At 70.4% G+C, this 115,343-nt stretch carries 97 protein-coding genes and 3 pseudogenes (1 of these 100 running past the window's edge); 52 read left to right on the top strand and 48 right to left on the bottom strand.

The window, feature by feature from the left end; genetic code table 11:
• The 3 genes from ACZ60E_RS08715 to ACZ60E_RS08705 all read right to left on the bottom strand — a co-directional run.
• Positions 1 to 1,478 carry the 5' portion of an MMPL family transporter gene (locus ACZ60E_RS08715; RefSeq protein ID WP_469439092.1) on the bottom strand. It extends 817 nt beyond the left edge of the window, so only the first 1,478 of its 2,295 coding nucleotides appear in the window; the start codon lies at positions 1,476 to 1,478; its stop codon lies off the left edge, out of view.
• A gap of 215 nt (positions 1,479 to 1,693) precedes the next feature.
• Positions 1,694 to 2,362, bottom strand: a complete 669-nt coding sequence (locus ACZ60E_RS08710; RefSeq protein ID WP_469439091.1) for a response regulator transcription factor — start codon at positions 2,360 to 2,362, stop codon at positions 1,694 to 1,696.
• Positions 2,355 to 3,692, bottom strand: a complete 1,338-nt coding sequence (locus ACZ60E_RS08705; protein ID WP_469439090.1) for a sensor histidine kinase — start codon at positions 3,690 to 3,692, stop codon at positions 2,355 to 2,357. The genes ACZ60E_RS08710 and ACZ60E_RS08705 overlap by 8 nt, the downstream gene beginning before the upstream one ends.
• Before the next feature lie 203 nt (positions 3,693 to 3,895).
• Between ACZ60E_RS08705 and ACZ60E_RS08700 the strand changes: the two genes are divergently transcribed.
• From ACZ60E_RS08700 to ACZ60E_RS08690, 3 genes are all read left to right on the top strand, one after another.
• The gene (locus ACZ60E_RS08700; protein WP_469439089.1) at positions 3,896 to 6,859 is read left to right on the top strand and encodes an ATP-binding protein; all 2,964 of its coding nucleotides are present in this window, start codon (positions 3,896 to 3,898) and stop codon (positions 6,857 to 6,859) included.
• A gap of 446 nt (positions 6,860 to 7,305) precedes the next feature.
• The gene (locus tag ACZ60E_RS08695) at positions 7,306 to 10,971 is read left to right on the top strand and encodes a S8 family peptidase (RefSeq protein ID WP_469439088.1); all 3,666 of its coding nucleotides are present in this window, start codon (positions 7,306 to 7,308) and stop codon (positions 10,969 to 10,971) included.
• Positions 10,972 to 11,003: 32 nt separating this feature from the next.
• A complete protein-coding gene (locus ACZ60E_RS08690) occupies positions 11,004 to 11,615 on the top strand; it encodes a hypothetical protein (protein WP_469439087.1) in 612 nt (203 codons plus the stop codon).
• A 67-nt stretch (positions 11,616 to 11,682) separates the two neighbouring features.
• Here ACZ60E_RS08690 and ACZ60E_RS08685 read toward each other — a convergent pair whose 3' ends face one another.
• Entirely contained in the window at positions 11,683 to 12,345 is a 663-nt protein-coding gene (locus tag ACZ60E_RS08685) for a TetR/AcrR family transcriptional regulator (RefSeq protein ID WP_469439086.1), read from the bottom strand.
• Between the two features lie 213 nt (positions 12,346 to 12,558).
• Between ACZ60E_RS08685 and ACZ60E_RS08680 the strand changes: the two genes are divergently transcribed.
• Positions 12,559 to 14,013, top strand: coding sequence for an MFS transporter (locus ACZ60E_RS08680; RefSeq protein WP_469439085.1), 1,455 nt, complete (start codon positions 12,559 to 12,561; stop codon positions 14,011 to 14,013).
• 615 nt (positions 14,014 to 14,628) lie between these two features.
• The gene (gene htpG, locus ACZ60E_RS08675) at positions 14,629 to 16,542 is read left to right on the top strand and encodes a molecular chaperone HtpG (protein WP_469439084.1); all 1,914 of its coding nucleotides are present in this window, start codon (positions 14,629 to 14,631) and stop codon (positions 16,540 to 16,542) included.
• Positions 16,543 to 16,708: 166 nt separating this feature from the next.
• On the opposite strand, the gene ACZ60E_RS08670 is transcribed toward htpG, so the two are convergent.
• A complete protein-coding gene (locus ACZ60E_RS08670) occupies positions 16,709 to 17,386 on the bottom strand; it encodes a class I SAM-dependent methyltransferase (RefSeq protein WP_469439083.1) in 678 nt (225 codons plus the stop codon).
• A gap of 166 nt (positions 17,387 to 17,552) precedes the next feature.
• Between ACZ60E_RS08670 and ACZ60E_RS08665 the strand changes: the two genes are divergently transcribed.
• Complete coding sequence (locus tag ACZ60E_RS08665) at positions 17,553 to 18,392, top strand: aldo/keto reductase (RefSeq protein WP_469439082.1); 840 nt, start codon at positions 17,553 to 17,555, stop codon at positions 18,390 to 18,392.
• Positions 18,393 to 18,665: 273 nt separating this feature from the next.
• Here the strand turns inward: ACZ60E_RS08665 and ACZ60E_RS08660 are convergent, their stop codons facing one another.
• Positions 18,666 to 19,709 carry a LacI family DNA-binding transcriptional regulator gene (locus ACZ60E_RS08660; protein WP_469439081.1) on the bottom strand — a complete coding sequence of 348 codons (1,044 nt, stop codon included), beginning with the start codon at positions 19,707 to 19,709 and terminating at the stop codon, positions 18,666 to 18,668.
• Positions 19,710 to 19,943: 234 nt separating this feature from the next.
• Here ACZ60E_RS08660 and ACZ60E_RS08655 point away from each other — a divergent pair, with 234 nt between their 5' ends.
• The 8 genes from ACZ60E_RS08655 to ACZ60E_RS08620 all read left to right on the top strand — a co-directional run bounded on the left by ACZ60E_RS08655 (position 19,944) and on the right by ACZ60E_RS08620 (position 28,476).
• On the top strand, positions 19,944 to 21,092 hold the full coding sequence (locus tag ACZ60E_RS08655; protein ID WP_469439080.1) for a Gfo/Idh/MocA family protein: 1,149 nt from the start codon (positions 19,944 to 19,946) through the stop codon (positions 21,090 to 21,092).
• The gene (locus ACZ60E_RS08650) at positions 21,083 to 22,006 is read left to right on the top strand and encodes a DUF6807 domain-containing protein (RefSeq protein ID WP_469439079.1); all 924 of its coding nucleotides are present in this window, start codon (positions 21,083 to 21,085) and stop codon (positions 22,004 to 22,006) included. The genes ACZ60E_RS08655 and ACZ60E_RS08650 overlap by 10 nt, the downstream gene beginning before the upstream one ends.
• Positions 22,003 to 22,728, top strand: a complete 726-nt coding sequence (locus ACZ60E_RS08645) for a cupin domain-containing protein (protein ID WP_469439078.1) — start codon at positions 22,003 to 22,005, stop codon at positions 22,726 to 22,728. The genes ACZ60E_RS08650 and ACZ60E_RS08645 overlap by 4 nt, the downstream gene beginning before the upstream one ends.
• Positions 22,729 to 22,860: 132 nt before the next feature.
• The gene (locus tag ACZ60E_RS08640) at positions 22,861 to 24,195 is read left to right on the top strand and encodes an ABC transporter substrate-binding protein (protein WP_469439077.1); all 1,335 of its coding nucleotides are present in this window, start codon (positions 22,861 to 22,863) and stop codon (positions 24,193 to 24,195) included.
• The gene (locus ACZ60E_RS08635; protein ID WP_469439076.1) at positions 24,192 to 25,160 is read left to right on the top strand and encodes a carbohydrate ABC transporter permease; all 969 of its coding nucleotides are present in this window, start codon (positions 24,192 to 24,194) and stop codon (positions 25,158 to 25,160) included. The genes ACZ60E_RS08640 and ACZ60E_RS08635 overlap by 4 nt, the downstream gene beginning before the upstream one ends.
• Before the next feature lie 29 nt (positions 25,161 to 25,189).
• Positions 25,190 to 26,020 (top strand): carbohydrate ABC transporter permease, encoded by an 831-nt coding sequence (locus ACZ60E_RS08630; protein ID WP_384808900.1) that lies wholly within the window; start codon positions 25,190 to 25,192, stop codon positions 26,018 to 26,020.
• Between the two features lie 6 nt (positions 26,021 to 26,026).
• On the top strand, positions 26,027 to 26,629 hold the full coding sequence (locus tag ACZ60E_RS08625; RefSeq protein WP_469439075.1) for a hypothetical protein: 603 nt from the start codon (positions 26,027 to 26,029) through the stop codon (positions 26,627 to 26,629).
• Positions 26,630 to 26,679: 50 nt separating this feature from the next.
• Positions 26,680 to 28,476, top strand: a complete 1,797-nt coding sequence (locus tag ACZ60E_RS08620; RefSeq protein WP_469439074.1) for a glycoside hydrolase family 2 TIM barrel-domain containing protein — start codon at positions 26,680 to 26,682, stop codon at positions 28,474 to 28,476.
• Between the two features lie 108 nt (positions 28,477 to 28,584).
• Here the strand turns inward: ACZ60E_RS08620 and ACZ60E_RS08615 are convergent, their stop codons facing one another.
• Complete coding sequence (locus ACZ60E_RS08615) at positions 28,585 to 29,562, bottom strand: SDR family NAD(P)-dependent oxidoreductase (protein ID WP_469439073.1); 978 nt, start codon at positions 29,560 to 29,562, stop codon at positions 28,585 to 28,587.
• A 73-nt stretch (positions 29,563 to 29,635) separates the two neighbouring features.
• On the opposite strand from ACZ60E_RS08615, the gene ACZ60E_RS08610 reads away from it, so the two are divergent.
• Positions 29,636 to 30,580, top strand: coding sequence for an AraC family transcriptional regulator (locus ACZ60E_RS08610; RefSeq protein WP_469439072.1), 945 nt, complete (start codon positions 29,636 to 29,638; stop codon positions 30,578 to 30,580).
• A 30-nt stretch (positions 30,581 to 30,610) separates the two neighbouring features.
• Here the strand turns inward: ACZ60E_RS08610 and ACZ60E_RS08605 are convergent, their stop codons facing one another.
• Together ACZ60E_RS08605 and ACZ60E_RS08600 are read right to left on the bottom strand one after the other, a co-directional pair.
• Positions 30,611 to 31,267 carry a DUF4232 domain-containing protein gene (locus tag ACZ60E_RS08605; protein ID WP_469439071.1) on the bottom strand — a complete coding sequence of 219 codons (657 nt, stop codon included), beginning with the start codon at positions 31,265 to 31,267 and terminating at the stop codon, positions 30,611 to 30,613.
• A 185-nt stretch (positions 31,268 to 31,452) separates the two neighbouring features.
• The gene (locus ACZ60E_RS08600; protein ID WP_469439070.1) at positions 31,453 to 32,214 is read right to left on the bottom strand and encodes a helix-turn-helix transcriptional regulator; all 762 of its coding nucleotides are present in this window, start codon (positions 32,212 to 32,214) and stop codon (positions 31,453 to 31,455) included.
• A 55-nt stretch (positions 32,215 to 32,269) separates the two neighbouring features.
• Here ACZ60E_RS08600 and ACZ60E_RS08595 point away from each other — a divergent pair, with 55 nt between their 5' ends.
• Together ACZ60E_RS08595 and ACZ60E_RS08590 are read left to right on the top strand one after the other, a co-directional pair.
• On the top strand, positions 32,270 to 33,616 hold the full coding sequence (locus ACZ60E_RS08595; RefSeq protein WP_469439069.1) for an MFS transporter: 1,347 nt from the start codon (positions 32,270 to 32,272) through the stop codon (positions 33,614 to 33,616).
• A gap of 310 nt (positions 33,617 to 33,926) precedes the next feature.
• A complete protein-coding gene (locus ACZ60E_RS08590; RefSeq protein WP_469439068.1) occupies positions 33,927 to 34,052 on the top strand; it encodes a hypothetical protein in 126 nt (41 codons plus the stop codon).
• A gap of 187 nt (positions 34,053 to 34,239) precedes the next feature.
• Here ACZ60E_RS08590 and ACZ60E_RS08585 read toward each other — a convergent pair whose 3' ends face one another.
• From ACZ60E_RS08585 to ACZ60E_RS08570, 4 genes are all read right to left on the bottom strand, one after another.
• Complete coding sequence (locus ACZ60E_RS08585; protein WP_453794796.1) at positions 34,240 to 35,628, bottom strand: PTS ascorbate transporter subunit IIC; 1,389 nt, start codon at positions 35,626 to 35,628, stop codon at positions 34,240 to 34,242.
• 327 nt (positions 35,629 to 35,955) lie between these two features.
• The gene (locus ACZ60E_RS08580) at positions 35,956 to 36,237 is read right to left on the bottom strand and encodes a PTS sugar transporter subunit IIB (RefSeq protein ID WP_385833866.1); all 282 of its coding nucleotides are present in this window, start codon (positions 36,235 to 36,237) and stop codon (positions 35,956 to 35,958) included.
• Positions 36,234 to 36,689 (bottom strand): PTS sugar transporter subunit IIA, encoded by a 456-nt coding sequence (locus ACZ60E_RS08575; protein WP_384808861.1) that lies wholly within the window; start codon positions 36,687 to 36,689, stop codon positions 36,234 to 36,236. Before ACZ60E_RS08575 ends, ACZ60E_RS08580 begins: the two co-directional genes overlap by 4 nt.
• Positions 36,690 to 36,730: 41 nt before the next feature.
• On the bottom strand, positions 36,731 to 37,459 hold the full coding sequence (locus tag ACZ60E_RS08570) for a GntR family transcriptional regulator (RefSeq protein ID WP_384808859.1): 729 nt from the start codon (positions 37,457 to 37,459) through the stop codon (positions 36,731 to 36,733).
• A 373-nt stretch (positions 37,460 to 37,832) separates the two neighbouring features.
• Between ACZ60E_RS08570 and ACZ60E_RS08565 the strand changes: the two genes are divergently transcribed.
• The 3 genes from ACZ60E_RS08565 (at position 37,833) to ACZ60E_RS08555 (ending at position 41,000) form a co-directional block, all read left to right on the top strand.
• Positions 37,833 to 39,872: a transketolase family protein gene (locus tag ACZ60E_RS08565; protein WP_469439646.1), complete on the top strand. Its 2,040-nt coding sequence runs from the start codon at positions 37,833 to 37,835 to the stop codon at positions 39,870 to 39,872.
• Positions 39,873 to 39,937: 65 nt separating this feature from the next.
• A complete protein-coding gene (locus ACZ60E_RS08560) occupies positions 39,938 to 40,204 on the top strand; it encodes an HPr family phosphocarrier protein (RefSeq protein ID WP_469439067.1) in 267 nt (88 codons plus the stop codon).
• A gap of 112 nt (positions 40,205 to 40,316) precedes the next feature.
• Positions 40,317 to 41,000: an HAD family hydrolase gene (locus ACZ60E_RS08555; RefSeq protein WP_469439066.1), complete on the top strand. Its 684-nt coding sequence runs from the start codon at positions 40,317 to 40,319 to the stop codon at positions 40,998 to 41,000.
• Positions 41,001 to 41,119: 119 nt separating this feature from the next.
• Here the strand turns inward: ACZ60E_RS08555 and ACZ60E_RS08550 are convergent, their stop codons facing one another.
• The 3 genes from ACZ60E_RS08550 to ACZ60E_RS08540 are packed head-to-tail and all read right to left on the bottom strand — an operon-like array spanning position 41,120 to position 43,138.
• On the bottom strand, positions 41,120 to 41,593 hold the full coding sequence (locus ACZ60E_RS08550) for a hypothetical protein (protein WP_469439065.1): 474 nt from the start codon (positions 41,591 to 41,593) through the stop codon (positions 41,120 to 41,122).
• Positions 41,594 to 41,641: 48 nt separating this feature from the next.
• Positions 41,642 to 42,355, bottom strand: coding sequence for an ANTAR domain-containing protein (locus ACZ60E_RS08545; protein ID WP_469439644.1), 714 nt, complete (start codon positions 42,353 to 42,355; stop codon positions 41,642 to 41,644).
• 42 nt (positions 42,356 to 42,397) lie between these two features.
• Positions 42,398 to 43,138, bottom strand: a complete 741-nt coding sequence (locus ACZ60E_RS08540; RefSeq protein ID WP_469439642.1) for a GAF and ANTAR domain-containing protein — start codon at positions 43,136 to 43,138, stop codon at positions 42,398 to 42,400.
• Between the two features lie 634 nt (positions 43,139 to 43,772).
• Here ACZ60E_RS08540 and ACZ60E_RS08535 point away from each other — a divergent pair.
• The 5 genes from ACZ60E_RS08535 (at position 43,773) to ACZ60E_RS08515 (ending at position 48,118) form a co-directional block, all read left to right on the top strand.
• Positions 43,773 to 44,516, top strand: a complete 744-nt coding sequence (locus ACZ60E_RS08535) for a GAF and ANTAR domain-containing protein (protein WP_469439064.1) — start codon at positions 43,773 to 43,775, stop codon at positions 44,514 to 44,516.
• Between the two features lie 85 nt (positions 44,517 to 44,601).
• Positions 44,602 to 45,312, top strand: a complete 711-nt coding sequence (locus tag ACZ60E_RS08530; protein WP_469439063.1) for an ANTAR domain-containing protein — start codon at positions 44,602 to 44,604, stop codon at positions 45,310 to 45,312.
• 200 nt (positions 45,313 to 45,512) lie between these two features.
• Positions 45,513 to 46,751, top strand: coding sequence for a PAS domain-containing protein (locus ACZ60E_RS08525; RefSeq protein WP_469439062.1), 1,239 nt, complete (start codon positions 45,513 to 45,515; stop codon positions 46,749 to 46,751).
• A gap of 177 nt (positions 46,752 to 46,928) precedes the next feature.
• Complete coding sequence (locus ACZ60E_RS08520; protein ID WP_469439061.1) at positions 46,929 to 47,516, top strand: RNA polymerase sigma factor; 588 nt, start codon at positions 46,929 to 46,931, stop codon at positions 47,514 to 47,516.
• Positions 47,513 to 48,118 (top strand): hypothetical protein, encoded by a 606-nt coding sequence (locus tag ACZ60E_RS08515; RefSeq protein WP_469439060.1) that lies wholly within the window; start codon positions 47,513 to 47,515, stop codon positions 48,116 to 48,118. Before ACZ60E_RS08520 ends, ACZ60E_RS08515 begins: the two co-directional genes overlap by 4 nt.
• A gap of 25 nt (positions 48,119 to 48,143) precedes the next feature.
• Here ACZ60E_RS08515 and ACZ60E_RS08510 read toward each other — a convergent pair whose 3' ends face one another.
• From ACZ60E_RS08510 to ACZ60E_RS08490, 5 genes are all read right to left on the bottom strand, one after another.
• On the bottom strand, positions 48,144 to 49,568 hold the full coding sequence (locus ACZ60E_RS08510) for an RICIN domain-containing protein (protein ID WP_469439059.1): 1,425 nt from the start codon (positions 49,566 to 49,568) through the stop codon (positions 48,144 to 48,146).
• A gap of 104 nt (positions 49,569 to 49,672) precedes the next feature.
• A complete protein-coding gene (locus tag ACZ60E_RS08505) occupies positions 49,673 to 50,473 on the bottom strand; it encodes an ABC transporter permease (RefSeq protein ID WP_384808837.1) in 801 nt (266 codons plus the stop codon).
• A complete protein-coding gene (locus tag ACZ60E_RS08500; protein ID WP_469439058.1) occupies positions 50,470 to 51,468 on the bottom strand; it encodes an ATP-binding cassette domain-containing protein in 999 nt (332 codons plus the stop codon). The genes ACZ60E_RS08505 and ACZ60E_RS08500 overlap by 4 nt, the downstream gene beginning before the upstream one ends.
• A 35-nt stretch (positions 51,469 to 51,503) precedes the next feature.
• A complete protein-coding gene (locus tag ACZ60E_RS08495) occupies positions 51,504 to 51,710 on the bottom strand; it encodes an MbtH family protein (protein ID WP_210884330.1) in 207 nt (68 codons plus the stop codon).
• Entirely contained in the window at positions 51,707 to 62,176 is a 10,470-nt protein-coding gene (locus ACZ60E_RS08490; RefSeq protein ID WP_469439057.1) for an amino acid adenylation domain-containing protein, read from the bottom strand. Before ACZ60E_RS08490 ends, ACZ60E_RS08495 begins: the two co-directional genes overlap by 4 nt.
• 124 nt (positions 62,177 to 62,300) lie before the next feature.
• On the opposite strand from ACZ60E_RS08490, the gene ACZ60E_RS08485 reads away from it, so the two are divergent.
• Together ACZ60E_RS08485 and ACZ60E_RS08480 are read left to right on the top strand one after the other, a co-directional pair.
• Positions 62,301 to 62,483 (top strand): hypothetical protein, encoded by a 183-nt coding sequence (locus tag ACZ60E_RS08485; protein ID WP_469439056.1) that lies wholly within the window; start codon positions 62,301 to 62,303, stop codon positions 62,481 to 62,483.
• 153 nt (positions 62,484 to 62,636) lie between these two features.
• Complete coding sequence (locus tag ACZ60E_RS08480) at positions 62,637 to 62,963, top strand: hypothetical protein (RefSeq protein WP_469439055.1); 327 nt, start codon at positions 62,637 to 62,639, stop codon at positions 62,961 to 62,963.
• 148 nt (positions 62,964 to 63,111) lie between these two features.
• Here ACZ60E_RS08480 and ACZ60E_RS08475 read toward each other — a convergent pair whose 3' ends face one another.
• Positions 63,112 to 63,291 (bottom strand): hypothetical protein, encoded by a 180-nt coding sequence (locus tag ACZ60E_RS08475; RefSeq protein ID WP_469439054.1) that lies wholly within the window; start codon positions 63,289 to 63,291, stop codon positions 63,112 to 63,114.
• 272 nt (positions 63,292 to 63,563) lie between these two features.
• Here ACZ60E_RS08475 and ACZ60E_RS08470 point away from each other — a divergent pair, with 272 nt between their 5' ends.
• The 3 genes and pseudogenes from ACZ60E_RS08470 (at position 63,564) to ACZ60E_RS08460 (ending at position 65,013) form a co-directional block, all read left to right on the top strand.
• Positions 63,564 to 64,172 carry a hypothetical protein gene (locus ACZ60E_RS08470; protein ID WP_384808825.1) on the top strand — a complete coding sequence of 203 codons (609 nt, stop codon included), beginning with the start codon at positions 63,564 to 63,566 and terminating at the stop codon, positions 64,170 to 64,172.
• Between the two features lie 168 nt (positions 64,173 to 64,340).
• Positions 64,341 to 64,466, top strand: a pseudogene (locus ACZ60E_RS08465) (hypothetical protein); the annotation flags it as partial.
• Positions 64,467 to 64,488: 22 nt separating this feature from the next.
• On the top strand, positions 64,489 to 65,013 hold the full coding sequence (locus ACZ60E_RS08460) for a hypothetical protein (RefSeq protein ID WP_469439673.1): 525 nt from the start codon (positions 64,489 to 64,491) through the stop codon (positions 65,011 to 65,013).
• 90 nt (positions 65,014 to 65,103) lie between these two features.
• Here ACZ60E_RS08460 and ACZ60E_RS08455 read toward each other — a convergent pair whose 3' ends face one another.
• Positions 65,104 to 65,775, bottom strand: coding sequence for a response regulator (locus ACZ60E_RS08455; protein ID WP_469439641.1), 672 nt, complete (start codon positions 65,773 to 65,775; stop codon positions 65,104 to 65,106).
• On the bottom strand, positions 65,750 to 66,925 hold the full coding sequence (locus tag ACZ60E_RS08450) for a sensor histidine kinase (RefSeq protein ID WP_469439053.1): 1,176 nt from the start codon (positions 66,923 to 66,925) through the stop codon (positions 65,750 to 65,752). The genes ACZ60E_RS08455 and ACZ60E_RS08450 overlap by 26 nt, the downstream gene beginning before the upstream one ends.
• A 425-nt stretch (positions 66,926 to 67,350) precedes the next feature.
• Between ACZ60E_RS08450 and ACZ60E_RS08445 the strand changes: the two genes are divergently transcribed.
• The 4 genes from ACZ60E_RS08445 (at position 67,351) to ACZ60E_RS08430 (ending at position 72,027) form a co-directional block, all read left to right on the top strand.
• Positions 67,351 to 69,537 carry an MMPL family transporter gene (locus tag ACZ60E_RS08445; RefSeq protein WP_469439052.1) on the top strand — a complete coding sequence of 729 codons (2,187 nt, stop codon included), beginning with the start codon at positions 67,351 to 67,353 and terminating at the stop codon, positions 69,535 to 69,537.
• A gap of 153 nt (positions 69,538 to 69,690) precedes the next feature.
• Positions 69,691 to 70,128, top strand: a complete 438-nt coding sequence (locus tag ACZ60E_RS08440) for a GntR family transcriptional regulator (RefSeq protein WP_384808817.1) — start codon at positions 69,691 to 69,693, stop codon at positions 70,126 to 70,128.
• 46 nt (positions 70,129 to 70,174) lie between these two features.
• Positions 70,175 to 71,062, top strand: a complete 888-nt coding sequence (locus ACZ60E_RS08435; RefSeq protein WP_469439639.1) for an ABC transporter ATP-binding protein — start codon at positions 70,175 to 70,177, stop codon at positions 71,060 to 71,062.
• Complete coding sequence (locus ACZ60E_RS08430) at positions 71,059 to 72,027, top strand: ABC-2 transporter permease (RefSeq protein WP_469439051.1); 969 nt, start codon at positions 71,059 to 71,061, stop codon at positions 72,025 to 72,027. Before ACZ60E_RS08435 ends, ACZ60E_RS08430 begins: the two co-directional genes overlap by 4 nt.
• Before the next feature lie 82 nt (positions 72,028 to 72,109).
• Here the strand turns inward: ACZ60E_RS08430 and ACZ60E_RS08425 are convergent, their stop codons facing one another.
• Positions 72,110 to 72,616: a hypothetical protein gene (locus ACZ60E_RS08425; protein WP_469439050.1), complete on the bottom strand. Its 507-nt coding sequence runs from the start codon at positions 72,614 to 72,616 to the stop codon at positions 72,110 to 72,112.
• 137 nt (positions 72,617 to 72,753) lie between these two features.
• A complete protein-coding gene (locus ACZ60E_RS08420; RefSeq protein WP_469439049.1) occupies positions 72,754 to 73,548 on the bottom strand; it encodes an SDR family oxidoreductase in 795 nt (264 codons plus the stop codon).
• 297 nt (positions 73,549 to 73,845) lie between these two features.
• On the opposite strand from ACZ60E_RS08420, the gene ACZ60E_RS08415 reads away from it, so the two are divergent.
• Entirely contained in the window at positions 73,846 to 74,010 is a 165-nt protein-coding gene (locus ACZ60E_RS08415; protein ID WP_469439048.1) for a hypothetical protein, read from the top strand.
• Positions 74,011 to 74,080: 70 nt separating this feature from the next.
• Here ACZ60E_RS08415 and ACZ60E_RS08410 read toward each other — a convergent pair whose 3' ends face one another.
• The 12 genes from ACZ60E_RS08410 to ACZ60E_RS08355 form a co-directional block, all read right to left on the bottom strand.
• The gene (locus tag ACZ60E_RS08410; protein ID WP_469439047.1) at positions 74,081 to 76,828 is read right to left on the bottom strand and encodes a cation-translocating P-type ATPase; all 2,748 of its coding nucleotides are present in this window, start codon (positions 76,826 to 76,828) and stop codon (positions 74,081 to 74,083) included.
• The gene (locus tag ACZ60E_RS08405) at positions 76,825 to 77,454 is read right to left on the bottom strand and encodes a PPK2 family polyphosphate kinase (RefSeq protein ID WP_469439046.1); all 630 of its coding nucleotides are present in this window, start codon (positions 77,452 to 77,454) and stop codon (positions 76,825 to 76,827) included. Before ACZ60E_RS08405 ends, ACZ60E_RS08410 begins: the two co-directional genes overlap by 4 nt.
• Entirely contained in the window at positions 77,360 to 77,743 is a 384-nt protein-coding gene (locus ACZ60E_RS08400) for a polyphosphate kinase 2 family protein (protein ID WP_469439045.1), read from the bottom strand. Before ACZ60E_RS08400 ends, ACZ60E_RS08405 begins: the two co-directional genes overlap by 95 nt.
• A gap of 551 nt (positions 77,744 to 78,294) precedes the next feature.
• Positions 78,295 to 79,323, bottom strand: coding sequence for a ketopantoate reductase family protein (locus ACZ60E_RS08395; protein ID WP_469439044.1), 1,029 nt, complete (start codon positions 79,321 to 79,323; stop codon positions 78,295 to 78,297).
• Positions 79,324 to 80,157, bottom strand: coding sequence for an SDR family NAD(P)-dependent oxidoreductase (locus tag ACZ60E_RS08390; protein ID WP_469439043.1), 834 nt, complete (start codon positions 80,155 to 80,157; stop codon positions 79,324 to 79,326). It abuts the gene before it with no gap.
• Complete coding sequence (locus tag ACZ60E_RS08385; RefSeq protein ID WP_469439042.1) at positions 80,154 to 81,083, bottom strand: polysaccharide deacetylase family protein; 930 nt, start codon at positions 81,081 to 81,083, stop codon at positions 80,154 to 80,156. The genes ACZ60E_RS08390 and ACZ60E_RS08385 overlap by 4 nt, the downstream gene beginning before the upstream one ends.
• Positions 81,083 to 81,424, bottom strand: coding sequence for a carboxymuconolactone decarboxylase family protein (locus tag ACZ60E_RS08380; protein WP_453793618.1), 342 nt, complete (start codon positions 81,422 to 81,424; stop codon positions 81,083 to 81,085). Before ACZ60E_RS08380 ends, ACZ60E_RS08385 begins: the two co-directional genes overlap by 1 nt.
• Positions 81,425 to 81,475: 51 nt before the next feature.
• Positions 81,476 to 82,846 (bottom strand): M20/M25/M40 family metallo-hydrolase, encoded by a 1,371-nt coding sequence (locus ACZ60E_RS08375; RefSeq protein WP_469439041.1) that lies wholly within the window; start codon positions 82,844 to 82,846, stop codon positions 81,476 to 81,478.
• Complete coding sequence (locus ACZ60E_RS08370; protein ID WP_469439040.1) at positions 82,843 to 84,540, bottom strand: dipeptide ABC transporter ATP-binding protein; 1,698 nt, start codon at positions 84,538 to 84,540, stop codon at positions 82,843 to 82,845. Before ACZ60E_RS08370 ends, ACZ60E_RS08375 begins: the two co-directional genes overlap by 4 nt.
• Positions 84,537 to 85,451, bottom strand: coding sequence for an ABC transporter permease (locus ACZ60E_RS08365; protein ID WP_469439039.1), 915 nt, complete (start codon positions 85,449 to 85,451; stop codon positions 84,537 to 84,539). The genes ACZ60E_RS08370 and ACZ60E_RS08365 overlap by 4 nt, the downstream gene beginning before the upstream one ends.
• Positions 85,448 to 86,395, bottom strand: a complete 948-nt coding sequence (locus ACZ60E_RS08360) for an ABC transporter permease (RefSeq protein WP_384808789.1) — start codon at positions 86,393 to 86,395, stop codon at positions 85,448 to 85,450. The genes ACZ60E_RS08365 and ACZ60E_RS08360 overlap by 4 nt, the downstream gene beginning before the upstream one ends.
• 28 nt (positions 86,396 to 86,423) lie before the next feature.
• Positions 86,424 to 88,064 (bottom strand): ABC transporter substrate-binding protein, encoded by a 1,641-nt coding sequence (locus tag ACZ60E_RS08355; protein WP_469439038.1) that lies wholly within the window; start codon positions 88,062 to 88,064, stop codon positions 86,424 to 86,426.
• Positions 88,065 to 88,484: 420 nt separating this feature from the next.
• On the opposite strand from ACZ60E_RS08355, the gene ACZ60E_RS08350 reads away from it, so the two are divergent.
• From ACZ60E_RS08350 to ACZ60E_RS08295, 12 genes are all read left to right on the top strand, one after another.
• Positions 88,485 to 89,276 carry a helix-turn-helix transcriptional regulator gene (locus ACZ60E_RS08350; protein ID WP_469439037.1) on the top strand — a complete coding sequence of 264 codons (792 nt, stop codon included), beginning with the start codon at positions 88,485 to 88,487 and terminating at the stop codon, positions 89,274 to 89,276.
• A complete protein-coding gene (locus tag ACZ60E_RS08345) occupies positions 89,273 to 90,433 on the top strand; it encodes a MalY/PatB family protein (protein ID WP_469439036.1) in 1,161 nt (386 codons plus the stop codon). Before ACZ60E_RS08350 ends, ACZ60E_RS08345 begins: the two co-directional genes overlap by 4 nt.
• The gene (locus tag ACZ60E_RS08340) at positions 90,430 to 92,661 is read left to right on the top strand and encodes a zinc-dependent metalloprotease (RefSeq protein WP_469439035.1); all 2,232 of its coding nucleotides are present in this window, start codon (positions 90,430 to 90,432) and stop codon (positions 92,659 to 92,661) included. The genes ACZ60E_RS08345 and ACZ60E_RS08340 overlap by 4 nt, the downstream gene beginning before the upstream one ends.
• 1,321 nt (positions 92,662 to 93,982) lie before the next feature.
• Positions 93,983 to 94,900 (top strand): ribokinase, encoded by a 918-nt coding sequence (locus ACZ60E_RS08335; protein WP_469439034.1) that lies wholly within the window; start codon positions 93,983 to 93,985, stop codon positions 94,898 to 94,900.
• The gene (locus ACZ60E_RS08330; protein ID WP_469439033.1) at positions 94,897 to 95,934 is read left to right on the top strand and encodes an ABC transporter permease; all 1,038 of its coding nucleotides are present in this window, start codon (positions 94,897 to 94,899) and stop codon (positions 95,932 to 95,934) included. Before ACZ60E_RS08335 ends, ACZ60E_RS08330 begins: the two co-directional genes overlap by 4 nt.
• 210 nt (positions 95,935 to 96,144) lie before the next feature.
• Positions 96,145 to 97,170: a substrate-binding domain-containing protein gene (locus ACZ60E_RS08325; protein WP_385833827.1), complete on the top strand. Its 1,026-nt coding sequence runs from the start codon at positions 96,145 to 96,147 to the stop codon at positions 97,168 to 97,170.
• The gene (locus ACZ60E_RS08320) at positions 97,170 to 98,720 is read left to right on the top strand and encodes a sugar ABC transporter ATP-binding protein (RefSeq protein WP_469439032.1); all 1,551 of its coding nucleotides are present in this window, start codon (positions 97,170 to 97,172) and stop codon (positions 98,718 to 98,720) included. Before ACZ60E_RS08325 ends, ACZ60E_RS08320 begins: the two co-directional genes overlap by 1 nt.
• A 76-nt stretch (positions 98,721 to 98,796) precedes the next feature.
• Positions 98,797 to 99,252 carry a D-ribose pyranase gene (gene rbsD, locus ACZ60E_RS08315; RefSeq protein ID WP_384808771.1) on the top strand — a complete coding sequence of 152 codons (456 nt, stop codon included), beginning with the start codon at positions 98,797 to 98,799 and terminating at the stop codon, positions 99,250 to 99,252.
• Positions 99,253 to 99,368: 116 nt separating this feature from the next.
• Entirely contained in the window at positions 99,369 to 100,082 is a 714-nt protein-coding gene (gene deoC / locus ACZ60E_RS08310; protein WP_384808770.1) for a deoxyribose-phosphate aldolase, read from the top strand.
• A gap of 109 nt (positions 100,083 to 100,191) precedes the next feature.
• Complete coding sequence (locus ACZ60E_RS08305; RefSeq protein WP_384808768.1) at positions 100,192 to 100,950, top strand: GntR family transcriptional regulator; 759 nt, start codon at positions 100,192 to 100,194, stop codon at positions 100,948 to 100,950.
• 185 nt (positions 100,951 to 101,135) lie between these two features.
• The gene (locus ACZ60E_RS08300) at positions 101,136 to 102,392 is read left to right on the top strand and encodes a DUF6357 family protein (RefSeq protein WP_469439031.1); all 1,257 of its coding nucleotides are present in this window, start codon (positions 101,136 to 101,138) and stop codon (positions 102,390 to 102,392) included.
• Positions 102,393 to 102,831: 439 nt separating this feature from the next.
• Entirely contained in the window at positions 102,832 to 103,416 is a 585-nt protein-coding gene (locus tag ACZ60E_RS08295; RefSeq protein WP_469439030.1) for a 3'-5' exonuclease, read from the top strand.
• 715 nt (positions 103,417 to 104,131) lie between these two features.
• Here the strand turns inward: ACZ60E_RS08295 and ACZ60E_RS08290 are convergent.
• The 5 genes and pseudogenes from ACZ60E_RS08290 to ACZ60E_RS08270 form a co-directional block, all read right to left on the bottom strand.
• Entirely contained in the window at positions 104,132 to 104,518 is a 387-nt protein-coding gene (locus tag ACZ60E_RS08290) for a fic family toxin-antitoxin system, toxin component (RefSeq protein ID WP_469439029.1), read from the bottom strand.
• The gene (locus ACZ60E_RS08285; RefSeq protein WP_469439028.1) at positions 104,515 to 104,814 is read right to left on the bottom strand and encodes a type II toxin -antitoxin system TacA 1-like antitoxin; all 300 of its coding nucleotides are present in this window, start codon (positions 104,812 to 104,814) and stop codon (positions 104,515 to 104,517) included. The genes ACZ60E_RS08290 and ACZ60E_RS08285 overlap by 4 nt, the downstream gene beginning before the upstream one ends.
• A 132-nt stretch (positions 104,815 to 104,946) precedes the next feature.
• On the bottom strand, positions 104,947 to 105,321 hold the full coding sequence (locus tag ACZ60E_RS08280) for a hypothetical protein (protein WP_469439027.1): 375 nt from the start codon (positions 105,319 to 105,321) through the stop codon (positions 104,947 to 104,949).
• Positions 105,322 to 105,358: 37 nt separating this feature from the next.
• A pseudogene (locus tag ACZ60E_RS08275) lies at positions 105,359 to 105,523 on the bottom strand (IS5/IS1182 family transposase); the annotation flags it as partial.
• Between the two features lie 94 nt (positions 105,524 to 105,617).
• Positions 105,618 to 105,992: a hypothetical protein gene (locus ACZ60E_RS08270; RefSeq protein ID WP_469439026.1), complete on the bottom strand. Its 375-nt coding sequence runs from the start codon at positions 105,990 to 105,992 to the stop codon at positions 105,618 to 105,620.
• Positions 105,993 to 106,343: 351 nt separating this feature from the next.
• Between ACZ60E_RS08270 and ACZ60E_RS08265 the strand changes: the two genes are divergently transcribed.
• The gene (locus ACZ60E_RS08265) at positions 106,344 to 106,685 is read left to right on the top strand and encodes a cyclic-phosphate processing receiver domain-containing protein (protein ID WP_469439025.1); all 342 of its coding nucleotides are present in this window, start codon (positions 106,344 to 106,346) and stop codon (positions 106,683 to 106,685) included.
• 15 nt (positions 106,686 to 106,700) lie between these two features.
• Here ACZ60E_RS08265 and ACZ60E_RS08260 read toward each other — a convergent pair whose 3' ends face one another.
• The 4 genes from ACZ60E_RS08260 to ACZ60E_RS08245 form a co-directional block, all read right to left on the bottom strand.
• Positions 106,701 to 106,943: a hypothetical protein gene (locus tag ACZ60E_RS08260; RefSeq protein WP_469439024.1), complete on the bottom strand. Its 243-nt coding sequence runs from the start codon at positions 106,941 to 106,943 to the stop codon at positions 106,701 to 106,703.
• A gap of 672 nt (positions 106,944 to 107,615) precedes the next feature.
• Positions 107,616 to 108,530, bottom strand: coding sequence for a phosphatase PAP2 family protein (locus tag ACZ60E_RS08255; RefSeq protein WP_469439023.1), 915 nt, complete (start codon positions 108,528 to 108,530; stop codon positions 107,616 to 107,618).
• Positions 108,531 to 108,630: 100 nt separating this feature from the next.
• A complete protein-coding gene (locus ACZ60E_RS08250) occupies positions 108,631 to 109,584 on the bottom strand; it encodes a hypothetical protein (RefSeq protein ID WP_469439022.1) in 954 nt (317 codons plus the stop codon).
• Positions 109,581 to 109,922, bottom strand: a complete 342-nt coding sequence (locus tag ACZ60E_RS08245; protein ID WP_384808747.1) for a PadR family transcriptional regulator — start codon at positions 109,920 to 109,922, stop codon at positions 109,581 to 109,583. Before ACZ60E_RS08245 ends, ACZ60E_RS08250 begins: the two co-directional genes overlap by 4 nt.
• 466 nt (positions 109,923 to 110,388) lie before the next feature.
• On the opposite strand from ACZ60E_RS08245, the gene ACZ60E_RS08240 reads away from it, so the two are divergent.
• From ACZ60E_RS08240 to ACZ60E_RS08225, 4 genes are all read left to right on the top strand, one after another.
• Positions 110,389 to 111,108: a GntR family transcriptional regulator gene (locus ACZ60E_RS08240; protein ID WP_469439021.1), complete on the top strand. Its 720-nt coding sequence runs from the start codon at positions 110,389 to 110,391 to the stop codon at positions 111,106 to 111,108.
• Positions 111,105 to 112,118, top strand: coding sequence for an ADP-ribosylglycohydrolase family protein (locus ACZ60E_RS08235; RefSeq protein WP_469439020.1), 1,014 nt, complete (start codon positions 111,105 to 111,107; stop codon positions 112,116 to 112,118). The genes ACZ60E_RS08240 and ACZ60E_RS08235 overlap by 4 nt, the downstream gene beginning before the upstream one ends.
• Before the next feature lie 78 nt (positions 112,119 to 112,196).
• Positions 112,197 to 113,681, top strand: coding sequence for a purine-cytosine permease family protein (locus ACZ60E_RS08230; RefSeq protein WP_469439019.1), 1,485 nt, complete (start codon positions 112,197 to 112,199; stop codon positions 113,679 to 113,681).
• A complete protein-coding gene (locus ACZ60E_RS08225; protein WP_469439018.1) occupies positions 113,678 to 114,643 on the top strand; it encodes a PfkB family carbohydrate kinase in 966 nt (321 codons plus the stop codon). Before ACZ60E_RS08230 ends, ACZ60E_RS08225 begins: the two co-directional genes overlap by 4 nt.
• Before the next feature lie 324 nt (positions 114,644 to 114,967).
• Here ACZ60E_RS08225 and ACZ60E_RS08220 read toward each other — a convergent pair.
• Positions 114,968 to 115,072, bottom strand: a pseudogene (locus ACZ60E_RS08220) (electron transfer flavoprotein subunit alpha/FixB family protein); the annotation flags it as partial.
• Positions 115,073 to 115,343 lie beyond the last annotated feature (271 nt).

Here is a 115,343-nt window from a genome sequence, read left to right as displayed (position 1 = left end):
TGGGCGACGCCCAGGTCGACGGCCGTCACCGTACGGTCGGCCGAGGTCTTGACCTCGGCCGACTGTTCCTTGGTGAACTCCTTTTCGCCGGAGACCTGTCGGGCGAGTTCGGTGAGGGCGTCGGCGGCCTTGCCGGCTTCGGCGGGCGGGGTCAGCAGGACGACACGGAGCGAGGAGCCGGTGCCGGGGTAGGCGGCCGTGAGGCGGTCGTAACTCTGCATGACGGGCAGCGAGCGGGGCAGGTCGGAGTCGTCGAGGAGCTTCAGCTTCATGCCGGTGGCAGGGGCGGCCAGGGCCAGCAGGGCGACCACGGAGAGGGTGAGCGTCGCGGCGGGTCGGCGCAGCGCGGGGCGCAGTACCACCGGCCAGAAGCGGCTTTCGCCGTCCCGGCGGTCGGCTGTCAGGCGCCAGATCAGCGGGACCCTCGGGCGCTCCAGCCGGGAGCCGAGTCCGGCCAGCAGCGCGGGGAGTACGGTCACCGAGCCGAGGACCGCCACGGCGACGACCAGGATCGCGCCGATGGCCAGCGAGTGGAAGGTCGAGCTGTCGGAGACGAACATGCCGCACATGGCGACCGACACCGCGAGGCCGGAGACGACGACCGCGTGCCCCGAGGTGGCCGCCGCGATCTCGACGGCGTCGGCCCTGTTCCGGCCGAGCGCGCGTTCCTCACGGTCCCGCCGGAGGTAGAACAGCGAGTAGTCCACTCCCACGGCCATGCCGATCAGCAGGATCACGCTGTCCAGCACATCGGTGGCCGGTACGAGTTGGGACGCCAGGGCGGACAGGCCGATGGCCGCGCCGACGGAGGACAGGGCCAGCAGGACGGGGACGCCGGCCGCGAGCAGCGCGCCGAACGCCACCAGGAGGATGCCGAGCGTGACGGGGATGCTGACCAGTTCCGCCTTGTGGAAGTCGCCGGTGAGGCGGCTGTCGAGGGCGGCACCCAGGGAGGCGTCGCCCACCTGTTCCACGCGCAGCGCGGGGTGCGCGGCAGCGGTGGCGTCGGTCGCGTCGAGCAGGGGCTGGACGACGGCGCCGGCGTCGTCTGCGGAGCCCGCCATCGTCACCCGGACCACCAGCGCCGAGCCGTCCTGGGCGCCGACGGCCTCGGAGACATCCGCGACCTGGGGCAGCTTCTCAAGACGGGCCGTCACGTCGGCCGCGGCCTTCCGGGCGTCCGCCTCGTCCAAGGGGCCTGTGCGGGCGGTGATGAGCACGTTCTCCCGGGCGGGATCGGTGAGCTCGGCCGTGTCCTCCATCTCGGCGGCCCGCAGTGCCTCGCCGGTGGCCAGGCCCATGTCGTTCACCCGGGTGCCCACGGCCGCGCCCGCGCCCACGCAGAGCACGACGAACAGCACCCAGGCACCCACCGCCCACCAGGGATGTGTCGCGCTCAGACGGGCTATGCGTACCGTCGCCCCGGTGTGTCTTCCCGTCGGGGCCGAAATATCCGGGCGGCCTGCCGGTTGGTCCATCGTGATCTCCTGCGCTGAGCGTGGTGCCGCGCGGCCCACTGCCGCGCAGCACCCATTCAGCCGGGAATCGCGCCGTTGATCGTCACTCGTTGCCTCCTGCTTTCGGCGCCGGTGGTGGTCCTTGTGAGGGACCCGGCGCGCGGCCCGGTCACTCCGAAGAGTGAGGTGTTCGGGAAGGCGTGAACCGATGCGTCCGTGAAGGCGTATCCGATGTGTCAGCGGAGCGCGCGGCGAGCCAGTACGGCGGCCTGGGCGCGGCTCTGGCAGCCGGTCTTGGCGAGCATCCGGCTCACATGCGTCTTCACCGTGTTGAGGCTGACGACGAGCCGGTCGGCGATGTCGGCGTTGCTCAGACCGTCGCCGACGAGCCGCAGGACGTCCCGTTCCCGTGCGGTCAGGCCGGTGAGCCGGGCGAGGTCGCCGGAGTCCGGGCGGCGCCGGGCCGCGAGGTGGCTCTCGATGATGCGGTCGGTGACGGCGGGGCTCAGGGTGCGCTGTCCGGCGGCGGCGGCGCGCACGGCGGCCGTCAACTCCTCGTAGGAGCTGCTCTTCAGCAGGAATCCGGCGGCGCCGGCCGCGAGCGCCCGGTCGACGTATTCGTCCAGGCCGAAGGTCGTCAGTACGAGGACCTGGGCGCGGCCCGGGCCCAGCAGGCCGCGGCGGTCGAGTTCGCGCAGGGCCCACAGACCGTCGCGGCGCGGCATGCGGATGTCGAGCATCACCACGTCGGGGCGCAGCCGCAGACACAGGTCGACGGCCTCCTCGCCGTCCCCGGCGGTACCGGCGACGCTCACGCCGCTCTGGACACCGAGGATGGCCGCCAGGCCCTCTCGGATGATCCGTTCGTCGTCGACGACGAGGACGGTGATGACTTCGTCAGGCACGGGCGATGTCCTGGGGTCTCTCGTGCGTCGGCGTGGTCGGGCGGGAGGTCGTCCCGCCGTCAGCGTCAGTGCTCGCGTCACTGCTCGTGTCAGTGGTTGTGCCGGTGTTCGTCGGAGTGTTCACGGTCAGGGTGGCCGACACCTTGAAGCCGCCCTGCGGAGTGGGGCCGGTGTCGAGTCGGCCGCCCAGTGCCTCGACGCGTTCCCTCATGCTGATCAGGCCCAGGCCCGCGCCCCACCCGTCCTCAACGTGCTGTTTTGCAGCCTCTGTTGGTGTCGGCGGGGTGTTCTCCACCTCGCAGTGTACGGTGCCGGTCCCGGCGTGGACGGCGACCCGTACGGCCGACCCCGGCGCGTGACGGCGGGCGTTGGTGAGGGATTCCTGCACGATGCGGTAGAGGGTGAGCTGTACCGGCCTCGGCAGGTCTTGCGACGCGGCGAGGCGTGCGTCCACGTCGGCGTCGATCCGGGTGCCCGCGGCTCGGCCCCGGTCGAGGAGTTCGGGCAGGTCGGCCATGCCCGGCATGGGCTGCAGGGGTGCGTCGTCGTCGTGGACGCGCAACACCCTGAGCAGGTCACGCAGTTCACCGCCCGCCTGGCGGCCCGCGACAGCGAGCCCGTCGATCTGCGGGCGGGCCCAGTCGGGCAGTTCGGCGCCGCGGGCGCGCAGGGCCTCGGCGCGTACGACGAGCAGGGTGAGGGAGTGCGCGACCACGTCGTGCATCTCACCCGCTATCCGGACCCGTTCCTGCTGGGCGGCCTGCTGTTCGCGCAGTTCCTGTTCACGGGCCATGGCGTCCACCCTCCGTACGACCGCGGAGTGTTGGGCGCGGTGGGTGCGGGCCGCGTTGCCCAGTGCCCAGGCCAGGGGCAGGGGCGCGAGCACGGCGAGCACATCCGGGCCGGCTTGGTGGTCGGGCGGCGCGGTCAGGAGGTTGGCCCAGGTGCCGGCCGCGACGACGACGGCGCCGCCCAGCAGTGCCAGAACGGTGCGGCGGCCGTCGAGGGAGCGGCTGCCGATGTTGTAGAGGCAGACCCCGAGAGGGAGCGCGGCGAGCGAGGACAGCCGTGTCTCGTGGGCCGCGCCGATGACGATGGTCGTCACCAGCGCGCAGATGGCGACCAGGAAGACGGCCGCCGGAGCTCGGCGGCGCAGCAGCAAGGCTGCCGCGGTCACGATGTCCAGCGCTGCCAACAGCCCCCAGCCGAGCGCGGTTCCGTCGGTGCTCGCCTGCATCAGCACCGCGGGACACAGCGCCAGCAGCACGAGTCCGCCGTCGACTGCGCACGCCGGCCGGCCGATCCGCCTCGGCGTGGGCGTGTCCGTCATGGAGGCGACCCTAATGACCTTCGCCCGGGCAGTCGTCACTCCTTGGGACCAACACGGTTGTGTACAGGCGGCGTTCGCCATGGGCACCTCGGTGCCGCGGATCGCTACGAGGTGGGTTCGGAGGGCCTGTCGGCCCGCGTCCGGAGTCCACCCACGGCTAAGGTCAGCACCGGCACAGCGGTGATCGGCGGGGGAGGACGGCGTTGCCTGGACTGGACGGTTTCGGTGCCGGTCAGCTGTCTTCCCCGTCCGGACCGCCCCTTCCGTCCGCACCGCCTTCCCCGCCCAGTCCGCGGTTCGTCGGCCGGGACCGGGAACTCGCCCTGCTTGAGGCGGCGTTGGACCGATCCGCGGTGGTGCTCGTCGACGGTGAGGCGGGGATCGGCAAGACCCGGCTGCTGCGCGAAGTCCTCGCCTCCCGTACCGGGCACGGACTCCGCACCCTGATTGGGACCTGCCCCGAGCTGCGTGTGCCGTACACCCTCGGCGCTGTCGTGGACGCCGTCCGCGACGGGGTCACCGATGTGGCGGAACTGGGGCTCAGCGACCTGAGCGGCGCGCTGCGGCCGCTGTTCCCCGAGTGGGCGGCCGACCTCCCCGCGGCGCCGGAGCCGTTGCAGGATCCGACCGCGGCCCGCCACCGGCTGTTCCGCGCGCTCGCCGAGATCCTCACCCGCCTCGAAGCGCCGGTCCTGGTGCTTGAGGACGTGCACTGGGCGGACGAGGCCACCCTGGAGTTCCTGCTGTACCTGGTCTCCCGCCGACCCGTCCCGGTGCGGCTGATGGTGACCTACCGCCGCGACGAAGTGCCCTTCGAATCAACGCTGTTGAGGCTGTCCTCCCGGCTGCCCGCGGACGCGCCCCTGACCCGGCTGGCCCTCGAACCCCTGGACGCGGGCGACACCGCCGCCCTCGTCTCCTCCATGCTGTCCGGCGAGCATGTGCCGACGGACCTCGCGGCCTTCCTGTACGAGCGGACGGCAGGCATACCCCTGGTCGTCGAGGAGTCGGTGCGGTTCATGCTCGACGGGGGCGACCTCGTCCGGCACGGCGGCGGCTGGACGCGCCGCCGCACGGACCGTTCCGAGGTGCCGCCCACCGTCCGGGACGCGGTGCTCAAGCGCGTAGGACGGCTCGGGCCGGACACCCGCACGGTCCTGTACGCGATGTCGGTGCTGGCCGGACCGGCCGACCTGGCCACGCTGATGACGGTGACCGGTCTGGCGGAGGAGCGGTTCGCCGGTCAGGTGGCCGGCGCCCTGGCATGCGGTCTGCTGCGGGAGAGCGGGCGGGGGCAGTGGTCGTTCCGGCATCCGACGGCATGCCAGGCCGTCTACGAGGTCGTCCCGGCCCAGGAGCGGCGGGTCATGCACCTGCGGGCGGGCCGCGCGCTGGAGAGGTGGCCGGTGCCACCCGTGGAGCGGCTGGCCCGGCACTTCCGGCTCGCCGGGGACACCGAGGCGTCGTGGAAGTACACGGAGCGGGCGGCCGGCCTCAGTGCCCGGTCCGGTGACGTGGCCGCATCGGCGCTGCTGCTGCACGACCTGGTCACGACCGTCGCCCTGCCGGCCGAGGCGCTGGTTCGGCTGGTGGCGGGGATCCAGTTCCAGACTCTGCCCGGCTCCGACCCGCACTCGAAGGTCATAGATTCCTTACGGTCGGCCCTCGCGACCCAGGCCCTGACACCGCGACAGGAGGCATCGGTCCGCTTCCAGATCGGCAGGGTGCTCATGGTGGCGGGTGAGATCGAGGCCGGCCGGCGGGAAGTCATGCGCGCGGTACCCCAACTGGCGATCGACTCGCCCGAGGCGGCGCGAGCCCGCACCCTGCTGGCCCTGCCGCTCGGCAAGGCGCTGCCGGCCTCGGAACATCTGAAGTGGCTGTACGAGGCACCCGCGGTGGTGCCCTCGATCGCCCCCGGCGACCGTCTGCTGCGGGCGGTGGAGCACGCCTTCGCCCTGCTCATGCTCGGCGAGGAGGCCGGGTGGGCCGCGGCCCGGACGATTCCCGACGAGGCGGCCGGTCCCGAAGAGGCGTCCGTCGTCGCGACCGGCCACGCGAACGTGGGGGAGGAGGCCATGCGCTGGGGGCGCTACGACGAGGCCCGAACGCGGCTGGCCAGATCCCTCGCTCTCGCCGAGCGCTACGCACTGTCCGGCCATCTCGACAGCATCGCCGCGACCAAGGCCCACCTGGACTGGTTCACCGGTACGTGGACGGGGCTCGCCGACCGGATGGCGCGGCTGCTCGACGACGACAGCGGCGTACGGCTGAAGGACCGGTGCGAGGCGGCCCTCGTGGCGGGACTGGTCCGTGCCTGTGGCGGGGAGCGGGAGGCGGCCGGGGAGTTGTTGCGTTTCGCGGCGCGTGACGATCAGCAGCGTTTCGAGGCCGCCGCGGCACTGGCCCGGCTGGCTCTGCGCGACGGTGACGTCGATGAGGCGCTGCGCCTCACCGAGGAGCCGGCCGCGATCACCGTCGACGGCGGTATCTGGCCCCGCGCCGTCGAGGTCGCCCCGGTACGGGTGAGTGCCCTGCTGGCTGCGGGCCGGGACGCCGACGCGGCCCAGCTGGTGGCCGCTTTCGCCCGTGCGGTGGGCGACAGGGACGCCCCGGCGGCGCGGGCGTCCGTGGTGGCGTGCCGTGCGCTGCTGGCCGAGGCCCTGGGTCAAGTGGGCGACGCGGAGGCGCTGTTCGCCGAGGCGGCGGAGGCATGGGGGACACTGCCCCGCCCGTACGACGTACTCCTCGCCCGGGAGCGCCAGGCGCGCTGTCTGCTCGTCTCCGGCCGGCAGGAGGCGGGTGCGCGGATGCTGTCCGAGGTGTCGCGGCAGTTGGCGGAGCTGGGTTCCCGGGACGACGCCGCCCGGTCGGCGCTGTTCCTGAACGCACGGGGATGGGACGCCCGCAAGGCGCGCGGCCGTGGACGGCCCAGCTACGGGGACCAGCTGTCCCCGCGTGAACTGGCGGTCGCGCGGCTGCTGGTGCGGGGCAGGACGAACCGGCAGATCTCCGAGGCGCTGACGGTGTCTACGCAGACCGTGGCCAGCCAGGTGAAGTCGGCGATGCGCAAACTGCGGGTGACGTCACGGACCGCGCTCGCGATCCGGCTCGTGGAGCTGGGGCTCGTGGGCGAGGAGACGCGGCCGGCGGCGGCCGACGAGTAAATTCCGCCGCCCGCGGCCGGCACGAAACAAATGCGGGCCGGGGGACGCCGGTATTAATTCCCGCATCTGGGCGATCGAGCCGGGACGCATCCCGTTCCACAATCATGGTCATGCCACAGTCATGTCACGCGGTCGCCCCGCCCGCACCGGGGCGTAGTTCGGCACGGATCCCCTGACCCCCGAACCGACGCCTGTGGCGCGGGACTTGCGTCCCACGACGGACATGTCACCCCTACATGTCACTCCTACATGTCTCCCTGCAAGTCGGCCGGATCTGCGGTCGGTTGTAGCTCCCGGAGGCCCCCGCCTCCCCGACACCCCTCTCCCCGTAACCCCTGTTCGTGCATCTCACAGAGAGATCGATATCGACAATGAGGCGAAGAGGAACGAGGCGTCTCAGACGCCGTACAGGTGCCCTTACCGTTGGTCTGACCATCCTCGGCTTGGTGGCGCCGACGACGGCCGCACACGCCACCGAGACCGCCCTCCCGACGCAGTCGGCCGGCGCCGGCCGTACGACCGATGTCGCCATGACTGAGGCCGCCATGACTGAGGCCGCCACGACGGATTCCGCCGTGACCGATGGCGGCCGGCTCACCGAGGGGAGCCGGCTGACCGACGACGGCCGGCTCGCGGACGTCGTCGCCGGGTCGGGCGCGAGCGTCCCGGTCACACTGATCACCGGGGACAAGCTGGACGTCGGCCTCGACGCCGTCGGCAAACCGGTCGTCCAGGACATCGAGCCCGCACCGCGCTCCGACGGGTCCACCGTCGTGTTCCACACCATCGCCCACGGCGGAGCCGTACACGTCGTACCGAACGACGCTCTCGCCCTCGTGGGCGACGACGTTCTCGACTGGTCCCTGTTCGACGTCGTCGAACTGGCGAAACTCGGCACGGCGGGCCGGACCGGCGAGGTCCCGGTGATCGCCACCTACGACGACGAGGACGCGGTCGCCCGGACCCCGAAGGTCGCCGGAGCGACCCGCGGCAGGGCGTTGCCCAGCGTCGACGGCCGCGCCCTGACCCTGTCCGACGACGGCACCTGGTGGAAGGGTGTCCGCGGCAAGTCCGGTTCCGCCTCCGCCGCCCGCGCGGCGGGCTCCCTCGCCGGGGTCGAGAAGGTCTGGCTCAACGGGCTGGCCGAGGTGACACTCGACGTCTCCGTACCCCAGATCGGCGCCGACGTCGCCTGGAGCCGCGGCTACCGAGGCGCCGGGGTCGACGTGGCGGTCCTGGACACAGGCATCGACGCCGCCCACCCGGATCTGGCCGGACGCATCGTCGAACAGGTCGACTTCACCGGCAACGCACAGGGGGCCAAGGACGGGCACGGACACGGCACCCACGTGGCGTCCACGGTGCTCGGTGACGGCGCCGCGTCCGGGGGACGCTACAAGGGCGTCGCACCGCAGGCGCGGCTGCGGGTCGGCAAGGTCTGCACCGACGCGGGCAGCTGCCCCGACGACGCGGTCATCGCAGGCATGGAGTGGGCTGCCCGCTCGGGTGCCAAGGTCGTCAACATGAGCCTCGGCGGCAGCGCCACCGACGGCACCGACCCGCTCAGCGCGTCCCTCGACCGGCTCAGCCGGGAGACCGGGACCCTGTTCGTGGTCGCGGCGGGCAACGAGGGGCCGGGCGCCAGGACCGTGGGCGCACCGGGCGCGGCCGACGAGGCGCTGACCGTGGCCGCGGTCGACAAGAAGGACAAGATGGCGTCCTTCTCCAGCCGCGGACCGCGTGTGGGGGACTACGCGCCCAAGCCCGACCTCGCCGCCCCCGGCGCCGGCATCGTCGCGGCGCGGGCGGCCGGCACAGCCATGGGCACCGTGGTGGACGCGCACTACACCGCCGCCAACGGCACCTCCATGGCCACCCCGCACGTGACGGGTGCCGCGGCCGTCGTCGCCCAGCAGCACCCGGACCTGACGGGCGGGCAGATCAAGGCGCTGCTCATGAGCAGCGCCAAGGACCTCGGCCACGCCGCGAGCGCGCAGGGCGTCGGCCGGGTGGACCTCGCCGCCGCGACACTGCCGCAGGTCATCGCGACCAGGAGCACGGCCTTCGGGCGGGCCGCGTACCCGCACTCGGCCGTGACCAGGGAGATCACCTACACGAACCTCACCGACGAGGCGACGACGCTGGACCTGACGGCCTCGCTGTCCTCCGGCGGCGCGGTCGCCCCGGACGGCATGGTCTCCCTCGGCGCGGACAGGGTGCCCCTGCCCGCCGGCGGTTCCGCGTCGGTGTCGGTGACGATCGACGGCCGGGTACTCGGCGCGGACGGAACCTTCGGCCGCTGGGACGGCCTGCTGACAGCCCGGGACACCTCGGGCGCGGTACGGGTGACTTCGCTGCTCCACACCTTCCTTGAGGCCGAGCAGGTCCCGCTCACCCTGAAGATCGTCCCGCCCGCCGGCGCCGTCGGTGTCCGCTACGGCAGCGCGGTCGTCATGCCGGTCGACGACAAGGTACTCCTGCACGACGGGCCCCTCACCAGGTCGGGCTCGCAGACGATCACCGTCCCGGTGTCCCGCCGGGGCACCTACACGGCCGCGGTCCCCGTCACCTGGCGCGACGCGGACGGCGAGCCGCAGAGCGCGGCCCCCGTCCTGCCGGAGGTGACCGTGGACGAGGCCACCACGGTCACCCTGGACCTGCGCGAACTCACCCCGGTGGAGGTCCGCGTCCCGGAGTCGACCGAGGCGTACGCCACGCGCAGTTCCACCGAGCGGACCTCGGCGACCGGCGAGTGGCGGATGACGACCGAACTCGCCGTCGCCTACGGCGCGCAGGACCCGCACTGGTGGGCCCTGCCGACCGGAAAGCCACGCACCGGCACGCTGACCCACAGCCTCTACAGCGTGCGCACGACCCCGGTCGTCACCCTGCGGGCCGTCGGCGGAGGCAAGCCCTTCACCCTGCCCGCCCGCTACCAGACCCCGGACGCCTCACTGCTCGGCGCGCAGATCTGGCTGGACGGACCGGGCATCGGCCTCCACGACATCGCGATACCGGTTCCCCGGCTGCGGACCCGGGGCCGGGTCCCGGTGGTCTACGCGGGCACCGGCTCCGCCGCCGAACTCGCCGATGCCGACGTGCGCGGAAAGCTGGTGCTGCTGACACCCACCGACATCTGCGACAGCACCTGCAACTTCCCCCGCCTGCGCGACGAACGCGTCGCGGCAGCCGCCGAGTCCGGCGCCGTCGGCGTCCTGGTCACGACGGCGAACCTCACCTCGCTGGGCACGGACGACGTCCTGTGGGAGTGCTCCGGCGGCCAGGAGACCTGCCCGCCGGTCGAGCCGTACGCCGCGCTTCCCGTGGTCAGCGTGGGCCACGCGCAGGCGCAGCGCCTCATCGAACGGATCAAGGCCGGCGGACCGGGCGTGGAACTCGTCCTCGGCGGCAGCGCCGCACCGAAGGTGTACGCCGCCAGGTTCACCACGGACGGGCGGGTCCCGTCGGACCTGCGGCACCGGCTCGACGCGGGCGACCTCAACCGGGTCGTCCACTCCTTCCACGACGACCGGCCCGGAGTGCTCACCCAGCTGACCTGGCAGCAGCAGACGCCGTCCGCCCCGACCGGGACGACGGCGAGGATGCCCCTGGTGGCCACTCAGCAGCGGCTCACCGTGTTCGTCGCACGACAGGACGACGCCATCGACCGGTTCTCCGCGTTCTGGGGCGACCACGCCGACGGCCTCGCCCTGGAACGCAGCCGCGGGGAGACGCACGACACCGTCCTGCGCCGGAAGGACGACATCGACTGGAACGCGGGCCCGGCCGTTCCGGGAGCCGTGCCGCAGGTGCGCACAGCGTCGGGCTTCACGCTGGCGACCGGCCCGTGCTCGGCCTGCCGGCAGGGCGACACCTTCTATCCGACCTTCTACCTGACCGGCAGCGGCGGCGGTCGCCAGGCGCTCGTGGGCATCCTCAACGACGACCTGCTCTCGGAGAGCCTCTTCGGCATCACGTCGTGCGGCCCGGCCGCCCCGCCGGGCCTGCCCACCATCGACTCCCACTGCGACTTCACGTTGTCGGACGGGTCGGGACACGAGATCGAACGCCGTACGCAGCACCTCAACGCCGCCGACCTCGGGGGGCAGTGATGACCGCACGCACCGCAAAGGAGAACGACACGATGCCCACCAGTGTGCCGACGGCCCGCAGACGAAGAGCGGTCCTCGCGGTGTCCGTCGCGGCGGCGGCGCTCGCGCTGTCCGCGTGCTCGGAGACCGGTGACCTGGCCGCCTACGACCTGCCTTCCAAGGCGGCCCGGTACACGTTCGAGGCCGAGACCAACGGCGTGAGCACGCGATGGGAGTACGTCTCCGCCAGACCGACGACGGGGGACGCGCCCGAACTCAACCCCTGCATGGGCGACATGATCGGCGACAACAAGGCCGCCTGCCGCCCGGAACCGCTCATCTTCCTGCGCTACGACCTGAATCTGGCCCTGGACAACACCGCCGAGGCCGACGAGACGCACCCGATCAAGGTGGTCGCCTACTACCAGGACCGGCTGACCGCGCCGCCCAGGGTGACGTCCCTGAAGGTCGAGACCAGCTACGACGGCGGCAAGAGCTGGCACCGGGCGGCCTCCAAGGGCGCCGGGACGAACACGTTCACGGCGACCATCCACAACCCCGGGCGCAAGCAGGCCGCCCAGGGCGTCGGACTGCGGATCACCGCGGCCGACAACAAGGGCGACACGGTCGAACAGACCCTCCCCACGGCGTACAAGCTGCGCTGACCGCATGGGCGCTGCCGCCGCACAGCCGCGGCGGCGCCCATGCGGCGGATGACCGGAGCGCCCGGCGTCAGCGGTTTCGAGGCGGGCTTGCGGCTTGAAGGCGGAGGCCGTCGAGGGTCAGGTCCAGCGCGGCGATGAACTGGTCCCGGTCGTCGTGCTGCGCGAACTCGTCGACGATCTGGTGCACGAACGGGAAGTCCGTGGCGTCGAGTGAGCGCCATCTCTCGGCGAAACGGCCGAGGAACGCGTCGCGGTCCACGTCGCCGTCGAGCAGCTCCTGCGGCACTTCCATGCCCAGGTCCGCGGCCGTGCCGACCACGACGCCCGTGATGGCCGAGACGGCGTGGAACCGCTGCCGGGGTGTGAGGTCCAGGCGGAGCGTCTGCTCACCGAGCTTCTCGTACAGCCGCAACGAGTTGCCCTGGATGTCGGTGTTACGCATGAAGTAGGCCGACAGCCACGGCCGGTCCACGATCGCGTCGAACAGGGTGATGGCCATCGCGCGCAGGTCGGCGATCGGGTCGTCGCTGTCGGGCTGCTCCTCGACGGCGATCAGGACCCCGCCGATCGCGTGGTCGGTGGCGCGGTCGAGGAGTTCGTCCTTGTTCGAGACGTACCAGTAGATGGTGCCGACGCCCGTGCCGAGCCGGGTGGCGAGGGCACGGAACGTCAGCGCCGATCCGCCTGCCTCGTCGAGCAGGGCCACGGCCGCGGCCAGGACGGCCTCCATCGAGTGCGAAGCGCGCCTGCGTCCTCGGGGAGGTCCTTCGGCGGAGCGTGTTCGCGGGGGTGTCATAGCTCTCATCCAATCACAGCTTGCGCGACATCGAACGGCGTTCTACGGTGGAACCACGTTCCATCATCGAACAACGTTCGTTCATCGAATCGCGTTCCACGTCGGGCGTCGTCCGATGTGCGGCGACGCTCTGAAAGGAGGCCGGCCATGACTGCGACCACCGAGCCCGCTATCTCCCGTACCTATCCGTCGCTCCGCGCGGCATGGATCCCGCTGGCCGCACTCTGCCTGGCCTTCTTCGTCGAGATGGTCGACAACACGCTGCTGTCGATCGCGTTGCCCACCATCGGCCGTGACCTGGGCAGCGGCACCACCGCCCTGCAATGGGTCACCGGCGCCTATTCGCTGACGTTCGGAGGCCTCCTGCTGACGGCGGGATCCATAGCCGACCGCTTCGGACGCCGACGCGTGCTGCTGATCGGCCTCGCCGTGTTCGGCCTGCTGAGCCTGTGCGTCGTCGCCGTCGACTCCGCCGGGCAGCTCATCGCCCTGAGGGCCGGACTCGGCATCGCCGCCGCGGCCATGGCGCCCATCACCAACTCGCTCGTCTTCAGGCTCTTCGACGACCAGGCGCTGCGCATGCGCGCCATGACCTTGATGATCATCGTCGGCATGTCCGGATTCGTCCTCGGCCCTCTGCTGGGTGGTACCGCGCTCGCACACGCCAGCTGGCAGTGGCTCCTGCTCGTCAACGCGCCGATCGCCCTCATCGCGGCCATCGGCGTGCGACTCGGCGTCGCGGCCGACCGGCCCGACGACCTGACCAAGGACCGGCTCGACCTGCCGGCCGCCGCCCTGAGCGTGCTCACCATCGGTCTGGCCTGTTACACGCTGACCAGCGGCGTCGAGCACGGATGGCTCTCCACCACCACCATCGTCTCGATCCTCGGCGCCGTGGCCGCGGGCATCGCGTTCGTCCGCCACGAGCGCCGCAGCACAGCACCCATGCTGGACCTCAAGATCTTCTCCAGTGGAACTGTCCGCGGCGCGGCCATCGCGCAGATCGGTACGTCCATCGCGATGGCAGGCGTGATGTTCGGGCTCATCCTCCACTTCCAGTACGCCTACGGGTGGAGCCCCGTGCGGGCAGGGCTGGCGAACCTCCCGATCATCGTGACCATGATCGCCGCGACACCCCTGTCGGAATGGCTCGCGAAGAGGTTCGGACACCGCATCGCCTGCCTGGTCGGCGCGGCCTGCCTTGCCGGGGCGCTGGCCGGCCTCGCCTGGGGCGTCGACCACGGGTACGCGGCCATCGCCGTGTGCATGGTCGTGATGACCATCGGGCTGCGCACCGTCATGACGATCTGCGCCATCGCCCTGGTCGAGGCGATGCCGGAGAACCGCACCTCGATCGGCACGGCGCTCAACGACACCGCCCAGGAGGTCGGAACCAGCGTCGGCACGGCCATGGTCGGCACCCTGATCGCCGCCCTGGTCACCACCCGGCTGCCCGCCGGCGCGTGGAGCAGCAGCCTCGTGCACTCGTTCTTCCACGGCGAGCGGATCACCTACGCGGTACTGGCGGTGATCGTCGGCCTGGTCGCGGCGGGAGGCGCCGCCACCCTCAGCGACTCGCACTCCGTCGAAGAGCCCGCCTGAGCAGCCCTCGGCGAAGCCGGAGCCTCAGCCGGCGTCGGCGCCGCGACAGCCCGGGTGCCCGCATGCGTGGGTGCCCGGGCTGTCGCGGCGCCCACGGAGCGCATGACCGGATCGACGTACTGGTCAACCACGCTGGCTGCTCCGTCCTTGCGCCCGACACCCCCGGGCACTACCCCCGAACAGCCCGTGACGGTCACCCGCCGGCCCCGAGCCGCCGAACGCTCCACCACCCGGGCCCGCTCCAACGCCGCCGACCTGGGCCGCCCCGCCGGACATGTCGCCGGGCTCAACCGACTCGCGCCCGGCGACATGTCCGGCCCGGACGGTCCTGTACGCCGTTCCGTACGCCACCGACGCTGCCGCGCTCATCGGCCCCTCGCGGGCATCCGCCCCTACATCGATGACCCCCACACCGACCCGGTCACGTCCCGGACATCCTCGACAACCTGCTCACGGCGCCAGTGGCAGACGACGCCTGACACCCGTCACGGAGAGCCACGGGCGCGGATGAAGCGGGGCCGGCCGCGAACCACGTTGCCGACGCGCTGCGATCCGCCGCAGCCCAGTCCCGTACCTTCATGAGGTTCCCGTTGATTCCCATGGAGAGGTCCCCGCATGGACAGCAGTGTCGAGACGCTGGAATTCCAGGCCGAGACACGCCAGTTGCTCCGACTGGTCATTCATTCGATCTACTCGAACAAGGACATCTTCCTGCGCGAGCTGATCTCGAACGCCTCGGACGCACTGGACAAGCTGCGGCTGGAATCGCTGACAGACTCCAGCCTCACCGAGGTCGGCGCCGCCGACCTGCACATCTCGCTGGAGGCGGACAAGGACGCCCGTACACTCACCGTCCGTGACAACGGGATCGGCATGAGCCGGGACGATCTCGTGGACCTGATCGGCACCATCGCCAAGTCCGGCACCGCCGGCCTGATGGAGAAGATCAAGCAGTCCAAGGACGCGGCCACCGCCGAGAGCCTGATCGGGCAGTTCGGTGTCGGCTTCTACTCCGCCTTCATGGTCGCCGACAAGGTCACCCTGCTCACCCGGCGGGCAGGCGCCGATAACGGCACCCGGTGGGAGTCCGACGGCGAGGGCGCCTACACGATCCAGAGCGTCGACGACCTTCCCACGGGCACCTCCGTCACCGTGCACCTCAAGTCCGCCGACAGCGAGGACGACCTGGCCGACTACCTGTCCGAGTCGAAGATCCGCCAGATCGTCAAGCGGTACTCGGACTTCATCCGCTGGCCGATCCGGATGGCCACCGAGCGCACCGACGCCGACGGATCGGCCGCCCCCGGTGTCGACACCCTCAACTCGATGAAGGCCCTGTGGGCCCGGCCGCGCGCCGAGGTCACCCAGGAGGAGTACAACGAGTTCTACAAGCAGGTCAGCCAGGACTGGCTCGACCCTGCCGAGACCATCCACATGCGCGCCGAAGGAACCTTCGAGTACGAGGCGCTCCTGTTCCTCCCCTCCCAGGCGCCGTTCGACCTGTTCTCCCAGGAGACCAAGCGCGGGGTGCAGCTGTACGTCAAGCGCGTGTTCATCATGGACGACTGCGAAGCGCTGATGCCGAACTACCTGCGCTTCGTCAAGGGCGTCGTCGACGCCCACGACCTGTCGTTGAACATCTCCCGCGAGATCCTGCAGCAGGACCGCCAGATCCGCGGCGTACGCCGACGCCTGGTCAAGAAGGTCCTCGGCGCGATCAAGACCATGCAGGCGAACGACGGCGAGCGCTACACGAAACTCTGGGCGCAGTTCGGACGGGTGCTGAAGGAAGGGCTGATCGAGGACACGGACAACACCGAGGCGCTGCTGGAACTGGTGTCGGCCGCCTCCACGCACGATCCGCAGAAGACCACCACCCTGCGCGAGTACGTGGAGCGAATGAAGGACGGCCAGGAGGCGATCTACTACCTGACGGGCGAGACCCGTGCGACGGTGGAGAACTCCCCTCACATGGAGGCTCTCGCGGCCAAGGGTTACGAGGTCCTGATCCTCACCGACCCCGTCGACGAGGTCTGGGCCGACCAGGTTCCGGCCTTCGACGGGCACCCTCTCCAGTCCATCGCCAAGGGCCAGGTCGACCTCGACGAGCCGGCCGAAGGGGACCGGTCCGCCGAACAGGCCCAGCGCGAGCAGGACTACGCCGCCCTGCTGCCATGGCTGAGCACCACGTTGTCCGAGCACGTCAAGGACGTGCGCCTGTCGTCGCGCCTGACCACCTCGGCGGCCTGCATCGTCGGGGACGCCCACGACATGACGCCGATTCTGGAGAAGATGTACCGCGCGATGGGACAGCAGTTGCCGCCCGTCAAGCGGAGCCTGGAACTCAACCCCGCACACCCGCTGATCGTCGCCCTGCGCACAGCACACGAGGCCAATGCCGACGACCCCGCGCTGGCGGAGATCGCCGAGGTCATCTACGGCAGCGCACTGCTCGCCGAAGGCGGCGACCTGCCCGACCCGGCCCGCTTCACCCGCCTGCTGAACGACCGACTGACCCACGCTCTGTAGCCCACGGACACGGCCGGGCGCGGATCGGCGTCCAACGCTCGGCGCTCGGCGTCTGGCGTCCGACGCACGGCGTCCTGCCTGTCGGTCCGGTACCCCGCGCGGGGTACCGGACCGACAGCGCTGCCACCAGCCTGCCCCGGCGTGCCCGCCGGCCGGAGCGCAGCCTTCAGCGCAGCCGACGCGCCCGTAGCACCACGTCGTCGGTGTGGTGCGCGCCGGCGCCGCCGTCAGGTGCCGTCCGTGGCCGCTGCTCGTCCACCTCCACCTTCCAGTTGTCGTCGAACAGAGCGGCGACCATGGAGGGCCAGACGTAGTCGGCCGGGTCGAACTCGCCGTGGTCCGCCTGCGGGGTGTCCATCCCCGCGTGGTGCACGAGCAGGAGCACGCCGCCGGGGGCAACGGCCGCGAGCAGGGCCCGCTCGGCTGCGGCGTCGGGGGTGCGCAACAGAGCCGGGTACTGCGCGGAGACCAGGTCGAACGAGGCCGGCGGGAGCGCCGCTTCGGTCAGTGCGGCATGGACCCAGCGAAGGGTGACGCCCGCGTCCCGTGCGTGCCCGACTGCGCGCTCCAGCGCCACTCCCGAGACTTCGAGCGCGGTGACGTCCCAGCCGCGGCCCGCCAGCCAGACGGCGTCCGCGCCCTCGCCGCACCCCACGTCGAGCACACGTCCGGGCGTGAGCGAGGCCACCTCGACCACAAGCGCGCCGTTGGGCCGGCCGCTCCACAACTGCTGGCGGTCGGCGTACCGGTTGTCCCACTCCGCCTGTACCGCAGGGTCACCGGCATATCCGTGGGAGGAGAAAGAGGTGTCGGACGCGGGCGATCGAGGGGTGTTGTCAGCCATGGCCCCACCGTCGCCCATCGCGTTCCCCTCACACCACTGTTGTTGCCGTTCCGGCAAACCGGTGTCCACGAGACCGGTGTCGGGCCGTCCCGTTTCTCCCCGGCTGATGTCGTCGCCGACGGCACTGTGGGTGTTCCGCCCTGATCGAAGGGGGAGGAGGCAGCGCATGACATCGACTTCGATTCGTATCGGCGGGGATCTGAGAGTGGGACGGCTCGGGTTCGGGGCCATGCACCTGCCGACGGAACCGGGCCCGGCCCGTGAGCTCTCCCTCGCGGTCGTCCGGCGGGCCGTCGAGCTGGGCGTCACGCTGATCGACACCGCCCATCTGTACGGCGGGGGAGCGAACGAGGAACTCCTGGCCGAGGCCCTTCACCCTTACCCGGCTGAGCTGCTGATCACCACGAAGGTCGGCGTCGCCCGATCGGGCCCTTCCGGCGACTGGAAGCTCGACGGGCGTCCGAGTGTTCTGCGCGATCAGGTCGAGCAGGCACTGCGCCGACTGCGCGTGGAGCGGATCGAGCTGCTTCAGCTGCACCGGATCGATCCGGAGACGCCGCTGGCCGACCAGCTCGGCACGCTGCGGGATCTGCGGACCGAGGGCAAGGTCGGCCGGATCGGGCTGTCCGAGGTCACCGTCGACGAACTCCGTCAGGCGCGGCGGATCGTCGACATCGCGAGTGTGCAGAACCGCTACAACATGCTGGACCGCGAGCACGAGCCTGTGCTCGCCGCCTGTGAAGCGGCAGGGGTCGCGTTCCTGCCCTGGCGCACTGTCGCGTGGGGAGAAGCGGGGGCGAGGGCCGAGGTCGCCGCCGTGGCCAAGGAGCTCGGCGCCACGTCCACACAAGTCGCGCTCGCGTGGCTCCTCGACCACTCGCCGATCATCGTCCCCATCCCGGGAACCGCCCGGATCGACCATCTGGAGGAGAACCTCGCAGCGGAGCGTCTTCACCTGACCCAGGCCCATCGCGATCGCCTCGACCGACTGCCCGGCCCGGCGTAGGGCATCGCCCTGGACACCTGCCCGTCCGACCTCGGCGGACGCCCGGAGCCGGACGTCCGGAGCGGGACGTTCGGAGCCGGACGTCGGAGGCGGACCTCCGCACCGCACTCGACGCCCCGCCGTCGGCCGCCGCAGCGTGGAGTGCCTACCCTCCGACACTGACCAGATCGACGGTTTCCCCGAGCGGCACTCAAATCAACGGCCTTTCGCCGGAGTTGGTGCGTCGGCAGGAAGGCAGGAACACCCAGCCGTCGGCCCGTGTGAAACGACCCCTCAGACCACCAGCCGCCGCCGCACTCCCTCCGTGGACTCCCGTACCACCAGCCGGTGCGGGGCCCGGTGGACCTCGAACGGCAGTGGCTCCGCCGAGCCGATCCGTGCGGCCAGTGATTTCACCGCCAGCGCGGCGATCATCGCTTTGTCCGGCATGACGGTGGTGAGGGACGGCGTGCTGTAGAGCGCCTCCTCGGAGCCGTCGATGCCCGCCACGGCGACCTCCGACGGGATGCTCACCCCCGCTTCGTGCAGGGCCCGTTGCGCCCCCACGGCCATGATGTCGCTGAAGCAGAAGATCGCGTCCGGGCGGACGTCCGGCGGCAGGTCGAGGAGCGCGCGGGTGACCAGCAGCCCGTTGCGGCGGTCGAACTCCTCGACCGGCGGGGCCAGTCGGGGGTCGAACCGCAAGCCGGCTTCGTACAGTGCCTGTTGGTAGCCTTCGAGCCGCTGTGTGCTGGTCGCGGCCGACTGCGTCTTGACCCCGACGGCCGCGATGCGTGTGCGGCCCAGTCCGGCCAGGTGCGCGGTGACGTCCCGCGCCGCGGCGACGTTGTCGATCAGTACGTGGTCGGCGGCGACCTGGTCGCGCCCGTAACTCCGCTCGCCGAGGAGCACCACGGGAAACGTGTCCGCGACGGACGCCAGTTCGTCGAGCGAGGCGTGCAGGGGCGAGAGGATCACCCCGTCCAGGAGCGCGGCTCCTGTGCCGGTCAGCAGGCGCAGTTCCTCCGACGCGTCACCGAGGGTCTCCTCGATGAGGACGGTCAGCCCGATCCCCGCCGCCTCCGCCCGCACGTGCTGGGCAAGTTCCGCGAAGTACGGCGTCGCGAGGTCGGGGACGGACAGGCCGATCAGTCCGCTGCGCCCGGTGCGCAGCCGCCGGGCCGACGGGTTGGGGCGGTAACCGAGCTCCTCCACGGCGCGCAGCACCCGCTCCCGGGTCGCTTCCGAGGCCCGCGGAATCCCACGTACGACGTTGGACACGGTCTTGATGGACACTCCTGCGCGCGCTGCCACGTCCTTGAGCGTCACTGCCGTCATCAACCGTCTCCCATTGGATTTTTGCCCTGTTTTCTGGGCTTTCTTGAAGCGCTCCAAGTGTATTGGAGGCTTCAGATCATGTGCGTACGCGGGGTTGACCACGAAGTTACATGACAGGTACAACGTTGGAACAGAAAGCGCTTACGGCGTTTTCGCCGACACTGTGGGGCCCCGCGGACGAGCCGCTCGCGAGGGTGCACGGGCCACGGTCGGCCGCACCACGAGAGGGCCTGTATGTCTCGCTCCACCACCCCGCTGCGCACCGCCGTGGTCGGTACCGGAGGTATCGCCCGCGGCAGCCACCTGCCCGCGCTGGAGACGCTCGCCGCCGAGGGCGAGGTGGACGTCGTCGCCGCGGTCGACATCGAGGAGACCGCCGTCCGCGGCCTCGCCGCCACGGCCGGCATCCCGTACGCGTCCACCGACCTCGACGCGATGCTCGCCGAGGTCGCCCCGGACCTGGTCGTGCTCTGCACGCCACCCGCCGTGCACCGGGAGCAGGCGGTGGCCGCGCTGCGGGCAGGCGCCTGGGTGTGGTGCGAGAAGCCGCCGTGCCCGTCGCTGGCCGACTACGACGCCATCGAGGCGGCCGGGCGGGGCGGGGACGGCGACCCGTACGCCTCGATCGTCTTCCAGCACCGCTTCGGCTCCGGCGCGCGCCACATCCGGCGCCTGCTGCGCGAGGGCGCGTTCGGCAGGCCGCTGGTGGCCCACTGCCAGACCACCTGGTACCGGGACAGCGCCTACTACGCCGTACCGTGGCGAGGCCGCTGGGCCACCGAGGGCGGCGGACCCGCCATGGGCCACGGCATCCACCAGACGGACCTGCTGCTGGACCTCATGGGGCCGTGGAGCGAGGTGCGCGGCATGGCGGCCCGGCTCGTGCACGACGTGGAGACCGAGGACGTCTCCACCGCGCAGGTCCGCTTCGCCGACGGCGCGGTGGCCACGGTCGTCAACAGCGTGCTCAGCCCCGACGAGGTGAGCCGGATCCGCATCGACTGCGAGCGCGCCACGATCGAGCTGACGCATCTGTACGGCTACCGCAACGCGGACTGGCGCGTCACCCCGGCCCCCGGGGTCGCCGAGGAGACCGTGGCGGCCTGGCGCGACTTCGGCGCCGACGAGCCGAGCTCGCACCTGGCCCAACTGCGCACGCTGGTCGCCGACATCAGGGCCGGCCGGCGCCACGCCACGAGCGGACCGGGCGGCCGGCGGACGCTGGAGTTCATCAGCGCGCTCTACAAGTCGGCGTTCACCGACACCACGGTCCGCGCGGGCGAGATCGGCCCGGGCGACCCCTACTACACCGAACTGCACGGCGGAGCCCCGGGCTGGGCGCCGGCCACCCCCAGCGAGGAAGAGAAGCGCACATGTCACTGACCCTGACCCACGCCCACGGAGACCGCATCACCGTGGCGCACGAGGCCACCGGGACCGAACTCCTCGCGTACGTCTACCGCCCCGAGGCCGCGTGGGAGGCGCCGAAGCCGTACCTGCACCCGCTGCGGACCCTCTCCGGCGCGGTCGTCACCGACTACCGCCCCAACGACCACCGGTGGCACAAGGGCCTGCAGCTGACGGCCTCCCACCTGTCGGGGCAGAACCTGTGGGGCGGCAACACCTACGTCCACGGCGAGGGCTACCTCGAACTGCCCGACCGCGTCGGCTCGATGGCCCACACCGCCTTCGACGAGGTGTCCGCCACCGGTTGCCGTGCCGTCATCGCCGAACGGCTCACCTGGCACCCGCACGGCGGCGACCTGTGGGCCGAGGAGGAACGCCGCATCGAGGCAGGCGACGTCGATCCGGAGACCGGCAGCTGGTCGCTGACATGGACGTCGTCGGTGACCAACCGGCGCGCCGAACCGCTGCTGTTCGGCAGCCCCACCACCCACGGCCGTCCGGCCGCCGGATACACCGGGCTGTTCTGGCGCGGCCCGCGCGCCTTCCGCGACGGCCGCGTCTTCACCGCCGAGGCGGACGACGGCGACCTGATGGGCAGTCAGGCACCCTGGCTGGCCTACGTGGGGGAGCACGACGGACGGGACGGCCACGCCACCCTGGTCTTCGAACACGCCCCGGGCAACGACCACACCGGCGAGAAGGGGACGCACCCGGCGCACTGGTTCGTCCGCAGCGACCCCTTCGCCGCCGTGGCCCCGTCCCTGGCCTTCCACGAGGAACTGGTCCTCGAACCCGGCGACACCCTCACCCGCGGCTACCGCGTGCACATCGCGGACGGTGCCTGGGACCGGCAACGGGTCGCCGCCCACGTCTCGGGGCGTACCTGGTGAGCGCGCTCTACGACGGGTTCCCGGCGGCGGTCGGCGTGTCCCGGCTGCGCGTGTACGACTGGCCCACCGTCGACGGCCTGCCCGGCGGCGGCACCCCGCACCTGCACCTGACGTGCAGCGAGGGGTACGTGGTCACGGCCGGCCGCGGCGCCGTGCAGACACTGACCGTCTCCGGCTACCGGGAGACGCCCCTGGAACCGGGGGTCGTCGCCTGGTTCACCCCCGGCACGATCCACCGGCTGGTCAACGAGGGCGGTCTGGAGATCACCGTCGTGATGCAGAACAGCGGACTGCCGGAGGCGGGCGACGCGGTCCTCACCCTGCCGCAGGAGTTCCTCACCGACCCGGCGACGTACGCCGAAGCGGTCCGCATCCCCGCCGACGAGCCCGAAGCAGTCCAGGCGCAGGCCGCGCGTGCCCGCCGCGACCTGGCCACCCGGCGCTTCCACGAACTGCGCGAGAGCACGGCGGCCGGTGACCCGGAGCCGCTGGCGGCCTTCCATCGGGCTGCCGCGGCACTGGTACGGCCCCGGCTGGACGCCTGGGAGGAACGCTGGCGCACAGGCGCGCACGCTGCGGCGACCGCCACGCAAGGCCAGTTGAACGCCCTGCGCGAGCAGGACGGCCGGCATCTCGCCGAGGCGCGCGTCGCCGCGACCGGGCCGAGCGCCCGCGGCCGGTTCGGCATGTGCGGCCGTCTGGACGTCTACCCCGGCATCTGACCGGGTCTCAGCTCCGTGGGGCGGTCGTCCGGGTCACGCGCACGTCCCCGCGGCCCCCGTCTCCGCCCAGCCCCTCCCTCCAGCTCCGAGATTTCCTCCCATTCCGAGATTTCCGCGGAAGGTCGCCCTCTCATGCGCGAACCCCCACACGCCCGACTCCGGTCCCCGAGCCGCCGCACGCTGCTGACCGCCGCTGCCGCCGGTGTCGGCACCGCCCTGACCTCCACGCTCTCCGGCTGCTCGGCCTCCGGCGGGTCGTCGGGCGGCGTCACCCTCACGTTCTCCTGGTGGGGCAACGACGACCGCGCCACCCGTACCGAGAACGCCGTCCGGCTCTTCGAGAAGGAGAATCCCGGCATCACCGTCCGCACCTCGAACGGGGACTTCGGCGCCTACATGCAGAAGCTCGCCACACAGGCGGCGGGCGGCGGCATCCCCGACGTGGCCCAGCTCGACTACCGGCAGATCTCCCAGTACTCGGGCGGCGGCGCGCTGCTGCGGCTCGACGAGGCCGTGAGCAGCGGCACGATCCGCACCTCCGCCATGGACCGGGGACTCGTCCGCACGGGCACGTACGAGGACCGGCAGTACGCGCTCCCGATGGGCCGCGGCATCACCGGTTACGCCTACGACGCCGCCCTCTACCGCAAGGCCGGTATCCGGGCGCCCCGCCCCGGCTGGACCTGGGACGAGTGGGCGGACGCCAACCGCCGGATCGCCGACCTGAAGCGCAGGTCACCGGACGGGCGGCCCTTCACCGGAGCCAACGACGGCGGCCCCAACGAGGACATCTTCGAGGTCTGGCTGCGCGGTCGCGGCGGACGGCTCTACCGAAGCCAGACCGAACTCGGCTTCACCGAGGACGACCTGACCGCGTTCTGGACCTTCTGCAACGACCTCCGCACGGACGGGGCGGTCGCCGCCGCCCGGGACACCGTGCAGGCCAGCAGCATCGAGACCAGCCCGATGGGCCGCCGCCTGGCAGCCTCCGACTTCACCTGGGACGCGCCGTTCCCCGGATACGTCGGTCTCCTCGGGGACAGCGTCCACTACGGGCCGGTCCCCACGACCGACGGCCGCTCGGGCTCGTACTTCAAGCCCTCGATGCTCCTGGGCATCGGATCCGGCACCCCGCACCCCGAGGAGGCGGCCGGGCTGGTCGACTTCCTCCTCAACGACATACGGGCGGGCGACATCCTGGGCTTCTCCCGGTCCACCCCGCCCAACCGCGAGGTCGCCACCCGGATCGCCAAGACCCTCGAAGGACCGGAGCGGGAGATCTACCGGTACTCGCAGACGATGGAGAAGTACGGCCTGGCCGCGCCGCCGACGGCGCCCCCGCGCGGCGACGTGCCGATCCAGTCCGCCTTCACCCGCACCTACCAGCGCGTGATCTACGACCTGGCCAGCCCCCGGCAGGCCGCACGTGAACTCATCGACGAGGCCAACCGGGAGCTGAGGCCATGAGCACGGTGTCGACCAGGGCGCCCGCACCCGCCGAGGACCCGACCGGGCAACGACGGCCGACGCGCAAACCGCGCGGGGTCCGCGAGAAGCGGTGGCCGGCCTACGTGTTCCTGTCGCCGTGGCTGATCGGCGCGGGCGTGCTGACGCTGGTCCCGATGGCTGTGTCGCTCTACCTGTCGTTCACGGACTACAACCTGTTCGACCCGCCCCGGTGGATCGGGCTGCGCAACTACTCGGAGATGCTCTTCGACGACCCCCGCTACTGGCGGTCGGTCGGCACCACCCTGCTGTACGTCGTGGTCGCCGTCCCGCTGAAGCTGGCACTCGCGCTGGGCGTGGCGATGCTGCTGAAGAGCCTCGGCCGGGGCCGGGCCTTCTACCGCTCCGCCTTCTACGCGCCCTCCCTCCTCGGCGCGAGCATGTCCATCGCGCTCGTGTGGAAGGCGCTCTTCAACGACGGCGGCTCGGTCGCGGGCGCCCTGAGCTGGTTCGGCATCGACACCGGCGGCTGGGTCGGCAATCCCGATCTTGCGGTGTACGCGGTCGTGCTGCTGACGGTCTGGCAGTTCGGGGCGCCGATGGTCATCTTCCTCGCCGGCCTCCAGCAGATCCCCTCCGACCTCTACGAGGCGGCGGCCCTCGACGGCGCGGGCCGCTGGCGGCAGTTCCTCTCCGTGACGCTGCCGATGCTGTCCCCGGTGGTCTTCTTCAACCTGGTGCTGGAGATCATCAACTCCTTCCAGGTCTTCACCCCCGCGTTCGCCATCAGCGGCGGCAACGGCGGCCCCGCCGACTCGACGATGTTCTACACGCTCTACCTGTACGAACGAGGCTTCACCGCCTCGCACATGGGCTACGCCGCGGCGATGGCCTGGCTGCTCCTGATCGCCATCGGCGCCATCACCCTGATCCTCTTCCGGACCTCCCGGACCTGGGTCTTCTACGCGGACGAGGAGGGACGGTGAGCTCGGTGAACTCCGCTCGCACCGCGGGCATCGCCACGAAACGGTGGCTGCCGCACTCGGTCGCCGCCCTGTGCCTGCTCCTGCTGCTGTACCCGCTTGCCTGGCTGCTGGCCACGTCGCTGAAACCGGCCGACGAGGTGCTGACCAGCCTCAACCTGTGGCCCAGCCACCTGGAGTGGTCGAACTACACCACCGCCCTGGACGGCGTCGCCGGTGTCACCGTGGGCCGGCTGCTCGGCAACACCCTGATGATCGCGGGCGGCGCCGTCCTCGGCAACGTGCTGTCCTGCTCGCTGGCCGCATACGCCTTCGCCCGCCTGCGGTTCCGCATGCGCACGGGGATGTTTGCGTTCATGGTGGCGACGCTGATGCTCCCGCACCATGTCGTGCTGATCCCGCAGTACATCATGTTCAACCAACTGGGCCTGGTGGACACCTACTGGCCGCTGATCCTGCCGAAGTTCCTCGCCACGGAGGCGTTCTTCGTCTTCCTGATGGTGCAGTTCATGCGCGGGCTGCCGCGCGAGCTGGAGGAGTCCGCGCGGATGGACGGCTGCGGGCCCTTCCGCACCTACTGGTCGATCACGCTGCCGCTGAGCCGCCCCGCGCTGATCACCACGGCCATCTTCACGTTCATCTGGACGTGGAACGACTTCTTCACGCAGATGATCTACCTCTTCGCACCGGAGAAGTTCACCATCACCCTGGCGCTGCGCAGTTTCGTCGACCAGAACAGCACCTCGGCGTACGGGCCCATGTTCGCCATGTCCGTCATCTCCGTGCTGCCGATCGTGCTGTTCTTCTTCGTCTTCCAGCGCTACCTCGTACAGGGCATGGCCACGTCCGGACTGAAGGGCTGAACCGGAATGACGCACACACAAGCCGCGGCCCGCCGCGCGCACCGGCAACCGGGCGAGATCTTCGGCTCCGGCTTCTCCCTCTTCGCCGACATGCTGTACATCTCCCTGCTCACCAGCATCGCCTGTCTGCCGGTGGTCACCGCACCGGCCGCGTTCGCCGCCGCGTCGGCGACCCTGCGTACGGCGGTGGGCGACGGCACCCCGGCTACGTCCGGCGGCTACATCCGGGCGCTGCGCGCACACTTGTCCGTGGGCACCCTGCTCGCCGGACTGGCGCTGCCGCTGCTGGTCGCGGTGGTGACCGTCGACGCCGCCCTGGCGCGCAGCGCGCTGCCCGGGGCGCAGGTCGTGGCTCCCGCCCTGGCCCTGTTCGTCCTGGGTGCCGCGGTCGTGGGGCTGCGGGCCGGCGCGCTTGACACCGAGCACCGCTTCTCCGTCCGCGAGGGGCTGGTCCGCTCGGTGGCCGACCCGCGCGGCAGCCTCCTGCTGGCGGGGGCCGTACTCCTGGCGGTGGTCATCGCCTGGTCCATCCCGCTGCTGGTCCCGCTGCTGCCAGGCCCGCTCGCCTTCGCCGCGACCGTCGTGGTGCTGCGCGCGCCCACCGGCTGAACCCCCGTCGTCCTCGCTCGTCGTCCCCGCTACACCACCGGAGTTTCCCCGTGCCCCACACCCATCTGGACGCGGCCGGCCACCCGAGGCCGCAGCTCGTGCGCGACCCCGACTGGCGCGACCTGAGCGGTCCGTGGCTGTTCGCCCACGACGACACCGACACAGGCAGGTCGGCCCGATGGTCGGACCCGTCCGTCACCGCCCCCTTCGACCGCACCGTCACCGTGCCCTTCCCACCGGAGTCCGAGGCATCGGGCATCCACGACACCGGCTTCCACCCGGTGCTCTGGTACCGGCGCACCGTCGAGGTGAACCGGCCCGGCGCGGGCCGGCGTCTGCTGCTGCACTTCGGGGCGGTCGACCACCGGGCCGAGGTCTGGCTCAACGGCCGCCCCGTGGGCCGCCACGAGGGCGGGCACACCGGCTTCACCTGCGATCTCACCGACGCCCTGGAACACGACGGGGACCAGGTCCTCGTGGTGCGGGCCGAGGACCGGCCGCAGGACGTGACCCAGCCCCGCGGCAAGCAGGACTGGCGGCGCGACCCGCACGTCATCTGGTACCACCGCACCTCGGGCATCTGGCAGCCGGTGTGGCTGGAGGAGGTCCCTGACACCCATCTGACGACCCTGCACTGGACGCCGGACGTCGCGCACGCCCGCGTACGGGCCGGACTCCGGCTGTCCCGCTGGCCCGACACCCCGCTGCGTGCGACGGTGCGCCTGACCCTGGGCGACCGCCTGCTCGCCGAGCAGAGCGTGCTGGTCGACGGTCAGGAGACGACGTTCGAGGTCTCGATACCCGCGCTGCGGCACGCGCAGGACCTCGACGACCTCCTCTGGAGCCCGGATCACCCGCATCTGGTCGATGCCACGGTCGTCCTGAGCGAACCGGAGAGCGGCGCCCGCGTCGACCACGTCACCTCCTACCTCGGCCTGCGCGACATCGGCTGGGGCGACGGCGTGTTCCTCCTCAACCACAAGCCCTGCTTCCTGCGGTTCGCGTTGCAGCAGGGCTACTGGCCGGCCTCCCAACTGGCCGCCTCCGCCGACGAGTTGCGCCGTGACGTCGAACTGGCCAAGTCGATCGGCCTCAACGGACTTCGGATCCACCAGAAGATAGAGGACCCGCGCTTCCTGTACTGGGCCGACCGGCTGGGCCTGATGCTGTGGGAGGAGATGCCCTCCGCGTACGCCTTCGGCACGACGACCGTGCGGCGGGTCGTCGCCGAATGGACCGAGGCACTCACCCGTGACCTCAGCCATCCCTCGATCGTCGCCTGGGTGCCGGTCAACGAGTCGTGGTCGGTCCCGAATCCGGCGCTCGTCCCCGAGCAGCGCCACTTCATGGACGGCCTGTACCACCTGACCAAGGCCCTCGACCCCTCGCGGCCCGCCGTCTCCAACGACGGCTGGGAGATCTCCGCCGCCGACATCTGGGGGGTGCACGACTACACCCAGCAGGCGGCGGTCCTGCGCGAACGGTACGGCCACCCCGGACTGCGGCGCGGCGAGATCGCCGAGCCGTGGCCGGGCGCCAAGCGGCTCCTCCTCGACGGCGTCGCCCACCGCGGCCAGCCCGTCGTACTGACCGAGTTCGGCGGGGCCACCTTCGAACCCGCCGAGGGGGAGGAGTGGTTCGGCTACGACACCGTGGCCACCGAGGGCGACTTCACCGAACGCCTGGCCTCCCTGGTCGGTGCCGCCGTGGACTCGGGCCTCGCCGGCTACTGCTACACCCAGTTCACCGACACGGAGCAGGAGGTGAACGGCCTGTTCACAGCGGACCGCAAGCCCAAGATCCCCGTGGAGGAGCTCTTCGCCATCCTCACCAGGAGACGCCCCTGATCCGACGATCGCCGCCGCGGCGGGCGCACGCGGCGGCGATCACTCGTGCGACACCGGCACCGGCACCGGCACCGGCACCGGCACGGTCTCGGCACCGGCATCGGGTCGTCAGGAGAGCAGGTGCTCGCTCAGCTTCCACAGCCGCTGTGCGTCGTCGGGGTCGAGCATCGCCGAGTTGGCGTCCGAGGGGATGCTGTCCGCGGTCAGCGGGCGCTGTTCGTCGTCGAGCACGGCGATGTCGTTGTCCTTGAGATAGACCCCGCCGCGACCGTCCAGGAGAGGGCTCGCGGCGGCGAAAACGAGGGTCGCTGCCCCCTGCGCGACGGTCTTCTTGCCGGCGTCCGGGGCGATGACGGTCTCACCGTTGTCGTCGACCAGCCCCTGCGCACGGTACGCCGCGGCCTCCTCCGGCGTGAACGGGCCCGGCCCGATGACGACTCCCGGGTGGGTGGCGAAAGCGCGGATGCCCTGAGCGGCGTACCTGCGGTCGAATTCGACGGTGAACAGGACGTTGGCACGCTTGGACTGGCCGTAGGCGGTGCCGGGGTCGTACCCGGTCGCGAAGTCCAGGTCGTCCCAGCGGATCTCGCCGATGCGTGCCGCACCCGAGGTGACCGTGACCACTCGGGCGCCCTGAGCGGCCAGCAGGGCCGGCAGAAGGGCCCTGGTGAGGTCGAAATGGCCGAGGTGCGAGGTCGAGAACTGCAGTTCGTGACCCCGTGCGTCGCGCACCAGCTCGGGCGTGAACAGCACGGCGGCGTTGTTGACCAGGACGTGCAGCGGCCGGCCGGAGGCGAGCCACCGACGGGCGAAGGCCTCGATCGAGGACGGGTCGGTGAGGTCGAGGCGCTCGACACGCACCCGGGGGAGCCCGTGGACTGCCGCGGCGGCCCGTTCGGGGTCGCGGGAGGCCACCGTCACCGTCGCGCCCGCGGCGGACAGGGCACGGGTGGCTTCACGGCCGAGCCGGCCGTGGCCGCCGGTGACGATCACCTCCCGACCGGACAGGTCGAGACCGTCGAGGACGTCGTCGGCGGTGGAGGAGGCGGTGAACGGGGTGCCCAGCGGAACTTGCTGTGTGCTCATGTTCCTAGTCTCGGCCGCGTTCCCCGGACGCTGAATCGTTGTGCGTCCGCATTTTCTGCGCGAGAGTACGGGGATGTCTGATGTGGCGGTCACGGACGTGCTGTCCGATGTGTTCGACGTGGTGGAAGTGCGGGGGATGATGACCGGCGGGTTCGCGGTCCGCGGACCGTGGGTGTCCAGGGGCACCGTGTCCCGACCGCTCAAGCTGGTCGCGCTGGTCGCGGGATCGGCCCGGATCACGGTGGACGGGCCCGGCGGCCCGTACGGTCCCGTGGAACTCGCCGCGGGCGACGTGGCGCTGCTCAACCACCGCACCTGGGTAGACATGCGCGGAGGGCGGGGCGGCGGGACACCGGTGGAGCTGATCCCCGGGGCGGGCTTCGACGCGATGGCACTGGCCGAGGCCGACCTGGCCACTGACGACGTGCTCGTCGGCGGCGAGGTCAGGGTGAGTCCGGCGGGCCTCACGCTGCTCAGCACGGCGCTGCCCGGCCTGGTCCACGTACACGCGGCGACGCCGGCCGCCTCCCGCCTGGGCGGCATCGTCGAGCGGCTCTTCGACGAGGCCTCCGGCGGACGGCTCGGTTCGGGGTTCGCCATCCGGCAGAACGGTCAGCTGCTCCTGCTGGAGATGCTGCGCGCGTATCTGGAACAGGAGGAGACACCGGTCGGCTGGCTCCGGCTGCTGGCCGACGAACCCCTGCGCCCGGCGCTGCGACTGATGCACGAACAGCCGGGCCAGGCCTGGGGACTGGCCGAACTGGCCCGCGCCGCCGGGATGTCCCGCACCAGCTTCGCCGAGCGGTTCCGCACCACCGCGGGCACCCCGCCGCTGACCTATCTGTCGCGCTGGCGGATGCTTCTCGCCCAGCGCGCGCTGCGCGACCCCGACGTCCGGGTCGGCTCCCTCGCCGCGGAGCTCGGCTACAGCTCGGAGAGCGCGTTCAGCACCGCGTTCAAACGCGCGGTGGGGGAGTCGCCCTTGCACTACCGGCGACGGCTCCGGGCGACGGGGTAGCCCCGGCGGCGGCGTGACGCCGCCGGCCCTTCAGATCGCGTTCGTGGTGAACGGTCCCACGGTGAAGGAGTTCCCGCAGACCTGCAGCTCCGCGGGGTCCGCGGACAGGGCTGCCGTGTTGTTCGGCGGGAAGACCTTGATCCGTGCCGGTTCCGGCCAGCACTTTCCGTCCGTGACTCCCTTGTCGGGTGTCCGCACCACTGCATGGGCGGCCTGACCGGGCTTGAGGACCACATTCTCCGCGGATTCGCCCTGCGCGCGGGTCGCGGGCTTCCCGATGCGATCGCCGTCCTGATCGGTCAGCGACAGGCCCGGATACCCCTTGAGGGCACAGCTGCCGTCGGAGATGTTGGTGAGAGTCAGGTCGAAGTACTTGCTGTTCATCTCCTGACCCGTGGCCTTGAGCCCGGCGTGCAGACGGTCCGTGGTGCAGTCACTGCCCATCCCCGGACTGTCCGTGCCCGGGCTGTCCGTGGTGCCCTGCTTCGGGGTTGCCGCAGCGGTGTCGCTCGCCGTGGCGGATGGCGTGGGCGTATCGCTTTCGGACGCTGTGCCGGCGCCCGGACTCTCCGACGTCATGCTGGTGGAGGCCCGCGCATCTCCGTCGTCACCGCCGCACGCACCCAGTCCGAGTACGCCCAGTGCGACGAGTCCTGAGAAGAGGACGGGCTTTTGAATCTTCTTCATTCCGTTGGCACCCATGCTGTCTCGGCTGTCCAACCCGGATGGAAACATGCATGTGCCACGTAGTTCGGTGTGTCGGTATCAACGTCACCGCGCGCCCGCCCACCTGCTCGGCTCACTGCTTCGCCAACTGCGTGGCCTGCGACGGCAGCCGGAAGGCCGGCAGTCGTTCCTCCGTCTCATGTGTCTCACGCGCCGGATTCGGTGCGGTAGGCCCCCGGCGTCTGTCCCATCGTGCGGCTGAACGTGTCGATGAAGGCACTGGTCGTCGCCCACCCGCATCGCCGTCCCGTCTCGCTGACGTTCGCGCCTTCCGCCAGCAGCACCATGGCGTGGAAGACCCGCACGTTGGTCCTCCACTGCGGGTACGTCATGCCCAGCTCGGTCCTGAACAGCCGGGCCAGAGTGCGCTCGCTCACACCGATGCGGTGCGCCAACCAGACTGCGGTGCGCGGGTGTTGGAGATCGTCGGTCACCAGCGCGCAGGCCTGGCGCAGGAGCGGGTTGCCGGGGATGGGCAGGGTCAACGGCTCGATGAGCGCGCGCCGCAGCCGGTCCCGCAGCACGGCACGGAGACGGTTCGCTTCCGGCGTGGGCAGGGACGGTTCACTGCACGCGATGATCAGTTCGCGGACCAGGGCGTCCACGGCCACCACGGCGGGCGTCCCGGAGTCGAGCAGGACGTCATGCACGGGGAAGCCGAGGGTGTGCACGGAACTGTGTCCGTGCACCCGGTGCTGGTGCCAGGTCCCCGCCGGGATCCACATGGCGCGGGCGCTCGACGCCACCCAGGACGCCTCGCCCGTCTGGACGGCCAGGACACCGGCGCTGACGTACAGGAGCTGGTGGTAGCCGTGCTGATGACGCCCGATGACCTCACCCGCGAGATGTGCGTGGGTGGAATCCCTGGGCTCCCTGTCCCTCTCTGCCGCCTGACTGTTTTCCGACATACGTCGGCAGAATAACGGAAGCGGCGCACCGTACGGCCCTGCGAGCGTGACGACCATGTCCACGACGCCGCAGACCCCGCCTCCCACCCGCCGATCTTCCGTCGCCCCTCACTCGTTGAAAACACGGGTCACCTCCGGTCTGCGTGGCGCCGCGCTCGACACCCGTCCTCTGGCGCATCCCGTCTTCCGGCGCCTGCTGATCGGGCAGAGCGCGGCGTACATCGGGACCATGGTCACGGGAGTCACCATCCCCGTGCAGGTGTACGCGCTGTCGCAGTCGTCCCTGTCCGTGGGCCTGACCGGACTGGCCGGACTCGTACCGCTCGTGGTCTTCGGGCTGTACGGGGGCGTCGTCGCGGACCGGTTCGACCGCCGCGTGCTGTACCTGGCGTCGGCGTTCGTCACCTGGGGGACGACGCTGGCGCTGTTGTTCCAGGCGGTCGCGGCGCTGCGATCGGTACCGCTGATCCTGGTTCTCGTGGCCGTCCAGGCCGGTGCGTTCGCCATGTCCTCCGCGGCCCGTGGCGCGATCATCCCCCGGGTCGTCCCCACCCACCTGGTGCCCGCCGCGAACACGTTGTACTTCACCGCCGGCAACGTCGGGCAGGTCGCCGGACCCCTGGTGGCCGGCGCCCTGATCTCCCTGCCGAACGGCTACTGCTGGGCGTACGGCGCCGACGCCCTGCTGTTCTCCCTCCTGCTGTACTCGGCCTTCCGCCTCCCTCCGGTCAAGCCGACCGGCACACCTATCCGTGCCGGCGGGCTGCGACCGGTCCTGGACGGGCTGCGCTTCATCGCGGCGGCACCTGTGCTGTGGATGTCCTTCGCGGTCGACATCGCGGCCATGACATTGGCCATGCCGACCGCCCTCTTCCCGGAAGCCGCAGAGTTGAGGTTCCACGGCGGAGCGGGCCTGCTGTACTCGGCCATCGCGATCGGCTCGGTCGCAGCCGGACTCTTCAGCGGATGGATCGGCCGGGTACGCCGTCAGGGGCGGGCGCTGGCTCTCGCGGTGGTCGTCTGGTCGGCGGCCGTCGCCCTCGCGGGCACGGTCCACCACCTCCTGGCCGCCGTGGTCCTGCTGGCCGCGGCCGGGGCGGCGGACCTGGTCAGCGCGGTCTACCGTCAGACGATCCTGCAGACCTACACACCCGATGCCCTACGCGGTCGTCTGCAGGGTGTCTTCACCGTCGTCGTCGCGGGCGGGCCCCGCCTCGGCGACCTGCGTGCGGGTGCGATGGCCTCAGCCACCGGCCTCGGACTCGCATGGAGCGGCAGCTCACTGCTCTGCCTCGCCGTCGTCCTCGGAGCGGCACTGCTCGTCCGACCGTTCTGGAACTACGACGCCACCTCGACGCCGCCGAACGCTACGAACGAGAGTCACGGTCCCGCACGGCACTGAGACCGCCGGCGTCGTTGAAATACTGATGGGCATGAGCCTGGCGCCGCGCATCGCGTATTCCGGCCGTGGCGACCGCTTCGATTCGCCGCGCTTCCGAGCTGGAACCCACCCGGCGCCGCTGCCGACGCACCAGCACCACCGCAGTGGCCAGTCCATGCGGTCCCCCCGGCACCAGCACCTCGCAGAAGCCTGCCGACCTACAGCGGAACCGGCGCGTCGGCAACCGCGTGAGCGCGCTGGCGACCTGCGCCGCGCAGCCTCCGCCGGACAGAGCGCCCAATCTGTAACCCCCAACCTGAGAGGATGGCAAGTGAGTAGTGACTTCGGTTTCTGGAGGCGCGGCAGCACCGGAGACCCTGAGGATGTCTTCGACAACCTCGCTGAAGGTGAGACCGGCGACGTCGGATTCAGCGGAGTGGCGGGCGAGCCGATCTGAGGCTTTTGATTCACCACGCACTCAGGTGTAAAGATGCGGCCCTTGCGGACGCCACTGCCGCCGGTGTCGTACGGGCCTGCCCCTGACCGCCACCTCAACGAAAACGCAGTGGCACGGACACCTCCCACCTGCATCGGTCTGGCACCGTGCGCGGGAGGTGTCCGTGCCACTGCGTTGTGCAGGTGACTCAGCCGGCAGGCTGAGTCTCCTTCTCCGGAGTGACTTCGTCGTTGGGGCCGCGCCGGGCGACGAGGGCGCTGGCGACGAACGTGGCTGCCAGGGCGATGAGGACGAGCGCGATGACGGCTATGTGGCCGATGCGCTCGGCGCCGCCGATCAGCAGGCCCGAGACACCGAAGTCGGCGTCGGAGAACGTGGAGTTCTGCAGGCCGACGTCCCCGAGGAAGGGCAGGACGAGCAGCGGCAGGAAGGTGATCAGGAGGCCGTTGGTCATCGCGCCGAGGACGGCGCCGCGTCGTCCGCCGGTCGCGTTGCCGATGACACCCGAGGCGGCGCCCGTCATGAAGTGGGCGACGATGCCGGGGATGATGATCGTGCCGCCGACGGCGACGAGGATGCCCATCCCGATGAGGCCGCCGACGAAGCTGGCCAGGAAGCCGACGAGCACGGCGTTCGGGGCGAAGGTGAAGACGATCGGGACGTCCAGCGCGGGCCGGGCGTTGGGCACCAGCTTCTCCGAGATGCCCTTGAAGGCGGGAATGATCTCGGCGAGGACGACACGGACACCGGCGAGGATGATGAACACGCCCGCGGCGAACTTGCCGGCCTGCATGATGGCCCACAGCACGTACCACTGGCCGCCGCTGAGTTCGCTCTCGACGTAGCCGGGGCCCGCCACCAGCGTGACCAGCAGGTAGATGATGCCCATGGAGCTGGCGATGACGACCGTGGTGTCGCGCAGGAAGCCGAGCCCCTTGGGGATCTTCAAGTCCTCGGTGGACTTGGAGGAGTCGCCGAAGTACTTGGCGACGAGGCCGCTGGTGGCGATGCCGAAGTTGCCGGTGTGGCCGAGGGCGACGTTGTCGGTCTTGGTGACCTTGCGCATCCAGGGCTGGACGAGTGCCGGCGACAGGGTGGTGATCAGGCCCTGGGCGAGGGAGCCCCACAGGATGGCCTGCCAGGTGCTGAAGCCGTTCGCGATGAGGATGACGGCGATCATGGCCGCCAGGTACAGGGCGACGTGCCCCGACATGTAGATGAACTTGAACACGGTCAGCCGGGCCAGCAGCACGTTCACGACCATGCCGAAGAAGAAGATCAGCGCGGCCTGCGAACCGTAGTCGGTGAGCACCTTGCCGACGATGGCCTCGTTGTTGGGCACCACTCCCTGCACTCCGAAAGCGTGCTGGAACATGTCGCCGAACGGGGTCAGCGCGTCGGAGACGACCCCGGCGCCGGCTGCGAGGACGAGGAAGCCGACGAACGCCTTGATGGTCCCCTTGAGGGTGTCGGAGAGGGACTTGCGCTGGAGCAACAGGCCCAGCAGCGCGATCAGGCCGATGATGACGGATGGCTCACGGAAGACATCCAGAAGACTGTCCAGAACGCTGTTCACAGACAACGCCTCTCTTCGGGCACGACGAGGCCGCGTGCGGAAGTGGTGGGTGCCGGGTTCGGCGAGAACGGGTGCCGGGTTCGGCGCGGCTGGGCGGCGTGCGGGGAACCTGTCGGCGGCCTCGGCTCCGCGGCAGCGCGACAGGGACGTCGCGCGCTGCGGGCGAGGCGGGCAGGCGGCGGTCGGGGCAGTGGCTGCCCCTCGCCGTCGCGGGCGGGACGGCGCCGGAGTCGGAGCCGGCTGCCGTCATGAACGTACGGATGAAACGTTTCTGCGGATCAGTTCCCGCAGATCAGCGCGCATTGCGCAGTGCGGAACTACGACCGCTCAGACCGCGCCGTGTCGCGCGGCCGCTTCCTTGACCGCGCCGCGTAGCTCGTCCATGTCGATGATGCTGTTCAGTACGACCACGTCACCCAGGCCCTGGACGGCGTCCTCCAGGTCCTTCGCGACGAAGAACACGTCCGCGCTGTCGGGCCCGGCGGAGCTGATGTCGGAGTGCTCCACCGTGACGTCCTGGAGCCCCAGTTCGCGTACGACGGTCTCGATGTTCATGCGCACCATGAAGCTGCTGCCCAGTCCGGTGCTGCACATCGCCAGGAACTTCATTCTGTGTCCTCGAATTCGGTGATCAGTTTGACTACCTCGGGCGCCGAGGCCGCATCGCGCAGGGCTTGGCGGGTCCGGGCGTCCGAGAGAATGCGCGCGAGGGAGGCCATGGCGCGCATGTGCGCGTCGGCGTCCGCTGCCGCGAAACAGAAGTAGAGGTCGACCGCGTGCTCGGGCAGGTCGAGCAGCGGGGCCGGTTCGCTCAGGCGGAGCATCGAGATGCCCGTACGCACCACTCCGTGCTCGGGGCGGGCGTGCGCGAGGGCGATGCCGTGGCCGAGGTCGATGTACGTGCCGCCGGCCGTGATCGAGTCGAGCATGGCCCGGACGTACTCGGGAGTGACGTCCCCGGCCTCCACCAGCGGACGGGCGACCTGGGTGACTGCTTCCTGCCAGGTCAGCTTTTCCTGGGTGAAGTGGATGTTCTGCTCGGGGAGAAGGTGACTGAGCATGCGTGCTCCACAGGGGGTGCGGGGAAGGCGACCGCGGTCGACTACTCGGAGTCGGCCACGATGTCGAAGGACAGTTCCGCCGTGTCCGGCAGGAACTTCGAGGTGCCGTAGATGACGGGTTTTCGGCCGGGCTCGAAGACGCACGAGGTGGCCAGCAGCAGAGGGGTCTCCTCGGCGACTTCCAGCAGTGCGGCTTCCCGCGCGTCGCACCGGTGCAGTCCGACGACGATCTCGTTGCGGACGAGCAGCACGTCGTGCCGGGCCCGCAGGTGGGCGTACAGGGAGGAGTCGGTGAAGTCCGAGGTCAGGACGTCGGGGAAGCGGTCCTCCTCGACATAGGACTCGGCCAGGTGGTGCACCACGCCGTTCACGCTGCGCAGCCGCTCCAGCCGGACGACCGACGTGGCGGGGCTGATGCCGAGCGCGGCGGCCAGCCGGGTGCCGGCCCGCTCGCTCTGCTGCACGGTCACCCGCGAGGTGACGGTGTGCCCCTGCCGGGTGAGCTGGGTGTGGAAGCCGGTCACCTCGTTCACGAACCGCTCGCGGTGCTTGAGGTTGTAGCGGGGGTGGCTCACGAAGGTGCCGCGGCCGTGTTCCCGTACGAGGTAGCCGTCCTGGACCAGTTCGTCCACGGCCCGGCGCAGCGTGATGCGGCTCACGTCGTACTCGCTGCACAGGATGCCCTCGGCGGGCAGTCGCTCCCCGACGGGGAGACTCTGCACGCGCCGCAAGAGGTGGTCGCGCACTTGTGCGTACTTGTGCCCGGCCATCCACGACCTCCTTGTCGGGCTTACGTGTCATCGAGACATCATGATGACTACAGGACATTCGACGCGTCAATAGTAGACACCTAAACGAAACCTTCGAGTGGGCGAAGCTCTGGACGCCCCTTCGTGGACCCGGCTTCGCGCCGCTGGCCTGGTGTATCTCCACCGCCGGACTCGGCGGGACCCCTCTGGTGCCGATGCGGAGGAGTGAGTTACGTTTCCCGAAGTCATCATGACGTCATGCTCTCTCATCCTCTTTCTCATCCGCTTTCTCGTGTGCCCTCATGCACTCTCAAGCTCTCTGCAAGGAGTCTTCGTGGTTTCCTCAACAGCACGGTCGACACGGTCCCTTGGGGACTCCCACACCGGAGGGCGGGTGTTCGGCGCGGCCGACACCCGGGCCGTCGGGACCGCCAGGGCCCTGGCGGTGGACGCGGTCGAGGCCGCGGGTTCCGGACACCCGGGCACGGCTCTGGCCCTCGCGCCCGTGGCACACCTGCTGTTTCAGCGGCATGTCCGGCACGACCCGGCGGATCCCGCCTGGGAGGGCCGGGACCGGTTCGTGCTGTCCTGCGGCCACGCGAGCATCCTGCAGTACACGCAGCTCTACCTGACCGGATACGGACTGAAGCTGGATGATCTGCGCAGCTTCCGCCGACTCGGCTCGCTGACGCCCGGTCACCCCGAGTACCGGCACACGGCCGGCGTCGAGACGACCACCGGGCCGCTCGGCCAGGGCGTCGCCACCGCCGTGGGCATGGCTCTGGCGCTCAAGCGCGACGAGAACCGCCTCGCCGGCGCCGACACCTCGCCCGACGGTCCCGCGGGCCGCACGGTGTGGGTGCTGTGCTCCGACGGCGACCTCCAGGAGGGCATCTCCTACGAGGCCGGCGCACTCGCCGGCCGGCACCGCCTGGACAACCTGGTCGTCGTCTGGGACGACAACGACATCCAGATCGAGGGCTCCACCGGTCTGACGACCCATGAGGACACGGCCGCCCGGTTCCGTGCGCAGGGCTGGTTCGTGCAGACGGTCGCTCTCGGCGCCGACGGCGACGTGGACACCGACGCCCTCGACCTGGCCCTCGGCGCGGCACGTGCGGAGACCGGCCGCCCCAGCTTCATCGCCCTGAAGTCGCAGATAGCCTTTCCCGCCCCGAACGCCGTCAACACGCCCGCCTCGCACGGCGCCCCGCTCGGCGCCGCCGAAACCGCCGCGGTCAAGGAACTGCTGGGCGTCGAGGGCGAGTTCACGGTCCCCGCGGACGTACTGGACCACACGCGCGGGGTGTTGAAGCGAGGCGCCGAGCTGCATGCCGCATGGGACCGGGAACTGGCCCGCTGGACGGCCGAGCACCCCGAGGCCGCACGAGCCCGCGCACACGCCGTACGGCCACTGGACCCGGCCGCCGCCGCAGCCGTACTGCCGCACTTCGAGCCCGGGACCTCCGTCGCCCCGCGTGACGCGTCGGGCAAGGTCATCCAGGCGCTGGCCGAAGCCCTGCCGAGGCTGTGGGGCGGATCGGCCGACCTCGGGGACAGCAACCGTACGACCATCACGTCGGGCGGCTCGTTCCTGCCGGCGGACGACAGCGACGGGCAGGGCCCGCTGGGACGCAACGTCCACTGGGGCGTACGCGAACACGCGATGGCGGCGGCCCTCAACGGCATCGCCCTGGTCGGCTACGACACTCCCTTCGCCGGTACGTTCCTGGTGTTCAGCGACTACCAGCGGCCCTCCCTGCGTCTCGCCGCCCTGATGAAGCTGCCCGTGGTGCACGTCTGGAGCCACGACTCCGTCGCCCTGGGCGCGGACGGCCCCACCCACCAGCCCGTCGAGCACCTCGCCGCCCTGCGTGCCATGCCGGGGCTCGCCGTGGTCCGGCCGGCCGACGCCACCGAGACGGCAGCCGCCTGGCTCAGCGCCCTGAGCTGCCCGGGTCCGGTGGGTCTCGCTCTCGCCCGACAGGGACTGCCCGTCCTCCCGACACCGTCCGAGACGGTCCGGGAGGGTGTGGCACGCGGCGCCTACGCCGTGACGGACCCTCAAGAAGACGCCGACGTCGTCCTGTTGGCCAGCGGCAGCGAAGTCACGCTGGCCATGGCGGCACGACTCCTTCTCGCCGAGCGGGAGATCACCGCCCGGGTCGTCTCGGTGCCCTGCCTCGACTGGTTCACCCAGCAGGACGCCGAGTACCGGAACAGCGTGCTCCCTCCGTCGGTGCGCGCCCGCGTGGTCGTCGAGGCGGGTACCGCCTTCGGCTGGCACGGCCTGCTCGGCGACCACGGCCGCGCCGTGACCGTCGACGACTTCGGAACGTCGGCCCCGGCCGAGGACGCCATGAGGGCGGTCGGCCTCACCGAGGACGCGGTGGTCGAGGCGGCACTCGCGTCGCTCGCCGCCGCCCGCCGCTGAACCCGCACCGGTACGGCCGCTCGCGCTGCACCTTCACCACCCCCTGCCACGGAGGAAGACCTGCCATGCCTGAACGCACTGTCGTCATCGGTTCGCGCAGCGGACTGCACGCCCGCCCCGCCACAGCCTTCGTCCGAGCCGCCGCCGAACAGCACATGCCGGTGACCATCGCGCGCGAAGACGGGGCCCCTGTCCTCGCGAACAGCCTGTTGTCGGTACTGGCACTGGGGGCCGGCCACGGCGACGAGGTCACTCTGTCCGCGGAGGGCGAGGGCGCGGGGGAGGCACTGGACGCGTTGGCCGCCCTGCTGGTCCAGGACCACGACGCCTAGAGCGGCAGCACCGCAGCGCCCGTCCGTGTCGTACGACTGCCCCGCCCTCCGCGGCCAGTGCCGGCGGCGGGCGGGCCGGCGGACCGCACCACATCACGAAGCGAGGTCACCCTTGAACACCCCTGTGAAGACCCCCGCGCAGATCACGTTGCAGGACGTCCAGCTCGTCATCTTCGACTGCGACGGCGTCCTGGTGGACACCGAACGCATCGGACCCGAAGTCGTGGCGGCCATGGCCACGGAGTCCGGCTGGCCGCTGAGCCCCGAGGAGGTACGCCGCCGGTTCCTGGGCCGCCCCGAGAGCTACCTGTACGAACAGCTACGCGCCCACGCCACGGCCCCCATCGGCCCGGAGTGGCTGACGGAGTACCGCACAAGGTTCCGCGACGCGTTCGCCGCCCGCCCACAGACGATGCCGGGCGTGGGGGAGTTGCTGGATCACCTCGACGTCCGAGGTCTTCCCCACTGTGTCGCGTCGAGCGGCAGCCACGAGCGCATCGCGCACTCGCTGTCGGTCACCGCGCTCCAGGACCGGTTCACCGGACGGGTGTTCAGCGCCGACGACGTGTCCTTCGGCAAGCCGGCCCCCGACCTGTTCCTGCACGCGGCCCGCACGATGGGGTACGCGCCGGAACGATCCCTCGTGATCGAGGACAGCCCGGCGGGCGTGGACGCGGCGCTCGCCGCGGCGATGCGGGTGGTCGGCTACAGCGGAGGCCCGACCGAAGCCGACGCCCTGGCACACGCGAACCTGGGAGTCATCTCATCCTTGACTCAGTTGGTGGCCGGCTCGTAAGCCGGTTCTGCCGAAGGGGCCTGGGCGGGCGCGGCCACGACATTCGTCACGTCGCCCCGCCCCATGTCCATAGGAACGATCAGCAGCAAGAGCCAGTCGCCTGCTCCGCCGCGTGAGTCCTAGTCTCCCGAGAATCCGAAGATTCCCAGGTGAGTCGGCCTGCCGTCGGAGTGGAGGACGACGTAGTAACCGGTCCACCGCATCCGGCACTCGCCGAGCAGGCTTCGCTCGTGCTCCTCATGGTTCGCAGCCTCACGGGCAGCAGCAGCGAGTTCCTCGTACTGCTCGACCGACGGGCGGTCGGTGCCGAAGTGGTGCATCACGCGGTTGAGAGCCAGAGGACGCAGGGTGCCGTAGTCAGCGATACCGGAGTGCGTCGGCGGGGCATCCGTGGCCACAACCCTGTCGATGTCGAGGATCGTATGGGTGCCCTCCGTCCCCATGAACTCCTCGTCCTCGTAGAGGTGTTCCAGGCTTCGGTATCGGTCATCGCTGCCGTACTCCTCCTGGAACACCCGGGCCTGCAGTGTCGCCAAGGCCGCCTCGGCATCGCCGTCGTACCTGGTGACGTAGTCCCATCCGCTGGCACCCATCGAGCGGCGTCTCGGCGGGTGCCGTCTCGGTGTTGTTGGGGGGTGGGGTCAGGTGTTGGGGGTGTTGTCGGTGTTGAGGCGTAATCGGCGGGTGAGGATCTGGCGGGCCACGTCGAGGAGGGGCTGTTCCGTATGGAAGGCGTGGCTGCGAAGGCGGGCCAGGGCCTGGATGAAGTCGATGTCGTGGCGGGCGGCGAGCATGCCGGTGGCTTGGTAGACCTCGGCGAAGTGCAGCTGGGTGGTGTCCAGGAGCCGGTGGGGGCCTCCGGGGCCGGCGGCCTGGGCGATGAGGTGGTGGGTGAGGTGGTCGGCCCACACCAGGGTGGTGGTGAGGCGGGTGTTGGCCATCGGGCCGGGGGTTGTGCGGTGGCCCGTGAGGACACCGGCGGTGATGAGGCCGATTCCCAGCGGGAACGCGAATATGGCGTACACGCCGAGTTCCAGTGCGGGGGCCGGCAGGCCGGGCCAGCGGGCCGGATCGAGGGCGGCCAGGTCGGGAACGAGGACCGCGGAACCGTGCCGGGCCGTGTCCGGACCGGGGCCCTGACCCTGGGTGAGCTGCAGGTCCTCCAGGGCGACGGTGCGTTCACCGAAGGACTGGACCAGGTGGCCGGGCCCGTCGGCGGGCACCAGCAGGAAGGCCATCCCGTCCAGGCCCACTGACCGGCTGAGGTCCTCCAGAGGGAGCGGTGGCAGGCCGGGGCCGCGGTGCGCGTCCAGGGCGCGCAGCAGTGAGGTGACGGCCGGATCCGTTACTGACATCACGACACCCCGTTCTCCCTACGGGCGGGGTCGGGCGGTGTTTCAGGGCTCGGGGTCGAGCAGGGCGGTCGCGGCGGTGCCGTCCAGAACATGGCGGGCCACGTCGGTGAGCTTGGCCTTGTTGTGGCGGGCGTGGGCGCGCATCTTCGTGAACGCCTCGTCCACGCCGGTGCCGTGGCGCTGGGCGAGGTAGCCCTTGGCCTGCTCGATGACGACCCTGGAGTTCAGGGCGTGCTGGAGCTGCGTGATCACGGTCGCCTGTTCGTGGACGACCCGTTGCTGGAGGATCGCGATGGTGGCCGTGTCCGCCAGCGCCTGCGCGAGGAGCAGTTGCCTGCCGTCCAGCGGACCGCGCCGGTCACGGAACAGGTTGAGTGCCCCGATCACCTGTTCCTGCCAGCGCAGCGGGGCGGCGACCACCGAGGTGAAGCCCAACTGCCGGGCGCGCGGCGCGAAGCGCGGCCAGCGCCGGTCGGCGGCCTCGGTGTCCAGCCGGACATCGGAGATCGGCGCCCGGTCGTGGTAGCAGTCCCGGCAGGGGCCCTCGTCCCATTCGACGCCGGACAGTTCCAGGGCGCGCGTACGGTCGTCGGAGGCGGCGGCCTCCACGACCTGGCCCTGCGGCATCCCCAGCAGCACCCCGGCCGCCGCCACGTCCAGCAGATCCACACAGTGCTCGGTGAGCGTGTACAGGAAACTGATCACATCGAAATCCCGCACAAGAGTGTCGGAGAGTTCGACGAACGCGACAGCGAGCCGCTCCTCACGCGGCAGTTCAGGCATGACAGCCACAACGCCCCCTTTCCGCCGGGGGCGCACCACGTCTGATTCCCGCGCCCCACCCACGTGTGGAATCCGCGGCCCGCAGGGCAGTGCGAAGAACAGCCGGCCACTCAGGGCCGGAGAACATGTCCGCTGACGACACGACCGCCGCCCCCTTCGTACATGATCGCCGCGCACCGGCATCAGACGCATGCGCACAGTGCTGGAGACGTCCTTGGAACTCCCCTTCACGCTACCGCGAACAGCCGTCACGAAGGAGGATGGCCGGACAGCCCGATGGGCCTTCCCGCGAGGATCGATTTCGGTGTTTTCTGTACCGCAACAACGCACACCGCACTTCGTAAGTGAGCAGGGAGAGGCCGCTTCGTACCGCACGTCCGAGTTCGGCAATCAGGCCGGAGTGCGCCGTTCAGGCTCGGCTCTGGCTTGAACCCGCGGTCACCGGACGCGGCGGGCCACCTGAAGTCCGGCGCGACCGGGGCGGGAAGCGAGGTGCCGTGCTGCCGGGCGGCCTGCTCATGCGTGTACGCGCCGCTGAGCCTGACCGGGGGCTGCGCTGAGCAGGCGCGTGTCGGTGGCAGGAGTTCGCGGCCTGTGGGAAGGTTTTCGGACCATTCTTGAAGACGGGCGGGACATGATCGAGCTGCCGCGTGAGGAGCAGTTGGAGGCGGTCTTCGTCGACCTCGCCGACATCCTCGTACAGGATTTCGACGTCATTGGCTTCCTCTACACGCTAGCCGAACACTGCGTACAGCTGCTGGACGTGACGGCGGCGGGAGTCCAACTCGCCACCCCTGGCGGCCGGCTGGTGGATGTGGCGGCCACCGACGAGCGCACGCGCCGTCTGGAGACAGTCAGCGTCGAAAGGGGCGAGGGCCCCTGCTGGGACTGTTTCCGCAGCAAGAAGCAGGTCCCCGACGTCTCCCTGACCACGGCGGAGGCCAGGGAACGCTGGCCGCGGTTCGCGTCACGGGCCGTTGAAGCCGGCTTCGCCTCGGTGGCGGCCTGCCCCTTGCGCCTGCACGACCAGGTGATCGGATCCCTGGACCTATTCCGAGAACAGCCCGGTCCACTGAACGCCTCCCACCTGCGCCTGGGACAGGCACTCGCCGACACGGCCACCATCGGGGTCCTGCAGCAGCGTGCGGTGAGCGAACGGATGACTGTGAGCGCACCATTACAGAGCGCCTTGGACAGCCGCGTCGTCGTCGAGCAGGCCAAGGGCTATCTCGCGCAGCGGCTCGGCACTGAAGTCGAACAGGCCTTCGCTCACCTGCGCCGCCATGCGCGCAGCCGCCGTATGCGGCTCACCGATCTCGCCCGCCAGGTGAAGCAGGGCACGGCCGATCCGGCCCTCTTCGACCGGCGCGACCGGTGAAGGGGGAGTTCCGTGAACTCCTGGGGTGTGATCGGAGGACTGATTCCCAAGAGGCCTGCATCATGCCCGTAAGGAGGCTGCAGCGGTGACCCACCCGGTGATGAGGGCCTACCTGAGTGCCCTGAGTACCCACATCGGACCCGGCCTGGCAACCCTGCCGCTGGCCGACTGCACCGACATGCTGGGCCTGGACGGACTGGGCCTGCTCCTGTCGCCCATCGACCGGCCGGCCGAACTCGTGCAGTCCCACGGCGAACGCACCGTCGCACTGGAGGACCTGCAACAGCTCCAGGGCCAGGGACCCAGCCTGGACGCCGCCCACCACGGAACCCTGCTCCTGCTCCCCGACGTTGGGGAAGTCACCGCCGACCGCTGGCCGGGGCTGCCCGCCGCCATCGAAGCACTCGATGTGCATGCCGTGTTCTCCTTCCCTCTGCGCATCGGGATGGACGCACTCGGCGTGCTCACCGGCCACCGCACCCGCCCCGGCCCCATGGACACCGACCAGCTCACCCACGCCTTCGGCCTCGTCGACACCCTCGCCCAGATCGTCATCACCACCGTCACCCACAATGAGCAGGCCCAGATCGACCTTCTGGACGAACCCGGCCTGCACTTCGCCGAAGTCCACCAGGCCACCGGCATGCTCGCCGCCCAGCTCGACATCGACGGCGACATCGCACTGATCCGCCTGCGCGGATACGCCTTCAGCCACGGCCGCCCCCTCCTCGACGTCGCTCGCGACGTACTCGCCCGCCGACTCCACCTCGACCCCGGCGACACCCCGTCATCCTGATAGGGGTCCCGGATCTGCAGGTTCGTTGCGCGACGCCGTAGGCCGCGAAAGCAGCACCGTGCGGGGCTACAACAACGCCTGCCACGCCCTGAGTTGCGGGCTGGGCTGGACTGCAGGCACGTATGTGATCCCGGGGGCAGGGAGGTATGTGTCGGTGCATGAAGTACTGCGGGCCCACATCAGGCAGCCCGCTGTTCGAGGTGACTACGGCCCCGTACGTGGTCCTCGATATGGATTTCCGCATCAGGGGGGTCAACGCCGCCTACCTGCGTGCCACGGGACGGATGCGGGACGACCTGATCGGCGCGTTCATGTTCGATGCCTTCCCGGACGATCCCAGGGACGTCACGGCGACCGGGGTGCGCAACCTCACCGATTCGATGGAGCGGGTACTGCGCAGCGGGGCCAGCGACGACATGGGGATCCAGCGCTACGACATCCCCGATGCCGACGGGGCCGGTGTCTTCCACCGCAGGCACTGGAGCCCGGTCAACTCGCCCCTGACCGACCCCGACGGCCGCGTCGTCGGCGCCCTGCACCACGTCGAGGACGTGACCGCGGTGCACGAGATCCTGCACCGCGCGCGTGGCGCCGACGTGCGGGAGGCGGAACGGCCGCCGCCCGTGTTGCTGCGCCGCGCGATGCTGGCCCTCAGCCGCTACGAGCGTGCCGCCCGCGCGGTGGCCGCCGGGCGGGCCGTTCCGGGTGACCTGGTGGGCGTCGACGCCGGAGCATATGCGGACGTCGCCCGGCGCGACGCGTTGTGGCACGGGATCCTCCATGCCGCTCGCCGGGCCCGTTCCGGGGGCTGCGCGGCTGCGGTGTGCGCGGCCGCGGTGCAGGAACTCCCCGCAGTCGACGCCGCCGCGATCACCCTGTACGGCGGCGGGCCCCAGCGATACCAGCTCGCGGTCAGTTCCCCATGGGCTCAGCGCGCCGAGGAACTGCAGTACATCACCGGTGACGGCCCGTCCGTGACCGCGTTCGACACCGGCGAACACGTCGCGGTGCCCGATCTGCATCGATCCGGTGCCGCGTGGCCGCTGTTCACCGGCGGCGCGGTCGGCATCAACGGCGGAGCTGTCTTCGCCTACCCCTTGCGCACCGCCACCGCCACGCTCGGCACCTTCACCCTCTACCGCAGGCGCCGGCCCGGGAACGCCGCGGGGCCCCCTGCCGAAGCGCAGTCGTTCGCGGAGATCACGACGGCGGTCCTGCTCGCCGACATGGACGGCGAGATCGTCGAGGAGGTCAGGGCCGCCGCCGACCAGGACGACATCAACATCGCCGTAGGCGTCGTCGCCCAGTCGCAGGACATCAGCGTCAGCGACGCACTCGTCTGGCTGCGGACCATGGCCCTGGCGCAGCAACTGCCCGTCGTCGACCTGGCACGCTCCATCATCATCCAGTACCCGAAGGGCCCGGGCCGGTTCTCTTGAACTCACCCACGGTGAACGCGCCTTCAGGATCCGGTGCATGAAGACGGATCACTCCTTTCGCCGGCACCAGGCACCCGGCACCCGGCACCCGGCATCGTCCGCCAACCGCGCGAGGCAGGTCTTCCGTCGGTGGTGAAAGAAAGCGGATGGTGCCGGACAGGCGGAGGTATGGAGTTCATGCTGGAGCGTGGGCGCTCGCGGGAGCGGGAAGCCCGATTCGAGGTGCTGGTGGGCGTGGTCGCCGAGCCGCTGCACCGGTATCTGCGTCGGAGAGCGGATCCCGGTGCGGTCGACGACGTCCTCGCGGAGACGATGCTTGTGCTGTGGCGCAGGCTGGATGATGTGCCGGGGCTCGACACAGGACGTGCGGCCGAGCCCGCCGACGTACTGCCGTGGTGTTACGGGGTTGCCCGTGGCTGTCTGGCCAACGCGCGCCGGGCCGAAGGGCGTCGGCTCCGGCTGGTGAAACGGCTGGCCCGGACGGCACGGGCCCCTGTCGCGTGGCCGGGGGCCCAGGACATCGGTGACGGTGAGCTGGAATCCGCGCTGCGGAGGCTGAGCACGGTCGACCAAGAGGTGCTGCTGCTGTGGGCCTGGGAGGGGCTGGCGCCGCGTGAGATGGCCGAGGCGCTCGGCATGACCCCGAACGCCGTCAGCATCCGCATGCATCGGGCGAAGAAAAAGCTTGCCGCGATGCTGGAGCGAAAGAACGGCACTTCAGCCGCACATATGTCTGGTGAAGGACAAGGAAGGAGCGACCGGTGAACGATGAGGAACTGCTCGCCCGGCTGAAGGCCGCCGACCCCGCATCGGCCTCGGTGGCTCCTCCACCCGATCCCCACCGGCTGATGGAGGCCACCATGACCGTCGACACCGAAGTACGAACCGTACCGTCGTCACCCCGCCGGCCTCGCCGCCGTCTGGCCCTCGTGGCAGCAGCGGTGCTCACGGTGGCCGGAGGCATCGCCTGGGGCACGGTGGACTCTTCCGACGACGCCCCCGACGGCGCCCCGGCCGCGCTTGTCCTCAAGGCCGGGGGGGAGAGCGGCGGAGCCAGGTGCGCAGGCCCCACCATCGACAGTCTCCGCGACCGGGCGACAGAACACACGGCGGCCTTCGAAGGCACAGTGGCCTCCGTCAGCGGCGATCAGGCCACCTTCAAGGTCGACCACTGGTACACCGACGGGGACGCTTCCACCGTCCGGGTCACGAACATCGAACACTGGGAGGACGGCATCACCTTCCACAAGGGTGACCACGGATTCATCGTCGCCCGCAACGGCTCCCTCGGCTTCTGCGACAACGCCTTCTGGACCGACCCCTCCCTCCGCGGCCTGTTCCACCGGGCGTTCGAACGCAGGAGCTGAGAGGGACCGCCTCCGAGGCCGTGTCTCAACTGTTCGAGGGGTGGATGATCTGCCATTCCTGGTCGTCGGTGGTGGTGCAGTGGAAGAGCAGGAGGCGCGTTTCGTCGGCGCTGGATTCGTTGCCGGCCACCTCAAGGCACTTGTTGTTGCTGGCGTAGTTGCGGATCCAGTACGCGCCGCTCTTCTGCTTGTCGACCCACCACAGCTGGTTGTCGGCGACGGTGCCGACGCAGTCCGACTCGGAGAGCGCCGCATGGATGGACTGGGCTCCGGAGCCCGGCAGGTCCATGCAGAGCTGGTCCTTGACGTTGCGGATCTGGAAAAGGGCCGAGCCGCCGGGGCCGAGCTTCGGGTAGCGCACCTCAAGGTCCCAGAGTTGGTTGTCGTCGGGACTCTCGTCGCACGTGTACTGCTGGACCCGGCCGTCCTTCTTGCCCTTCCCCTTGCCCGGGATGTCGGCGCACCTCTTGGTGGCGGTGTTCCGCAGGAGGACGTTGGTCGCGGGCACCACGCTCTCGGGCGCTTCCTGCTTCTTCGTCGGTTTTGCCGACGGGGCGGACCCTCCTCCTTCTTGGCCGCCGGACTCCTGCGGAGCGGGCTCGCTGGGCTCCGCGTCGGCGGACGGTGCCTTCGGCGCCTCGGGCGTCGGTGACGGGGAGGGTGCCAGGGTGCTGACGCCGACGTCCTGGAGCTTCTCCGTGGCGGAGCTGCGTACTTGGGGCCTGTAGGCGATCCACAGCATCACGAGCGTGATCGCGAGCGCCATGAAGATGCCGAGGAAGGTGGCGAGCCAGCGCGGCAGGAAGCCTTTCTGGACGTACGTGCCCTGCACGTCCAGCGGGTCCACACCGGACCGTTGGACGGCGAGGGTGTAGGGCCGGTCCTCCTTGGATCCGAACCAGATGATCTGGCGTGGCTTGAGCGTCGTCTTCACGAAGGCCGCGCGGCCCGGCTCGATCTGCACGTTCGACGGATGGATGTCGTACGACAGCTGATCGCCATTGTCGGTGCCATTGACCGACGCCGTCAGCTTCGTATTGCCCAGGTTGTCCACGGCCAGCTTCGGACGGCCCCGGAAACGGCCCTTCACGGTCGGCGGCACCAACTCCGCCCGAACCTCCGTGAACGGAGTGATGGTGAGGTTCCCCTCGGGGACCGTCACCGCTTCCGGGTGCTCGGTCGGCGTGATGCGTACCGCGTACGGGTTGGGCCCCGCCGTCGCGTCCGGCGTCCGCGGTGGCGCGAAGGTCAGGTCCACCGAGCCCGTCGTTCCCGGATACAGCCGCAGCGTCTGCGGCTCCACTCTCGTCCATGGTGCCAGTGCACCGACCGCCTCGAAGCGGTACTCGTCCACCACGTCACCGGTGTTGCGCAGACGCAGCCGCACCGTCGTACTGCCACCCGGGTCCACGGTCGCGGAGGCGGGTTCCAGAGAAGTCCAAAGGCTCACCATCGGACGCTAGATGCCGCGCCGGTCCCAAGTCAGCAAGCACCGAGGCATGATGTGCTGCCCTAAAAGGCAGGATCTGCTGCCCCGGACTCCGGAACCGTGTCTCAGCCCAGGGTTATCCTGCGGAACCTGGTCAGGGATACCAGCATGAAGGCCGCTGTGATGAGGCAGGCACAACCGAGAGCGTAAGGCAGCGCGTGGGCCACGGGCCAGACGGTACTGACCGGGATGCCGCCGGGGGGCGGGTTTCCGAAAAGTTGACGTACGGCTGTCGCCGTCGCTGAGACGGGGTTCCATTCCGCCACGGTCCGCAGTGGTCCGGGCATGGTGTGTGTGGAGACGAACGCCGACGACACGAAGGTGACCGGGAAGAGCCAGATGAGGCCGGCGCTCTGGGCCACTTCGACGCTGCGGGCAAGGAGCCCGATCGCTGCCCCTACCCAGGACATGGCGAAGGCGAAGAGCAGGATGAGGAGATAGCCGACGAGCGCGTCGGCGACCGAGGCGTGTATGCGCCAGCCGACCAGAAGGCCGCACAGCGAGGTGACGATCAACGTCACGCTGCTCATGATCAGGTCCGACAGGGTTCTGCCCAGCAGCACCGCCATCCGGGGCATGGGCAGGGAGCGGAAGCGGTCCACGATGCCCTTGTCCATGTCGTTCGCGAGGCCCAGGGCGGTGAACGCGGCGTTGAACGTGACGGCTTGGGCGAAGATGCCCCCCATCAGGAACGTCCGGTAGTCGGCTCCGCCGAGGCTGCCTCCGAAGACGTACGCCAGCAGCAGGACGAACATGACGGGCTGCACCAGCGCGGCGATCACCGAACCCGGGGTGCGGCGCAGATTGAGCAGGTTGCGCCACGCCACGATGGACGAGTCGCGGGTCAGGCGGCCGACGGCGTTCACCGGACTCCTTCCATCGGCTGTACGGCGGCGCCGTCGCCGGCGGTCTGCGGTCGACCGGTCAGGGCCAGGAAGACGTCGTCGAGTGTGGGCGGCGCCAGTCCGACGTCCCGCACCGCGATGGAGGCCGTCCGCAGGCAGCCGAGGGCGTATTCGAGGCTCTCGGCACCATGGTCGGTCGTGACGGTGAACCGGCCCGTACGGGCGTCGAAGACGGGGACGTGAGGTCCCAGGGCGCCCAGTATCTCGGCGGCCGGGGTCCGAAGGTGTGGTTCGGGCACGGTCAGGGAGAGGCGCTCGCCGCCCACTCGTGCCTTGAGCTGGGCCGCGGTGCCGCGGGCGATGACCCGGCCGCCTTCGATGACGGCGATGGTGTCGGCCAACTGGTCGGCCTCTTCGAGGTATTGCGTGGTCAGCAGCACGGTGGTGCCGGCCGCCACGAGTTCCTGGATGGAAGTCCAGGTGTCGGCGCGCCCGCGCGGGTCGAGGCCCGTGGTGGGCTCGTCGAGCACCACGACGGCCGGGCGGGCGACAAGGGCGCCCGCGAGGTCGAGGCGGCGGCGCATACCGCCCGAGTAGGTTCCACTGCGCCGGTCCGCGGCCTCCTGGAGGTTGAAGCTGTCGAGCAGTTGGGCCGCCCGGCGGCGTGCCGCGTGCCGTCCCATCCCGTACAGCCGGGCCACGAGGTAGAGGTTCTCCCGCCCGGTGAGCTTCTCGTCGACGGCGGCGTACTGGCCCGACAGTCCGAGATGGCGGCGGACGTTCTCCGGTTCCTCGTGCACGTCGTGTCCGGCCACCCATGCCTGGCCGCTGTCGGCCCGCAGCAGCGTGGACAGCACCCGCACGGTCGTGGTCTTGCCCGCCCCGTTGGGGCCGAGCACCCCCAGCACGGTGCCGGGGGCTGCTTCCAGGTCCACGCCGGTGAGAGCCTGCTTGTCCCCGAAGCTCTTGGTGAGGCCTTCGGCGCGTATCGCGGGCTCGTTCTGCCGCTGAGTCATCGCTGCCTTTCGTCGTGGTGGGACGGGACGGGGTGTCAGGCCACGGCGACGCGGGCGCTCCTGGGGGTCAGGTCGGTCCAGTGCAGTTCGACGTATTCCAGGCAGGAGGTCTGCTCGGCGGGGCCGAAGACGGCCTCCCAGCCGGCGGGCACTTCGGCGAAGGACGGCCACAGAGCGTGCTGGCCCTCGTCGTTGATGACAACGCGGTGCTGGGTGCGGGGGTCGTCGAAGGGGTTGGTCACGAGGGGTCTCCTTGGGTGGGCAGGTGCCCGGCGCGCAGGGCTGCGGCCAGGGTCGTTCCGATCTGCTCCCGGGCTGCGGGCTGCATCATCTGGGCGTGTGCGCACGGCACGTCGTGGTTCTCGATGGGTCCGTCGATATAGGGCGCCCACAGGTCCAGTCCGAAGGTGTCGGCGGGGCGTCCTTCGACGGCTGTGAAGAACAGGGCCGGGCCGTGGAAGGTGCGAGGGGTGTACTTCCTCATGAGCCGGGACTGGCCGGCGAAGTTGTCGACCATCGCGTCGATGACGGCCGGTTCCAGCGAGCCGAGCGGGCTGCCGACGCGCCGGAACTCCTCGCGGACCGAGGAGGCCCGTACGGGGCCTTCGGAGTCGAGGCGGTCCGCGCCGACTCCCATGTTGGACAGCAGGGCACGGAAGACGGTGTCCCGGCCGGCGCTGTCGAGGTCGTCGAGCGGGGCGAGCGGGAAGGCGTCCAGGATGGTCAGCAGGGCGACCTGTTCGCCGGCCTCCTGGAGTTGGACGGCGACCTCCTGGACGACGTTGCCGCCGAAGGACCAGCCGAACAGATGGTAGGGGCCCTGGGTTTGGACGGCGCGCAGTTCGTCGACGTAGACGGCCGCCATGGCCTCGATGCTGTCGGGGAACGGGGCGCTGCCGTCGAGGTTCGGGGTCTGCAGTCCGTACAACGGCTGGTCGGGATCGAGATGGGGCAGCAGCCCGCCGTAGGACCAGGCGAGACCGCCCGCCGGGTGGACGCAGAAGAGCGGCGGGCGGCTGCCGGTGGTGCGCAGCGGCAGGAGGGTCGCCAGCGGGTTGTCCTGGGCCGGGTCGAGGAGGCGTTCCGCGAGGAGCGCCACGGTGGGTGCCTCGAAGAGGCTCCGGATGCTGATCTCGATGCCGAGCGTGGCGCGGATGCGCCCGATGAGCCGGGTCGCGAGGAGGGAGTGGCCGCCCAGGTCGAAGAAGTCGTCGTCGATGAGGACCTGCTCGACGCCCAGGACTTCGGCGAACAGCGTGCACAGCACGTCTTCGCGGGGGTTGCGCGGGCTGCGCCCCGCGGTGTCGGTCCGGGTCAGGGGCACCGGATCCGGCAGGGACTTCCGGTCGAGCTTTCCGCTCGCTGTCAGCGGCAGTTGATCCAGTGACAGCCATCCGGAGGGAACCATGTAGGCGGGCAACTGCCGGGCGGCGTGCTCGCGTACGACCGCGAGTCGTTCGGCGGCGGTTCCTGCCCGGTCCGGATGGTCGCGGAGGACGACGTACGCGGCGAGTCGGGTGCCGGCGGGGCCGCTCTGATGGGGCAGTACGGCGGCCCGGCGGACGTCGGGGTGTGTTTCGAGAACGGCGGTCACCTCGTCGGGCTCCACCCGGAAGCCCCGGATCTTCGTCTGGCCGTCGGAGCGGCCGGCGAATTCCAGCGAGCCGTCGGAGGTGCGCACCGCGCGGTCGCCGGTGCGGTACATACGCGCTCCAGCAGGTCCGTACGGGTCCGGTACGAAGCTGGTCGCGGTCTCCGCCGACCTGTTGTGGTAGCCGTGGGCCAGACTCTCGCCGGCCAGGTACAGGTCACCTGTGACGCCGACGGGTACCGGGCGGAGCCGTGTGTCGAGCAGGGCCACGCGGGTGCCGGTGACCGGGGAACCGAGCACGGGCCGGTCGGTGTCGTGCACGGCTGCGATCAGGGTGTCCACGGTGGCTTCCGTGGGGCCGTAGAAGTTCCAGCTCTGGACGTCAGGGACCGCACGCAGCGTGGTCCACAGCGCGGCCGGGACGGCTTCACCACCCAGGATCACGACGGCCGACCGGTGGGAGCCGCCCGGGGCGAGCAGTCCCGCGTCCAGGAGCTGGCGGATGTGGGTCGGGGTCGACTCCAGGACGTCCAGGCGCTGGGCGCGCACCGCGTCGACGAACGCTTCGCTGTCGCGCCGGGTGAGGTCGTCGAGCAGATGCAGGTGATGCCCGTCGATCATCCAGAGCAGCGGGTCAAGGGACGCGTCGAAGGACAGGGAGGCGCTGAGGGCCACCTTCAGCCGCTTGCGTCCGCCGGCTCGTACGGCCGCGGCGAAGGTGTGCCTGCGATGGTGGTCCAGGAGCCGGGCGAGCGAGGCGTGTCCGACGCGTACGCCCTTGGGCCTGCCGGTCGAGCCCGAGGTGTGGATCAGGTAGGCGGCGGCGCCCGGCACGGGTGGTGTCGTCGGAGCGCAGGAGGCGGGTGACCGGAGGAGCTGGGCGGTCTCCGGGTGGTCGAGGATCAGGCGCGGCCACGCCCCGGGGATCAGCTGCCGGGTGGCGTCGGCGGTGACGACCAGGGCGGGGCTGATGTCGTCCAGCACGGCCCCGATACGACCCGACGGGAGTCCGGCGTCCAGCGGAGCGCAGATCGCGCCGGCCTTGAACACCCCGAGCAGCGTCGCCACGGAGTCGACGGAGCGGGGCAGCAGGACGGCCACGGGGTCGCCGGCGCCCACCCCGGACGCCCTGAGCAGTGCGGCGATACGGTCGGAGCGGGTGTCGAGTTCCGCGAACGACACCCGGCCGTCGGGCGCGGTGAGTGCGATGTCGCCGCTGCGGGAGTGGGAGACGGTTTCGGCGAAACGGTCGAGGACGGTGGCGGCGCCGCTCGCGGCGGCCCCCGAGTGGCCGAGGGCGAGCAGGTGTGACCGTTCCTCCGTTCCGATCAGTTCGAGGTCGGACAACCGGGTGGCGGGCGTGGCCACGGCCTGTGCCGTCAGCCGGCGGAACCAGTCCGTCATCCGCTGCGCGGTGACGGAGTCGAAGAGGTCCTGGCTGAACTCCAGGGTGGCGTCGATGACGTCGTTCCCCGGAGCGGCACCCTGACGCTGGGTGAAGCTGAAGGAGAGGTCGAACTTGGCACCCGCCGTGTCGACTCCTTCGATCTCGGCCTGGAGGCCGGGGAGATCGAGCCGGGGCTGACGGGTGTTGTTGAGGGTGAGCATCACCTGGAACAGGGGATGACGGCTGAGGGATCGGCCGGGCCGCAGCTCCTCCACCAGGCGCTCGAAGGGAAGTTCCTGATGGGCGTAGGCGGCGAGGTCGGTGTCGCGCACCCGGGCGAGCAGTTCACCGAAGGTCGGATCGCCGGCGGCGTCGGCGCGCAGCGCGAGCGTGTTGACGAAGAAGCCGACGACGGGGTCGAGGGCGTCGTCGGTGCGGCCGGCGACCGGCGTACCGATGGTGATGTCGTCCCCGGTGCCGACGCGGTGCAGAAGAGCGGTGAGTGCGGCGTGCAGCACCATGAAGGTGCTGGTGGACGATTCCCTGGCCAGCCGGGACAGCGCCGCGGTCGTGGCGGCCGGCAGCTGGAAGGTGACGGTGGCGCCCCGCCCGGTGGACACGGCCGGCCGGGACCGGTCGACGGGCAACGCGGTCTCCTCGGGCGCCCCCGCCATCTCGGCCTTCCAGTAGGCGAGTTGCTCGGTCGCCAGGGATCCCGGATCGTCGGAACTGCCCAGCAGGTCCCGCTGCCAGAGCGTGTAGTCCGTGTACTGGACCGGGAGAGGGGCCCAGTCGGGCGCGCGTCCCGCCGACCGCGCCGCGTAGGCGCCGGCCAGGTCCTGGGCCAGCGGACCCATCGACCAGCCGTCGGCGGCGATGTGGTGCACGGTGATCAGCAGAGTGTGCCGGTCCTCGGCGACCTGGAACAGGTCCGCGCGCAGCGGGATCTCGTGCGCCAGGTCGAAGGGCCTGCGTGCCGCGTCCCGCAGGGCCTGGGGAAGATCCGCCTCGGGCAGGTCGGTGACCGTCATGTCGGGACGCGCGTCACCGGGGGCGAGCACGGCCTGGTGGGGCTCGTCCCCGTCGGAGTCGATGAGCGTGCGCAGGCTCTCGTGCCGGGCCACCACGTCCGCGAGGGCGCGGTGCAGGGCGGGGCGGTCCACGGTGCCCCGCAGCCGTACGGCGACGCATATGTGGTATGCGGAGGCGTCGGGGTCCATCTCGTGCAGGAACCACAGCCGTTGCTGTGCCGGTGACAGCGGAGGACGGGCGGGCCTGTGGGTGCGGCGCAGGACCGGTCGTGCGGTACCGGCCAGGTCCAGACGCTCGGCCAGTGCCGCCGGGGTGGTGGATTCGAAGAGGGCCCGTACCGGGAGCTCGACGCCGAAGGCCGAACGGATCCGGCTGATGACGCGGGTCGCGAGGAGCGAGTGGCCGCCGAGTTCGAAGAAGTCGTCGTCGCGGCCGACGCGCGGCTGCTCAAGGCTTTCGGCGAACAGGGCGCACAGGATCTCCTCCTGCGCGGAACGCGGCGGATCTCCGGCGCCGCCGTCCGCCCCCGGGCCTGTGCCGGCCGGTTCGTCTCCCTGCGCGGGCAGCGCTTCGAGCGGCAGGGCGTTGAAGTCGACCTTTCCGTGCGCGGTCAGCGGCAGCGCGGCCACGGGGACGATGCTGGTGGGCACCATGTGGGCCGGGAGCCGGTCGGCCATGAAGGCGCGCAGCGTCCGGGAGGAGAGCTTCTGCCCGTCGCAGGCGACGACCCAGCAGGTCAGACGTCCGTCGCCGTGCCGGTCGGGCCGTACGGCGACCGCCGACTGCGCCACCTCCGGGTGGCCGCCGAGCACCGTTTCGACCTCCCCGGCCTCGACACGAAAACCCCGTACCTTGACCTGGCCGTCGGCGCGACCGACGTATTCGAGGAGCCCTTGCCGACGCCGCACGAGGTCACCGGTGCGGTACATGCGCGTTCCTGTCGGCCCGTAGGGGTCGGGGAGGAAACGGCCCGCCGTGTCGGAGAAGCGGTTCTCGTACCCGCGGGCGAGGCCCGCGCCGCTGAGGTAGAGCTCGCCGGTCGCGCCGGGGGCGACGGGAAGCAGCCGTGCGTCGAGGACGCGGGCCCACATCCCCGCGACGGCACTCCCCAGGTGCGGGCGGGTGCCGTAGGTGACGCGCCCCATCACGCTGTCCACCGTGGTCTCCGTCGGCCCGTAGAGGTTCCAGACGGCGACGTCGTGCAGAGTGCCCAACTCCCGCCACAGTGCCTCGTTGAGGGGTTCACCGCCGAGGGCGAGTACGCGCGGACGGGGGCGGCCGGGAGCGAACAGGCCACAGGCCCTGAGCTGTTCGAGGAAGGACGGAGTGGTCTCGACGACGTCGACGGAGCTGTCGTGGATCAGCGTGGTCAGCGCCTCGGCGTCGCGGCGCGTGGCGTCGTCCACCAGATGGAGCTCGTGCCCGGCGATCATCCAGAGCAGCGGGTCCCAGGACGCGTCGAAGGTCATGGCCGCGGTGAGCGCGACACGCAGCGGCAGACCGTTGTTCTCCGCCTCCGCCGGACCCATCAACCGCTCGCGATGTCCGGTGAACAGGTTCAGCAGCGCGCGGTGCTCCACGGCCACGCCCTTGGGCAGGCCGGTGGATCCCGACGTGTGGAGCACATAGGCCACGTCGTGCGGCCGCGGCCCGGCCGCGGCGGGAGTGCCGTGGGCGGGGAGCCAGACCTGAGGATCGTCGAGGAAGAGACGCTCCGTCGTGCCCGGCACGCCGCTGTCGGCGGCCGTCGTCGTCAGCAGCAGTCGCGGAGCAGCCGAGTCGAGGATCAGTTGGTTGCGGGCGAGGGGGTGCGAGAGATCCAGCGGTACGTACGCCGCTCCGGAACGCAGCACACCCATGAGCGCCACGATGTGGGAGGTGTCACGAGGCAGCGCGACCGCCACCCGGTCCCCGGCGGAGATGCCGAAATCCCCCAGGACGCGGGCGAGTTGCTCGCTGCGCTCCAGCAGCTCGCCGAAGGTCAGCCGGCCGTCCGCGGCGACCACGGCCGTGCGGTTCGGCTGCAGGGTGGCACAGGTGGTGAACATGTCGACGACGGTGATGTCCTCGTCCACGGACCCCTTTTCTCCGGGAGCGGGATGGAAGTGGGTCGAGGAAGAACTCGTGGGTGCCGGGGAGGCCGACGGCAGAGCACCCAGGGCAGCGGCTCGCTGCGTCGGGGTCAGGAACTCGACGTCGGCCGCGGGACGGTCGGGAGCGGCGAGCACGGCCCCGACCAGCCGGGAGAAATGCTCGGCGAAGCGAACGGCCGTGTCACGGTCGAAGAGGTCCTGGCTGAACTCCAGTTCACCCTCGATGCCGGTCGGCACCCCGTCACTGTCGTGACGCTCCGTCAGGTCCCAGGTGAGGTCGAACTTGGCCCCGGCGCCGCCGATCGCCGTCTCGTGGCGGACGGTGAGCCCGTCGAGGGAAAGAGAGGGCGGAGGCGTGTTGTTCAGACTGAGCATGACCTGGAAGAGAGGGTGCCGGGAGAGGGAACGCTCCGGCGTCATCTCCTCCACGATGCGCTCGAAGGGCAGGTCCTGGTGGGCGTAGGCCGCCAGGTCGGCGTGCCGGACCCGCGCGACGAGCTCGCGGAAGGTGGGGGACTGCGACGTATCGGTCCTCAGCACCAGGGTGTTGACGAAGAAACCCACCACATCGGCGAGGCTCTCGTCGGCGCGGCCCGCCACCGGTGTCCCGATCGCGATGTCCTCACCCGCCCCCAGCCGGGACATCAGGGCGGCCAGCGCGGCGTGCAGCACCATGAACCCGCTGGCACCGCACTCGGCCGCCAATCCCACCAGGGCGCGGTGCGTCGCCGCGTCGATCGCGACCGGCACCTTCCCGCCGCGGCCCGAACCGTGGGTCGGCCGCGGCCGGTCCAGGGGGAACGTCAGCCCCTGCGGCAGGCCGTCGAGGACCGTCGACCAGTGCGCGAGCTGGCGCCCGGCGACACTGTCCGCCCGACGGGGATCTCCGAGCAGGGCTCGCTGCCACAAGGCGTAGTCGGCGTACTGGACGGCCAGCGGCTTCCAGTGCGGCGATGTGCCGGCGGAGCGGGCGGCGTAGGCAACCGACAGGTCGCGCATCAGCGGTCCCAACGACCAGCCGTCCACCGCTATGTGATGCAGCGTCAGTACGAGCATGTGCTCATGGGGCGCGGTCGGGAACAACTGGGCACGCAGCGGCAGATCCCGGCTCAGGTCGAACGGGGCACGGTCGGGCTCCGGGGTCACGGTTGCCGACGCGGGCATCACCACGAGCGGCGGGCGGGCGGATTCCGGCGACAGGACGCGCTGATGAGCGCCGTCCTCGTCCTCGGCGAACACCGTACGGAGAGTCTCATGGCGCTCCGTGAGGTCGGACAGCGCCAGGGCGAGTGCGTCCGTGTCCAAAGGGCCCGACAGACGCAGGGCGACCGGCAGGTGATACGCGTCCGATTCCCCGTCCACCTCATGGAGGACCCACAGCCGCTGCTGCCCGAAGGACAGCGGCAGCCGGTCGGGACGCGGCCGTACCGCTCGTACCGGCGGCCTGGCGACCGAGGCGGTGGCCAACTGCCGGACGAGCCCCGCCGGGGTCGGCGCCTCGAACAGGGAGCGGATCGGGAGCTCCACGCCGAAGGCGCGGCGAATCCGGCCCACCAGCTGTGTCGCCAGCAGAGAGTGCCCGCCGAGCAGGAAGAAGCTGTCGTCCCGGCCGACCCGGGGCAGATCCAGACACGCGGCGAAGACCTCACACATCCGCGATTCGTCCGGGGTGAGCGGATCGCCGCCGCGCGAGGAGACGGGCCGCGCCCGCGGCAGCCGGTCGGCATCCAGCTTTCCGTTCGGGGTCAACGGCAGCACCGGTACCACCGCGTAGGCGGAGGGCACCATGTGCTCGGGCAGCGATCCCGCGAGCGCGTCACGGACGTCGGCGAGATCGGTGTCTGCCCGGGTCGCACCGTCGCGTACGAGATAGGCGGCGAGCCGCTCCACTCCGTCGTCGGACGAGGCCACCGTGACCGCTGCCCCGGTGACGCCGGGCAGCGCCCGCAGCGCGGACTCGATCTCCCCGGTTTCCACGCGATGGCCACGGATCTTGATCTGACGGTCGCTGCGCCCGAGGAATTCCAGGGACCCGCTCTCGCTCCAGCGGGCGAGGTCCCCTGTGCGGTACATACGCTCGCCGGGCGGGCCGAAGGGGTCCGGGAGGAACCGCTCCGCCGTGAGCCCCGGGCGGCCCGCGTACCCACGTGCCACGCCCTCGCCGGAGACGTACAGCTCGCCCACGGCTCCGTGGGGGAGCGGATGCAGGGACGGGTCGAGCACGTAGACGCGGGCGCCCGCGATCGGCCGGCCGATGACCGGGCTGCCGCCGGTGATCCGGGTGGTCACCGCGTCGACGGTGGTCTCCGTGGGCCCGTAGAAGTTGAAGACGAGCAGATCGGCCTGGCCCGCCAGTTCGTCCCACAGGTCTTCGTCGACCGCCTCGCCACCCAGGGCGATGACCCGCGGCCGGTGGTCGGGCGAGGTGAGCAGACCGGCGCCGAGCATGTGGCGCAGGTAGGCGGGTGTCGTCTCGATGGCGTCGATGCGCTGCGTCACGAGGAAGTCCACCAGCGCCTCGGGGTCACGGCGTACGCCGTCCTCCACGATGTGCAGTTCGTGGCCCGCGACCATCCACAGCACCGGGTCCCACGAGGCGTCGAAGGAGGTGGCGGCGGTCAGCGCGACCCGCAGCCTGCGCCCCAGAGTCCCCTCGGCCAGCGCGTACGCCTCCATGCGGTGGTGGTCGAGCAGGTTGCTGAGCGAACGGTGCTCCACGACGACACCCTTGGGCCGGCCGGTGGATCCCGAGGTGTAGATGACGTACGCGGCGTCGCGGCCGCCCGGACGGCACAGCGCGCCGGCATCCGGTTCCTGCTCGGCGAGCGCCGGATCGACGAGGGGCAGTTCCCGCCGCGGATCCATGATGTCGACGGTGTGCGCCGTCGCGACCAGCGCGACGGGCCGTGAGTCCTCGACCATGAAGGCGAGCCGGTACGCGGGATACGACGGGTCCAGCGGCAGATAGGCGGCACCGGTGCGCATCACCGCCAGCATCGCCACCACGAGGTTGGTGGACCTGGGCAGCCCCACGGCCACCCGCGTGCCGGGCCCGGCACCCGCGGCTGCCAGCGCACCGGCCAGGGCGTCGACCTTGACGTCGAGCTGAGCGAAGGTCAGCCGCGTCGCGCCGCAGACGACGGCGGTCTCGTCGGGGGAGGTCCTGGCTTGCGCTGCGAGTTGCTCGGGCAGGGGCGAGCGGTCGACGGCCTGCCGGGTGGTGTCAGGGGGACTCTGCGCGGCGAGGCCAAGGACCTCACGGCGTTCGTCCGCGCCGACGAACTGCAGGGAGCCGATCGCACGGTCGGGGTCCTGTGCGAAGGCGTCGAGCAGTCGGCAGAGGCGTTCGTGATGATCCGCCAGTTCCCGAGGGGTGTGCAGCCCCGGATTGCCCAGCAGATCGACGCGCAGACCACCATCGGCGTACGAGGCGTGCACGGCGACGGCCAGGTCCTCGACCGGGCCGATGGACAGGTTGTGCAGGGTCGCGCGATGCGGCCCGAAAGCGAGCGTGTCGTCGAACGCCAGTATGTTCACGGTCGGTCCGGTCAACGGCACGTCCGTACCGATGAGTCCGAGATCGCGGCGCAGGTCCTCCGACGGATAGCGCTGGTGGCGCAGGACCTCACGTGCCTGCGCGGAGGCACGCTTCGCCACGTCGGCCACCCGGTCCGCCGGTGATATGCCCAGCCGCATCGGCAGGACGTTGCTGAGCATCGCCGGTGTCGTCCGGGCCAGAGCGGTACGCCGGCCGGTCACCGGCAGACCGAGCACGACCTCGCCCAGTCCGCGACTGCGGTGGAGATAGACGGCCATGGCCGCCATGAAGAACGTCGGCCAGCCGACACCGGCGCGTTTGGCCGCCGCGCGCAGCCGCTCCGTCCGGATGCCGTCGAAGTCCCGGCTGACACGCAGCGCCGAGTGCCCGGGGCGGCGCCGGGCATCGCCGAGGCCGGTCGGAGTGGGAGCGCCGGCCAGGTAGCGCGCCCAGAACTCCTGGTCGAGACGCAGTTGTGGCGAGTCCCGGTACGCGCTCTCCTGCTCGACGACTGCCTCAAGGGTGCCGCCCGGGCCGGGCGACGGGTCGGCGTCGGAGACCAGCGCGGTGTAGACCTCGGCGATCCGCGCGAGCGCGAGCGCGGCCCCGAATCCGTCGAGCGCGAGGTGGTGCACCTGCTGGTGGAAGAGGTGACGCCCCGGCGCCAGCCGGTACAGGGTCATGCTCACCAACGGGCCCGTGACGATGTCGGCGGGCTGCCGAAGAGCCGACTCCATGCGCCGCAACGCCTCACCTCGCGGGTCCTCGGCCCCGGACAGATCGACCAGCGGGACGTCGATGTCCGCGTCCGCTCGGGAGCCGATCCGCTGGAAGGGAACTCCGTCGTCGTCGCCGAACGTCACCCGCAGCGCTTCGGCCTCCACCGCCACCCGTCCGACCGCGGCCCGCAGAATTGCGGGGTCGACCGGCCCGTGGACATCCGCGTACTCGGCCACGTTGAACGACGGGTTCTCCACGTCGATCCGCTGGGCGAACCAGAGCCCCCGCTGCGCCGCTGTCAAGGGCAGCTGCCCCGTCGAAGGGTCGGTGTGCGGTGCGTCGGTCACGTGTTTTCACCTCTGTGGAAGTCCTGCGCAGGTCCCGCCGCCGAAAGCCGGTGGCGGGTCCGAATTCGGTACGTACGGGTGCGCTGAGCGAGCCGATCTGCGGTTGGCGGCACATGGTGAGCGCGTGCTGCGAGCTGCGCTGATGCAGGTGTCCGCCCACCCCGGCCTTTCGTTCTTCGTCACGATTGCGAACGGCTACTCGCAGGGATGCACCTGCGTGCCGTCGATCCCTAAAGCGTCGGTGTGGCCCGGAAAGTTCTTCACAGAAATGGTCCGGGGCCACAGAGATGCCGGATTGGTGCTGTGACGCACGACACGTCAGCGGAGGCTCTTCTTTTGCAGTTCGCCAACGCGTACAGCCGTACGCCGAAGAATGTTCCCGCGTCGACCAAGCCGCCCGGCCCCACGGCATCGGAGACCTCATGACGAACCGTCTGCCGTACGAGGTCTTGGAGAGTCCATGAACTTGCCTGCCACTGTCCTGCGATGGGGTGCTGTGTCCACCGCCGCCGGCGCGCTGTTGATAGCCGGCGCGACATCCGCCGGAGCGGCCACACCCGAGGAGACGACCGGCCGACAGACACACTCCGCACTGTCGAACCAGTACGGCGGCGCGCCCTCGGCGCAGGGGATCTCCTCAACCGCCTATCGCGGCGTGCAGGGAGGCAACCTCTGCCTGCTGTCCGACTGCTCGGTCGGATCCTCCACGGGTGAGCAGAGCTCCGGCCCCAGCAACACCCAGGGCTTCAATCTGTGCCTGCTGTCCCGCTGCGGCGTTCGCCCCTGAGAGCGGCCGACCCGATGCCCGGCTTCTGCCGGAGCATCGGGTCGGCGTCGCGCCCGGCTCGACGCAGAGACTCTCCCCTCGCGACGCGGAGGCGACCGAGGGCTGTACCGGACCCCGTCCAACAGGACGAGACGTCAGCAACCGGGCATCAGCCGACTACGCCGAAGTCGAGGCCGAAGAGGGCTGGGTAGTACGCGACTTCCCGTTCGCGCTCCATCCGGATGTCGCCGGTGGGGTCTCCGTTGTCGCGTTGTCGAACCATCCGGCTGGTTTCCGCTGCGTTCTTCGAGATGTACGACGAATGGTTCGCCTTACCCTGCCAACGCATCCCCGAAGACGGTATGGGTGATATCTACCGTAAGCCCAGTTTTAGTTCCTCTGCGCCACCCGACGCACCGGAAAGCAACCGTCGGTTGATCCCCAACCATGGCGAGGGCCGCTATCCGGCGGACGCGTGTTACCGGCCGAATGGCACTCGCTTCGGCGCCCTCCCGTGCGGCTCGTCGGAGGCCATGTACCCAGGAGCTACTGGGCAGTTGACCTCAGGGTTTCGTGGTAGCGTCCTTGTTCGCAGGGACAGTGCAACCTGAAAGGGAAATCGTGAACACGGAGAAGATCGCCGCTCGCCGCCTCTCGCTGGAAGAGGTGACGAAGCTCGGCGTGAAGGACAGGATCTTCGTTTCCGCCGGTACGGCAGAACTCAAGATTCCCGACTGCTATGTTTCTGCTTTTCTGACGAAGTCCGGTGAGGATTTCGAGGGCGGTTCGGTCACGGCGCGCACCGTATTCCAGGAAGAGGTTTCCTGCCTTCCTGACGACGAGAACGAAGCCGGTATCTACGTTGCCGACGAAAAGGGCTCGGTGACCATCGAGGTCCTCCAGTCCGCCGGTGTCGTGCTGGATCTGGCGCTTTTCGTCCCCGGTGGGGACAAGGGGGCCCTCTCGGCTCTTTACGCTGCGGCTCGGCAGGCGTTCGGCGCCGACGTCGTGCAGATCTGGCGCCAGGGCCTCAAGGAGGTTCCCGACGTGAAGGTCGACATCTTCGAGGAGCAGATTCCCCGGGGACGCAAGGGGGGCGACACTCCCAAGCGTGACCGTCGCGCGATCGACACCTACCCCACCCGTGCGGACTTCATCGAGTTCTCCGAGGGGTGGAAGCCGGTCGTGGAGATCCACAGGCCGGTTGTCGACGACACCCCGACCATCTGAGGCGGCGTCACCATGCGTTCTCGGCCCAAGAAATCACCGAGAACGCATGCGCCGGACCCGGCGAACTTTGAGCGACGCCCCCTGAGGCACGGCGAGCTGGTCGAACTCATCGGCGCTGTCTCACGCAACGTACTGACACAAACGGTTGCCGCCCATCTGTAGGGAGAGTTGCTCGCTCCGCTGATCCCGCGGGCCGCGACGGGGCATCCGCGAGTGTCGGACCGGATTGTCGTCAACGGGATGGTCGACAAGAATCGGACCGGGATCTCCTGGCGTGAACTGCTCGAACGCTACGGCCCGATGAGGCGGCGACAGCATGGACGCAGTGGTGGCGATCAGCCTGATGCGCATGGCCGCTGCGGACTTGGCCATGGCACCCTGGCAGCGCCCCTCGGACGCCTACCTGGTCCAGTTGGGCCTGGACGCCCTGATGGCCGACGTCGAGGCTCCGTCGCTCCCCTTGCTGGCCGGCCTCGCGCATGGTGAGTATCCCCAGGCCCGAGAGCTGTTCGCCCTTGTGGTGGAAGAGTTGAGTCTGCTGCCACTGTCCTCGGACGATCTCGCCAAGGCGCGATGGACCGCAGCCCGGTGGTGGGCCGGTCAGATCATGGCGTGCCGACTCGATCCCGTGTACGGAGCGAAGCTGATCTGTGACGAAGCCGTAGCTGAACTCGACTACCCCGACCTGCTGCAACCCATTGTTAATCTGGCGAGAGCGCTCGACCTGCCGAACGATCAACCTTTGGATCAGCAGCACATTCGCGACCGGGTCACCTCCGCGGCGCGAGGCTTTCTCGCTACAGAGACGCACTACAGAAGCGCACCGAACCACGGCCTTTGACCTACGTCGTAAGAAGCCGGGCGGCTGGCCGTATCACTGGCCGGGGGTGTCCTCGTACAGATAGTCCAGTCGTTACGCACAGCTGGGAATTCAGTCCGTGAGCCAGCCGGGGCTGACCATGCGGTACTCGTAGGCCATGACCACGACTTGGGACCTGTCCCGGGCGCCGAGTTTGGCCATGATGCGGCTGACGTGGGTCTTCGCGGTCAGAGGTGAGACCACCAACTGTGCGGCGATCTCCGCGTTGGTGCATCCGGCGGCGATCAACGTCATGACTTCACGTTCGCGGCCGGTCAGCGCGTCGAGGCGTGGGTCGGGACCCCGGGCGGGGTCCGGGCGGTCGGCGAATTCGGCGATGAGCCTGCGGGCGACGGAGGGGCTGATGAGTGCGTCGCCTTGCACGGCGACGCGCACCGCCTGCAGGAGTTCCGCCGGTTCGGTGTCCTTCACGAGGAAGCCCGTGGCACCGGCTCGCAACGCCCCGTACACGTACTCGTCGAGGTCGAACGTCGTCAGCATGACCACCTTCACCGCCGCCAGTCGCTCATCCGCGGTGATGCGACGGGCGGCTTCGAGCCCGTCCATGACGGGCATGCGGATGTCCATCAGCACCACGTCGGGCCGCAGTTCACGACAGGCGGCGAGGGCGGCCTGCCCGTCGGCGGCCTCGGCGACCACCTGCAGGTCGTCCTCGTCGTCGAGGATGCCGCGAATCCCGGCGCGCACCAGGCGCTGGTCATCCGCCAGCAGGATCTTGATCATCAACTGCTCCGCCGATCGGCTCATGGTGGTCTGAGAACGGTAGCCGGGCTCGGACGACGAACCCGCCCGCACTGCCGGTCCCGGCGCTCAGCGTTCCGCCCAGTGCGCGCGCCCGTTCCGTCATGCCCGCGATCCCGCTGCCGCCCCTGTTTCCGGAACGGGTCGCACCGTGCCCATCGTCCTGGACGCTGAGCGTCAGTTCCCGGTCGCCGCAGTGGATCCGGACGACGACGTGACGGGCGCCGCTGTGCTTGACGGCGTTGGTCAGTGATTCCTGGACGATGCGATAGGCGGCGAGGTCCACCGATGCCGGCAGCGGCGACGGGGTTCCGCTCCGCGCGATGCGGACGTCCACACCCGTCCGGGCGGTCGAGGAGACCAGGTCCTCGATCCCGGACAACCCCGGCGACGGAGCGGTGGGAGCCTCCTCGTCGACCTGACGCAGTACGCCGAGGGTGGCGCGCAGTTCCCGCAGCCCCTCCTTGCTGCCCAGCTTGATGGCGGTCAGCGCTTCCTGCGCCTGGGCGGGGTTCTTGTGCATCCGGTGCAGGGCGGACGACGCCTGCACGTGGATCATCGACATGTTGTGGCCGATCACGTCGTGCAGCTCACGGGCGATACGCAGCCGCTCCTGCGTGGCGCGCAGCCTCGCTTCCTCCTCGGCGAAGGCGACCCGGCCGTGGCGCATCGCCCCCAGCGCCACCACCGCGACCAGCCAGCCGGTCAGCATGAACACCGCCGTGCCGCTGACATCGCCGGGGCCGACCAGAACTCCCACTCCCACGCCGACGACCATCACCGCCGCCATGGCGATCGATGCCCGCGTCCGCCCCTGGGCGGCCAGCGCGTACAGCGCGGCGATCGGGATCACGACCAGCGGACCGTCGACCGTGCTCAGCAGGTAGTAGATGCCGGTGCCGATCACCGTCAACCAGCCGACCGCCACCGGCCTTCGGCGCCGCAAAGGCAGCGCCGCGCACACCGCCACTGCCAGGAGCCAGGCGCCGATCACCGAGGGGGTCGCGTCCCAGTCCGAGCCCAGCCGCTGCCCCTCGGCCACCCCTGCCAGTACCAGCACGACCCCGGCGAGCGCCAGGTCGGCACGTGGCCCTGTGGGCAGACGGAGGCGCGTGGCGTCGAGGTGAGGCATGACTCGATTCTGCCTGCGGCATGGCTGTGACCAGGGCCCTATGTCCGCATGTGCGTCGCGATTGGGTGCTGGAGAGGTACGCGGCGGCTGCGCCGTACATCTGCTGGTGTACGGCACGGCCGTCGCCTCGTGCCGCTGGTGCAGGCCGACTGTCAGCCGTGGGCCGACGCCCGCGGCCGGGGCTCACGAGCACGATCGAGGCATGTCGTCGTCCGCCACCTCCACCCGGATCAGTGCTGCCTTCGTCGCCGCACTTGTGGGTGCCGCTGCCGGAATTCTGCTGATCACCGTCACCGGTAACGCTCGATCACGGCCACCGGTGTGTTCGCCGGGCCGGCGCTCGGTGTACCTGCTCCGGCCGGAGCGGTCGTGGGCGCGGCGGCGATGACCTCAGGCAACACTCGCTCGAATTCGAGGTAGGCATCATGTCTTCCCCCCGCGGCTCCGCCGCGTCCCTCGTCCCGCCCGCGCCACAGGGCACCGAACCGTCCGTGTCCGTCGGGCGGTTCGGTGCCCTGGCGGGCTGGGCGCAACGTCATCGCTGGGCAGCCCTGCTGCTCTGGGTGGCCGTGGTGGCCGCCATCACGCTGGGTTCCACCGCTGCCGGTTCCGCGTACCGGAACGACTTCTCGCTGCCGGGCACCGATTCCCAGGCGGCCACCGACCTGTTCAGGAAGCACGGCAGTGACCAGGCCGGTGACAGCGTCGAGATCGTCTTCAAGGACACGGCCGGTATCGAGCGGGCCCGGGGCAGCGTCGAGCCGATGCTGTCCCAGGTGAAGCACCTGCCAGGGGTCGCCGACGTGCGCAGCCCCTTCAGCGACGCGTCAGCGGTGTCCGAGGACGGCACGATCGCCTACGCGTCCGTCACGCTGGACGGCAAGACGGAGGACGTCCCCAAGGAGGACGTCGCGAAGATCATCGACACCGCGCAGAGCATCGCCACCGGGCGCCTCCAGGTCGAGGTGGGCGGCGAGGCCGCGCGCAACGCGGAGGACAAGGCGGGCCCGACCGCCGAACTCGCCGGTATCGCGGCGGCCCTGGTCATTCTGGTGCTGCTGTTCGGTTCACTGCTGGCGGCATCACTGCCACTGATCACCGCGCTGTTCGCCGTCGGCGGCGCCATCGGCCTGATCGCCCTGGCCTCGCACCTCTTCACCGTCGCCGACTTCACCCCGCCCATCCTGATGCTGGTCGGCCTCGGCGTCGGCGTCGACTACGCCCTGCTGATCTTCTACCGCTACCGCCATGAACTCCTGACGGGCATCCAGCCCGCGGAGGCCGGCCGCAAGGCCCTCGACTCCGCCGGCCGCACGGTCTTCTTCGCTGGCTGCACCGTCATCGTCGCCCTCCTCGGCCTGGTCGCCCTCGGGCTCGGCTCGCTGCGGGGCATTGCCCTCGCCGTGGCCGTCACCGTCCTGGTCACCATGGCCGCCTCCCTGGTGCTGCTGCCTGCCCTGCTGGCACTGTTCGGCAGGCGCATCCAGCGCCACGTACGCAAACAGCAGGCCAGGAACGCCCGGAAGGGCAAGACGGAGGGCAACGGCTGGCGGGCCATGGCACGCGCCGTGCAAAGACGCCCGATCCCGACCCTGTTGGCCGGCGTGATCGTGCTCCTGGCCCTGTCCGCACCGGCCCTGGGCATGCGCCTGGGATTCGCCGACTCCGGCAACGACCCCGAGGAGACCACCTCCCGCCACGCCTACGACCTGCTCGCCGAGGGCTTCGGCCCCGGCTTCAACGGGCCGCTGATCGTCCTGGTCAAGGGCGATCAAGAAGTCGGCAGGACCGTCCAGGCGGGGCTCGCCAAGACAAACGGCGTCGCCGAAGCCAGCCCCCCGATGCCGTCCGAGGACGGCGCCCTGTCGACCGTCTTCGTCTACCCCACGACCTCACCTCAGGCCGAGGGAACAGTGGACCTCGTCCACCACCTGCGTGACGACGTGGCGCCGCCCCTGGAGCGGGCCACCGGTGCCGATGTCCTGGTCGGGGGTGCCACGGCGGCCTCCCAGGACGTGTCCGAGACACTCGCGCGCCGACTGCCCCTGTTCGTCGCCGTCGTCGTCGGCGTCTCCTCGCTCCTGCTGTTGCTGGTCTTCCGGTCGGTATGGATTCCCGCCAAGGCCGCCGTCCTGAACCTGCTGTCCATCTCCGCTGCGCTGGGCGTGATCACCCTGGTGTTCCAGCACGGCTGGTTCGGAGCGCAGCCGGGCCCCGTCGAGGCGTTCATCCCCGCGCTGATCTTCGCGATCGTCTTCGGGCTGTCCATGGACTACGAGGTCTTCCTCATCTCCCGCATCCACGAGGAATGGACACGCACCGAGGACCCCGCACGATCCGTACGGGAAGGGCTCGCCTCCACCGGCAAGGTCATCACCGCGGCAGCGGCCATCATGATGTTCGTCTTCGGCGCGTTCGTCCTCAGCGACGACCGCATGCTCCAGCAGTTCGGCCTCGGCCTGGCCGTCGCCATCCTCCTCGACGCCGTGGTCATCCGATGCCTCATCGTCCCCGCCGTCATGCAGCTGCTCGGCACATGGGCGTGGTGGCTCCCTGCCCCGCTGGCCCGAAAACTGCCCAGGGTCTCCATCGAACACCCCGTACGCGACTGACCTCGCGTCGGCGCGGCGCGGACCATCACATGGGCCGAGACCGTCGAGACCGCACGGCAACTCGGCGTGCGGCACAGCACGAAAGCCCCTCCGATTGGCGTTGACAACCACTCGCACGCTCCTCCATCATCATTCCACTAATCGAGTAGTTGAATGGTGGTGGTAGTCATGGAGTTCCGCATCGACAGGCGGAACGGAGTCCCCGCCTTCCAGCAGATCGTGCAGCAGACCAAGCAGGCCCTTCGACTGGGCGTACTGGTGCCGGGCGACCGGCTGCCGACCGCCAAGGAAGTCGCCGAGGTCAGCGCGGTCAACCCGAACACCACCCTCAAGGCATACCGCGAGCTGGAGCGCGAGGGCCTGGTCGAACCGCGACCCGGCCGGGGCACGTTCGTACGCCGCACGCTGGCCCGCCCCTCGGCGGGCATCGACTCACCGCTGTACGGGGAGCTGGTGGCGTGGATGTCCCGGGCGGCCGAGGCGGGCCTGGAGCAGGAGGACGTGGCCGCACTGGTCGCGTCGGCCATGGAGAAGCAGTACGCCACCGGTACGGCGACGGCGGCCACGACAACTAGGAGCACTGGTGAGTAACGGCATAAAGGCAGGGGAGCCGGCGCTTGAGGCGCACGGCCTGGGGATGCGCTACCGGCGGGGATGGGCGCTGAAGGACTGTTCCTTCCGGCTCCCGGCTGGACGGGTCTGCGGTCTGGTCGGCCCCAACGGCGCGGGCAAGAGCACGCTGCTGAACATCGCGGCCCACGTCCTGGAGCCGACGCAGGGCACGCTCAGCCTGTTCGGGGCGGCACCGGGCTCGGTGGACTCGGGGCGCATCGCGTTACTCGCCCAGGAGAAGCCCCTGTTCCCCCGGTTCACCGTGGCGGAGACCCTGCGGCTGGGGCGAGAACTGAACCCGGGCTGGGACCAGCGCGCCGCCGAGGACATCGTCAGAGCGGGCGACGTACCCTTCGGCGCGAAGATCAACACCCTCTCCGGCGGCCAGCGCACCCGCGTCGCCCTTGCCCTCGCCCTCGGCAAGCGCCCCGACCTGCTGCTCCTCGACGAGCCGATGTCGAACCTCGACCCGGTCGCGCGTAAAGAACTGATGGGCACCCTCCTCGCCGAAACTGCCGAGCGCGGCACCACCGTCCTGATATCCACCCACGTCCTGGCCGAACTGGAGAACCTCTGCGACTACCTCGTCGTCCTCTCCGGCGGCGGAGTACGCCTCGCCGGTGACGTGGACGAGCTGCTGTCGGTGCACACCATGGTCACCGGTGCCAAGGAGGGCGAAGGGCTGCCCGCCTCCCTCGCGCACCACTCCGTCGTCGAGTCCCGGATCAGCGGACGGCAGTTCACCGCACTGATCCGCCCGGAGGGCCCGGTCGCCGGCCCGGGGGAGACGGACAGCCCGAGCTTGGAAGAACTCCTGCTCGCCTATCTCCGCTCACCCGACGCACCACCTCTGATCACCCCCACCGCCCAGGCTCAAGGCCAGGCGTACGACACCCGGACGGTGGCGGCATGACCTCTCTCACCAGCACCCCGACGACGAGCGGGTCCGAGGCCACGGGCACCAAGGGCATGGGCCAACTCCCTCCGCTCCTCAAGGGCATGCCGTGGCTGGTCTGGCGCCAGCACCGGGCCGTGTTCTGGACCGTCCTCGGCGCCTCCGCACTCGCCGTGGCGTTCATCGTCTTCCAGCGCTCCCAGCTGCACATCGCCGGTTACACCCCCCTGTCCACGGGACTGCGGCTGCTACCGATCCTGCTCGGTGTCTTTCTCGGCGCCCCGCTGTTCGCCGGCGACCTGGAGAACGGCACCGCCAAACTGGTCGTCACCCAGTCCGTGGACCGCACCCGCTGGCTGACCACGAAACTGGCCCTGACCGCGCTGGTGGTCATCGTGAGCACGGTCGCCCTGTCGGCCGCGTTCGGCTGGTGGTGGAACCTCTACAAGTCCGAGGTCACGGCCACGGAGTGGATCTCCGAACCCACCTTCAACAGCACGGGACCCGCGCCCGTCGCCCTCGCCCTCTTCTGCGTCTTCGGCGGGGTGGCGATCGGCGTGGTGCTGCGCCGCACACTGATCGCCATGGTGGTCACCCTCGGTTTCACCGTGGCCGTCCAACTCGTCTGGTCCCACTTCCTGCTGTCGCTCGGCAACGTCGTCACGGGCACATCGAGCAAGGGCGTCCTGGCCGAAGCCGCGATCCAGACGCTGCCCAGGGGCGCGCACCAGATGGACGGGTCGCGCCCGTCGTTCCTCACCGGCGACGGGAAACTCCTCGACTGGAACACCTGTGGGGACGCACCGACGGAACAGGCGCTGGAGGTGTGCCTGCAGAAGGCGGATGTCGTGGGCTGGTCGGTCGACTACCTGCCGATCTCCCAGATGAACGGCATGCAGTGGCTCGGTGCGTCGATCCTGCTGGCCCTGACGGCCGCCGTCACGGTGTTCCTCTTCTTCTGGGGCCGCAAGCGCCTCGCCTGAGACCCACCACGAGCTCCACCCCTCTTCGTTGACGCCTTGTCTGGTGTGCGGCCGTCCGAGGGCGGCCGCACGTGAGGCGGGGTCAGGAGACCACGACGTTGACCACTTGGTCGATGATGTCTCCGGGGGTGATGGGTGGGGTGTTTCCCGGGTCGTAGAGTGCTGTGACCCGGTAGGTGCCGGAGGGTGCGGTGACGGTGAGCGGGCCTTCTTCGTTGACGACGCAGTTTCCGCCGGCTCCGCGGGTGGTGTAGACGGGCTGGCCGCGGTAGAAGTTGATCTGTGCGCCGGTGTCGACGTTCACGGCCTGGAACCGGATCGTGGTGCCGGGGAGAATGCCGTTGCCGCCCAGGCGGAAGGTGTCGCCGCGGAAGGTGTTGAAGGTCGGGATGCCGAGGCTCTGGTCCCCGTTGTAGCCGGAGAAGTAGATCTTTCCGGGCTGGGTCAGGTAGGCGTGGCCGGCGGTGTTGCACCGGTCCGCGGCCTGCGCGGGCGTGGCCACCCCCGCGGGGACGGCAACCGTCAACGCGGCGCAGGCCAGCAGGGTCAGTGTGAGCTTGAGCGGGCGCGGATGGGCATGAAGAGTCACTGGCGAACCTCCTGTGCAGATGCCTTGGGCTGGTTCCGAACCGGGTTGCGGCGAACGTCGTTGCCAGGAGGTATTCGCAGCCGGACGACGACCGGATGTGGCGGAGACTCGACTGCCCGCAGGAACTCTTCGGCGGCTTATGCGGTCGTGGCGATGCCGCCGTCGACGGGGATCACGGTGCCTGTGAGGTATGCGCCTGCCCGGCCGGCGAGGAACACCGCGACACCGGCCATGTCGTCGTCGCGGCCGATCCGGCGCAGTGGGGCCGACGCCGCGATCGCCTCGCCGTGCTCGTCGAGGGTTGCGGCCATCATCGTCGACGGGAACGGTCCAGGCGCCACGGCGTTGACGGTGACGTGCTGCGGTCCCAGTTCCTTGGCGAGCACCCTGGTGAGCTGATGCAGCGCTGCCTTGCTGCTGGAGTACGAGTAGTTGGGCCGCTGGGGGATGTGGATGGCGGCGATGCTGCCGATGTTGATGATCCGCGCGGGATCGTCGGCGGTGCCCGCCTTGCGCAGTGCGGGCAGCAGCGCCTGGACCAGCCAGAACGGCGACTTCAGGTTGAGGTCGACGACCGTGTCCCAGGCCGCGTCCGGGAACGTCTCCAACGGCTCGTCCCACAGGGCGCCCGCGTTGTTGACGAGGATGTCGAGACGCTCCGAGTCAGCGGTGACGAGGTCGGACAGCCGCCGGCACTCGTCGTGGCGGGACAGGTCGGCGGGGATGGCCAGCACCTCACCGAATGCGGACAGCTGTTCCTGTGCCTGAGCGCACGCTTCTGCGTTGCGCGAGCTGATGACCACGCGGGCGCCCGCCTGGAGAAGACCACGCGTGATCATCATCCCGATGCCTCTGGTGCCACCGGTGACGAGCGCGCGCTTCCCCCGCAGATCGAAAAGTTCTGCATGCGTTGTAAATTGATTCTTTACCACGTGCTGTCCTTCTTAGTGGTCGTGAGAGATGACGCGTCGACGCATCCGGTGTTCGGTTCGGCTTTCGGTTCTTTAAGCAGAAGCAGGCCAGGGGCGTAGTGGCTTGCTTGGCCGGGAGCCGGTTGAGAAGAAAGTCTTCCGAGAAACCGGCGAGACCCTGGTGATAGCGGAATGCCCTCAACGCTAGGGCCTTGGCGTGCACTCCAAGCAAACGGAACAGCTGAGAAATCGGCAGGATGCTCCTGCGAATCGGCGGCCGTACCCCAGGGTGCTGTCGAACCGCGGGGCCGCGCGGGCATGGGCTCGGCTTATGCCAAGCAGGTGCTCGCCGACGAGGCCAACGATCTGCGGCACCGCTTCCTCGCCACGGGCGCGCACGTCGCCGACGCCCGGGCCGGGAGCTTCGCCGACGAGTTCGGGCACCAGGGCAGGGCCGGCCGTAAGGCGGCGGTCGCCGCGTGATCGTACGGATCGACCGCGCCTGCCTCCTCGACCGTGCGCACCGCCAGTCCCCGCGCCCCGGTCGCGGGCCTCACCCCGCCCCGGCGGGCCGTCGGCGGCGGACGGCGAACTTCCCCACCTCCCACAGCACGAGCAGCGCAAGCGGCGGCAGCAGTGCCCAGCCGAACTGGCCGAGGTGGAGCGGCGTGGTGCCCAGGATCCGGTTGAAGACGTCGGTCTGCACCACCAGTACGGCGAGGACGCCCTCGGCCAGCAGCGTCCGGTTGAGCTGCCTGCTGTCGAAGGTGTCGACGCTCAGCACCGTCCCGAGCGGGCTGCGGCACTCCAGCGCGGAGACGATCAGACAGAGCGCGAACGCGGTCAGGGCGATCGAGTTGCCCACGGCGGGGGAGTCGTAGCGCTTCTCGCCGAGGACGAGCACGCCCAGCAGCGCGGCGGCCGTGAACGTCCCCGCGAGGCCGACGGTCACCATCAGCGGACGCGTCATCACCGGTTCGCCGCGCGGCCGCGGACGGCGTGTCATCAGCCCGGGGCTCACCCGGTCGAAGCCCAGCGAGAAGCCGAAGGCGGCGTTGACGAAGAAGTGGATCCACAGCACCTGGGCGGGGGCGAACGGCTCCCCGTCCGCGATGTCGAACAGCACCGCGCCGAGGAACACCAGCACGAACACGACGAGCAGGATCAGCACGAACCGGATGTACTTGGTGAGGTTGTCGTAGATCTTCCGGCCCTGCTCCACGGCGAACACGATCGTGGCGAAGTCGTCGTCGGAGAGGATCATCCGCCCCGCGTTCTTCGCGACGTCCGTGCCGGAGCCCATCGCGATGCCGATGTCGGCGGCCTTGATGGCCGGGGCGTCGTTGACACCGTCCCCCGTCATCGCCACCACGTCGCCCCGCTGCTTCAGGGTGTCCGCCAACAGCACCTTGTGCTCGGGCGCCACCCGGCCGAGCACCCCGATGCGGTCGATGCGGGCCAGCCGGTCCTCCTCGTTCAGTGCCGCGAAGTCGGCGCCCAGCATCGCCTCGCCCTCGATGCCGACCTGCCGGGCCACGGCGGCACCGGTGACGACGTCGTCACCGGTCACCATGCGCACCCGTACACCTGCGGCCTGGGCGGCGGCGACCGCCTCCCGCGAGTTGGCGCGCGGCGGGTCGACCATCCCCACCAGGGAGGTCACCCGCAACCCGGCGACGTACGCCAGGAGATCGCCGTCCGCGTGGAACTCCGCCGGGTCCAGGTCCCGCGCGGCGGCGGCCATCACCCGGAGCCCGGCCCGCCCCATCCGCTCCACCTCCTCCTGCGCGCGCCGGCGCAGCGCCGCGTCGAACGGGACGCTCTCCCCGGCCGACAGGGCCGTCTCCGTGCGTTCCAGCACGGCGGGCGCCGCACCCTTGACGAAGCAGCGCACCACGTCCCGGCCCTTGGCGTCCCGGGCCGCGTGGAAGGTCGCCATCAGCTTGTACGCGGGGTCGAAGGGCAGCGTCGCGAGCCGCGGCAGCCGCGCACGGGTCTCCTGCACGTCCAGACCGGCCTTGTGCCCGAGCACGATCAGAGCGCCCTCCGTGGGATCCCCGACCACCCGGTTGTCGCCGGTGAGGGTCGCGTCGTTGGCAACCAGGTACGGCAGGATCGCCCCCTCGATCTCCGTGGCGCTGCCCGCCGCGCGCCGGACCCGGCCCTCCAGGCCGTACCCGGAGCCGGAGACGGTGTACCGGTCGTAGGGGTCCACCACCTCCACGACCGTCACCTGGTTCATCGTCAGCGTGCCGGTCTTGTCGGAGTTGATCGCCGAGACGAACCCCAGGGTCTCGACCGACGGCAGGTCCTTGACGATCGCGTGCCGCCGGGCGAGGTCCAGCCCGCCGAGCGACAGGATCGTCTGCGTCACCGTCGGCAGCGCCTCCGGCACGGCGGCGATCGCCAGGGACACCGCGCTCACGAACAGCACGTCCCACGCCTCGCCCCGCTCCCGGCCCAGCCAGAACATCATGATCATGGTGAGGCCGGCCGCGCCCACGATCCACAGGGTCAGCCGGTCCAGCTCCCGGGTGAGCGGCGAGGGCGCGCGCCGGGTCGCCGACAGCATCCCTGAGATCCGGCCCAGCTCGGTGCCGGCCCCGGTCGCGGTGACGACGAGAACCCCGCTGCCGTGGGTGACCGGGGTGTTCATGAACGCCATGTCCGACTGCTCGCCGGGCCCCGGGGCCGTGCTCCGCACCACGACGGTGTCCTTGGCGGCGGGCACGCTCTCCCCGGTCAGCGCCGACTCGTCGATCTGCAGCGCCACCGCCCCCACCAGCCGCCCGTCCGCGGGCACTTCGTCCCCCGCGCTCAGCAGCACCACGTCGCCGACCACGACCTCCTCGGCGGGGACCTCACGCTCCGTCCCGTCCCGCCGCACCCGCGCGGTCACCTTCGCCATCGCCTTCAAGGCGTTCATGGCGCTCTCCGCCTTGCCCTCCTGGCGCAGCCCGATGACGGCGTTGAGCAAGGTCAGCGCCAGCAGCACCGCCGCCGTGCCCCACTCCTGCACGAGCAGCGACACGACGGCGGAGGCCACCAGGATGATCTGCATGTACGAGGTGTACTGGCCGGCGAACCGGCGCCACCCGGGCACCGCCCGCTCCTCCGGCAGCGTGTTGGGCCCGTCCTCGGCCAGCCGCCGCTCCACCCGCTCACCACTCAGCCCCACGGCCGGATCGACGTCCAGCGCCGCGGCCACCTCGTCGGCCGTCCGCGCCCACCAGTCCACCACCCCCACCGCCGCCGCGGCGGACGCGGCGGACGCGGCGGTCCCCGGCGCCCGCGCGGTCATCGGGCGGAACCCCCGTCCGGCCCGTCACCCTCCAACTGCTTGCGCGCCAACTGCAGTTCGTGCCGGGCGGCGTCATCGATCTCCGGATACCGCGGGTCGAGTTCGATCAGCGTGTGGGCGAGCACCGCCGCCGCGCAGGTCCGGGCGAACCACTTGTGGTCCGCGGGCACCACGTACCAGGGCGCCCACGCGGTGCTCGTCGCGGAGAGCAGCGCTGAGAACGCCGACTGGTACGCGTCCCAGGAGGCGCGCTCCCTGACGTCCGCCGCCGAGAACTTCCAGTTCCGCTCCGGCACATCGATCCGCTTCAGGAACCTGATCCGCTGCTCCTCCCGGGAGAGGTTCAGGAACAGCTTGACGATCCGGAAGCCGTTGTCCGTCAGATACCGCTCCCAGTCGTTGATCTCGCGGTAGCGCCGGCGCCACAGCGCCTTGCCCGGACGGTCCGGCAGGTGCTGCCGCGCCAGCAGCTCCGGGTGCACCCGTACGACGAGGACCTCCTCGTAGTAGGACCGGTTGAAGATGCCGATCTCACCGCGGCTCGGGAGCCGGCGGGCGTAACGCCACAAGTAGTCGTGGCCCAGCTCCCTCGGCCGAGGGCACCTTGAAGCTCGACACCCGCACACCCTGCGGGTTCACACCGCTCATGACGTGCCGGATGGTCCCGTCCTTGCCGCCGGCGTCCAGCGCCTGCAGACACAGCAGCACCCCATGGCTGCCCTGCGCGGCCAGCCTGCGCTGATGGTCGGCGAGCAGCTCGACACCGTTGCGCAGCAGCTCCCGGCCCTGCTTCTTGTGCGCGATGCCGGCACGGTCGCCCGGATCGAAGTCCTCGGCCAGGCGCACCTTGCGCCCGGGTTCCACCCGCAGCGGGGCGATGAACTCGGCTATCCGCTTCGCACGCTTGTCCTTCATGCGACACCTCGTAACCAACTAGAAGAGGCTCTTCCGGCCCACCACACACAGCCCCCGGACGACCGGCCAGCACGACACCGGGTGCTCATGTCCGCCACTGTCCGCCACGGCGAACCTCCGTGCTCGCGAGCCGGCGCGGCATACACCGCCGTCCACCGAAAACTGCCCCGGTCCGCCGGTACGGGCATCACCCTCCCGGGGTGACACCCGAACCGTCGGAAAGCGGACCGCGCACCTCGCCGCGTTGCCGGTCTCGAAGAACGAGGTAACGGCCGTACGGGTCGGCCGCCTAGAAGCCTGGCGGTCCCCACACGCCAGAGTTATCAGGAAGGAAATGCCGTCCTGCAGTTGAAGGAAGCCGGTCCGTGGACGGACCAGTTCCGGCACTGGCAACAGGTAAGCAGCTGACCGCAACTCCTCTGTGACTCCCGCACCGCGCACCGCCCACCGACACACCGGCCCCCGTACTCGCGCGCGAGTCGCGAGTACGGGGGCACCCCCTCAAGCAAGAACGGCCGCCGCGGGGGCGCCGGCCGGGTCGGGCCCGCGTATCAGCCGAGCAGCGTGCGGAGTTCCTTGAGGTTGTCCGGGGAGAACGAGCGTTCGCCGGACGAGATCTCGCCCAGCATCACCCCAACCGTGCGGCTCATGCGCGTGTCGACGCCGTGCTCGGCCGCCAGGGCGGCGTACCCGTCGTCGACGAGGCCGCGTTCGAGGGGGCGCCGGCGCACCGCGATGTCGCGGAAGCCACCGCTGCGGTCCTTCGGCTGTCCGGCGAGGTAGCGCACGAGCCGGTCGAGCGCCGCCTCCCGGGCGGCCTCGGAGGCGTCGGCCCGGAACGCGTAGGGCTCGTAGGCGTCGAAGTTCTCCAGGACGACGCCGGCCCGTACCGCGACCTCCGTGCTCTCCCGTGCGACGGCCGCGGCGAGGTCGCGGTTGCCGTCCACGACCTCGGCCATCGGGGCATCCACGACCGAGGTCAGGCCGAGGATGCCGCCGAAACCGCGCTTCGCGAACCGGTAGCCGGCGACGTTCGCCGACGCGGTGACGGGGCCGTAGGCACGGAAGTCGACCGCGACGTCCAGGGCATGCCGGTCCGGGGCCGAACCGTCCGGCATACCCACGGAGAGAGCGCCCGTGCCACCGAAGGACACCACACCCGGCTCCAGGAAGTCGCTGAAGATGTTGACGAACGCGCTGATGACCCGGTCGGCGCCGACCACCTCGGCGATGACCGGCTCGTTGACACCGTTCTGGAGCGACACCACCCGGCCGTCACCGGCCAGCCGGGGCGCGATCCACCGGGCGGCGTCGCGTGTGTGCTGCGACTTGGTGGCTATCACGGCGATGTCGATCGGCTCGGCGTCGGCCGGGTAATCGGCCGTCGTGTACGCCGGGACCCGCACCGCGTCGTCGGTGCCGTCGACCGCGCGGATGCGCAGGCCGCCCACGCGGATCGCCGCGACGTGGGCGGCATCGGTGTCGACCAAGGTGACCTTGACACCCGCGTGCGCCATCGCGTGGGCGACGGTACCGCCGATCGCGCCGGCGCCGATGATCGTGTAGCTGCGGTCGGTCATTCAGTTCTCCTCGGGGGTGTCGGGGGCCGCGGTGGTGCCGACCTGCCACGGGCTCGTGTCGGGGAAGTGCTGGGGCAGGCTCGCCGAGCCGACGGAGGTGCCGCCGTCGACCGGGAGGGTGGCGCCGGTGATCCAGCGGGCCTCGTCGCCGAGCAGGTAGAGCACCGCGTTGGCCACGTCCTCGGGCCGGGCACCGCCGGGGAGGATGTCGGCCGAGGCCATGAGCGCGGCGTACTCCGCGCTGATCGGGTTGACCTCGCTGTCGATGGAGAAGAACCCCGGCGCCACGGCGTTCACACGGATGCCCACGTGGCCCAGCTCGATCGCGCAGGCCATCGTGACCATCGTCAGCGCCGCCTTGGACGTCGAGTAGTGCGCCGTGCCGGGCCGCGCGCGCTTGGCCGCTCCGGAGGTGAGGTTGACGACGGCGGGGGTGCGGCCGGCCTCGATGGCGTGCCGGGCGAGCTGTTGCGTCGAGAGGAGGGGCGCGACGACGTTGACCGCCTGGACGTGGTTCCACCGCTCGACGTCGAGGGAGAGGAAGGGGATCGCCGGGTAGATGCCCGCCGCGTTGACGAGGCCGTCCACGGGGGCCAGCGCCCACGCCTCGTCGACGAGGCCCGTCGCGAAGGCGGGGTCGGCCAGGTCGCCGACCAGCGCGCGCGTGCGGACGCCGTGCTCCTTCGTGACACTGTCGAGTGTCTCCTCGACGGCGGCGGCCCGTACGTCGACACCCGTGACGTCCCAGCCGGCGGCGCCGAGCCGCCGGGCGATGGCCGCCCCGAGGCCGTTGCCGGCGCCCGTGACGACGGCGTGCCGGGATTCCTGACTCATCGGGTTGCGCCCTTCGTCGTGGTGAGGCCGGCGGCGGCGACCGCCGCGACCTGTTCGTGGGTCGCCCACCAGACACCGCTGGTGCCGCGGATGTGGGCGAGGAGTTCCCGCAGGATCGAGAAGCGCGAGCGGTGACCGATCAGCGAGGGGTGCATGGTCAGCTGGAACAGCCCGCCCTCCTCCACGGCGCCGTCGAACTCCCGCTTCCAGATGTCCAGCACACCGGCCGGCGGCGTGTAGGGGCGCAGGCCCGCGTAGCGGACCATGGCGAAGTACGGGGCGTCGTCGCGGATCCATTCGACGGGAATCTCGACCACGCCCGTCGGGCTGCCGTCCGCCAGCAGTTCGTAGGGTCCGTCGTCGGCCATCAGAGAGGAGTCGTAGCGGAAGCCGAGTTCGCGCAGCACGTCCAGGGTGTGGGGCGAGAAGTCCCAGGACGGCGTACGGATCCCCACCGGCCGCCGCCCCGACAGCCGCTGGAGCGTGTCGAGGCTGCGCGCGGTCAGCTCCAGCTCGTCGTCACGGGAAAGCAGGGTGTTGCGCTCGTGGATCCAGCCGTGAACACCCAGTTCGTGCCCCGCGGCCATGTACGCCTCGACCTCGTCGGGGTGCAGCAGCGCGGACACCGCCGGCATGAAGAACGTGGCGGGGACGTCGTACTCGGCCAGCAGGCGCAGCAGCCGGGGCACGGCGACGCGCGCACCGTACTCACCGGCCGCGAGGGTGCCGGGCGTCTGGGAGTTGTCCCGCAGCACCGGCGTTTCGTGGTCGCTGTCGAAGGAGATCGCCACGGCGACGCGGGCCCCCTCCGGCCAGCCGTCCCGCGCCAGCGGCCGGCCCGCCCGGACCTGTTCGACCAGGGGGCGCCACACGTCTTCGGGCCACTGCCAGGGTTCGAGCGCGGTCGGGTCGTCGGCGGCGGACATCAGTGGTCCTGCGCCGCGGTGGCGGCGGGCATCACATGGCGCATCCCGTGGACGATCGCTCCTCCGGCGCGCAGGGCGGCCGCGACGTGCACGGTCTCCGCGAGCTGCTCGGGCGTGGCACCGGCCGCGACGGCCGCCGCGCTGTGCGCCTCCAGGCAGCCGTCGCACTGGGTCGTCAGCGCGACACCGATGGCGATCAGTTCCTTGGTCACCTTGTCGAGGGCGGTGTCGCCGTCGAGGACCGCCGCGTTGAACGCGCCGAAGCGGCGCCACATGGACCCCGCATGGGTGGAGAGCGAGGTGAAGTCGGCGGCGTGGGAGTGGGCCTGGGCGGTGGACATGAGGCTCCTTCGGGTGATGGGGGAGTGATCGGTGGTGGGGGATGGGGGCGGTCAGACGGTGCCGAGAAGGCGCACGATGCGGACGTAGGTGGCCGCGCACAGCACGACCGACGCCGCGTCGACACGCTCGTCGTCGCCGTGGAACCGGCGCCGGAACTCGGCGTAGTCCAGCTCGTCGCTGAAGAGACCGAACCCGTAACAGGGCAGTCCGCGGGCCAGGTAGTGCCGTGCGTCGTTGCCCCCGGGAGTCAGCAGCGGCAGCGGCCGGGCGCCGGGATAGGCCTCGGCGCTCGCGGCGGCGATGGCCCGGTAGAGCGGGTCGTCCGCCGCCGCGACGAGCGCCGGCGCCTCCGCGCCCGGCTCGACGGTGACGCCGGGCAGGCCCGCCAGCGCGCGGCCGATCTCCGCGTCCGCGTCGGCGCCCGTCTGACCGGGCAGCAGGCGGACATCGACCTCGACCACGCCTTCGCCGGGGATGACATTGGACTTCGTCCCCGAGGTGACGACGTTGGGCGAGACGGTCAGGTGGGTGAGGGCGTGCAGCACCCGCGCATAGGCGCCCGTCTCGGGCAGGGCCGCGTCCAGCGTGGCCGGGTCGCTCAGCCGCGCCACCAGGTCCGGGGCGAGGCCGAGCGCCGCGAGCAGGCCGGGCCACCACCCGTCCGCGGGTACGGTCGGCTCCGCCTCGTGCGCGGCCAGTCGGCCGACGGCGTCGGCCGCGAGCACGGCGCCGCTGAGCACGCCGTACGGCATGGAGCCGTGCCCGGACTCGCCCCGCAGCCGCAGGCGCCGGCCGGCGGCGCCCTTCTGGCCCACGGTGACGCTCACCCGGCGGTCGTCGGGACCGCCGAAGACGAGGCCGCCGCCGGACTCGGTGATCGCGAAGTCCGCGAGGACGAGGTCGGGGCGGTGTCGCATCAGCCAGCCCATCCCGTACCGGCTGCCGGCCTCCTCGTCGGCGGTGGCCAGGAACAGCAGGTCGCCCGCGGGCCGTTCACCGGACTCGGCGATGATCTTGAATGCGACGGCCATCGACGCGGTGAGGCTGAGCATGTCGACCGCGCCGCGTCCCCACACGACCCCGTCGACCAGTTCACCGCCGAAGGGATCACGGGTCCAGGCCCCGATGTCGGCCGGCACCACGTCCAGGTGACCGAGCAGGGCCAGTGACGGCGCCGACGGGTCGGTGCCGGGCAGGCGCAGCAGCAGGTTCCCCCGGCCGGGGGCCGGTTCCACGAGGTGGACCTCGGCGCCGAGCGCCTTCAGCGCCCGCTCGCCGCCCAGATGATCCAGCAGGATCTCGACATTGCGGATCTCCTGGCCGGACCCCTCGGTACCGTCGTTGACGCAGGCCGCGCGGATCATCCGCCGGAGAAGGCCGACGGCGTCCCCGGGGGCCGCAGGGGCACGAAGGGCGCTCATGCGGCACCCTCCGGCACGGCGTCGAGGAGGGTACGGGTGTAGTCGTGCTGAGGCCGCTCGAAAACGTCCTCGACCGTGCCGACCTCGACCACTTCGCCCTTGCGCATCACCGCGACCCGGTCGGAGATCGCGCGCACGACCGTGAGGTCGTGGCTGATGAACAGGTAGGACAGCCCGAGGGAGTCCTGGAGCTCGGCCAGCAGGTCGAGGACCTGGGCCTGCACGGTGACGTCGAGCGCGGAGACCGGCTCGTCGCAGACGACGAGGTCGGGCTTCAGGGCGAGGGCCCGCGCGATGGCGACGCGCTGCCGCTGGCCGCCGGACAGCTCCGCGGCGCGCCGGCTTCCGTACGACGCCGGTAGCCCGACACGTTCGAGGAGTTCGCCGGCGCGTTCGCGGCGTTCCCGCCGGTCGCCGATCCCGAACGCCTTCATCGGTTCCTCCACTATCTGGGCGAGCGACAGGCGCGGGCTCAGGGACGCGTAGGGGTTCTGGTGCACGATCTGGAAGCGGCGGCGCAACTGGCGCAGTTCGGCGGGCTTCAGACTGCCGGTGTCGACGCCGTCGAACTCGACGGTGCCGCCGGTCGGCTTCTCCAGGCACATGACCATGCGCGCGGTCGTCGTCTTCCCGGAGCCCGACTCGCCGACGACGGAGAGGGTCTCCCCGCGGTTGATCTCCAGGTCGACGCCGCCGACGGCGGTGAAGACCTGGCTCCGGCCGGCGTCGTCGCGGGTGTGGAACTCCTTGACCAGTCCGCGCGCGACGACCAGGGGCGTCCCGCCCGGCTCCGCGGCCGGCCGCCGGCGCGCGGTGGCCCGGTGGGTACGCCGGGTGGGCAGCGAGTTCAGCAGCCGCCGGGTGTAGTCCTCCTGCGGGTCCGTCAGCACCTGGGCGCTGGGGCCGCTCTCGACGACCCGTCCCTGGGACATCACCACCACCCGCTGGGCGCGTTCCGCCGCCACCCCGAGGTCGTGGGTGACCAGGACGACCGCTGTGCCCGCGTCGGCGATCAGCTCGTCTAGGCGGTCCAGGACCTGCTTCTGCACGGTGACGTCGAGGGCGCTGGTCGGCTCGTCGGCGATGATCAGGCGCGGCCGGCATGCCCACGCGATGCCGATCAGGACGCGCTGGCGCATACCGCCGGAGAACTCGTGGGGGTACTGTCGGGCGCGCCGGGCGGGGTCGTCGACCCCGGCCTCGCCGAGGATCTCCACGGCCCGTTCCCAGGCGGTACGCCGGGTGCGGCGGCCGTGGACGACGAGCGCCTCGGCGATCTGATGGCCCACCCGCTGCGTCGGGTCGAGGGAGACCGTCGGGTCCTGCGGAACGAGGCCGATCAGCCCGCCGCGCAACGCGCGCAGCGCGGTCTCGGGCAACCGGTCGATACGCCGCCCGTCGAACTCGATGCTGCCCCGGTCGATGCGGGCCCTGTCGGGGAGCAGGCCCATGACGGACAGGGCGGTGGTCGACTTGCCCGAACCGGACTCCCCGACGATGGCGACCACTTCGCCGGCGCCGACGGTGAAGCTGACGTCGCGCACGGCGCTGATGGCGCCGTCGCGGTAGGAGACCGCCAGGTCCCGGACGTCGAGCAGCGGGCCGGCCGATTTCGTCGTCTTCTCAGCGACGGCGGCGGCAGCGGCGGTCGCAGTCGTGCTGGTGCTTGTGCTTGTGTTCGTGGTCTCGCTCATCGGTTCCTCCTCGACGAGCCGGCCTGCCGGGCGACCCGGTTGACGGACAGCACGATCACCACCACCAGCAGTCCGGGGATCGTCGTGAGCCACCACGCGGTGGCCAGGTAGTCGCGGCCCTCGGCGATCATGGCTCCCCATTCCGGCGCGGGTGGCTGGGCGCCGTAGCCGAGGAAGCTGAGAGCGGCGATCGCCAGCAGCGCGGTGCCGAACTCGACGGTGGTGAGCGCGATCACGGGGCCGAGCGAGTTGGGCAGCACGTGCCGGCCGAGGATCCCCCACCAGCGCACCCCGCTGGCCCGGGCCGCGTCGACGTAGCCGGCGTTGCGGATGCGCAGCACCTCGCTGCGCATGGTCCGGGCGACCGAGGCCACGCTGGCGATACCGACCGCGATCGCGACCTTGACGGTGCCGCCGCCGAGCGCGGTGATGACCGCCATCGACAGCAGGATCGCCGGGATCGCGAGCATGATGTCGCACACCCGCATCACGATGTCGTCGATCCAGCCGCCGACGAAGCCCGCGAGGAGGCCGAGCAGCGTCCCCACCACGAGGGCGAGAGCGACGGCGACGACGACGCCGCTGACCGACAGCCAGGCGCCGTCGACCAGCCGGGCGTAGATGTCGCGGCCGAACTGGTCGGTGCCGAAGGGGTGTTCGGCGGACGGGGCGAGGAACCGGTCGGCGCCGTTGCCGACCAGGGGGTCGGCGTCGGAGAACCAGCCGGGGAAGAGGGCCCAGAACACGATCAGGGCGAGCACGAGGCAGGCCAGGACGAGTCCGGCGTGGCGGACGGCGGCACGCAGGCGGCTGCCGGATCCGCGCCGTTTCGTCTCCGACGGCACCTGGTCGTCGGTCGGCTCCTCGGCCGGGAGCACGGCCGTGTCGGGAGCGGAGATGTGCGGAGTCATGAAGCTGCCCTCATCAGTCGGATCCGCGGATCGATGAGCGGGTAGAGGAGGTCCACCACGAGGCTGGAGAGGACGAACATCAGCGCCGTCACGAGCACGACGCCCTGGACGACCGGGATGTCCTTGTTGGAGACGGCGGTCGCGGCGGTCAGCCCGAGTCCGTTGCGGGCGAAGACGGTCTCCACCAGCACCGAGCCGCCGAAGAGACCGCCGACGAGGACACCGGTCACGGTGAGCGCCGGGATCGCGGCGTTGCGCAGCGCGTGGCCGAAGTGGATGCGCAGCCGTCCGGCGCCCTTGGCCCGCAGCACCTCGACGTAGGGCTCGGCCAGGGTGGACTGAAGGCTGGCGGAGAGGACCTGGGCTATCACGGCGCCGATCGGGATGGCGAGGGTCACCGCGGGCAGGACGAGGGCCTCAAGTCCGCTGCCGCCGACGGCGGGAAGCAGGCCCATGCGGAACGAGACGAACTGCAGGAGCATCAGCCCGACCCAGAACGTCGGCATCGACACCGCCACCGGCGGAAGCGACAGCAGGAGTCCGCGCAGCCAGAGCGAGCGGGTGAGGTTGGCCGCGACCGCCAGCCCGACGCCGCCGATCAGCGCGAGCACCAGGGCGCTGGAGGCGAGCGTCAGGGTGGAGGGGAAGGCGTCGGCCAGCATCTGCGAGATGGACTGACCGCTGTTGAAGGAACGGCCCAGGTTGCCCTGGACGAGGTGCAGCAACTGGAGTCCGTACTGGGCGAGGACCGGCTTGTCCGTGCCGTACTCGCTCCGGAGGGCGGCCAGTTGCTCCGGGGTGGAGGAGGCGACCGCCTCCGGACCGAGCATCGCGGCGACCGGGTCGCCGGGCACGATGTACAGGATGAAGAAGGAGACCGTGAAAGCGGCCCACATGACCAGCAACGCGTGCAGCACGCGCCTGCCGAGATATCGGATCAGCATCGGAGTCCTCTTGCCGTGCGGAGGAGGGTCAGCCCTTGAGGGCCGCGTCGTAGAGGACGAAGCGCGAGGCCGCGTCGTAGCGCACGCCCGTCACGTCGTCGGAGACGGCGACCACCTGGGTGAGCTGGCTGAGCGGGAAGATCCAGCCGTTGTCGAGCAGGATCTTCTGGACCTCGCCGGCAGCCTCGGCACGGGCCGCGGTGTCGGTGGTCGAGCGGATCATGTCGAAGAGCGGCGCGAGCTGCTTCTGCACCGGGTTCTTCTTGTCGGTGAAGGTGAAGTTGGTGGCGTCGGGGGCGTACATCGCGCGCAGGATGTCGGGGTCGGGGCGAGAGACCGAGGTGGAGACGAAGTCGTACTTGCCGGTGAGGTACTCCGAGGCGTACTGCGCGGCGGTCATCTTCTTGAGGACCAGGTCGATGCCGACCTTGCGCAGCTGCTGCTGGAGGTACTCCACGACGTTGGTCTGGTAGAAGTACGCGACCGACAGGCTCAGCTTCTTGCCGCCCTTGGCGCGGATACCGTCGGAGCCCTTCTTCCAACCTGCGGCGTCGAGGATCTTCGCGGCCTGGTCAGGGTCGTACGTCAGCAGTGAGGAATCGTTTTTCCAGCCGGGGGTCGTCTGCCCGAGCGGGCTGGTCGCCACGCCGTAGGACTTGGTGAGCACGGTCTTGGTGATGTCCTCGCGGTCGATGGACATCTGGAGCGCCTTGCGGACCTGTGTGTCGTCCAGGATCGGCGAGGAGCCGCTGAGGTTGGGCGAGATGCCGATGACGACGCCGGGGTTGACCCGGGTCAGGAGGTGGAAGCCGTTGCCGTCGAACCCGGCCTCGTCCTGGGACTGGATCGTGGTGGCCATGTCGACCTGGTGCGAGCGCAGGCTGCCCGCCCGGACGCTCGGCTCGGTCGAGACCTGGTAGGTGACGCCGGCGAGCTTGGCGGCCCCGGCGTGCTGGGCGAGCCCGGAGGGCCAGGCGTAGCCGTCTCGGCGCTCGATGCGCACCGACTGGTTGGCCCGGTAGGAGGCCAGCGTGAAGGGTCCGGAGCCGACGAGGGTGGTGCCGGCGCAGCGGTTGTCGGCCGACGCGGCGAGCGTCTTGGCGGAGAGGATGCCGAGGGTCGGCGTCGAGGCGGCCATCAGGAACTGCGCGTTGGGCGCCTCGAAGTCGACCGTCACCGTGGTGGCGTCGGGCGTCTTGATGTCTTTGAGGCCGCCCATGTAGGAGCTGCCGTACACGGACTTGCTGCCCAGGTCGACGACGCCCTGAAGGGACGCCTTGACGGCGGCCGCGTCGAGCGCGGTGCCGTCCGAGAAGGTCACGCCGTCCCGCAGTTGGAAGGTGAAGCTGGTCGCGTCGTCGTTGACCTTCCAGCTCTTGGCCAGCCACGGCTTGAACTCGCCCGAGTCGGGGTCCTGGTCGATGAGCGAGTCCACGAGCTGGCGGCCGATGACGTTGGAGGCGATGAGGGTGGCCTGCACCGGATCCAGGCAGACCGGGTCGGCGTCGATCGCGACCTTCAGGTCGCCGCCCTTCCCGCCGCCGGCGGCAGCGGAGTTGCCGCCGCTGTCACAGGCGGCGAGCAGGATCACCATGCTCAGGGCGGCGGCTCCGGTGGCGAGTGCGCGGACGGGACGGCGGCCTGGCGCCGACCGGGGGATGAGGTTCACCGCGGGGTTCCTCTCGAAAGGCTCGGAATCGAGCAGGAGTTGGAGGACGACTGCGACAACGCCGGGACACCACAGGACGTTGAAGCTTCAAAAGTCAACTGCTTGTTGAGTCGAGACCGTAAGGTGCCACGATTCGTGGGGTCAAGGTCCCGTTCGGGAAGATTTACGCCCTCGTAACTCAACGAGAAGTTGATTCCGGCGGTGTTAAATGACCTCCAGCCCCTGTCAATGCAACAAGTCATTGAATAGTGTGGGGCTCGCCGCAAGGCCGTGACCGACGTGCTTCGAGCCGTCGGCGCGATGGATGCGACAACGCCTGCGTCAGCGGTGCGACGGTGTGCCAATCTGACGATCAATTGCCCGGCTGGAGCCACCAGTTCGGGCGAGCCCATCCAGCCCTCACACCACGAAAGCGATCCCATGACCGAGGACCCGTCGCTTCCGCAGCAGCAACGTCAGCGCCGCACCCTGCCTCCGCGGGCGACAGTGGACGGCGAGCGGCTGATCGCCGTCTTCGCCGAACTCGTCGAGCCTCTCGGGCGAGCCCTTCCCGCCTCCAGTGAGGTCGTGCTGCACGACCTCAGCAAACTGCCCGACTCCATCGTCGCCGTACAGGGCGACGTCACCGGCCGCAGGCTCGGGGACCCCGCCACGGACCTGCTGCTCGAACGGGTCGCCGACGGCGACCTCGACCACCAACTCGGTTACGAGACCCGGCTCCCCGACGGACGCCGGATGCAGTCGTCAACCATGATCATCCGAGATGTCTCGGGGCATCCGGTAGCGGCGCTGTGCATCAACACCGACATCTCCGCCTGGCTGGAGGTGCGCCGGATCGCCGACGCGATGATCGCCGGTCCGATCGAAGAGCCCCAGGAGCGGGTGCCGACGCGCAGCACCCGCCCCGACGGGCCGCCGAGCGCCGAGTCCTTCCCCCACGACGTCGACGAACTGGCGGCCCACCTGGTCCACGCCGCACTCATGGAGGCCGGCATCGAGGTCGACCAGATGAAGAAGGAGCACAAACTCAGGTTCGTCGAGACGCTGCAGTCCAAGGGCTTCTTCATGCTGCGCGAAGCCGTGGACATGACCGCCGCGGCGCTCGGTGTCAGCCGGTTCACGATCTACAACTACCTCAACGAGCTGGATGCCCGCGCCAGCACCACCGCGGACCCGCTCACTACAGAGAAGGCGAGCGACAAGCCCAGATGATCGACATAGCGTCCCTGGACTCCCTGACCCCGGACCGCCTGCGCGGCATGGGAGGACTGAAGTGGTCCGACCCTGCCGAGACCCTGCCCGCGTGGGTGGCCGAGATGGACTTCGGTTGCGCTCCTCCGATCGTCCAGGCCCTGCACGAGGCGGTGGATTCGCTGAACTTCGGCTATCTGCCGCCGGCGGTGACTTCCTCGCTGTCTGCCTCGTGCGCCACCTGGCTGCGTCGATGTTTCGACTGGGAGGTACCCGCCGAGCGGGTACGCCCGGTGGCCGACGTCCTGGCCGCGTTCCAGCTCACCATCAGGCACTTCACCGCGCCCGGCAGCGCGGTGGTGGTGCCGACCCCCGCCTATGAGCCCTTCCTTTCCCTCCCGGCCGAGTTGGGCCGGCGTGTCATCGAGGTCCCGCTGCGGCCGGTCGACGGCCGCTGGCTGCTGGACCCCGACGACTTGGACAGGGCACTGGCCGAAGGCGCCGGGCTCGTGGTGGTCTGCGACCCCCACAACCCCACCGGCACGGTGTGCAGCGCCGAGGAGCACCTCGCCGTCGCCGAGGTCGTCCAGCGCCACGGCGCCCGTGTGTTCAGCGACGCCATCCACGCCCCGATCGTCTATCCCGGCCACCGGCATGTGCCGTACGCGTCGGTGAGCGAGGCGGCGGCGGCCCACACGGTGACGGCCGTCTCGGCGGCCAAGGGGTGGAACCTGGCCGGGCTCAAGGCGGCCCAGGTGATTTTCAGCAATCCTGCCGACGCCGAGAGCTGGAGCGAGTTCGGCCTCCACGCGGAGGTCGGCACCAGCAACTTCGGCATGATCGCCAGCACGGCGGCGTACTCGGCGGGCGGCCAGTGGCTGGAATCGGTCGTGGACTACCTCGACGAGACCCGGTACCACATCGTCTCCCGCCTGGCCGCGGAACTGCCCCAGGCACGCGTCAGCACGCCGGAAGGCACCTACTTCGCGTGGCTCGACCTGCGCGGCGCCGGCCTCGGCGCCGACGCCGCCGCAGTCCTGCGGGACCGGGCCCAAGTCACCGTCACCGACGGCAATCTCGCCGGTGACGGCAACGCGGGCTTCGTCCGCTTCAACTTCGCGACACCACGCCCCATCGTCGACGTGATGCTCGACCGCATCGTGGCGGTGCTCGCGTGACCGCCACCGCCCTGGGTCTCGACCTCACCGGCGGCCGGGCCAGGCTCGTACTGCCTGCGGACGGCTGCTCGGTCCTCGCCCTCCCCATGCTCACCTCGGGACTGGGCTCCAGCCGGATCAACCTCGACCGCGGCCAGCCGGGCTCGGTCCGGCGCTGGGACCTCGAACGGATCGGCGCCGAGATCTGGGTCATGGAACACAACGACCACCACGGTTCGTCCGGCGGACGCGCCGACGGCGCGGCCTCCTTCGCCCGCTCGGCGCTGGGCGTCCTGGCCACCGAGGACGGTCCGGACGACGGACTGACCCGGATCGACCTCACCGACCTCGTCCGCACCGACCTGATGGGCGTCGCACGCTGGGCGCGCCTCGCGGGCGCCGGCCAACCGGCGGTCGACCCGCACCGGTCCCGGGTCGACCCCACGGGCTGCACCACGCACTCACGCGGGGTCGAGATCGACACACTCCTGACCTTCACGGGCTTCACCGGTGACGAGATCGACCGGATCGTGCCCGACCCGCGGGCGGTGACGCTGCGCCAGCGGCTGTCGCTGACACCACTGCCGGACCCGGCGGCACCGAGCCTGGACTTCGACCCGCGGGCCGGCGGCTACGGCAAGGTGCGCCTCGACACCGATCGCGACGCCGCCCACTCCCCGGAGCACGCGGTGCATCCCCGCTTCGCGCTGCGGCCCGTCACCGGGACGGAAGAGAAGGAACCGGCACAGGACGCGGTGACCGCGGCCGAGCCGATCGTCTTCTCCGTCGACCCGGACATCCCCGAGCCGTACCTGTCGGCCGTGGTCGAAGGCGGCGGCTGGTGGGCCGAAGGCTTCACCGCGGCGGGCTGGCACGACGCCTACCGCGTCGAGGCCCGGCCCCGGGACACCGACCCCGCGGCGATCGGCACCAACGCCGTCTGGTGGGTTCACCGTGCGGGGCGCGGCTGGTCGATGGGGGCCGGACTGTGCGACCCGCGCACCGGTCAGATCGTCAAGGGCAACGTGCGGCTGGGGTCGCAGCGCGTCCGGCAACTGACCGCCCTCGGCGAGGCACTGCTCTCCCCCTACGGCCGCCCGGACGAACAAGAGCGAGTGGACGCGATCCAGCGGATGGTCCTGGCCCGGATCCGCCTACTGGCCGCACACGAGATCGGCCACGCGCTGGGCTTCATGCACAACTACGCCTCTCACCTGCACGAACAACCCTCCGTCATGGACTACCCCTTCCCCCGTCTCGATGTGGGTGCGGACGGCACCGTCAGCCTCGACGACGCCTACCCGGCGGGCCTCGGCCCCTGGGACGTGTTCACGGTGCGCTACGCCTACGGTCGCCTCGACGCCGCGGAGCGCCGCGCACTGCTCGCGGCCGAGCACGCCGCGGGGCGCCGCTACCTCACCGACGAGGACGGGCACGCGCCACAGAGCTGCGCGCCGCACGCGGTGCCGTGGACCGAGGGAACATCGGCCCTGGACGACCTCGACCGCGTCCTGCGGGTGCGCCGGGCCGCCCTCGACGCCTTCGGACCCGGGTGCCTGCCCCCCGGACGCCCGGTGGGCGAACGCGACGGCCGGTTCGCCATGCTGCACCTCCTGCACCGCTACCACGCGGAGACGGTGGGCAGGATCGTCGGTGGTGTCAGCTACGAGTACGGCCGCTCCGGCGACGACGTCCCGCCCCCAGTGGTGAGCTCGGGCACCGACCAACAGGCAGCCCTCGCCGCTGTCGCAGCGCTTGCGGCGCCCTCGGTCGTCCTTCCGCACACGGGCGCCGCAAGCGTGCTGCTGCCACCGCCGATCCGCACGACGCGCGGCGACGACGCGTTCACGGGAGCCGTCGGACCGCCGTTCGACGCGTTCGCCGCGATCGCGGCCGCCGTGGCCGTGCCCGCGCGAATCCTCCTCGAACCCGCACGCCTGAACCGTCTCACCCAGCAGGTCCTGCACGATGCCACGGTGCCGACGGTCGCCGACGTGGTCGCGGCGCTCCTGCAGCAGGTGAAGCGAGACGGCTCCGGGACCGTGACCACGGTCGGACTCGACGCTCTCGCCCGTGTCGCGCTCACGTCACTGCACGGTGGGGGACTGCACGCACCCGCACGCATGGCACTCGGGGAGGCGCTCGGCACCGGAGACGACTGGCCGTCGTGGGTCGGGCCCGCGATCACCGATCCGGCTCGGATCCCTGCGGGACCTGCACCGGAGGTGCCCACAGGCACCCCTCTGTAGCACCGGTGGCTCGCCGGCACCTCGGCCAGACCCGTGCACACGGCCACGGCCCGGGGAGGGGTGGTGGTGTGTGTACGGCGACGCGGGGCTGCAGTACGCCCTGGCTCACCTGCCGCACCCGGCTTGGGTTCGCCGGGGCCGCGTCGGTGTGCACCCGACGGTTCCCGAACTGCGCCGGGTGCTCGCGGACGCCTTGGAGCTGGGTAGGCCTCTGCCGTGCGGGGCGGGGGAGGCTGGCCTGATGCTGGTGAACGCGCTGCGGCGGCCTCGTGCGCTGGTACTGGACGAGGCGCAGCGTCTTCCTGGGCTGGCGCTGGAGTTATTGCGGGGGCTGTAGGGCCACCCGGACACGGGTACGGCGCTGGTTCTGGCGGGTGCGGGCGGTGAGCGGGCGGTGAGCGGGCGGTGAGCGGGCGCTGCGCCGACTGCCCGCGCAGCCCGGAACGTCGTGCGCAGGGCGCAGCCGAGGGCCGCGAATACCGCCGACGTCGATGGTCAGGCCCCCGCTGCGGTTGCGTACCCACCGCCGCACGGCATACGTGCAGTGCGCCGCGGTGTCGGGGGTGGCAGCCGGCTGGGTTGCGGGGCGCTCATGCGTCCGGTTCGCACCCTTGCCAGCATCGGAAACGCGCTCGTACGGAACCGGGAAGCGGTCGGTGACCCGCTCACCCGGTTCGGTGCCGAACCCGGTCGCATTCGGGACAACATCGCCCAGCTCGGCGGGCACCCCTGATCAGCCGCGCCCCGGCCCAAGCGGCCCCCGGGCTAGAGCACGACCCGCAACCCCCGGCCACCGCCCGCCCCGAAGCCCACGGCCCGGCGCCCGGCTCCAGGCCTGAAGACCGCGTCGACGAAACCGTCTCCGCGCCGCGGCCGGTATCTCCGCCGCCCCCTCCGCATCCGCCGCGACACCCGGGCGGCCCTCGTCGCCCGCCGGGGCGCTGTCCGTCCGAGTCCGAGCCGCTGCCGGGGCCGTCGACCGCACCCACAGCTGTTCGCGGACGCCACACCACTTGCCGTCCTTTCCGGCAGCTGACTCCGGCGGATCCTCCTCGGGGGCGCTACGGCACGTGATCGCGCAGGCTCGCCTGAGACCCCGTCACCAGTCACCCGTACAAGGTGAGTTGAGCCCAGTACCGCCTCCGAGATCGGCGCGGCGGTCGCGCCGGATCCCGAGCCGTCGTGTTCCCGTTGCGCGCTATGGCGTGAAGTAGGCGGACGACGTCCGGAAAATCACTTCCCGCGCAACCGTTGACTATGGACATCCCTGTACCTACGCTCTCGCTTGTCCATGGTTGTCCATACACAAAGTGGTGTGTCGATGAAGATCGCGGTAGTCGGAAGTTACGGGGCCGGCCTGACCATGCGGGTCCCCAGGGCGCCCTCCGCGGGGGAGACGGTGTCCGGTGGGACCTTCGATCCCGGTCCCGGCGGCAAGGGCAGCAACCAGGCCGTCGCCGCCGCCCGGCTGGGTGCCGAGGTCGCACTCCTCACGGCTGTCGGTGACGACGACTTCGGCCGCGCGGCACGGGAGTTGTGGCGCACGGAGGGAGTCGGCGCCGAGCACGTGGTGACCGCACTGGCACCCACCATGGTCGGGTTCATCCTGGTCGAGCCGTCCGGGGAGAACCGCATCGCCATCGCTCCCGGCGCCCTCGACGAGCTGGACGCGGCGGCGGTGGAGAGCTTCCGCGCCGAGATCGCCGCCGCCGACGTCCTGGTCGTCTCGATGGAGATCCCGGAGGAGGCCGTGGCCGCGGCCCTGCGGACCGGCCGCGAGAGCGGCACCCGCACCCTCCTCAACCCCGCGCCGGCCCGGCCGCTGCCCGAGGAGTGCTGGCCGCTGATCGACGTGATCACCCCGAACCAGACGGAGGCGCCCGTCCTCCTCGGGCTCGGCGAGGAGCACGGACTCGGTGACGAGGACCTGGTCCGGGCCCTGCGGGAGCGTACGGGCGGGATCGCGGTGCTCACCCGGGGCGGCCAGGGAGCGCTCGTCGCCGAGGATTCGGGCGTCACCTCCGTGCCGCCGCATCCGCCGGCCGCCGTCGTCGACACCACCGGCGCGGGCGACTCGTTCACCGCTGCCCTGGCCGTCGCGCTGGCCGAAGGGCTGCCTGTCGCCCGGGCGGCCGCGTTCGCCGCGGTGGCGGGCGCCCACACCGTCTCCGTCGCGGGGGTCGTCCCCGCCCTGCCCACCAGAGACCAGCTCGACGCCCGGATCGGGAGAACCTCGTGACTCTGACCACCTCCACCTCACCCGCCCCGGCGGCGTCCCCGGGCCCGAAGTCCACCCGGCAGGCCCCCTCGGCGCTGCGCAGACTCCTGCACGCACGCGAAGCCGGTGTGTTCGCCGCACTGGTCATGCTCTTCCTGCTGGGCACGGTGCTCTCGCCGACCTTCGCCCAGTCCGACAACCTGCTCTCGGTCGGACAGCAGATCGCGCAGATCGGCATCATGGCCGTCGGCGTGACCTTCGTGATCCTCAACGGCGAGATCGACCTCTCCGTCGGATCCACCTACGCGCTGTCCGCCATCTCCACCGGCATGCTCATCTCGGACGGCTGGAGCTGGCCGGCCGCGATGTTCGTCGGACTCGCCGTCGGGGTGCTGGCCGGACTCGTCAACGGGCTGGCCGTCGTGGTCCTCGGGGTGCCCTCCTTCATCGTCACCCTGGGCACGCTCAGCGTCTTCCGCGGGATCGCCCTGCTCATCTCCGACGGCGCCCCGATCTCACTGAGTTCGTCGCGGCCCGGCGTGGCCGAGTTCAATCTCCTGGGCCAGGGACGGCTGTTCGGTGTCATACCGATGCAGTTCGTGTTCTTCGCCGCCGTCGCGGCCATCGGCGTGGTGCTGCTGGCCCGCTCCCGCTTCGGCTTCAACACCTATGCGGTGGGCGGCAACCAGGAGGCGGCGCGGCTGGTCGGCGTCAACGTCAAGCGGGTCAAGCTCACCGCGTTCGTGCTCTCCGGTTTCACCGCGGGCCTCGCGGGCGTCCTCGGTCTGTCCTTCCTCTCCTACGTGCAGGGCGTGACCGGCCAGGGCCTGGAGCTGACCGTCATCTCGGCCGTCATCATCGGCGGCGCCGCGCTCTTCGGCGGCTCGGGCACGATGTGGGGCACCGTCATCGGCGTCGCCTTCATCGGCCTGCTCCAGAACATCCTCAACATCAAGGGCATCTCGTCCTTCTGGCAGACCGTTGTCACGGGTCTGGTCATCGTCGCCGCCGTCGCGGCCGACACCTGGCAGCGCAAGCGCAAGAGCCGCGCCTGACCGGCACTGCCCCGCCCTATACCGGCATTGACCGGCACAGGCACCGCCCCGCACCGGCCCATGACGACACTCCGTTACGACACTCCGCGCACCCCACGCCGCACCGCGCGGGCAGTCCCGGCCGCCGAGCCGCGTCGCCGGTCGCCCGCGACCCCGTACACCCTCTTCCCCGGCCCTCGCCCCACCGACGGACACGACAAAGGAGTCACCATGTCCCCGCGTACTCTCCTCAGATCGCTCGCCGCCGCCACGGCTGCCGTCGCGGCGCTCGCCCTCACCGGTTGCGGTGCCGTCACCGCCGCCGACTCGGGTGGCTCCGGCGACGGCTCCTTCAAGCTCGCCCCGTACATCCAGCAGCGGGTCGACGACGACAAGCCGATGCGCATCAAGCTGAGCTACCACGACCCCTCGCTCGCCTTCGCCACCCCGATCTCCGCGGGCATGAAGCGCGCCGGCAAGGAACTGGGCGCCGATGTCGCCCTCATCGGCCCCACCGGCGGCGACGCGGCCAAGCAGGTCTCCGAGATACAGACCCTCATCCAGCAGAAGGCCGTGGACGGACTCGCCGTCTCCTCCGCCTCCAGCGACGCCCTGAAGCCGGTGATCAGCCAGGCCTACAAGGCCGGCATCCCGATCATCTCCTTCAACACCGACAACCCCGACTCGCAGCAGATGGGCTTCGTCGGCCAGGACCTCAAGGGCTCGGGCGAGGCCCAGGCCAAGGAACTGCGCAAGCAGCTCAAGGGCGACGTCGCGGGCAAGTCCGTCGTGGTGTTCTCCGTGGACACCGGCGCGGGCTGGTCGCACGACCGCTTCTCCGGATTCGAGGCCGGCATGAAGGGCAGCGGCCTGAAGATCGTCGGCCCCGTCAACGTGGGCAACGAACCCAACGCCGCCTACAACACCGTCGAGTCGACCATGTCCGGCCAGTCCGGGGTCGTCGCCGTCGCGGGCCTGGACTGCTGCTCCACCACCGCCGCCGCCAAGTGGGTCGCCCAGTCCAAGAACGCGGACGGCATCGCCATGGGCGGCTTCGACCTGCTGACCCAGACCGCCGAGTACGTCGACAAGGGCGTCCTGGACTTCACCATCAGCCAGAACCCGTCCGAGCAGGGCTTCCAGGCCGTGAAGGTGCTCCACACCTTCCTGACCAAGGGCACCGAGATCACCGGGGTCGACACCGGCGCCCAGTTCATCACCCGCGCCAACCTGGCCGACGCCACGGTGGAGGACTGATGTCCGCCGCCCCCCGCGATCTCCCCGCCGAGGCGGCCACTCCTTCCGGCCCCGCCGTCTCCGTCCGTGGCCTGTCCCGCAGTTTCGGCCCGGTGCGCGCCCTGCGCGACGTCTCCTTCGACGTCCCCGCAGGGGAGATCACCGCGCTGCTGGGGGAGAACGGCGCAGGCAAGTCGACCCTGCTGAAGATCCTGGCCGGCCTCCAGCCGCCCAGCGACGGTGGTGTCAGCGTCTTCGGCGAGGAGGTCACCTCCTTCGACCCCAGCACGATGCTCAGCCGCCACGGCGTGGCGATCGTCCCGCAGGAACTGTCGCTGCTGCCCGACCGCAGCGTGGCGGAGAACGTCCTCAGCGGGGTCGAACCGGGCAGCCGCTGGTTCCCCTCCCGCCGCCGGATGGCGGAGCGCACCGCCGAACTGCTCGCCGGACTCGACCTGGACCTCGACCCGAACGCCTCCGTACGCACCCTGGACCTCGCCACGCAGCAGCTCATCGTGGTGGCCCGGTCCGTCGCCCGGGGCTGCCGGGTGCTGATCCTGGACGAACCGACGGCGATGCTCACCCCCGCCGAGGCCGACCGCCTGTTCGCCCTGATGGACAAGCTCAAGGCCGCCGGCACGACCATGCTCTACGTCTCCCACCGCATGCCAGAGGTCTTCCGCCTCGCCGACCACATCCAGGTGCTGCGTGACGGCACGCACGTCGCCTCCTGGCGCAGCGCCGACACCACCCCCGAGCAGGCCGTCGCCGCGATGGTAGGCCGCGAACTGGGCCAGTTCACCCGCCGCGAACCGGCACCCGCCGACACCATGGGCGAACCCGTCCTGAAGGTACGGGAGTTGAGCGGACGCCGGCACACAGGCATCTCCTTCGACCTGCGCCCCGGCGAGATCCTCGGCGTGGCCGGACTGCCCGACTCCGGCCGGGTGGAACTGCTGCACAACCTCTTCGGCGGGCAGCGCGGCACCGGCGGCAGCGTGGAACTGCTCGGTCGCGCCTACGACCGGCGCAACCCGATCGCCAGCGTCGAACGCCGCCTCGCGTTCGTCCCCGGTGAGCGCCGCGCCCAGGGCCTGCTGACCACCATGAGCGTCGGCGAGAACGTCGGCGCGCTCACCACGAAGACCTTCAGCCGGCTCGGCCTGCTGCGCCGCGGCGCCTTCGATGCCGCCGCCGCCGAACAGGCCGGCCGGCTGAAGGTGAAGACGGCCACCATGGGCCAGCCCATCACCAGCCTGTCCGGCGGCAACCAGCAGAAGGCAGTCCTGGGCCGCTGGCTGGCCATCGACCCCGGCGTGCTCATCCTCGACGAGCCGACCCGAGGCGTCGACATCGGCGCCAAGGCCGAGATCTACGCCCGGCTGTTCGCCCTCGCCGAGGAGGGGCTGGCGATCCTCTGCTCCTCCTCCGACCTGCCCGAACTCCTCACCCTCACCGACCGGATCGCCGTCATGAGCGAGGGCCGCCTGGTGGACATCGTGGACACCGCGACGGCCACCGAGGAATCCGTCATGGCCCTGGCCACAGGAACGAAGCGGGCCGCCGCCTGACCGTCCCCTCCCCACCGGTGCCGGTGCCCGGCACCCCTGCCGGCCGGCCACCACGACCCGTGAAAGGGAACCCACCATGAAGCGCTCCGGCATCCTCAACGCCGAACTCAGCGGCGCCCTCGCCACCCTCGGCCACACCGATCTGCTGCTGGTCGTGGACGCGGGCTTCCCCGTGCCGCGCGAGGCGCACCGAGTCGACCTGGCTCTCGCCGAGAACCTGCCCGACCTGCGGACCGTGCTCGGCCTCATCGCCGACGAACTCGTCGTGGAGGGCGTGGTGCGGGCCGAGGACGTCCCCACCCACAACCCCCGCCTCGACTCCTGGCTGCTCGACCGCTTCCCCGGCGCCGAGTTCACCACCCGTTCGCACGCGGACGTACTCGGCGAACTCGCCCACCGGGCCAAGGTCGTCGTCCGCACCGGGGCGTTCGAGCCCTGGGGCAACATCGGCCTGTTCTGCGGGGTCGACGTGCCCCGCTGGTTCGGCGGCGAGGGCGTCGTCGTACCCGACCACTACGCGTCCAAGCTCTGAACCACCACGATCCGCTCCAAGCTCTGAACCACCACGATCCGCTCCAAGCTCCGACCCATCATGATCCGCACGGCCCGCCACCGGCCCCGCCGTATCCAATCCGAGGGAGATCCCCCGTGTCCGAAACCACCGTCGCCGACGCCGAACTCAGCCTGACCCCGGCCGAGATGGCGCCCTACATCCAGCACACCAGGATCGACCCGGACGCGACGCTCGACGAGATGGTCGCCCATGCCCGCGAGGCCGTCACGCACGGCTTCAACGCGGCCATGGTTCCGGCCTCCTGGCTGCCAGTCGTCGTCGCCGAACTGCGCGGCACCGGCGTCCAGGTCGCCTCCGCCCTGGACTTCCCGACCGTCGGTGTGATGACCAGCCCCGGCAAGGCCGCCGAAGCTGCCGAGATAGCCCGCCTCGGAGCCGACCAGATCGACATCGGCGTCCAGATCGGCTGGCTCAAGAGCGGACGTTACGACGACTTCCGCGAGGACATCGCGGGCGTCGTCCGCGCCTCCGGCCTGCCCGTCAAGGTCATGCTGGAGCTGCCCCTGCTGACCGACGCGGAGAAGGAGGCCGCCGTCGAGCTGTCCATGGAGGCGGGTGTCGCCTTCCTGAAGAACGCCAGCAGCGGGCAGATCGAGACGGCGAACCCGGCGAGCGTGGGCTACCTTGTCGAACGGGCGCGCGACGGGGTCCGGGTGAAGGCATCCGGCTCCATCAAGACGTACCGGCAGGGCCTGGCCCTTCTGCGGGCCGGAGCCTCTCTGCTCGGCACCAGTGCCGGTCTGTCGATCATCACCGACACCGGGGACGACTCGACGACCAGCTACTGACCTGCCCCGCACCCGTGCTCCGGCCGCACTCCGCGGCCGGAGCACGGGACCGCCCGTGCCGGAGCCGCAAGAGGCCTCCGGTGCAACCCGACAAGGAGATGCGACGACAGTGACGGCCGACGAACGGGGACTTCCGCACATCCAGCGTGATGTCCCCACGGCGATCCATGCCCAGATCTCGGAACACATCCGACTGCGGATCGCCGGCGGCGAGTGGCCTGCGCACTACCGCCTCAAGAGCGAGCCGGAGCTTGCCCAGGAGTTCGGCGTCAGCCGCGGCACCCTGCGACGCGCCCTGACCACGCTCATCGAGGAGGGCCTGCTGCGGCAGGTCCGAGGCCGCGGCACCTTCGTCACCTCGACGACCATCGAGCCCGCCATCGCCCAGAAACTCAGCACGCTCTCCGAGGACTTCGCCAGCCAGGGCATCGTCACCGCCACCACCGTGCGCGACTGCTCGCTGATCGTCCCGCCCCGGCCCGTCGCCGCTCTCCTGGACCTCGCTCCCAACACCCCCGTACTGAGGCTGCTCCGCGTGCGCAGCACCGACCAGGGCCCCGTCGCCCTGCTGTCCAACTTCGTGCGTACCGACCTCACACCCGGCATCGAGGAGGTGGACTTCACCTCCTCCAGCCTCTTCGGCGTCCTGGAGGGCACCTACGGCCTGAAGATCGCCACCGCACGCCGGACGTTCAGCGCGGAAGCCGCCACAGCAGAGGTCGCCGAAGCACTCTCGCTGGAGGAGGGCGCCCCCGTGCAGTACCTCCAGCAGGTCACCTACCTGGCCGACGACCGCCCGGTGGAGTACTCCGACGTCTGGATCCACAGCGGCCGACTCCGGGTCACCTCCCTCCTGGTACGCCGCTAGAACCCACCTGCCCCCGGCCCACCGCCCAGGACATGAACTCCCGTACGCACACACTCCGTTGACGTGACACGGCAGTACGGGACCGAGTGAAGCGGAACAGCCAGGCGGTCTGGCGCGGTGTTGTGCGAGCCCGGGCGGTGCCCCCTGATGCCGGCCGGTACACCGTTCCAGGAAAGACTGGGTCCATGAGCGACATCGTTTTCACGCGCATGAGCGGCTGGATCCCGAGCGTGATCCGCGAGGACGGCGGGCTGAAGCTGTCGCTGGGTGCCGGGGCCGACGCCAACCATGAGCCTCGCACGTTCACGTTCTCGATCGGCGAAGCCCACCTTGCGGTGATCCAGGAGGACCTGGCCAGACACCTGCTGCTGTGGAGTGCGGTTCTCCCGCTGTGCGACGCCGCCGGAACCCGGGGCCGGCTCGACGAGAACGCTGCTACCGCGCTCCTGGACCCGATCCTCCTCGCCGCGCCAGCGGACGTCGACGCGCTCTTCCAGCACATCCGATGGGACAGGAGCCGGCTCATCGCCCACGGGGCCGACATCGGTCTGCTGGAGCGCGGCCAGGTATACGCGGCGATGCGCACGGCGACAGAGACGTCGAACGGCAAACGAGCTCAGGAGTACCACGCGAACCGCCGTCGGGCCGAGCGCGGAACGGTGCTCGGCTCGCTCGACGCCGCGATTCTGAGGTACACGGGCCAGTATCTACACGGCTCGACGGTTCCGAAACGAAAGCCCGATGCCGTCGACCACGCGCTGCTGCCCGAGGTCATGCGGGTGATTGCCACCGCGGAGCAGGCGTGCGCCGGGATGCGGATCAGCCGCGATCCGCGAAGGGGAAAGCGTGCCACGGACAAACGCGACTGGGAACGGATGCAGACGACGGTCGAAGTGGCCGTGCGCCATGCACACCCCGATCTCGTCGATGACGCGGTGCGTACTGTGAGCTTCCTGATGTGCTCGGAGGCCGCGGACCGCTCCAGAAACACCCCCATGGAGGAGGAGACCGCTGGCCACCGCGCCGACTCCGGCGGAAATGCGAGCAAGACGGCCCTGTCGTTCACCGACGACAAGGGCATCGAGAAGAAGTGGCTACGCGACAGTCCCCGCAGCGCCGCCGCGGAGTTCTGGGAGTTCGTCGCGGACCGCTCTGCCGCGGACAACGAAGTGTTCACCATCGAGGACGAGGAGCTGGGCGAAGGGATCCAGCTCCACTTCTACGCGGACTCCATCGCCCGGATCACGACGCTGCGCGCGGGCGAGGGCGGATCGGATCCGCAGTACGGGGTCGAGTACGGCCTGGTCGACGGGATCAGCGAGTACCGCAACTTGGTGAGCGCCTTCGTCCACGGCGGCTACGCCGCACTCGAACAACACGGTCCCTGGATATCGGACGTAACCGAGTTCGAGCGCGCACGCCGCCGACGCGACACCCGCTAGTCCCAACGGAAGCCCGCGCAGGCGCCGCCGCAGGACACCCCTCCGACCCGCGCACCGCTGCCCGCCCGCAGCCGCCAACGGCGCCGCGACAGCACACTGCCGTCGCCCCGGGGGAGGAGCACCTGCTGGAGCTGGCCGCCGAGCACGGCTCGCTCGTGGCCGCCATTGTGCTGGCTACCGCCAAGGGGGCACCGACGGCTACGCGAGGGTGCTGCAGCGCCTCGTCGTCGGCGCCGACCCGGCCGTCGTCTGGACCACGGGCATCCCACGCATCCCCGCCGCCTTGGCCGGACCGGAACTGTGCACGTTCTTCCTCCGGCCGCGGTCCTCGCCGCGCGTAGCCCCGGCGCCCTTTGCCGGATGCCCCACGACCCTGGGGCCGTTCTGCAGCCGCGAAAACGAGGTGTGCCCGCCGCTGTGCCTCCCTACGCTTCCCGGCATGGACAGCTCTCGGGCAGAAGGCCTACTCAACGTCGTGGATGTCGAAGCAACCTGCTGGGCCGACTCCCAGCCGCCGGGTGAGGTCAGCGAGATCATCGAGATCGGGCTGACAGTCGTCGACCTGCACGCCGGCGAGCGCCTCGCCCGCCACCGGATCCTGGTGAGGCCCGCCCGGTCCATGGTCAGCGAGTTCTGCACGGAACTGACCGGCCTCACTCAGCACGAGGTCGAGCAAGGAGTCACTTTCGCCGAAGCCTGCCGGCTCCTGGCGACCGAGCACCGCGCAGGTGTGAGGCCGTGGGCCAGTTGGGGCGACTACGACCGCCACCAGTTCACACGGCAGTGTCAGGCCACGGGGACGCCCTACCCCTTCGGACACCGTCATACCAACGCCAAGGCGGTCTTCACCACGGCACACGGTCTGCGGAAGCGTCCCGGCATGGCACGGGCCCTGGAGCTCGCCGGGCGGCGGCTCGAAGGCCGTCACCACCGAGGCGAGGACGACGCCTGGAACATCGCGGCCCTCGTGCTTCACCTCTCGGAACGGGGCGCCTGGTCAACCGCAGCAGAACACCCCGCCTGACGCACCCACCCGGCTTGAAGGCCGTCCTGCCATGGTCGTATCACCGCAGCTCAGCGGCGCGCCTTGCGTCACCAGGCTTGAAAGGTCATTGTCTGCAGGCCCAGAGCCGACGAGTCTTTCGTTCTGCACTCACCTGCGGTCCTCGCCCCGACGAAGGGTGAGTCGTGAGGTGGGCCGCCTCAGCCGTTTCGGGCCCGCCGCCATGCAGGAAACGCGCGACGGGGTGGACAGGGTCTGGGCGGTGCCGAACGCCGACGTGAGACCGGCTGAAAGGCCGGTGCGGTGATACTTTTCCGGCCCTCGCAGCGGCGCGTTGTGTCCCTCAGGAGGTACACCACGCTGGCAGATGTCGTGCTGAACAGACAGCGATGTCGCGTACGAGCGACATCCGCTTGCGCTATCGATGGTGAGAAATGGGCGTCTGGCCCGGGCCATCAGCTCCGGTCCTGACGCCGCGCCGACACCCGGGTTCCCTGACCCCTGCTGGCCGCAAACCGACGCGCCCCAGGGCAAACTGCTGCAGGGCATGCCCGCGGACGCGAGGGCCGGCCCCCATGCATGCCAGCACCGCGCCATCAAAACTGCAAACTCCCTGCAGTACCTCCGACGGCAGCCTTCTTGCGACGCCGAGCACCGATGGCACAGCCCTTCTCTTCACCACCGCCTCGGTGAAGATCGACCAGTGAACGGCGAGAAGGCCCAAGGCGCCAACGGGTCAGGAAACGTTCCACGCGCGCAATTGACGGCCGACCAGGCCAACCCCCATCGCACCGGAAGCCGCGTCCCGTACCAGGGAGACCGCCTCCTTCGGCGGATACTCTAGACGGCACCCGTTCAGCACCAGATACGCCTCTGCGCAGTGCCACGCGAACGCCTCGTTGGAGTGCTCCAGACACGGCAGCCGCGCCAGCGTCTGCAACAGCGCCGCCGCCTTGAGATACAGCGACCCATAGACGTCGCGCTCCATGGCCCGGGCATTGACCCGAGCGACCGCCGCGTACAGAGGGCCGTAATCGTCCACCTGCGGATCACCAGGAAGCAACTCGGCAGCATGCAGCAGGAAAGCCACATCAAGAGGGTGAAGCGGTTCGTGCTGCGTCACGCGGCGTGGCCCCGCTCCTGCTGCTCCTCAAGATCATGCCGCGCGGCGAGCTCCGCAGCGCGACGCTCCCCGTTGGCGTCGGCCACGCCGGCCGCTTCGGCGAAGGCGTCGCCACTGCGGGCCATCGACTCGCCGAAGGCGTCGAGGAAGTGCATCTCTACCGCGGTGGCACGGGCGTAGGCAGCGGACAGGATGTACTCCTGCAAGCTGACGCCCTCCTGCCGTGCTGCGGCCTCGATCGCGGCGCGCTGGGCCGGATCGGGAAAACGTAGGTTCATCGCTTTGGGCTGAGACATGGTACCGATGGTATCGCCGGTACCATCGATGTGGCCACCCCGTGAAGCGGCGCAGGAGTGCCTGTGACCGGAGGATTCAGGCGGGAACGGCGCCGTGAGCGGTTCCGATGGCCGAAAGGGCGGGATGGTCCATTACACGGTGACGGTCACGGCGAGGCAATCCGTGTGTGGAGAGGACGGGCGTACCGGGAGAGGGGAGACAGACTCTGTCGTGAGGACAATTAAACGGCGGAGTCGTTGGTAGCAGTGGATCTCCTCCGACTTGGCCAGTAGTGGCACGACTTGGTCGAGATCGTTGATGCAGCCTCGTAGGAGCCGTTGACGGTCTGCATCGAGGGAGCCGCCGCTGCTTCGCCAGGTGGACACGCACCCAGCGATGTCCGCATCGAGCATCACCAGGTCGATGCCAGCTCGCTCCGCAGCGCGCAATGCCGTGGGAAATGGCGCGGCCAGGTGCTCGTCCCAGAGCTCGCCGACGACGTCCAATGCTTGATTCGATACGTCCATGGCCACATCCTTCAGCAGACTGTCTGGCCATGGCTGTTCACCGATGGAGTCGGCGACAGCAGACGAGGAACGCGGCAAGCCCGACGAAGGCAAGGAAGTACTCGGACTTGCGCTCGAAGCGGCAGTGCGGACGGCGGCAGCCGTTCAGCCAGGACATCGTGCGCCCGATTACCCAACGGCGCCGGCCAAGTCGGTCGGAGGCTTAAATCCCGCCAGCATGTTCCCGAGCCGGGGCCCGGGGATGCCTGCATCACCGGGCCCTTCGAGACGCACGACTACGGTTGCGCTGTATTGCATCAGTCGGCTTCGCGGTCCTCCAGATGCTTGACCAGGCGGTAGCCGCTGGTCAAGCTGAGGTCCATCCGTTCGCGCAGCACTTTGACGGCTTTCACGCTGTCGCCCTCGGCGAGCAGAGAGCCCAACTCGCGCATCAGCTCCGGGTCCAGCGCCTCCAGGTTTTCCAGAGCCTGGGGGTAGCCGACAGGCAGAGCCTTGCCGGAGCGAAGCAGTTGAAGTGCAGTCTGCGCCTCAGTCAGGCCGAGATCGGTTGCCTTGCGCAGGCACTTCACGGCCTTGGCCTCCCGCCCGTCCGCCACGAAGGCAAGGGCTTCTTGTTGAACCTCTGCGGTCACCGGCGTGACCAGCGCGATCTCCTGTTTACTGCCCGTCATTCTGTGCCCTCCAGACCTCCCCGTAGACCGAACTACCTGTTACCCGCTGTGATGTCGGTGAAGCCAGCGAACGCCATGCTACTGACCACCGCTTTGAGGTACTGGCTGCCAGCACCGGCTAGAAAGGGACGGCGGGACGGGGCAGGCGGCGTGCCTCGGGAACCAGGGCGCCGGCTTGGCGGTTGCGCGTCAGTTTCGCCTCAGCGCCGCAGGTGCCGGACACAGCTGCGAGCGGGCGTGGTGGTGGCGGTTGGACGCGCGTCAGCGACACGAGATGCTGAGTGTCTGCTCATTGAGAGAGACGCTGGTGTGCCCGCTGGCACACCGCTGCCTTCAGGGGATGATGGTCGGGTGCAGCGGCCTTCTCCTGAACCAGCACCGATCATTCTCGCCATTGACGACCTCAGGGCGTTGCCCAGAGCGACACGCCTCGCCCGCACGAGCCGCGAAGGAGTTCAACTTCTCCAAGAACACCGGGAGATCTTCATCGACGAGCTCTGGCTCGACCATGATCTCGGCGGGGATGACAGCATCATGCCGGTGGTGACCCTCCTGGAGGAGGCCGCCTTTCATGGACTGCCGTTCCAGATCGGCATTGTCTACGTGCACAGCGCCAACCCCATCGGGGCCGAAACTGTTGTGCGATGCCTTGCACATTGGAAGTACCACGTTCGAAGAGCAGTCGCCCAATGAGTAGTTGGTGCCGTATCAGGCAACGTCAGCCCAGTTGACGGCGGCGCGTAGGTGTCGGTCGTCGGCATGGAGCTTGTCCTTGGCCAGGTCCAGGGTGGCGAACAAGTGCCGTGCTCCGCCGCAGCCGTTGGAGGTCGCCCGCCGCCCACGGCGCGGTTCGCGGCGCGACCCACGGCCGGAATCCTTGTGCTTGCAGCCGCGCTCGGCCAACTGCTTCCCGGGGCGGGGCGGGAGGTGGAGCGGGCCGAACTCGTCCACGCAGAAGATGACATCGGGCTCGCTCTCCTCGGGCGGAACCGCCCTGTCGGCGATCGCGCAGAGGTGCTCGACGCGGGCCTACTTGGCCGCGTAGTCCGGGTCGCGGGAGATCTTCCAGGACTTCCGCCGGTGAGAGGAGACGCCTCGCGTACGGAGCAGGATGCGCGGGCCCCGTGGCTGATGTCGTCGATGACCCCCTCTGCGACCAGGAAGTCCGCCCTGCGACCGGGAAGTCCGCCAGCCTGGACGGACTCCAGGTGGAAAGGAGGAGTTCGTGCTCAGTCGCCTTGGACTTCGCGATCTTCTTGATCTCGGGGCGCTCAGGCAGCGTGAACGTCCTGACCCGCCCGCCCTTGTATCTCGGGTACAGCGAGTCGAAGTCGCCGAAGTTGAAGTGAGGGATCACACCGCGGACCCGGTCGTCGTGGGTGACCGACACTTCGGCGATCTTCGCCAGGGGCATCCCGGCACGAACAGCAGAACCATCTGGGCCGCCGCCAGATCACCGGGTGCCGCGCCAGGCGGCACCGGCCTGCTGACCGGACGACGGGAAGACACGCCGGGCAGTAGCGCATCCCCGTTCGGGCGTCCACGGCTTCTACGACTGGCCGGTGGCGTCGAACCGCCGCTTTGCCAGCATGCACCGGTTCCAGCCCGGAGCCGACCATCTGGTCAGTCCAGGTCGGGGCGTGTGCGGCATCCGGTGTGCGCGGGCCGCCCGACTGCGGCGTACCAGACCAGGGCCGCACATATGAAGGCCGTCGCCGCGGAGACCAGTGACCTCGTGAGGGTGTCGTTCCGTGCGCCGGAAACGAGGGCGACGGCCAGTGCCAGCGTCAGGGTGATGACGGGCAGCGCACGGGGGGTCTGCGCGGCGCCCGGTACGGCGGCGGGCGGCAGTAGCCAGGTCGCGAGGCCGTAACAGGTACAGGCCAACAGCGTGGCTCCCAGGACTTCGCTGGGCCGGTGGCCGCCCATGGTCGTGCTGTAGGCGGCGATGCAGGCGAGCCACAGCACACCGGCCGAGGCGGCGTAGGGGCGGACGCGGGGGGAGACCACGAGGACGGCGGCGAGGGTCAGCGCGGCGGGGATGGTCGTGTGCCCGCTGGGGAAGCCCTGATCAAGGAGATTCTCGGGCGCGCCCACCAGGTCGGGGCGGGGCAGGATGGTCGACTTGAGGACCTCCTTGCCTCCGGTCGTGAGGATGACGACCCCGAGCGCCGCGTACCCCTGCCGCCAGCACCGCCGTACCAGGGTGAGGACCACGATGACGGCCAGGCCCGCCATCAGGGTGGGCTTGGCGCTTAGTTCCATCGGCGGCAGGGGTGTTGAGCCGTAGGCCGCTCCTGACAGGGGGTAGATCCATGCAGCTTCGGGATCCCCTTTGCCGAGATCGAACAGGGCGTTCTCGGCTCGCTGCCCCCACGGGGTGCAGACAGCGAGCAGGTAGACCGTCAGGAATCCCAGGGTGTACAGCAGAGCCGGCATCCACGACCGTGTCGTACGCGACAGGCTGGGGGTCTCGGGGGCCTGCCTTGAGGCCCTCGGACGGTGCGCGGGCATGATCGGGGAATCGTGCTGGGTCATCGCTCTGTTTCTTCCGTTGGGGGAGTTCGGTCACGCACGTCCTGCGGGATGCGGCATGCGGTGGGCCGCCGGGCTCTGCCGGTCCACCGGGGGGCCGCTCCTATTCGGCGGGTGCCTGCACCTGTCGGCGCCGGGCGGTGATCGCCAGGGCGGGGAGGGGAGCGATCAGCAGGAGGAGGACGACGAGGTCTGGAAAGGACTGCATGAACGCGTCCGGCTGGACGACGATCGCCTGTGTGCGGACGATCGCGATCGCCGCGACGGGGATTAGCCACCGTTGGTCGCCGGTGGCAGCCGTCGCCACCCACGCGGCGATCAGCGCGGCGACTTCGAGGACGAACAGGCCGCGCTGAAAAGCCGGACTGACGGAGATGACGTGCAGGCTCCCGGCAACGAACATGGCGAGTACGACGGGGACCAGCCAGCGGTAGGAGCGGCGTCGCAGGCGGCCGGGACGGCAGAGCGCCAGCACGGCGCACGCGGTACACAGTGTTCCCGAGAGCACCAGGTCATGGGCGGTTATCGGGGCGCCGAGACCGTAGTAGCTCAGGCCCGACTTGCCCTCGTCGCCGAAGACCGTGTTGCTGTTGAACGTGGCACCGGCGTAGATCATCACCGTTGCGGCCGGCAGTGCGATCCAGGCCCTGCCGCGCAGCAGGGCGATCAGGCAGACCAGTGGAAGCAGCCCGTAGGGCAGCAGTCGTGTCCGGCCGGCAGGACCTTGCGCCCACGGGTACCAGCCGGAGAAGGGGAACGCGATGGCATTCTGGCCGGGATCGATGTGCAGGGCCCAGTGCCACACATCCTGCAGGTACGGAACCAGCGCCAGCGCGGCGAGGACGAGAGCGGTCAGATGGATGCCGTCCAGCCACCACGGCCGGGCCGTGTCGTCGGCGACGGCGCGGGCCTGCACCCCGGCGCGCGCCAGGGCGGCAACTTCCCGCGGCGGGGGCCAGGAGCGGCCGGGATACGCCTCGGACAGGCAGGCCAGCATCTCCTTTCCCTGCCGGGAACGGTAGGGCTCGGGGTAGGCCGCGAGCAGCAGACGGTTCATGCGGGGGCCGTCCCGGTGTTCCGCGAGCGTCCGATGACGACGGCCGCTGCCCGCTGCATCCTGAGCGCCTCCCGGCCGAGCGCCTCGGTGCCGTCCTCGGTGAGCCGGTAGTAGCGCCGCGCCCGTCCGTCCACGATCTCCTCATGGCTGGCGGCCACCAGCCCGGCCCGCTCCATCCGCTCCAGCGCGCCGTAGAGCGTGCCGACAGCGATCCGGAGCCGCCCGTCGGTGGCCTGCTCGGCAGCCTTGATGATGCCGTAACCGTGCAACGGACCGTCCATGAGTGCGGCAAGGATGAAGTACTGCGGTTCCGTCAAGGGCGGATTCTGTCTGGTCATGCATCGAGCATATATCGAGCTGCAAAATATATCCGCCAGCTCTAGGTGATCGGCGGAAGTACCTCGACGCCCGCGGCAAGCGTCACCTCCTCCTGACTGGCGGGCGCGACGGTGACCTCCTGGACGCATCCGTGCGGCGCCGGGCGATGCGCGCTGCGACCTGGCAGTTTGCCCATGCCTAGTGGTGATCCGATCGTGAATCGGCGCCAGCGCCTGATGCCCTGGACGCGCACACGGCGCCTTGTAGGCGACGGTCGAGCCCAGCGAGTGCGCGACCGCGACCCATGCGTCTTCGCCGATCCGGTCGGTGACCCGGGCCAGGATTGCGGCGTGCTGGTCGGGGCCAACGAGGTAACGGCTGACCTGCTTGAGGTCGAGGGTCCGGCTCAACTTCCGTTGCGGGAGTTCCGGCTCGGTTTTTGGACAGGTGTAGACAGGTCGGGTGGGTCAGGTCTAGGTTCCAGACATGCCTGGACAGGTTTATAAGCATCATCGTGTCGCTCATGTGCTGGCTGAGGAGATCCGAGCGGGGGTACATGCCGACGGCAGCAAGCTGCCCGGCGAACACGCGCTCCGAGAGCGGTTCGGAGTGAGCCGTACGACCGTGCGGCAGGCTCTCAACGTCCTCGGCGAGCAGGGACTCATCGAGACGCACGCCGGTATCGGGTCGCTCGTCACCTTCGACGGCACGCCCCTTGACCAGCGGCTCGGCTGGACCCGCGCACTTGCCGCACAGGGCACCGAACTGACGACCGAGACCCTGCGCTTCGAGCGCATACGGGATGAGGCTCTGGCCGGAGAGCTGAGCTTGCAGTCACCCCGGTTCATCGCTCTCGACCGTGTCCGCCGGCTGGTCGGCGGACACGGTGTCTCGCTGGAGTTCAGCCGCGTACCCGCCGTCGCGGCCCTCCTCGACCTGCCGGAGCGCGGACTCGACGACGACTCCCTGAGCCGCACCCTCGCCGCCGCGGGGCGTGTTCCCGACTCCGGCGAGGCGCACATCTCCGTCGTCGGACTCACCACGGACGAGGCCACGATCCTGCACCGCTCGCCGGAAGAGTCCTTCCTCCGCGTCGCCCAGGTGTTCCGGGGCGCGGACGGGGACGTCGTCGAGCAGGTCACCAGCCTGCTCGATCCGTCCAGGTTCCAACTGCACGTACGGACTGGCCGAGGAGCCCACCTGTGACCTCCACACCCGACCCCGCCGTGCTCGACCGCGCCCTCGGCGCCTTCTACGGGCTTGCGCTGGGCGACGCCCTCGGGATGCCGACGCAGGTCATGTCCCGCGCCGATGTCGTACGGGTCTACGGCACGCTGAGTGGCTTCGAGCCCGCGCGACCCGACAACCCGGTGAGCGCCGGAATGCCGGCCGGGTCCATCACGGACGACACCGAACAGGCGGTGATCGTGGCGCGGCTCCTGGTCGAAGGCGGCGGTCACGTCGATCCTCTGCGGTTCGCGGAGGAACTCCTGTCCTGGGAGAAGGAGATGAAGGCCAAGGGGTCGTTCGACCTGCTCGGTCCGTCGACGAAAGCGGCCCTGGACGCGGTGACACGCGGCGTCGCCCTCACCGAGGCCGGCAAGCACGGCACGACGAACGGCGCCGCGATGCGGGTGACGCCGGTCGGTATCGCGTTCGGCGTCAACGACACGGAACGGTTCCTGGACCGGGTCGTCGAGTCCTGCCAGGTCACGCACGACACGACCATCGGGATCGCGGGAGCGTCTGCTGTGGCCGCAGCCGTCTCCACCGGCATGGCCGGCGGCTCGATCGACGACGTCTTCGACGCCGCGGTCGCGATGTCGGCGGCCGGTGCCAGGCGCGGGCACTGGACAGCGGGCGCCAGCATCTCGGCGCGTATCGGCTGGGCACGCGACCTCGTGGCAGACCTGGACACAGCGACGGCGCTCGACCGGATCGACTCGCTCATCGGCACCAGCGTGGCCAGTCAGGAGTCGATCCCGGCCGCGTTCGCGGTGCTGGCGCTCACGAACGGTGACCCGTGGCGCTCCGCGCTGCTGGCCGCGAATCTCGGCGGTGACAGCGACACGATCGGTGCCATCGCGGGTGCGATCGCCGGAGCCATGGGAGGGCTCGGTGCCCTGCCCGTCGACGCTGTTCACACCCTGCGAGAGGTCAACGATCTCGAACTGGAGCCTCTGACCAGGCAGTTGCTCACCTACCGCACTCGCTGAAGTTCCCCGCCTCTTTGGTTTCCCCTGTTTTTTCCTCTGTTTTCCCTCTGTACCGAGCACAGGCAAGGAGGTCCCGCGATGGCCGCTTCAACGAAGAACGACCGCGTCGGCACCGTGGAGACCCGTGGGATCGAACCGGTCCCGGACAGCGAGCGGCGCGGTCACGCGAGCCAGATGTTCTGGACGTGGTTCGCCGCCAACATCTCACTGCTCGGGCTGCCGCTCGGCGCGACTCTCGTCGCCTTCCGCGGCCTGAACATCTGGCAGGCCGTTCTCGTCGCGGTCGCCGGTTCGGTGGGCTCGTTCGCGCTGGTGGGTGCGTTGAGCATCGCGGGCAAGAAGGGCGGCGCCCCAGCCCTGACGCTGTCCCGTGCGGTGTTCGGGCAGCGTGGCAACCACGGGCCGACCCTGGTGACCTGGCTGAGCCGGGTCGGCTGGGAGACGATCACCACCACCACAGCGGCGTACGCGCTGCTCGCCCTGCTCAACACAATCTTCGGCGTCGAGCGCGGCACGGTCCTCACCCTGCTGTGCCTCCTGGTCTTCATCACCTGCACGCTGATGATCAGCGGGCTCGGGCATGCCACCATCATGTGGATCAACAAGTGGGCGACCGTGGTCTTCGGAATCCTCAACCTCGTGGTGATGGGCTTCCTTGTGGCGACCGTCGACTGGTCGAAGGTGCTCGACCACCCGGCCGGTCCTGCCAGCGGCGTCATCGCAGGCATCGGATTCATCGCGGCGGGCACCGGCATCGGATGGGCCAACGCCGGTGCTGACTACGCCCGTTACCTGCCGCAGGCGATCCCGGGCATACGGCTCGTGCGCGCCTCGGCGTTCGGTGCCGGCATTCCCCTCGTCCTGCTGATCTCCCTGGGCTCGCTCCTCACGGCCGGTGATCCCGCACTCGCCACCTCCGCCGATCCGGTCGCGGCGGTCAACGCGATGTTGCCGTCTTGGATGGCTGTGCCGTATCTGATTGCGGCGTTCGGTGGGCTGCTGATGTCCAATCACCTCTCCACCTATTCGGCCGGGCTGACGATGATCACGCTCGGTATCCGGGTACCGCGTGCGTGGGCGGTCGTTCTGGACGTGATCCTGATGTTCCTCGGCGGCATCTACTTCATGCTCGTCGCAGACGACTTCTACGGCCCGTTCAGCACCTTCCTGACGCTGCTCGCCGTACCGATCTCCGCCTGGATCGGTGTCATCGCCGTCGACATGATCCGGGGCCGGCAGTACGACCCCGCCGGCCTGATGGACACGGGGCGCGGCAGCCGCTACTGGTACACCGGCGGGTTCAATCTGCCCGCCGTCTTCGCCTGGCTGGCCGCGATCGCCGCCGGGCTTACCTTCACCAGGGCCGCGACCGGCGCCGACGACGTGTGGTTCGCGGGGCCGTTGGCCGGTTCCTGGCTCGGCACGAACGGCCTCGGATGGCTCATCGCGATCGTCACAGCCGGCGCGGTCTACCTGCTGCTCGGGCGGCGCCCACCTCTGAGCGCCGAATCAGCCCCCGACTCCGCCCCCGGTCCCACCACGTTCGAGGAGGCCACCCGATGAACGACGACTACCGCGTCGTCCTGGCGGGGAACGTCATCGTCGACCTCGTCATCGAGGTGCCCGGCCTGCCCGAGCGCGGGGGCGATGTCATCGGAACCCGCACCGAGCTGTGCGCGGGCGGTGGCTTCAACACACTCACCGCGGCGCGCCGGCTCGGCGCCGAGGCCGTCTACGCAGGGCTCCACGGCACCGGCCCCTACGGAGAGCTGGTGCGTTCCTCACTCATGGCGGAAGGGATCGGACTGGTCCTTCCGGCACGCTCGGACGGTGACACTGGGTTCTGTGTGGCGCTCGTCGACGGAGGAGGCGAGAGGACCTTTGTGACGAGTTTCGGCGTCGACGCACGGATGACGGCGGATGAGACGGTGACGATCGCCGCGTCCGTGCGGGGCCGCGATCTGGTGCAGGTCTCCGGCTACAGCCTGGTGATGGAGGTGAACGGCCCTCTGCTGTCCCGCATGGTCGCAAACCTCGCGGAGGACGTACGGGTCTGTCTGGACCCCGCGCCGCTGGTGGCGGACATCCCGGCCGGGGTACTGAACCCGGTACTGGCCCGGGCCGACTGGCTGAGCTGCAATGCGCGGGAGGCCCGGCTGATGACGGGGGTGGCGGAGCCGCGGGAAGCGGCACGGGTGCTGCGCGGGCGTATGCGGAGCGGGGCCGGGATCGTCGTACGGGCCGACAAGGACGGCTGCTGGCTGTCGGCACCGGGTTCTCATGACATCGTGCACGTCCCCGGGTTTCGGGTGAACGCGGTCGACAGCAACGGGGCCGGGGACGCGCATGTGGGCGCGTTCCTGGCGCTGCTGGGGCGGGGAGCTTCTGCCTGCGACGCGGCGCGCGGAGCGAACGCGGCAGCGGCTTTGGCGGTGACACGGCGGGGCCCTGCGACCGGGCCGACCTCGGGCGAACTGGCCGCGCTGCTGGGCGAGGAGACATCGAGTGCGCTGGGACTGAGCTGACGGACCTCTCCTGCCGGCGCAAGGCCGCGGCCGCGAGGGCGGCCCGCCAGACAGTCGGCGCGCAGGTTGCCGCCCGGATGGGCACGGTTCACCGTGACTGGGACGGCACGGTGATGTCCCCAGACGTGCGAAGGCTACGTTGCCGGACTGTCTCTCCGAGCCTCCACGATCTGGATCAACGACCCACGACGAACCATCCTCTGGGCACGGCAGAATACGGCCCCCAGCACCGGCTCGCTCAGCGCGGCGTAGGCCACGGTTCGAGGAAGATGGAAGAAGGCGGGCACGCCGATCTGGACGAGCTTGCCCGGCGCCGATTCAGGGTCAGCCCCGGCGGGTCTTGATCTCCTCGGTGAGTTGCGGGACGACCTCGAAGAGGTTGCCGACCACGCAGTAGCCGACCAGGTCGAAGATCGAGGCTTCGGCAGGTGACTGCCATCCAGCGCCGGGCGCTTCGGTGGCGGAGCCGGCGCTCCGCCCCGTGCGTCGCCTGGACGCCGTGCGTGGGGGCGTACGGCGTTCCGCCGTGGCCGGCGCGCTCGTCGGCTTGCTGGCTGCAGCGTTCCGCCGGACTGTCCCTGATCGTCGCGCACTCCGGCGCGCATGCCCGCTTACGCAAGCCGGCCGGCACGTCGATATCGGTGAACCCGCGCGCCACGAGTACCGTTTCGGTCTCGTCCTGTGAGTCGTCCTGTCCGCC

Source organism: Streptomyces sp. NPDC102514, from assembly GCF_055584525.1.
This window is presented reverse-complemented; position numbering and strand designations above follow the sequence as displayed.

Coding starts and splice junctions, on each gene's coding strand:
- ACZ60E_RS08705 (WP_469439090.1), bottom strand. CDS start 3,692: ATGACGGACACGCCCACGCCGAGGCGGATCGGCCGGCCGGCGTGCGCA.
- ACZ60E_RS08690 (WP_469439087.1), top strand. CDS start 11,004: ATGCCCACCAGTGTGCCGACGGCCCGCAGACGAAGAGCGGTCCTCGCG.
- ACZ60E_RS08685 (WP_469439086.1), bottom strand. CDS start 12,345: ATGGAGGCCGTCCTGGCCGCGGCCGTGGCCCTGCTCGACGAGGCAGGC.
- ACZ60E_RS08680 (WP_469439085.1), top strand. CDS start 12,559: ATGACTGCGACCACCGAGCCCGCTATCTCCCGTACCTATCCGTCGCTC.
- htpG (WP_469439084.1), top strand. CDS start 14,629: ATGGACAGCAGTGTCGAGACGCTGGAATTCCAGGCCGAGACACGCCAG.
- ACZ60E_RS08670 (WP_469439083.1), bottom strand. CDS start 17,386: ATGGCTGACAACACCCCTCGATCGCCCGCGTCCGACACCTCTTTCTCC.
- ACZ60E_RS08665 (WP_469439082.1), top strand. CDS start 17,553: ATGACATCGACTTCGATTCGTATCGGCGGGGATCTGAGAGTGGGACGG.
- ACZ60E_RS08660 (WP_469439081.1), bottom strand. CDS start 19,709: ATGACGGCAGTGACGCTCAAGGACGTGGCAGCGCGCGCAGGAGTGTCC.
- ACZ60E_RS08655 (WP_469439080.1), top strand. CDS start 19,944: ATGTCTCGCTCCACCACCCCGCTGCGCACCGCCGTGGTCGGTACCGGA.
- ACZ60E_RS08650 (WP_469439079.1), top strand. CDS start 21,083: ATGTCACTGACCCTGACCCACGCCCACGGAGACCGCATCACCGTGGCG.
- ACZ60E_RS08640 (WP_469439077.1), top strand. CDS start 22,861: ATGCGCGAACCCCCACACGCCCGACTCCGGTCCCCGAGCCGCCGCACG.
- ACZ60E_RS08635 (WP_469439076.1), top strand. CDS start 24,192: ATGAGCACGGTGTCGACCAGGGCGCCCGCACCCGCCGAGGACCCGACC.
- ACZ60E_RS08625 (WP_469439075.1), top strand. CDS start 26,027: ATGACGCACACACAAGCCGCGGCCCGCCGCGCGCACCGGCAACCGGGC.
- ACZ60E_RS08615 (WP_469439073.1), bottom strand. CDS start 29,562: ATGAGCACACAGCAAGTTCCGCTGGGCACCCCGTTCACCGCCTCCTCC.
- ACZ60E_RS08610 (WP_469439072.1), top strand. CDS start 29,636: ATGTCTGATGTGGCGGTCACGGACGTGCTGTCCGATGTGTTCGACGTG.
- ACZ60E_RS08605 (WP_469439071.1), bottom strand. CDS start 31,267: ATGAAGAAGATTCAAAAGCCCGTCCTCTTCTCAGGACTCGTCGCACTG.
- ACZ60E_RS08600 (WP_469439070.1), bottom strand. CDS start 32,214: ATGTCGGAAAACAGTCAGGCGGCAGAGAGGGACAGGGAGCCCAGGGAT.
- ACZ60E_RS08595 (WP_469439069.1), top strand. CDS start 32,270: ATGTCCACGACGCCGCAGACCCCGCCTCCCACCCGCCGATCTTCCGTC.
- ACZ60E_RS08580 (WP_385833866.1), bottom strand. CDS start 36,237: ATGAAGTTCCTGGCGATGTGCAGCACCGGACTGGGCAGCAGCTTCATG.
- ACZ60E_RS08575 (WP_384808861.1), bottom strand. CDS start 36,689: ATGCTCAGTCACCTTCTCCCCGAGCAGAACATCCACTTCACCCAGGAA.
- ACZ60E_RS08570 (WP_384808859.1), bottom strand. CDS start 37,459: ATGGCCGGGCACAAGTACGCACAAGTGCGCGACCACCTCTTGCGGCGC.
- ACZ60E_RS08560 (WP_469439067.1), top strand. CDS start 39,938: ATGCCTGAACGCACTGTCGTCATCGGTTCGCGCAGCGGACTGCACGCC.
- ACZ60E_RS08550 (WP_469439065.1), bottom strand. CDS start 41,593: ATGGGTGCCAGCGGATGGGACTACGTCACCAGGTACGACGGCGATGCC.
- ACZ60E_RS08545 (WP_469439644.1), bottom strand. CDS start 42,355: ATGTCAGTAACGGATCCGGCCGTCACCTCACTGCTGCGCGCCCTGGAC.
- ACZ60E_RS08540 (WP_469439642.1), bottom strand. CDS start 43,138: ATGCCTGAACTGCCGCGTGAGGAGCGGCTCGCTGTCGCGTTCGTCGAA.
- ACZ60E_RS08535 (WP_469439064.1), top strand. CDS start 43,773: ATGATCGAGCTGCCGCGTGAGGAGCAGTTGGAGGCGGTCTTCGTCGAC.
- ACZ60E_RS08520 (WP_469439061.1), top strand. CDS start 46,929: ATGCTGGAGCGTGGGCGCTCGCGGGAGCGGGAAGCCCGATTCGAGGTG.
- ACZ60E_RS08500 (WP_469439058.1), bottom strand. CDS start 51,468: ATGACTCAGCGGCAGAACGAGCCCGCGATACGCGCCGAAGGCCTCACC.
- ACZ60E_RS08480 (WP_469439055.1), top strand. CDS start 62,637: ATGAACTTGCCTGCCACTGTCCTGCGATGGGGTGCTGTGTCCACCGCC.
- ACZ60E_RS08475 (WP_469439054.1), bottom strand. CDS start 63,291: ATGCGTTGGCAGGGTAAGGCGAACCATTCGTCGTACATCTCGAAGAAC.
- ACZ60E_RS08460 (WP_469439673.1), top strand. CDS start 64,489: ATGGACGCAGTGGTGGCGATCAGCCTGATGCGCATGGCCGCTGCGGAC.
- ACZ60E_RS08455 (WP_469439641.1), bottom strand. CDS start 65,775: ATGATCAAGATCCTGCTGGCGGATGACCAGCGCCTGGTGCGCGCCGGG.
- ACZ60E_RS08450 (WP_469439053.1), bottom strand. CDS start 66,925: ATGCCTCACCTCGACGCCACGCGCCTCCGTCTGCCCACAGGGCCACGT.
- ACZ60E_RS08445 (WP_469439052.1), top strand. CDS start 67,351: ATGTCTTCCCCCCGCGGCTCCGCCGCGTCCCTCGTCCCGCCCGCGCCA.
- ACZ60E_RS08440 (WP_384808817.1), top strand. CDS start 69,691: ATGGTGGTGGTAGTCATGGAGTTCCGCATCGACAGGCGGAACGGAGTC.
- ACZ60E_RS08435 (WP_469439639.1), top strand. CDS start 70,175: ATGCGCTACCGGCGGGGATGGGCGCTGAAGGACTGTTCCTTCCGGCTC.
- ACZ60E_RS08430 (WP_469439051.1), top strand. CDS start 71,059: ATGACCTCTCTCACCAGCACCCCGACGACGAGCGGGTCCGAGGCCACG.
- ACZ60E_RS08415 (WP_469439048.1), top strand. CDS start 73,846: ATGGGCTCGGCTTATGCCAAGCAGGTGCTCGCCGACGAGGCCAACGAT.
- ACZ60E_RS08410 (WP_469439047.1), bottom strand. CDS start 76,828: ATGACCGCGCGGGCGCCGGGGACCGCCGCGTCCGCCGCGTCCGCCGCG.
- ACZ60E_RS08400 (WP_469439045.1), bottom strand. CDS start 77,743: ATGAAGGACAAGCGTGCGAAGCGGATAGCCGAGTTCATCGCCCCGCTG.
- ACZ60E_RS08395 (WP_469439044.1), bottom strand. CDS start 79,323: ATGACCGACCGCAGCTACACGATCATCGGCGCCGGCGCGATCGGCGGT.
- ACZ60E_RS08390 (WP_469439043.1), bottom strand. CDS start 80,157: ATGAGTCAGGAATCCCGGCACGCCGTCGTCACGGGCGCCGGCAACGGC.
- ACZ60E_RS08385 (WP_469439042.1), bottom strand. CDS start 81,083: ATGTCCGCCGCCGACGACCCGACCGCGCTCGAACCCTGGCAGTGGCCC.
- ACZ60E_RS08380 (WP_453793618.1), bottom strand. CDS start 81,424: ATGTCCACCGCCCAGGCCCACTCCCACGCCGCCGACTTCACCTCGCTC.
- ACZ60E_RS08375 (WP_469439041.1), bottom strand. CDS start 82,846: ATGAGCGCCCTTCGTGCCCCTGCGGCCCCCGGGGACGCCGTCGGCCTT.
- ACZ60E_RS08370 (WP_469439040.1), bottom strand. CDS start 84,540: ATGAGCGAGACCACGAACACAAGCACAAGCACCAGCACGACTGCGACC.
- ACZ60E_RS08365 (WP_469439039.1), bottom strand. CDS start 85,451: ATGACTCCGCACATCTCCGCTCCCGACACGGCCGTGCTCCCGGCCGAG.
- ACZ60E_RS08360 (WP_384808789.1), bottom strand. CDS start 86,395: ATGCTGATCCGATATCTCGGCAGGCGCGTGCTGCACGCGTTGCTGGTC.
- ACZ60E_RS08350 (WP_469439037.1), top strand. CDS start 88,485: ATGACCGAGGACCCGTCGCTTCCGCAGCAGCAACGTCAGCGCCGCACC.
- ACZ60E_RS08345 (WP_469439036.1), top strand. CDS start 89,273: ATGATCGACATAGCGTCCCTGGACTCCCTGACCCCGGACCGCCTGCGC.
- ACZ60E_RS08335 (WP_469439034.1), top strand. CDS start 93,983: ATGAAGATCGCGGTAGTCGGAAGTTACGGGGCCGGCCTGACCATGCGG.
- ACZ60E_RS08325 (WP_385833827.1), top strand. CDS start 96,145: ATGTCCCCGCGTACTCTCCTCAGATCGCTCGCCGCCGCCACGGCTGCC.
- ACZ60E_RS08320 (WP_469439032.1), top strand. CDS start 97,170: ATGTCCGCCGCCCCCCGCGATCTCCCCGCCGAGGCGGCCACTCCTTCC.
- rbsD (WP_384808771.1), top strand. CDS start 98,797: ATGAAGCGCTCCGGCATCCTCAACGCCGAACTCAGCGGCGCCCTCGCC.
- ACZ60E_RS08300 (WP_469439031.1), top strand. CDS start 101,136: ATGAGCGACATCGTTTTCACGCGCATGAGCGGCTGGATCCCGAGCGTG.
- ACZ60E_RS08295 (WP_469439030.1), top strand. CDS start 102,832: ATGGACAGCTCTCGGGCAGAAGGCCTACTCAACGTCGTGGATGTCGAA.
- ACZ60E_RS08285 (WP_469439028.1), bottom strand. CDS start 104,814: ATGTCTCAGCCCAAAGCGATGAACCTACGTTTTCCCGATCCGGCCCAG.
- ACZ60E_RS08280 (WP_469439027.1), bottom strand. CDS start 105,321: ATGGACGTATCGAATCAAGCATTGGACGTCGTCGGCGAGCTCTGGGAC.
- ACZ60E_RS08270 (WP_469439026.1), bottom strand. CDS start 105,992: ATGACGGGCAGTAAACAGGAGATCGCGCTGGTCACGCCGGTGACCGCA.
- ACZ60E_RS08255 (WP_469439023.1), bottom strand. CDS start 108,530: ATGACCCAGCACGATTCCCCGATCATGCCCGCGCACCGTCCGAGGGCC.
- ACZ60E_RS08250 (WP_469439022.1), bottom strand. CDS start 109,584: ATGAACCGTCTGCTGCTCGCGGCCTACCCCGAGCCCTACCGTTCCCGG.
- ACZ60E_RS08245 (WP_384808747.1), bottom strand. CDS start 109,922: ATGACCAGACAGAATCCGCCCTTGACGGAACCGCAGTACTTCATCCTT.
- ACZ60E_RS08240 (WP_469439021.1), top strand. CDS start 110,389: ATGCCTGGACAGGTTTATAAGCATCATCGTGTCGCTCATGTGCTGGCT.
- ACZ60E_RS08230 (WP_469439019.1), top strand. CDS start 112,197: ATGGCCGCTTCAACGAAGAACGACCGCGTCGGCACCGTGGAGACCCGT.
- ACZ60E_RS08225 (WP_469439018.1), top strand. CDS start 113,678: ATGAACGACGACTACCGCGTCGTCCTGGCGGGGAACGTCATCGTCGAC.